We start from the raw sequence: 91,955 nt of genomic DNA, 5'->3' as shown, positions 1-91,955 counted from the left end.
GACAGATCAAGTCGATCAATGCCTCACGCGCAGCACGCGGGAACGGCTTGGTCATCAACACTCCTTCAGGAAGCGTTGCTTAGACCATATGAATCCGCGCGAGCTCAGGGTGAGATCTCGTGCGGACTATCCCCCGTGACGCCTCAGACCGACAGTCGCTCGACGGCAGCGGCGATCCGCTCGTCGGTGGCGGTGAAGGCCACCCGGACGTGCCGGGCGCCGGCGGCGCCGTAGAACGAGCCGGGGGCCACGAGGATGCCGCGGTCGGCGAGCCAGGAGACGGTGTCCCAGCAGTCCTCGTCGCGGCTGCTCCAGAGGTAGAGCGAGGCCTCGGAGTGGTCGACGCGGAAGCCGGCCGTCTCCAGCGCCGTGCGCAGCAGCGCGCGACGGGCGGCGTAGCGGGCGTGCTGCTCGTCGGCGTGCGCGTCGTCGTCGAGGGCGGCGGCCATGGCGTGCTGCATGGGGCCGGGCATGATCAGCCCGAGGTTCTTGCGGACCGCGAGCAGCTCGCCGACCAGGTCGGCGTCACCGGCGACGAAGGCGCAGCGGTAGCCCGCGAGGTTGGAGCGCTTGGACAGCGAGTGCAGCGCGAGGATGCCCTCGGTCGACCCACCGTTGATCGAGGGGTGCAGCACCGAGACCGGCTCGGTCTCCCAGGCGCACTCGAGGTAGCACTCGTCGGAGACCAGGATGGTCCCGCGCTCCCGACACCACTCGACGACCTTGCGCAGGTGGTCGGGCGGCAGCACCCGGCCGGTGGGGTTGGAGGGGCTGTTGAGCCACAGCAGCGCCGGGGCCTCGGGCCCCAGCGACACCAGCGAGTCGGTGGCGACGGGAGTGGCTCCTGCGAGCACGGCACCGACCTCGTACGTCGGGTAGGCCAGCTCGGGGAACACCACCGTGTCCCCGGGGCCGACCCCGAGGTGCTGGGCGAGGGTGGCGACGAGCTCCTTGGAGCCGATCGAGGGGATGACCTGGTCGAGCCCGAGGCCGGTCACGTCGTGGCGGCGCTCCAGCCAGTCCAGGCAGGCCTGTCGGACCCGCTCGATCCCGATGGTGACCGGGTAGCCCGGGGAGTCGGCGTGCTCACGCAGCGCCGCCCGGGCGACCTCGGGGGTCGGGTCGACGGGGGTGCCGACCGAGAGGTCGACGAGCCCGTCGGGGTGGGCGGAGGCCGTCGCCTTGTGCGCGGCGAGGCTGTCCCAGGGGAAGGCGGGCAGGCGCGCGGAGACGCGCCGGCCCGGCGTACGGAGGACCAACGGGTCGCTCAGTGGTCCTGGTTCTGCGGGGGCAGCGCGGCGACCATCGGGTGGTCGTGGTCGATCTCGCCCATCTTCGCGGCGCCACCGGGCGAGCCGAGGTCGTCGAAGAAGTGCACGTTGGCGTCGTAGTACTCCTTGTTCTCCTCCGGGACGTCGTCCTCGTAGAAGATCGCCTCGACCGGGCAGACCGGCTCGCAGGCGCCGCAGTCCACGCACTCGTCGGGGTGGATGTAGAGCATCCGCTTGCCCTCGTAGATGCAGTCGACGGGGCACTCGTCCACGCACGCGCGGTCCTTGACGTCCACGCACGGCTGGGAGATGACGTAGGTCACCGGAATCCTCCTGGAGGGCTGGGCTTGGCCTGGTCGATCACGCGGCCGTCCGCCGGCCGGTCAACACCGTTGGCAGCCTAGTATCCCGGCGTGCCCGACAGCGAGGAAGCCCACCCTTTGGAGCCCCGCATGTCGTCCCGTCCCCCCGGCGGCATGTCCCCCCAGGCCGCCAGCCTGGGCCCGCACGTCGTGGGTGAGCGGGTCGTGGTGCGGCGGCTGCTGCGAGGCGAGACCGGTCCCACCGGCGGACCGGCGTTCACCGACTTGCTCGGCACCTGCCTGTCGTGGGGCGACGGCGAGTGCGTCGTGGCCCCGGAGTCCGGCGAGCCGGTGCGCATCGCGCTGGCCGACATCGTCTCCGGCAAGCCGGTGCCGCCCCGGCCGTCGGTGCGTCACCGGGTGCCGACGCGTGAGGCGGAGGTGCGCGGGCTGCGGATGTTCCCCGGGACCCACACCGAGCCGCTCGGCGAGTGGCTGCTGCGCACGGACCCCGCCTCGGTGGGCCGGCTCTACAAGCGTGCCAACTCCTGCCTGGCGATCGGCGACCCCGGCGTCCCGATCGAGGCCGCGGCCACCTACGTCGTCGAGTGGTACGCCGCCCGCGACCGTGACCCGCTCGCGCAGGTCGAGGCGGGGTCGGTCAGCGAGGAGGGCCTGCTGGCCGCCGGATGGGTGCCGCTCGAGCACGGCGAGGCCGAGCTGCGCCTGGGGTCGGTGTCGCGGACCCGGCGCGGGCTCGGCCCGACCGCGGGCCTGGCGGTCGTCGCGCCCGAGTCGGGCGAGGACCGGGTGGTCGTCGTCGTACCCGGGGAGGGCGAGCCGCTGGCCGAGGGTCGCGCCGTCCTCGACGGCGACTGGCTGGGCGTCCACGAGCTGAAGGTGCGCCTCGAGCACCGCCGCCGCGGGCTGGCCCGTGACGTGGTCGCCACGCTGCTGGAGTGGGGCGCCGAGCGCGGCGCGCTCACCGCGTGGCTGCACGTGGAGAGCGACAACCACCCCGCGCGGGCGCTCTACGACTCGCTGGGGCTGGGGGTGCACCACACGGTGCGCTACCTCTCCCCGACCGGCCGCTTCGACGGCTGACGTCCGACGGGGCGGAGCTCAGCCGTCGTCGCCCTCCTTGGGCGGCTTGCCGCAGCGCACGGTGTCGCTCGGGGTGTAGACGGTGTGGAACTTCTCGGTGCGCACGACCTTGTCCTTGCCGGGGCGTCGGAAGTCGCGGAAGACGTCGATCTGGAAGCCCTGGGACCCGGTGTAGGCGTAGCAGTCGTCGGTCTGCAGGTAGCGGACCTCGGGCTGTGTGTAGGCGTAGCGGTTGCTGGCGCGGGCCTCGATGTCCCAGACCTTCGTGGAGTACATCGAGACCGTGACCGAGCCTTGGGTGCCCGGCGTGCTGGGACGGATGTAGGAATGCACGTAGACGCCGTGCTTGGTGTCGTTGCGGAACCGCATGTCCAGCACGCCCCACGCGACCGTGGCCTCGCGGCCGACCGGGTAGCGGTCGATGTAGAAGGAGTGCGGCTTGTGCTCGACGTCCTCGAGCCCGGCGAAGAACATCGCGTTGAACAGCGTCGTGGCGAGCTGGGAGACGCCGCCGCCGAGGTCCTCGCGCAGGATGCCGTTGGAGATGATGAAGCCCTCGGTGAAGCCGTTCTCGCGGGTGCGCTCGCCGACGATGTCGTTCATCGAGAAGATCTCGCCGGGCAGCAGCAGGGTGCCGTTCGTGAGCTCGGCGGCGCGGCCGATGTTGGTGTTGCGGTAGTCCGCGTGCGGGTAGTAGGTCGTGAAGGTGGAGACCTGCTCCTTGATGCCGAGCTTGCGGATGTCCTTGGTGGTGACCTCCGGCTCGACGACGGTCGCGTCGACCTCGGCGCGCCGCTCCCCCGCCGGCTCGTCGAGCAGGTCGATGAACGCGTCGTAGACGTCCTCGTCGGCGAAGTCGACGCCGGGCTTGGCGGGCACGACCTTGGGCTCGCCGTCGACGATGCGGATGGTCGCGTCGACCGGCTCGCCGGAGGCGGTGGCGTCGCCGACCAGCTCCGTGAGCACGTCGGGGTCGACTGCCAGCGCCAGCTCGCCCCCCTCGGGCTCGAGGCTCAGCGCCTTCGCGTAGTCGGCGGGGCGCAGCTTGACCGGGGTCTCGCCGAACAGCAGCGTCACCGGTGAGGCGAGCGCGGGGTTGGCCAGCTCCTCCACGGCGGCCTCAGCATCGGCGTCGGTGATCTCCGGCTGCACGTCGACCAGGTCGAGCTCGGCGGTCGGCTCCTCGGAGAGGTACGCCGCCACGAGGGCCTCGCGAGCGGCCTGGTCGTCGAGCAGCTGCCCGGTGGTCGCCTTCGTGGTGCGGACGCTGGACCCGGTGAAGGTGACGGTCGCGTCGACCGGCTCGGTGCCGAGCTCGCCCTCGAGTCGGTCCAGCGTGTCAGCCATCGCGGACTCGTCGACGTCGACGACCGGGTCGACCTCGTCGCCACCGGTCCAGTAGTCCCAGAGCCGGTCGGGAGCCCAGGAGCTCCCGCCGCCGGCCGCCTCGACGCTGGCGTCGAGGTCGAAGGACAGCCCGGCCTCGGCCGGGTCGACCTCGACCGACCGGCCGTCCACGCCCACCGAGATCGGGGCGTCGACGCGGTCGGCCAGCTCGGTCTCGAGCGTGGACCGCGCCTGCGCCGGCGTCTGGCCGCCCACGGCGACCCCGGCGACGGTCGTCCCCCGCGGCACCCGGTCGCTCGCGAACGCCCCGGCAGCGGCGTACCCGCCCCCGAGGAGGAGGACGACCGCGGCGAGGGCCACGACGACGGCCCTGCCACCGAGAGCTTCGCGTCCGGAGTCCTTTGCCATGCGGGCGAGTCTAGGAAGAGGGCGGGGGCGCGTCGTGCTGGGGCTGCGGAGCGGGACGCCCCGCGGGCAGCAGGCCGGCCAGCCCGATGCCCAGCACGAGGGCCGCGAGGCAGGCCAGCAGCAGGCTGCCGGTGCCGGCGAGCACCACGTCCCCCTCGCCCCTGGGCAGCGACATCGCCAGCGGCGGGAGGGAGAAGCCGGCCGCCCACCAGAGCCGGTGTGCCGGCGGGGTCGCCGCGGTGACCGCGGCGGCGGCCAGCGCCGTGACCGCCAGCCAGAGGACGGACTGGTGCAGGGCGGTGCCGGCCAGCCCGACCGCGAGGCCGAGCAGCAGCAGGCCCGTCCGCGTCACCGGTCCGCCCGGCTCACAGGCCGGCGAAGAGGTCGGTCTCGAGGCCGTCCTCGCCGAGCGGCCCGAGGGTGCCCTTGGCGAGGCGGTAGTACTCCACGCCCCAGGCGGTGTCGCCGACGTTGTTGGAGAGCGCGAAGAACGGGCCGTCGAGCTGGATCTGCGTCGGGTAGGCCTTCATCGCGGCCATCTTGCGGTCGACGAAGTCGGTCGCGTCCACGGCGCAGGAGAGGTGCTCGTCGGCGGTGACGAAGTGCGGCATCGGGCCGTCGGGGTCCATGCCCTCGAAGAAGGTGTCCTCGCCGGCGTCGCGGAGCCGGCGCAGGCCCTCGCGCATCTTCGACTCCGACATCGCGTTCCAGTAGATCTTCGCGATGTCCCAGGCCTCGCCGAGCTCGGGACGGTAGGACGGCACGGCGGCCAGGTGGGCGGCGTACGTCGCGACGCGGTGGGCCTGGATGTGGTCGGGGTGGCCGTAGCCGCCGAACTGGTCGTAGGTCGCCATCACCTGGGGGCGGACCTCGCGGATGATCTGCACCAGCTGGTCGGCGGCGACGGCGAGGTCGGCGTTGGCGAACGCCCGCTCGTCGGTCTCGTCGGCGGCGATCGCGTGCCCGGCCTCGTGCCACTTCATGCCGGAGTCGCGGAAGCGACCGAAGCCGCCGAGCCAGCGGTGGTCGGTGACGCCGAGGGCGGCCATGGCGTCCTCGATCTCGGTACGCCGGTGCTCGCCGAGGCCGTCCTCCTGGTCGGCCGCGAGGTGGGCCAGCTCGGGGACGAGGATCTCGCCCATCTCCCCCGCGGTGCAGGTGACGCAGGTGACCTGGCGGCCCTCGGCGACGTACTTGGCCATGGTGGCGCCGTTGCCGATGGTCTCGTCGTCGGGGTGGGCGTGCACGAGCAGGAGGCGCTGGGTCGCGTCAGGCATCGGTCCTCTTGATCCTTCGGGGCGCGGTCGGGAGGTCGAGCGGAGAACCCACTCGGGGTGCGGGTTGTTCCGGCTCCTCGTCGAGCCAGCCGTCGAACTCGTCGGCGAGCACGTCCGCGACCAGGCTCGGGGCGTCGGTCAGCACCGCCCAGGGGTGGTCCTCGTCGTCGTCCTCGCCCTGGAGCCGCTCACGCACGACCTCGGCGTCGAAGCCGTCGTCGCGCAGCCGCTGCTCGACCGCGCGGGCGTCGTCCTCGTCGAACACGATGACGCGGCGGGTGCTGCTGCCGCCCCGGGCGAGGGTCGCGGCGTGCTCGAGGGCGAAGCGCAGCTCGGGCAGGAAGGGGCGGTCGGGCTCGAGCCAGTCGATGGTGTCCAGCTCGTCGGGTGCGAGCCAGCGGACCTCGTCGTGCTCGGTGGGCTCGGGCTCGCCGCGGGTCAGGCGCGCCAGGGCGGCACGCAGCTCGTGGGTCTCGCCGATTTCAGTGGCGCCCTCGAGCCAGGTGGTCACCTCGATGTCGCAGCCGAGCTCCTCGGCGATCTCGCGCTCCAGCGCGGCCGTGGGCGGCTCGCCCGGCTCGCACTTACCCCCCGGGAGCTCCCAGCGCCCCGCGGCCTCCGGCGGCGTCGTACGCCGGGCTGCCAGGACGCGTCCGCCGCGCACGATGGCGGCTGCCACGACGACCTTCCTCACGGGGGACGACCCTATCCGGGCTCACCCGGCCTCATCTCGGAGACCTGTCGCCGCCTGGTGGCTCCAGGTCTCCGAGATGACGTCGCAGCGCGGGCCGCAGGGTCGTGGGGCGCCGGTCCAGCCTCGCGAGCGCAGCAACCGGCCCAGACGTACGGCGGTGGCGCACGGCTCAGCGAGCACCTGGCGATGGCGCAGCCGGACGGTGACGCGGCCGGCCGCGGCCTGGTCGAGGTCGCGCCGGGCATCGCGGTTCTCGGCGTCCCAGCCGGTGTGGGCGGTCCGGCCGTCGAGCTCGACGAAGACCTGCTGGCTCTCGTAGGCGGCATCTCCGTACTCCGTGCGGCCGCCGACCCGGCGTCGCTGTTGCCAGGTCGCGGCGGGCAGATGGTGGGCGCGCTCGACGTCGCGGAGGTAGCGGTGCTCCAGGACCGACTGGGTCCCGCGCTCGACGTCGTCGAGCACCTCGAGGACCAGTCGGCGGTGACGGAGCCGGCTGCGGGAACCGATGGCGGCGCGTAGGCGTGCGATGGTGGTGGCGCGGGTGCGCACCGCGTCGGTGAGGATGCGAACGACCTCGTCCTCGGTGGTGGCCAGGTCGATGGCCAGCAGGGCGTCGTGCTCGGGCGCGAGGCGGGGTGGGCTGGTGGACCGGACCTGCGCGGCGAGTCCGGTGACCCGGTGCAGCCGCACGCCCGGCGGCGCGACGACCCGACGAGAGGCGTCGATGGCCACGTGCACCAGCGGGCCGGGAGCGCCGAGGAGGCACACGGCGGCACCCGCCCCGCAGGCGAGCACCGCCACCCACTCGCGCTGACGGGGCGTGAGCGGTCCCGTGTGGTCGACGTGGACCCCGCGATGGACCGGGCTGAGCAGCCGCGCACGGACCCAGCGGCGTACGTCGTGCGGCTCGGCGCCGCCCTCGATGAGCTGGCGGTGCGTGACCACTCCGTCCTGGTGCGCGAGGTCGGCCAAGAGGCGGCGCAGGGTCGGGTCGTCCATGCGGGGGTCCTACCCGCGAGCGGGCTCGGCTCCTGCCGACCCACCCCTTGCCTGTGGACAACCATCAACGCGGAGACCTGCATCCACCTGGTGGCGACAGGTCTCCGCGATGATGGCGCCATGACGTCTCGGGCCCCTGCAGCCACTCCCCTGGTGGGCGTGCCGTTCTGGCCGGCGGCGGCCTTCGTGCTGGTGTGGTCCTCGGGATACGTCGCGGGACCGGCGGGGGTGGAGGCGGTCTCGCCGTTCTGGGTGCTGGTGCTGCGGTTCGCGGTGGCGGCGCTGATGCTCTACCCCCTGGCCCGGCTCACCCGCGGCGCGCTGCGCATCTCGCGCGAGGACCTGGTGCGGGTGGCGGCGTCGGGGCTGGTGATGAACGGGCTGCTGTTCGGGACGATGTACGCCGCGTTCGAGCTCGGGCTGCAGGCCACCCTGGGCGCGCTGCTGCACTCGCTGTCGCCCGTGCTGACCGCCGTGCTCGCGGGGGTGCTGCTCGGTGAGCGACTGACGCGGCTGCAGGTGGTCGGGTTCGTCGTGGGTGTCGCAGGCGTGGTCGTGGTGCTGGGGCCCGACATCGACCGGGCCGGCGGGATGGCCGGCCTGCTGCTGGGCGTCGCCTCCCTGGCCTGCCTGTCGCTGGGGACGCTCGGTCAGCGGTGGATCGGCACGCGCACGGACCCGATCTGGTCGGCGACCCTGCAGTGCGCGGTGTGCGTGCCGCCGCTGGTGGTGCTGGCCGTCCTTGTGGAGGGTGCGCCGTCGGTGACGTCCGGCGTCGACGCGACGGTCGCGGTGCTGTGGCTGGCGGGCGTGAACTCGGTGCTCGGGCTGCTGCTCCTCGGGCTGCTGGTGCGCCGTGGGGGCGCCGGGGCGAGCGCCAGCGTGTTCTTCCTGATGCCGCCGGTGACGGCCGTGCTGGCGTGGGTGCTGCTGGACGAGAGGCTGACCGGGCTGGCGGTCCTCGGGCTGGCGTTGTCGACGGTCGGTGTCGCGGTCGCCACGAGGAGGCGGGCGTGAGCTCGCTGCTCGAGGTGCCACTGACCCGGCGGATGCACCGACTCCCCGTCGTACGACTGGTGCACGGGCGTGCCGCGCAGCGTGCCTGGTCGTGGGACCTGCGCGACCAGCTCACCCGCGAGTGGTGGCCCCAGGGCATCACGTGGGCCGGGGAGCGGTTGCTGGTGTCGTGGTACTCCCGCCGCGGCGCCGGCTCGCGCGTCTCCGTCGTCGACCTGGTCGACCGCCGCTACGCCCACGTGCCGCTGCTGACGCCCGCCGGCGAGCCGCTGCGCGTGCACGCCGGCGGCCTGGCCTGGGACGACGGCTGGCTGTACGTCGCCGCCACCGCCCGTGGCTTCTGGGCGCTGCACGTCGACGACCTGGCCCCGGCGGTCGAGGGGGTTGCTCGCTACTCCGGGCCGGCGGTTGAGGAGCTTGCGCCCCCACGGCCGCCGGCGGTTGAGGAGGTTGCGCACCCACGGCCGCCGGCGGTTGAGGAGGTTGCGCAGCAACCGTCTCGAAACCCCGGCCCCACCTGGCGTGCCCGCACCCTCCACCGGCCAGCCCTCCCGGGATCTGACCAACCGTTCCGCTGGTCCTTCCTCGACCTCGCCCCTCCCAGGTGGTCCAGCAGCGTCGAGACCACCGCGGCCCCGGCTGTTGAGGAGGTTGCGCAGCAACCGTCTCGAAACCCCGGAGCGACCCGACTCCTGGCCGGCGAGTACGGCCGGGGCGGGAAGTCCACCCGTCTGGCGTGCCTGACGATCGAGGAAGGTCAGCCGGTCGGCGATCTCGAGCCCCTCGGCGAGGGACCGTCCGGCATGCAGGGCGTCACGACGTACGCCGACGGACTCGTCGTCTCGACCTCCGCCGGCCCCTGGACGAGAGGTGACCTGCACCTGGCCGCAGGTCGTAGTACCCGAGGAATCGACGAGCCCCTCGTCGAGAGTGAGGGACAGCCCCTCCCCCAGCAGGAGCATGGGGTCACGCCAGCCCCCGCCACTGGCCCCGAGTCGCGGCGGTCCCGAGGTGCTGCACCCATCGGTGTCGAGGACCTGACCCGAGACGCGCTGGGGCGCCTCTGGACGGCCAGCGAGCACCCCGGCCGCCGCGCGATTGTGCGTCTGCACGGCTAGTCACGGCAGTCGGTCAACTCGGAACTGACCGAAATAGCCACCGGGACCGCACACATCGTGTGCGGCCCCGGTGGACCTGGAACGTTGGTGTTCAGCCCTTCTTCGAACCCTTGCCGCAGGCGAAGTCAGCGATCAGCTCGACCTCGTCGCCATCCATGCCGGCCGCGGTCGCGTCTACCGTGGCAGCAGTGCCGTCCTCGCTGGCGGTGATGCCGGCGGGGTCCTCCGGCGGCGTCGTGTACGTCGCGCCGTCGACCGTGATGACTGCGGATGTTTGGATGCTGCCGCCGCTGGCGAACACCTGCACCGAGCCGCTTTCGTCTTCGAAGAGGTAGAAGGCTGCCGGACTGCCGTTGGCCGGCTGAACGGACTCGCCCTTGCCCTTCCACGTGACGCTCGCAGCGCCGGAGGTCGTGACCTTGACCTGGCAGTTGCGCTGGCGGTCCCCGCTCCCGTCGTCCTTGACCCCGTCCTCGTCGCGCTGCAGCGATCCAGAGTCCGATGCGGCTGCGTCGCCTGGCTCCTCGGACGTCGAGTCCTCGCTGCACCCAGCGACGATGAGCAGTGTGGTGAGACAGGCGGCGGTGACGGAGATCCTCGAGATGGCACGCATGATGGCAGTGAACCATCCCAGGTAAAGCCGCAGATCAGCGGGGGTAAATGCCCACCGGGGCTGCACACGCGTGGTGTGCAGCCCCGGTGGAGCAGCCGGACCGACCTGATGTCCTAGGGTGGGACAAGCGGTCCGGACCATTCTCGAGCAGCGGCAACAGAGAATGGCCCGGACCGCGTCTGTGTCTCCGGCTCTACGAGCGATGGAGTTGAGAGCCGAGGCCCTCTAGAGAGTCACCCCGGGGCGACGCTGGGCGCCGCCCCGGAGCTCCTCACGTGTCAGATGATCAGCGGATCTTCTGGGTGTTCGACTTGAAGGTCTCGCCGTTGAACTCGACCTTCGCGATGAAGCGGGTCTTCTTGTTCCCGTTGCGGTCAGCGAACTGCAGGGTCAGCTGGCCGTCCTCGGGAACGACCTTCGAGCGGACCTCCACCAGGCGCTTGTTCGGCTTCTTGCCACGGATCTTGTAGATCGTGACCTCCTCGCCAGCGGCCTCCTCCTCGACGAGCACGTCGAGGATGTCCTTCGCCGGGCCGGTGTCGTCGCCAGCGATCTGGATGTCGATGATGCCATCGCCGCCGCCGGGGCCGCTGGGGCCGAAGCTGACGGTGTCGGTGACCTGGGACTCCGGAACGACCTGGTCGTCTCCGGGGCCGGTGTAGCCGATGGCCGTGATGGTCGCCGTGCCCTGGGTCGCGCCCTGGAACACGTAGTTGGCCATGCCGTCCTCGCCGGTGGGGTTGCTGGTGTTCTCGTCACCGTCACCGAACTCGTCGGGGCCGGTGCGGAAGAAGTCGACGACGAACTCGATCGGCTCACCGTTCTGGTCCATGGCCGAGTAGGTCATGATCACGGTGGTGCCCACGGGCACCGTGTCGGGACCCTGCTGGGTGAGCTCGAAGGTGCTGTTGGCGAAGTCGACGGTGTAGAACTCGACCTCGGGGCCATCACCCTCGATGTCCTCGCTGGTGGTCCGCGGCGCCACCGGGCTTCCGGTGTAGTCGTTGACCGGAGCGTCCCAGGTGCCGACCGGCATCGACGTGCCGGCGGCGCCCGAGGCGACGTAGAACTCAGCGTTGTCGTTGAAGTCCGTCACGACCGTGCCGTTGGTCGCCGTGCCGACACCGTCGATGTCGATGTCGACCGACTCACCGCCGACCGGGTTGCCGAACTGGTCGGTCACCATGACGTCGTAGGCAGCGCGGTCCGAGGTCGGGAGCAGCGGCAGCACGCCCGAGTCCTGGAACTGGGCCGACGCGAGCTCGATCATGACCTCGCCGCCGTTGAGCGGGTTGTCGGTCGAGAAGTCGTAGTCCTCGGTGTCCGACGCGCCGTCAGCCGTGACCGTGACGTCGACGGTGGCTTCACCATCGTCGTTGAAGTCGTCGCTGTCCTTGATGCCGATGTAGTAGGTCGCCTGGCCGAGGTTGTTCGTGACGAGGGTGATCTCCTGACCACGCTCGACCAGGTCGCCCTGCAGGTCACCGGCCGCCGGGTTGGCGGGCTCGCCGTTCATGGTGGTGAAGAAGGCGTCCCCATCCACCGTCAGGGTGATGAGGGTGTCGGCCACCGGGGTGACCTCGACCGCCGGGGTGTTCGGGTTGTCCTCGGTCACCAGAACGGTGCCCGACGTCACCTCACCCGGGGTACCCGTGGCGTTGTTCGGCGTAATGGTCACGGACGGCGTGCCCGCGATGTCACCGGTCACGAAGTCCACCTCGATCGCAGTGGCGTTCGCGTTGGCGTTGCCGATCGTGTTGGCGATCGACTGGGCGTCAAGCTCACCGTCGAGCTCCGACCGAGCCGGCGTGTTGGCCGGGTCAGAGAGCGCCACGCTCGCGACACCGTCGGCGTCGGTCGTACCGTCGGCGATGGTGTTGCTGACACGCGTGGTGCCGTCGGGCTGCGCCGCCTCAGCCGCAACAACGACGTCATCGCCGTTGGGGGCGTAGGTGAAGCGCACAGCGCGCCCGGCCAGCGGGGTGCCATCGATGAGCGCCAAGGTGGCGTCGAAGGTGGCAGTGGTACCCGCGGGCGCGACCTCGGGGTCGGCGAACTCGAGCTCGGCGTCGCCGGCCTTGAAGACCAGGTCGGTGCCGGAGAGGTCGCCAGCGCCCTGACCCGGCGTGCCGTCACGGTTGATGTAGGTCGACAGCGTGTACTCACCGTCGCCCTTGTCGGTGAACGGGATGTTGGCGAAGCCATCGGCACCCGTGGTGACCGCACCCGTGGTCGCGGCCGGGTTGGTCGGGTTCGGGACCGCCGTGGTCGGGAACAGGTCGACGGCCAGCGAGTACTGGACGACCTGGCCGCTCAGCGCGTTGCCGTTCTGGTCCACGACCTTGACGCGGAGGTCGCCGTTGGTGTTCTCGTCCACGTCGAAGGCGAGTCCGTCCTTCGAGGACGGGGTGATCGACGCCGCGGCCGGGGTGTAGCTGCCGACGGTCACGGAGCGACGGAAGTCGGTGCCGTTCTCGTAGGCGTCGACGTCGGTGGTGTTGACGTAGAAGTCGTAGGTGCTGCCCTGAGCGGAGCCGGTGGCGCCGGTGAAGGTGGCCTCACCCTTGGAGTTGGTGTACTCGATGCTGTTGACCGGCGCGTCCTCGCCGACGACCTGAGCACCCACGACGGGGTTCCCGTTCTGGTCGAGCACGGTCACGGTGATGTCGGTCGTCGCGGCGCCCTGAACCGTGGGGTTCTTGGCAGCAACAGAGACGTTGCTGATGGTCTGCTTGTAGATGTTGACCGGCTCAGCGTCGTCGCCCTCGGCGGTCGCGACGATGAGGGCCTCGTTGACCACCGGAGCAGTGGTGTCGAAGGTGTACCCGCTGAAGTCGACCGGGGCCGAGTAGCTGCGGCTGGTGGCGCCGTTGGCGACCGTCCCGGCGACGTCCTCCTGGGTCGTAGCACCAGTGCCACTGGGGGAGGAGAAGGTCAGGTCCGGGTTGGCCGTCAGGTCCGAGGTGGTGCCGGAGACAGCGCCGAGCGTGGCGTCCTCACCCTCGGTCGCGTAGGGCTGCTCGAAGACGCCGACCGTGGCGCCGGGGGTGTAGGCGATGTCCACCGAGTCCGCGTTGGCGGAAACCTGGATGAGGTTCGCGTCGGGGGTGCCGATCTCGGTGCCGACGGAGCCGAGGGCGACGGCGCGCACGTTGACGGGCGTGTTGTACGTGGCGACCGGCGGAGCCCACTCGGTCGAGAAGGCACCAGCGGTGCGCGAAACCGTGGCGATGGTGACCCAGGTCGCGCCGCTCAGGTACTGGAAGCGAACCTGCTGCACGTCCGCACCGGCGGTGGCAACCATGTGGATGGTGCTCTCCACGCCGTCGTTCTTGACGGAGCCGATGGCCGCGGGGGTCTGGAGGACGACCGAGTCGGCCGCCGCAGCCTGCTCCGCGAGCGAGTCGGCGTGAGCCGAGGAAGCGATGAACGGGATGCCCGCTACCGCGAGAGCGGAGACGGCCGTGGTGGCCAGACCCCGCTTGATGCCGCTGCTGTTCATGAAGATTGAACCCTTCTGAAGGTTGTTAGGACTGGCCCGACACAGAACGGACCACCCGGCCCCGAGGCCAGGACCCAGGGCAGGCCCACTAAGCACCTGTCTGGACGAGCGGCACAGTAAAGATCCTGAGACTTGCATTGCGGCTTTAATGTTCTTTACTTTTTGTCATGCAATAACTGTGGCCGAGGTCACTCGTTACTGTGCCTCCCCCCATCCCCAAGGCGACTCGGGTCGACCAAGGAGCAGTAGTTGAGCGCTGATACGCCGAAGGACGGTTCCGCTCGGGCCGTCGGCGTCCCGAAGCCTCGCCGCGGACGTCCGCCACGCATGCCCGACGATGAATCGCCGATGGCCGGGGGGTACTACGACCCCTGGGCACGCACCGCGTGGTTGTTGGTCACGTCACGCTCACTCGGGGCCGAGCCGGCGTACGCCGATCGCGCGACCTTCGTCGACGCGCTCAACGACGCAGGAATCAACGCCGACAGCAGCCGGGTGAGCCGCTGGGAGTCAGGCCAGCACGCGGTGTCGTTCCGTGCACTGCGCGGCTACGAGACCGTCCTCGGCCTGCCCGAGGGCGCCCTCGTCGCGGCCAACCGACAACTCGTCCGCGACTGCGAGGCCTCGGCGAAGCCGCCGGAGCACGTCTCCTTCGCAGCCCACGAGCACCGTTCCCCCGACGTGATGCTGTCCGACCTCGTCGACCGGGCCACCGACAGGGACGACCACCTCACCGGCGGAGACTGGCTGCGGCTCGCCACCGAGCTCGAGCGGTTCGAGCTCGTGCTGCTCTCCAACCGCACCTGGTCGATCGTCTGCGAACGGCTCGTGCAGGAGCTCGCGCGAACCAACGGCGTCGACCAGCTGCGCCGCTTCGAGGCGCTCAGCACGCTGGTCACCCACCCGGTGGCGCAGCGCCACGTGCTGATGGCCCTCGGTGCCTGGCTGACCGACCCCGATGTCCAGGTCGTCTTCCCCATGCTCACCGTCCTCCAGCAACTCGAGGACCCCGCCGCCAGCAAGCTGGTGTGCCGCCTGCTCGACGCGCCCAGCGGGCAGCTCTCCCGCGGCGCCATCCAGGTCGCCGCCGCCAAGCTCGCGCGCGGCCACATCGGCCCCGCCCACCTCGCCCTCATCGAGCAACATGCCATCCGAGGCTTGGTGACCCCCAGCGCCAAGCGCAGCGCCGACCTGCTCGACCTGCTCACCCACCTGCCTGACGACTCGTTCACCCGCGTGACCGGCACGCTCAAGGACGGTCCGCTGCGGACGCGCATCCTGCAGACCCGCGAGACCCACGACCTCGCCGTGCGCGAGGCCAGTCGCAGCATCAGCCGTCAGGTCTCCACGCAGGCACAACAGATGACGCCCGCCGTCTACCGCTCCGAGCCCGACCAGCTGCTCGACCGCCTCGTCCGCGAGTCGCTCTTCCACGCCAGCGGCAACCGGCGCCGCCTGGCCGGCCAGGTGCTGGGCCTGTCCCCCTACGCCCCCGCCGTCGCCGACTGCTTCCTCTCCCTGGCCGGCTCCGACCGCGAGCTCCTCGGCGAGCGCGCCTGGGACGCCCTGTGGATGATCGGGCACGGCACCCGCCGCAGCGACGTCGTCGCCCTGGCCGACACCGACCACCCCTGGACCCAACGAAGGGCGCTGATGAGCCTCGCGCGCTCGGCGACCGGGCTCCGCGAGGAGCACCACGGCGTCGTACGCCGGTGCATGGACAGTGCGCACTCGGCCGTCCGCCGGGCGGCTCTCGCCGCGACCGGGCTGCAGGCACCCGAGCACCTGCCCACGCCGCTGGAGACCCAGGGCCATCCCGAGGCCTCGGTCGTGCGCTGGTGGCGCAAGGTCGGCCCCGCGCTGCGCGACCTCGACGGCCGCTTCGACCTCGAGCCGCTGGTGGACTGAGCTGGCTCAGCTGGTCCGTGGAGCCAGGGCCAGCTGACGCGACTGCGCGACGAGGCGTCCGGTCGAGTCCCAGACCTCGCAGTCCTCCTCGAACATCCCGCCCGCAAAGTTGCGCGTGTGGTGCTGCACGCGCAGCCAGCCCGGCGCCGGCTTCGCCCGCACGTGCGCGGTCAGCTCAAGGGTCGGCGCCCACCCGATCAAGCCCAGGTCGAACGTCACCGGAGGCAGCGCGTCCAGGACCATGAGGAGCGACACCGGGTCCGGCTCGCGCCCATCCATCATCCGGAACCACGCCGACAGGTGCCCCACGCCCCGCGGCTCGCCCCGCACCCAACCGGTCTGCTCGACCGGGAAGCGCATCTCGAAGCGGCGCATCATCGGCGCCAGCTCCAGGACGAAGTCCGGCACGTCCTCCGGCCCCGTGCAGTCCTCGGGCGCCGGCAGCTCCGGCGGGGTCGCCGTGGTGCGGACCTCGCCCTCGAAGCGGTCGAGGTCGGCGTACGTCGCCAGCAGGGTCAGCCGGGTCTGCCCGTCCTGGGACAGGTCGGCCGCGACCGTGGCCATCCGGCCGCCCTCCCGTCGCACGTCGACGGCGACCTCGGCCGGGCCCGCGGTCCCGGCCGAGAGGTAGTGCGCCGAGACCGCGACCGGGTCGGGCTTGCCCTCGAGGTGCTGGGAGATGGCCCGGCCTGCCAGCGCGAGCTGGAAGCCGCCGTTGATGCCGCCGCCGACGCTCCAGCCGCCGTCGAGGTCGCCGGCGTAGCGGCCCTCGCCGAGTGCGGTGAGGGACAGGTGTCGGTCGAGCTCGTGGGTCACGTCGGTGAACCTACTGGGCGCGGTGACCCACGTCGGCCAGCTGGTCCAGCAGCTCGCCGGAGTGCCGGACACCGGTGAGGGCCGCGGGGTGCACGGTCTCCCCCACCTTCAGCACGCTGAACCGGCCGTCCGGCTCGACGACCACGAGCGACACCTCGTGCGGGCCACGCACCCCGGCGCACCGCAGGGCGCTCCACAGCACGGACTCGTCGAGACCCAGCCGCTGCAGCTCGTGACGCTGCACGTGCCCGGCGACCATCACGGCCACCGCACGGTGTCGACGCCGGCGCGACATCCGCTCGCTGCGGCGTACCCGCCCCGCCAGCCCCTCCACCACGAACAGCGTGCCCAGCGCCAGCAGGCCGCCACTCAGCGTCGGGACCTGGCCGAGGATCGAGCGACCCACGATCGCGCCGAGCACCGTGACGACCGCCAGGTCCAGGCTCGAGGGCGAGGCGTAGAGCCGCTGGCCGGCGCGGCTCAGCAGGCTGGTGATCGCGGTGTAGAGGACCACCGTCGAGACGACGACCGCGAGGGCGCCGTGGGCGGGCATGCCTAGGTAGTACGCGAGCTCGTCCATGTCGCCATGCTCCACCTTCGCCTCCCCCTGTGTGCGCCGCGGTCAACCAGCAGGTGCTCGACTCCTGGACCTGGGACGCCTGAGCCACGTCACGTCCCCCTAGGGTTCTGGCATGGACCCTCTGGAGATCGGCACCGGCCCGATCCGCGGGGCCTATCTGCCCTCCACGGTCGAGAACGTCCTGTGGGGACGCCTCCCCTGCGCCACCGACGCGCCGGTGCTGCGGGTCGAGCCGGGTGACGAGGTCACCCTCGACCGGCGCACGGCCCGGCGACCTGCTCGCGATCACGCTGCTCGAGACCGCGCCGCGGGTGCCGTACGGCGTGGTGTCCAACCGGCACGGACGCGGGGCCCTGCCCGGGGAGTACCCGCTCGAGGGCGACGTCTTCTCCGCCTTCGCCCGCGTCGCCGACGACGGCACGCACGCGGAGATGGGCCTGGTCCCCGGCCCGATCGGGGACGGGCCGGTCGTCCGCTTCCCGATGGCGCCGTTCCTCGGCATCCTCGGGGTCGCGGTGGCCGGCGACCAGCGGCCGCACTCGGTGCCGCCTGGGCCCCACGGCGGCAACCTCGACATCTCGCTGCTGACCGCGAGCGCCACGCTCTACCTGCCGGTGCAGGTCGAGGACGCCCTCTTCTACGCCGGCGACCCGCACTTCGCGCAGGGCGACGGCGAGGTCGCGCTGACCGCGCTCGAGGCCTCGCTGCGCGCGACCGTCCGGCTCGACGTCGTGCCCGCGGCCGACGCGGTGGCGCAGTTCGGCCAGGTCGTCTCCCCGCTCGCCGAGACCGTCGACCACCTCGTCCCCACCGGGCTCGACGAGGACCTCGACCTCGCGGTGCAGCAGTGCGTCCGGCACGCGATCACCCTGCTGGTCGCGCGCTACGGCATGGACCCGCGGATGGCCTACGCCTACCTCTCCGCGGCGACCGACTTCGAGATCTCCCAGGTGGTGGACGTGGTCAAGGGCGTGCACGCGCGCATCCGGAAGAGCGACTTCGCGGCCCTCGATGGTCGAGCAGCGAGCGCAAGCGAGCGGGCGTCGAGACCATGAGCGGACCGTCCCTGCCGGTGCCGCCGGGCCTGGTCGAAGCCTTCCGCACCTACGAGCAGGCGCTCATGAGCGACGACGTCGAGGTCCTCGACCGGCTCTTCGCGCCCGCCACGACGACCCTGCGCGGCGACGCCGACGGCCTGCTCGTCGGTCACGACCAGATCGCCGCCTTCCGCTCCGGCCGTGGCGGTGCGCCGGCCCGCCGGCTGGTGCAGACCCACGTCCAGGTCACCGACCCCGACCACGCTCTCGTGGTCGCGGTGACCGAGCTCGCCCGCGGCGGGCGCGGCCAGCAGACCCAGCTCTGGGCCCGCACCGACGACGACTTCTGCGGCGGCTGGAAGGTCACCGCCGCCCACGTCTCGGTGCCCGCCCCCGCCCTCGACACCCGGATCTGGCGGGTCGTCGGCGACCCGCTCGTGCCCGGCGCCCCGGCCGGTCCGCTGGTCGGCGAGAGCGTCGCGGTCAAGGACCTCTTCGCCGTCGCCGGGCAGAAGGTCGGCGCCGGCAACCCCACCTGGGAGGCCGCCGCCCCCGTCGAGCGCTCCGACGCGACGGTCGCCGACACCCTCGTCGAGGCCGGCGCCTCGCTGCGCGGCATCGCCCGCACCGACGAGTTCGCCTACTCCCTGGCCGGCACCAACGCGCACTTCGGCGCACCGCCCAACCCCCGCGCCCCGCGACGGGTCCCCGGCGGCTCGTCGTCGGGCTCCGCGTCCGCCGTCTCCCTCGGGCACGCCACGATCGGCCTCGGGACCGACACGGGTGGCTCGATCAGGGTGCCGGCGGCGTACCAGGGCCTGACCGGCATCCGCACCACCCACGGCTCGCTGCCGATGAACGGCGTCCTGGCCCTCTCCCCCACCTTCGACACCGTCGGCTGGCTGACCCGCTCAGCCGCGCTTCTGCGCGAGGTCGGCGACGTGCTGCTGCCGCCCGACAGCGTCAGCGGTGGCACCGACCTCGTCGTCGTCCCCGAGCTCCTCGCGCTTGCCGAGCCCGACGTCCGCTCGGCCGTCGAGGCGTGGGTCGCCGACCAGGGCCTCATCGTGCGCGAGGGCTGGCCGCTGGGGGAGCTGACCTCGTGGCTGCAGGCCTTCCAGACCTGGCAGGCGTGGGAGGCCTGGGCCGTGCGCGGCGGCTGGCTCGCCGACCGCCTCGACACCCTCGGTGCCGACGTCCGCACCCGCTTCCGCCACGCCGCCTCGATCGACAAGGCCGACGCGGACGCGGCGTACGACGCCGTCGTCTCCGCCCGCGCCCGGCTGCACGACCTCATCGGCGACCGGGTCCTCGTGCTGCCGTCGTCCTCCTCGGTCGCCCCGCTGCTCGGCCAGGGCCTCCAGGCGGTGCGCGACGCCACCATGCGGCTGACCTGCGTGGCCGGTCTCGCCGGCGCCCCCGCCGTCTCGCTCCCGCTGGCCACCCGGGCCGGCCTGCCCTGCGGCGTCAGCCTGGTCGCCGCCCCCGGCCGCGACCGTGCCCTGCTCGACCTCGCCGTCTCCCTGGGCTGACCTCCTCCTCGCCGAGCGAGGGGACGAAATGGGGCTGAAACACGAGTTCCAGACGCGCTTAACATCGGAGCACTAGTTTCACCCTAGGAGGGCCGGCCCCACGAGGGGCCGGGGTCCGGCGAGGGAGGGTGCGGTGCGGCTCGGGGAGCTCAACGCCATGGAGGCGCCAGAGGCCGCGCGTGCGCTGCGCGGCTGCGCCGACGTGGAGCGGTGGGTCGCCGCCCTCCTGGTCCGCCGGCCGTACGCCGACCGCCGGACCCTGCTCGACACCGCCCACCTCCTGGCCACCTGGTCCGACGCCGAGCTCGACCACGCGCTGGCCGACCACCCCCGCATCGGCGAGCGCGGCACCGGCTCGACCGCGGCGACCTCCGCCCGCGAGCAGGCCGGTGTGACCGACGCCGATCGGGAGGCGTTCGTGGAGGCGAACCGTCGCTACGAGGAGCGGTTCGACCGGATCTACCTCGTCCGCGCCGCCGGCCGCTCCGCGGCCGAGATGCTCGAGCTGCTCGAGCAGCGCCTGACCCACGACGACGCCACGGAGCTGGCCGTCACCAAGCAGCAGCTCACCGAGATCGCGATGCTGCGGCTCGAGGACCTGGTCGAGGAGGACCGATGAGCAGCCTGTCCACCCACGTGCTCGACACCGCCCGGGGCGAGCCCGCGGCCGGTGTCACCGTCACCCTGCACACGCTGAGCGGCGCCACCGAGGAGCAGGTCACCGACGCCGACGGCCGCGCCCGCTTCGAGACCGGGGTCGAGGGCCCGACGACGCTGCGCTTCGACACCGCCGGGGTCAGCGAATTCTTCCCCGAGGTCGTGCTGACCTTCGTCGCCAACGCCGCCCGAGCGCACCACCACGTGCCGCTGCTGCTGAGCCCGTTCGCCTACTCGACCTACCGCGGGAGCTGAGAGATGAGCCGGATCGTGCTCGGACCCAACCAGTACGGCAAGGCGGAGTGCCACCTGGTCCGGGTCAACCGCGACCAGGACGCGCACACCGTCGAGGACCTCACCGTCACCACCCAGCTGCGCGGTGACTTCGAGGCCTGCCACCTCGACGGCGACAACAGCCTGGTCGTCGCCACCGACACCCAGAAGAACACCGTCTACGCCTTCGCCCGCGACGGCATCGACTCCCCCGAGGCCTTCCTGCTGCGGCTGGCCGACCACTTCGTCGACGGCTTCGACCAGGTCACGGGCGCGGAGATGACCGCGTTGTCCCACACCTGGGGGCGCCTCGGTGACCACGCGTTCCTCCGCGACGGCACCAGCACCCGCACGGCCCGCGTCGAGCGGGGCGCGGACGGCACCAGCGTCACCGCCGGGGTCAGCGACTGCACGATCCTGAAGTCCACCGACTCCGAGTTCCACGGCTTCCCGCGCGACCGCTACACCACCCTGGTCGAGACCGACGACCGCATCCTCGCCACCAGCCTCACCGCGACCTGGACCTACGCCGGCACCGACCACGACTGGGACGCGCTGCACGCGAGCATCACCCGCACGCTGCTCGACACCTTCACCGGCCACCACAGCCTCGCGCTGCAGCAGACGATCTACGCGATGGGCAGCGCGGTCCTCGAGGCCCACGACGCGGTCACCTCGATCGACCTCAGCTGCCCGAACAAGCACCACTTCCTCGTCGACCTCGAGCCCTTCGGCCTCGACAACCCCAGTGAGGTCTTCTTCGCCGCGGACCGGCCCTACGGCCTCATCCAGGCCACGGTCATGAGGGAGGACTGAGCACGTGGTCGAGGCCCTCACGGCCGTGCGCGCCCGCCACGTCCTGGTCGACGGTGCCCTCCGTCCCGCCACGGTGCGCGTCGCCGACGGCCGGATCACCGAGGTGGCGGCGTACGACGACGGGCGCGACGCCCCCGACGCGGTGGACCTGCCCGACACCGCCCGGCTGCTGCCCGGCGTCGTCGACACCCACGTGCACGTCAACGAGCCCGGCCGCACCGAGTGGGAGGGGTTCGCGACGGCGACGACGGCCGCCGCCCGCGGCGGCGTCACCACGATCATCGACATGCCGCTGAACTCCGTCCCGCCCACCACCTCCGTCGACCACCTCCGCCTCAAGCAGCAGGTGGCGGCCGAGAAGGCGCGCGTGGACGTGGGCTTCTGGGGCGGCGCCGTGCCCGGCAACCTCGCCGACCTGCGGCCGCTGTGGGAGGCCGGTGTCTTCGGGTTCAAGTGCTTCCTCGCCCCGTCGGGCGTCGACGAGTTCCCGCCCCTGGGCCCCGACGAGCTCGACGCCGCGTTGGCCGAGATCGCGGGCTTCGGCGGGCTGATGATCGTGCACGCCGAGGACGCCCGGGTGCTCGACGAGGCGCCCCACCCGCCGAGCCGCGCGTACGCCGACTTCCTGCTCTCCCGCCCCGACCGCGCCGAGACCGACGCGATCCGCCGGCTGCTCGACGGTGCCCGCGCGACCGGCTGCCGCGTGCACGTGCTGCACCTCTCGAGCGCCCGCGCCCTCGACCTGCTCGCCGACGCCCGCGCCGAGGGGCTGCCCGTGACGGTCGAGACCTGCCCGCACTACCTCTGCTTCAGCGCGGAGGAACTGCCCGACGCCGCCCCGCAGTTCAAGTGCTGCCCGCCGATCCGCGACCGCGGCAACCGCGACGCCCTGTGGGACGCGCTGGTCGAGGGTGTCATCGACTGCGTCGTCTCCGACCACTCCCCCTCCACCCCGGAGGAGAAGGGCCGTGGCGACGGCGACCTGCAGCAGGCCTGGGGCGGCATCTCCGGGCTGCAGGTCGGCTTCACCGCCGTCGCCGACGAGGCCGCCGCCCGCGGCATCGGGCTCGAACAGGTCAGCCGCTGGATGGCCACCGCCTCCGCCGACCTCGTCGGGCTGGCGCACAAGGGTCGGATCGCGGTCGGTGCCGACGCCGACCTCACCGTCCTCGACACCGCCGCACCCCTCGACGTGCGCGCCGCCGACCTCGCCCACCGGCACCCGATCAGCGCCTACGACGGCCGCCGGCTCGCCGGCTCGGTCACCCACACCTGGCTGCGCGGCGAGGAGCCGACCGCCGGCCGTCTGCTCACTCGGGAGGCAGCAGCATGACCACACCACCCAGCCCGAGCCCGAGCCCGCCGATGCCGCCGCGGCTGCTGATGGGCCCCGGCCCGATCAACGCCCACCCCCGGGTGCTGCAGGCGATGTCGATGCAGCTCGTCGGCCAGTTCGACCCGTCGATGACCGCGGCGATGAACGAGACGATGGCGCTCTACCGCGAGGTCTTCCGCACCGACAACGAGCACACGCTGCTCGTCGACGGCACCTCCCGCGCCGGCATCGAGGCCGCGCTGGTCAGCCTGCTCGAGCCGGGCGACCGGGTGCTCGTGCCGGTCCTCGGACGCTTCGGCCACCTGCTGGTCGAGATCGCCGAGCGCTGCGGCGCGGAGGTGCACACCGTCGAGGTGCCGTGGGGCGAGGTCGTGCCCGACGAGGCGGTCGAGGACGCCGTACGCCGGGTGCGTCCGCGCCTGGTCGCGGCCGTCCAGGGCGACACCTCGACCACCATGTGCCAGCCGCTATCGGGCATCGGGGAGATCTGCCGACGCGAGGGGGTGCTGCTCTACGTCGATGCCACGGCCAGCCTCGGGGGCAACCCGTTCGAGACCGACGCCTGGGGCATCGACGTGGCCAGCGCCGGGTTGCAGAAGTGCCTCGGCGGGCCGTCCGGATCCGCCCCGATCACCATCGGGCCGCGCGCGGTGGAGGTGATCGAGGGCCGCAAGCACGTCGAGGCCGGGCTGCGCACCGACGACGACCGGCCGCGCGGCACCCGGATCGCGTCGAACTACCTCGACCTCGCGCAGATCATGGACTACTGGGGCCCGCGCCGGCTCAACCACCACACCGAGGCCACGACGATGCTCTACGGCGCCCGCGCCTGCGCGCAGGTGCTGCTCGAGGAGGGCCTGGACCAGGCGATCGAGCGGCACCGGCTGCACGGCACCGCGATGCTCGAGGGCGTGCGCGGCCTGGGCCTGGAGGTCTTCGGCGACGTCGAGCACAAGATGACCAACGTCGTGGCCGTGCACATCCCCGACGGCGTCGACGGGGACGCAGCCCGCGCGACGATGCTGGAGGACTTCGGCATCGAGATCGGCACCTCCTTCGGCCCTTTGCACGGCAGGGTCTGGCGGATCGGCACGATGGGCTGGAACGCCCGCCGCGACGCCGTGCTCACCACCCTCGCCGCGCTCGAGGCGGTGCTGCGCGCCGCGGGCGTGCCGGTCACCGCCGGCGGCGGCACCGGCGCTGCGTCGGAGGTCTACGCGTGAGCGGCGGGACCTCCAGCGACGCGGCCCTGGTGCTGGACCGCTGCCACGAGCTCGCCCGCTACTCCGCCCACCCGGTCCACCTCGAGCGCACCCACCTGACCCGCCAGCACGCCCAGGCCAACCAGGTGGTCGCCGGCTGGATGGCCGACGCCGGTCTGCGCACCTGGGTCGACGCCGCCGGCAACGTGTGCGGCCGACGCGAGGGCCGCGAACCCGGACTGCCCGCGCTGCTCCTCGGCTCCCACCTCGACACCGTCCCCGACGCCGGCTCCTACGACGGGATGCTGGGGGTCGTCATGGCGATCGCCGTGGCCCAGCGGCTGCACGACGTCGAGCTCCCCTTCGCCCTGGAGCTGATCGGCTTCAGCGACGAGGAGGGCTCGCGCTTCGGCACCGCCCTGCTCGGCTCCCAGGCCGTCGCCGGGCACTGGCTCGAGGACTGGTGGGACCTGCGCGACCGCGACGGGGTGACGCTGCACCAGGCGTTCCTCGACTTCGGTCTGGACCCACGCCGGGTCCACGAGGCGGCGCGGCAGCCGCACGAGCTCGTCGGCTACCTCGAGGCACACATCGAGCAGGGCCCCTACCTCGAGGCCCGCGACGAGCCGCTGGGCTACGTCACGACGATCGCGGGGGCACGGCGGTTCCGCCTCTCGGTGGTGGGCGAGGCCCGGCACGCCGGCGGCACGCCGTACGCCCGCCGTCGCGACGCCCTCGTCGGCGCCGCCGAGGTGATCACCGAGATCGAGCGGATGGCGCGCGCGTCCGGGGACGCCGACGAGCACGACGGCTGCATCGCGACCGTCGGCCGCATCGAGGTGCAGCCGGGCGCGGTCAACGTGATCCCCGGTCGCGCCGACCTCAGCCTCGACCTGCGCGCGGCCACCGACGAGGCGCGCGACGCGATGTGGGCGCGGATGGAGCGGCGGCTCGAGGAGATGTGCGAGGCCCGCGGGCTGCGCTTCGAGGCCCAGGAGCGGCACCGCGCCCCCGCCGCCCCGTGCGCGCCGTGGCTCACCGACGCCGTCGTCGCCGGCATCGGGTCCACGGGACAGCAGGACCCGCTGGGCCTGTGGAGCCGCGCCGGGCACGACGCCATGGCGATGGCGCGGATCACCGACATCGGCATGCTCTTCCTGCGCTGCCACGACGGCATCAGCCACCACCCCGACGAGGCGGTGCTGCTCGAGGACGTCGAGGTCGGCCTGGACGCGTTCGAGGCCGCCGTGCGCGCCACCGCCGCGACGTACGCCGCCCGCGACCTGCGATCGAGCCCGGCATGAGCGTCCCGACCTCGCCCGACATGACCGAACTGCGCATCGAGGAGCGGATCGCCGCCACCCGGATGGACCTCTCCCCCCAGGAGCGCAAGGCCGCCGCGACCCTGCTCGAGCACCTCGACGACCTCGCGACCTACCGCGCGGCCGAGCTCGCCCAGCTGGCCGGGGTCTCCAAGGCGACGATGAGCAGGCTCTTCCGGTCGTTGGGCTTCGCCGACTTCGACGAGGTCCGCGAGCACCTGCGCACCCTGCGCACCTCCACCGGTGAGCCCCGTAGCCGCGACGGCGGTAGCTGGGGCGACCTGCCCACGCACCTGGCCCGCGAGGCCGAGGTCGTACGCCGCGCGGTCGAGCACCCCGTCGTCCCGCAGGTCGTCGCGCTGCTGGCCGCCGCCCGACGGGTGACCGTCGTGGGCTGGCGCAACAGCCACCCCGTGGCGCTGCACCTGCGCCAGCAGCTGGCCCACGCCCGCGGCGACGTGCGGCTCGCGCCGCTGCCCGGTCAGGTCGTCGGCGAGGAGCTCGCCGACGTGGGGCCCGGGGACGCCGTGGTCGTGGTCGGCTTCCGGCGCCGCCCGGCCGGCTTCGGCGACGTGCTGCGCGAGGCCGCGGCCAGCGGGGCCGACGTGGTGCTGGTCGCGGACCCCACCGCGATCGAGCACGCCCGCACGGCCACGCTGTGGCTGGAGTGCCCGGTCTCCAGCGCGCTGGCCTTCGACTCCTACGCCGCGGCGATGAGCCTGGTCAGCGTGCTGGCCGACGGGGTGCTGGCCACCCTCGGCGACCCCGCGCAGCAGCGGGTCCGCGCGATCAGCCGCGCCTACGAGCGGATGGCCGAGGTGGAGGGCGGCTGATGGACCTCACGACCGTCTCCTCCCACCGGCTCGCGCGCCGGCGCGAGGACCTGCTCCTCGGTGTCGGCGAGACCCTGCTCGCCGGCGGCACCTGGCTCTTCTCCGAGCCGCAGCCGGCCACCACCGGCCTCGTCGACCTCACCACGCTGGGCTGGCCGGACCTCGAGCAGCTGCCCGACGGCTCGCTGCGGATCGCCGCGACCTGTCCGGTCGCGGTGCTGCGTGAGCGCGGCGGCCTCTTCGCGTGGTGCGCCGACGCGCTGCTGATGTCTCCCAAGGTGCAGGCGGTCGCCACCGTCGGCGGCAACGTCTGCCTCGGGCTGCCGGCCGGCGCGATGACCTCGCTGCTGGCCGGGCTCGACGCGACGGCCGTCGTGTGGACCCCCGACGGTGACGAGCGGCTCGTCGCCGTCGCGGACCTCGTGGTCGGCAACGCGGCCACGTCGCTCACCTCCGGCGAGGTCGTGCGCTGCTTCGACGTCCCCGCCGCGTCCCTGGCCGCGCCCGTCGCCCACCGCTGCTTCTCGCTGGCCGACCTCGGCCGCTCCGCCGGAGTCGTGATCGGGCTGCGCACGGCCGACGGCGTCCGGGTCACCGTCACCGGCTCCACCACCCGACCGGTCGTGCTCGCCGACGGTCAGGGCGTCGAGGCGATCGACTGCTGGCACGAGGACGCCCACGGTGCGCGCGACTGGCGGGTGGCACAGACCGCCCGCTGCCTCGCCGAGGTCCGCGAGGAGCTCGGATGATCGTCAACGGCTCCCCCACCGACACTCCGCCGGCCCCCGGTCAGTGCCTGCGTACCTACCTGCGCGCCGCCGGCCACCTGGACGTGAAGAAGGGCTGCGACGCCGGCGACTGCGGCGCCTGCACCGTGCTCGTCGACGGGCAGCCGCGGCAGTCCTGCCTGGTGCCCGCGGTCCGCGCTGCCGACGCCGAGGTCACCACGCTCGCCGGGCTCGGCTCCCCGGACGACCTGCACCCCACCCAACGGGCCTTCCTCGAGGCGCAGGGCTTCCAGTGCGGCTTCTGCACCGCCGGTTTCGTGGTCACGGCCTCCACAGGTGCCTGCACCGACCGCGACCTCAAGGGCAACCTGTGCCGCTGCACCGGCTACCGCAGCATCCGCGACGCGATCGCCCAGCAGTCGGCCGAGGTCCCCCCAGGTGGTCTCGACGCCCGCTCGTCGCTGGCGTCGAGACCACCGGAGACGGCCGTCGGGGAGTCGACCCGCCCGCCCGCCGCGGTCGACGTGGTGACCGGCCGAGCGGCGTACACGCTCGACCTGCCCGTCACGGACGCCACCACTGACCCCGCCACCGACACGCTCCACCTCGCGGTGCTGCAGAGCCCGCACAGCCACGCGGCGATCACCCGCATCGACACCGCAGCGGCGGAGGCGCTGCCCGGGGTGCACCTGGTGCTGACCCATCGCGACGACCCCGGTGTGCTGTTCTCGACCGCGCGCCACGACAGCCGGCTCGACGACCCCGACGACACCCGCGTCCTCGACGACGTGGTCCGCTTCGCCGGGCAGCGCGTGGCCGCCGTCGTCGCCGACTCCCCGGCCATCGCCGAGGCCGCGCTCCGCCTCCTCCACGTGGAGTACGACGTCAGGCCGGCCGTCCACGACCCCGAGTCCGCCCGCGCGGCCGGTGCACCGCTCGTGCACGGGGAGAAGGATCCCGCCACCTCCCGCATCAGCGAGCCGGGTCGCAACGTGGTCGCCCAGACGCACGGCGAGGTCGGCGACGTAGCCGCTGGGCTCGCCGCCGCCACCCACCGCGTCCACGGCACCTGGCGCACGGCCCGGGTCAACCAGGCCGCGATGGAGACCCATGCGGCGCGGGCCTGGCTGGACGCGCCGCTGGCCGAGGGTGGGCGGCTGGTGGTGCGCTCGTCGAGCCAGGTGCCGTTCCTGGTGCGCGACGAGCTCGCGCACGTGCTGGGGCTGGAGCCGTCGCAGGTGCGGGTGTCGACCGGTCGGGTCGGCGGCGGCTTCGGTGGCAAGCAGGAGATGCTCGTCGAGGACCTCGTGGCGCTGGCGGTGCTCCGGTTGGCCGAGCGCGGCGTGCACCGGCCGGTGCAGTGGGAGCTGACCCGGGAGCAGCAGTTCACGCTGGTGCCGGGTCGGCACCCGTTCCGGGTCGAGGTGGAGCTCGGGGCCGACGCCGGCGGGGTGCTGACCGCGATGCGGCTCGACGTGCTCAGCGACACCGGCGCCTACGGCAACCACGCCGTCGGCGTCCTCTTCCACGGCTGCCACGAGTCGGTCGCGCTCTACCGCTGCGCCAACAAGCGCGTCGACGCCGAGGCGGTGTACACCCACACCGTCCCGGCCGGGGCGTTCCGCGGCTACGGCCTGGGGCAGGTGATCTTCGCGATCGAGTCCGCGCTGGACGACCTGGCCCGCGAGGTCGGCCTCAGCGCTGCGGAGATCAGGCGCCGCAACGCGGTCGTGCCCGGCGACGAGCTGGTCGTCAACGGACCGGCCGTCGACGACATCGTGCACGCCACCGACGGGCTGCCCCAGTGCCTGGACCTCGTCGAGCGGGCGCTGGCCGCCACAGAGGACGGGCCGCCGGGTTCGGGGTGGCTGGTCGGCGAGGGGCTGGCCGCCGCCATGATCGCGACCATCCCGCCGCGCGGGCACCACAGCACCGCCACCGTGACGCTGACCGAGGACGGGTCGGTCGAGGTCGGGGTCGGGAGCGCGGAGTTCGGCAACGGGTCCGCCACGGTCCACGCGCAGCTGGTCGCCACGGCCCTCGGGGACCGCGTCGACCCGGCCCGGATCCGGGTCCGCGGCGGTGACACCGACGCAGCGGCGTACGACACCGGGGCCTACGGCTCCACCGGCTCCGGCGTCGCCGGCGGGGCGGTCCACGCCGCGGCGCAGGACCTCGCCCGGCGCCTCGACGCCGGGGAGACCCGGCGCCCGCTGGTCGGCACCGGCGAGCACCACGGAACCCCGCGCTCGGTGGCCTTCAACGTGCACGGCGTCCGGGTGGCGGTGCACCCGCCGACCGGCGAGGTGCGGGTGCTGCGCAGCGTGCACGCCGCCGACGCCGGGGTCGTGCTCAACCCCGAGCAGCTGCGCGGCCAGGTCGAGGGCGGTGTGGCCCAGGGCTTCGGGTCCGCACTGCAGGAGGAGGTGCGGCTCGAGGACGGTGTGGTCACCACCCGCACGTTCCGCGACTACCGCGTGCCCCAGATCGGGCAGGTGCCGCACACCGAGGTGCTCTTCGCCGACACCGTCGACCCGGTCGGGCCGCTCGGCGCGAAGTCGATGAGCGAGGCCCCCTACAACCCCGTCGCCCCCGCCGTGGCCAACGCCGTCCGCGACGCCACCGGCCGCCGCCCCCGCGAGCTCCCGATGAGCCGCGACCGGGTCTGGCGGCTCCTGACGTCCGAGGAGGACCCGTGCCCGATCCCCTGACCCGCACCCCGCAGACCCACGAGGACTTCCTGCAACAGGCCGTCGACCTGGCGGTCGCCAACGTCGCGGCCGGCGGCGGACCGTTCGGGGCGCTCGTGGTGCGCGACGGCGAGGTGCTCGCCACCGGGCAGAACCGGGTCACCCGTGACCTCGACCCCACCGCGCACGCCGAGGTCGTCGCGATCCGTGCCGCGTGCCGGGAGATCGGCGACTTCTCGCTGGCCGGCTGCGTCCTCTACACCTCGTGCGAGCCGTGCCCACTGTGCCTGGCCTCCGCGCTGTGGGCACGCCTGGACCGGGTCACCTTCGCCGCCGACCGGGACGACGCCGCCCGCGGCGGCTTCGACGACCGCGCGTTCTACGACCTCTTCGACACCCCGCGCGAGCAGTGGGAGACCCCCGTCGCGCCGCTCGTGCTCGAGGGCTCCTTCGCCCCCTTCGACGCGTGGCTGGCGAAGGCGGACCGGACGCAGTACTAGCCCCACCGCTGGTCGAGGTGCGAGGCCGGCCCACGGCCGAGCCTCGAGACCCCTTCGACCAGCGACATCCCGACCGGGGTCTCGAGGCTCCTCGCTGGCGCTCGTCGCACCTCGACCAGCGACGCTCCACGGCCGAGCCTCGAGACCTCTCGACCGGCGAGGCGCTCAGGCGTCGCGCCAGAGCAGCCAGCACATCCACAGCGAGGCGCCCCACAGCGCGAGGACCGGCAGGTCGCCGGTGTTGAGCCCGTGGCTGAGCGAGATCTCCCAGAGCGTCTGACCCGCCCACGGGCCGTGGCCGGCGATGAGCAGCACGCACAGGATCGAGCTGACGAGGTAGAAGCCGATCGCGATGAGGCGGCGGCGCTCCCTCACGCTCCCACCCCCATGACGTGCTCCCGAGACGTGCTGACCGACTGGCCGACCGACAGCACAGCGTGCCCCATCACAGCTGGGACTGGCTCATCCCCATCCGGGCGAGCACGACGGTCTCGGCCAGCTGCACGAGGTTGTAGAGCAGCAGCGTGACCAGGGTGATGATCGCGACCGAGGCCCACAGGTTGTCGAACTGGGCGGCCGCGTTGAACTTCACGATCTGACCACCCACCCCCTTGCCGGTCGAGAGCCACTCGGCCAGCAGCGCCCCGGTGACCGCGCCCGGCACCGAGACGCGCGCCGCGGCGAAGAGCGAGGGCAGGGCGCCGGGGACGGCGACCTTCAGCAGCGCCGCGAGGTTGCCGCCGCCGTAGACGCGCACCAGGTCCAGGCTCTCCTTGTTGGCTCGCGAGAGCCCGAAGAGCACCGACGCCAGCGCGGGGAACAGCACCACGATCGAGCCGATCACCGCGACCGAGGCGGTGGTGCCGCGACCGGTGAGCAGGATGATCACCGGTGCGATCGAGACCAGTGGGATCGAGCGTAACAGCAGCGCCAGCGGCATCACGCCCGCCTCGACGGTCTTCGACAGCGTGAACAGCACCGCCAGCACGATCGCGATCGCCATGCCGACGACGAAGCCGATCGCTGCGTCCTTCAGCGACACGGCCGCCAGGTCGAAGAGCAGCTCGCGGCGCTCCTCCGCGGTCGCCCGGGCGTCGGGGTCGGTGACGAAGAGGAAGCGCCACACGTCGAGCGGGCCCTTGGCGACGTACGGCGAGATCTTCCCGCTCATGATCAGTGCCTGCCACGCGGCCAGCACGATGCCGACGGTGATCGCGGCGTTGAGCAGGCCCTTGCCCACAGCGGTCAGCACGGCACGCGACGTGCCGGCGACGCTCCCCGTCGCGACCGCGGGGCCGGTCCCGCCGCTCATGGCGTGCTCCGTCCGGAGACCCAGGGCGTGACCAGGCGCGAGACCAGCCCGAGCGCGCCGTACCCGACCATCGCGACCAGCGCGCACAGCAGGAACACCGCCCACACCCGCTCGGAGTCGAGGTTGCCCTGCAACCGGATCAGCAGGATGCCGACACTGCGGTCGGTGGCGCCCATGTACTCCCCCAGCACCGCTCCTAGGAACGCCGTGGGCACCGCGATCTGCAGCGCGTTGAGGATGCCCGGGAGCGCGGCGACCAGGCGCACCTTGCGCAGCTGGGTGAACCTCCCGCCGCCGAAGACGCGGATCACGTCGAGGCTGGCCCGGTCGGCGGCCTTGAAGCCCAGCAGCGCGCCGACCACGGTGGTGAAGAAGACCGCGAGCGCGGCCAGGAAGATCGCCGTCGTCGACGGGTCGCCGGGCCGGGTCGCCCCGCCCAGCACCACGATCGAGATGCCGCCGACCGCCACCAGCGGCAGGCAGTACGACACGACCGCGACCTGCACGATGATCGGCTCCAGTCGCGGCGCGAGCAGGACGGTCGCCGCGAGCAGCAGCGCCGCCAGGTTGCCCCACAGGAAGCCCCAGGCGGCCTCGGTGATGGTGACTCGGAAGGAGTCCCAGTACGCCGAGAAGCCGTCCTCGACCAGCTGGCCCAGCACGGCGCCCGGTGACGGCACCGGCGTGTAGGTCCCGGTGTCGGGGCGGAAGGCCAGCGCGAAGAGCCACCACGCCGCCATCAGCACCCCGACGCCGATGACGCCGGAGAGCCAGCCGGGGATCCGACGCTCGCCCATCCCTCCCCCGCCCTCAGGCCTCGGCCGCCGCGCGGCCGTCGGCGCCGAAGAGCAGCTCGGAGGCCCGGTCCACGAAGTGGTGGAACTCCGGGGTCCGCATCATCTCCGGCGTGCGCGGACGCGGGAGGTCGACGTCGATGACCTCCTTGATCCGGCCCGGGCGCGGGCTCATCACCGCGACCTGGTCGGAGAGGAAGATCGCCTCGGAGATGCCGTGGGTGACCAGCAGCGTGGTCGCCGGCTTCTCGGTCCAGATCCGCAGCAGCTCCAGGTTGAGGTTCTGCCGGGTCATGTCGTCGAGGGCACCGAAGGGCTCGTCGAGCAGCAGCACCGACGGCTTGAGCGCCAGCGCGCGGGCGATCGAGACCCGCTGCCGCATGCCGCCGGAGAGCTGGGCGGGCTTGGCGTTCTCGAAGCCGGTGAGCCCCACCAGGGCGATCAGCTCGGCGACGTACTCCTTGTCGACCGGGCGGCCGGCGACCTCGAAGGGCAACGCGATGTTCTTCACGACGCTGCGCCACGGCAGCAGCGCGTGGTCCTGGAAGGCGATGCCGAGCTCGCTGTCCTTGCGCAGCTCCGCGGGGGTGCGCCCGTCGACCAGGGCCTGGCCGCTGGTGGGCTCCTCGAGCCCGGCCAGCACCCGCAGGATCGTCGACTTGCCGCAGCCCGAGGGCCCCAGCAGCGCCAGGAACGACCCCTGCTCGGTGTGCAGGTGCGCGTCCTCCAGCGCGGTCACGCTCCTGCCCGCGCCGACCTTGAAGGTCTTGCCCAGTCCGTCGACCTGAATGCCGGTGCCGCCCCGACGGGCGGCACCGGCACCGGGTGTGTGCTCAGCGGTCATCGGTGGTCGATCAGCCGAGGTAGTCCAGGAGCTCGGGGTACTCCTCGTAGATGCCGTCGATGATCGTGGTGTCGAAGAGCTCGTCGACGCTGACCTCCCAGCCGGCCGCGGCCAGCGAGTCGACGGTCTGCTGCTTGAGCTCGTCGGTGATCGTGAACAGGCCGTTGGCCTCGGTGTCGGGAGTGGAGATCAGGTCCGCCTGCGCCGCCAGGCCCTGGGCCGTCTTGGCCGGGTCGAGGGCGCCGAAGACCGCCTCGAGGCCCTCCTCGTTCTCCGAGGCCGCCTGGTCGTAGTACTTCATGATGAGCGCGACGGTGTCGTCGGTCGGCTCGGTGAACGTGTCGCTCCAGCCCTTGATCTCCGCGACGAGCAGCGCCTCGAGGAGGTCGGGGTTCTCGGCGAGGTATTGGTCGGTGACGGTGTAGGTCTCCGCGACGTAGGGCACGCCGTTGTCGGCGTACGGCAGGTTCGTGATGTCGAAGCCGGCGTTCTCGACCGTGATGGCCTCGTTGGTGAGGTAGGCCATGAAGCCGTCGACCTCGCCCTCCATCAGCGGGGTGGGGTCGAAGTCCACGGGCACGACCTCGACGTCGTCGGGGTCGATGCCGTTGGCGTTGAGGATCGCGGCGAAGACGCTGGCGTTGGAGTCCTGCACGCCGATCTTCTTGCCGACCAGGTCCTCGGGCGTCGCGATGTCGGCGCCGTCGGCCAGCGAAAGGATCGTGAAGGGGTTCTTCTGGAAGGTCGCGGCGATGATCTTCAGCGGGGCGTCCTGCTCGGCGATCGCGGCGCCCACGGACGCTGCGTCGGAGAGCGCGACCTGGACCGTGCCGCTGAGCAGCTTGGCCACACCGGTGTCGGGGCCGGAGATGCCGAACACCTCGTCGAAGCCGGCCTCGTCGTAGTAGCCGTTCTCGTAGGCGTAGAACTCCCCGGCGAACTCCTCGTTCTTGATCCAGGAGTACTGCATGGAGATCTCGCCGTACGACGCCTCCCCGTCGGATCCGGTCCCGGCGATCTCGCCGTCGTCGGACCCGCAGGCCGAGAGGCTCAGGACGAGGGCCGCGGACACCGCGGCGAGCCCGCGCATCGAGCGCGAGCGGGGGGTGATGGACATGGCGTTCCCTCCGGGTGTGGTCTCGGGTTCGCCGCAACGTATCCAGGGCGCGTTTCACGCACTGGCACGTTCGTTTCAGGGTTGTGAAATGTGCAGCCGCCCGTGCGTGGAGCCCACCAGCGTGGCCGCCAGGATGAGCACGGCGGCGAGCATGAGCCCCGCGCCGACGTGGATCTTCAGCAGCGCGGCACCGACGGCCGCGCCGGCCAGGATCAGCACCACGGCCAGGAAGCGACGTCCCGAGCCACCCCCGTCGGTGCGCGACTTCCCCGAGCCCAGGCGGGAGTCGGCGGCCAGGCCGGTGATCGTGGAGGTGACGACCACGGTGGTGACGTCCTTGACCGCGACGAAGCGCGCGGTGGCGGCCTGGAGCCCCATCGCCGCACCGAGCAGCGTCGTGACCGGCAGCCCCACCGCGGGGTCGGGGTGGTCCCCGACCACCAGCAGCACCACGGCGAGCCCCAGGCAGACCAGTCCGACGGTGAGGAAGAGCGCGGTGGTCAGGCCGGTCCACTTGCCGGCGGCGCGCTTGAGCACCCGGCCACCCAGCGCGGCCCCCGCCATGAAGCCGACCAGCGCCAGCACCGGGCCGACCACCGGCAGGTCCTCGGCGCCGACGACCGCCATGCCGAGGATCACGACGTTGCCGGTCATGTTGCCGGTGAAGACCCGGTCCAGGCCCAGGAAGCCCACCGCGTCCACGATGCCGGTCGTGAAGGTGAGCACCAGCATCAGCACCAGGTGCAGCCGATCGGCGGGGACGGCGGCGAGTCGGTTCGTCACGCTCCCATTGTGGGGGCACGGCCGCTCCGAGGCGGTGGCCGGTCAGTCGAAGATGTCGGGGTCCCGCTGGCGGAGGTGGTCGAGGATCGCGGCGGCCTGACCGCGGGCGCCGGCCGCGTTGGGGTGGGCCGGGACGCCCATCGCCGGGTCGTTGGCCGAGGGACCGTAGACCTCGGCCCAGCGGACGTTGGGCTCACCGCACAGGTCGACGCCCTCCGGCGTACGGCGGTAGGTGTTGACGTACTCCGCGCCGCCGCGGCGGGCCGCGCGCTTGACCATCTTGTTGAGCTGACGGAACTTCTGGGAGATCCAGGCCATGTCCTCGTCGGAGGCCGGGACCGTGGGGTAGCACCCGTGGTCGGGCACGACGTCGATGTAGTCGATGGCCAGAATGCGTGCACCGGGCGAGATGTCGTGGATGGTGCGGAAGGCGCGTACGAGCTTCTTGGTCGACTGCCGGATGTTGCGGCCGATCTGGTCGTAGCCGTCGGCGGTGTACTTCGCCTTGCACCCGCCGAACGGCAACCCGGCACCGGAGTCGGTGATCGGGTTGTCCACGGGGATCAGACCCAGGCAGTCCAGGCCCGCACTGGCGACCCCGGCGTCGTTGCCGCCGATGCCGACGGTGACCAGGTCGGTGGTGGGGCTGAGCCGGTCGAACTGCGGCGGGTTGGTGCCGCCCAGCGGGAGACCCGTCTGCGGCTCGTAGAAGTCGTCGGTCGTGGCCGAGCCGCACGAGGCGTCGCGGAACTCCCCGACGCTGAGGGCCTCGGCGAGGATCTTGGGGTAGTTGCGGTGCGACTGGGCGCAGTCGATGGGTGCGTGGGTGGTGTCGGGCACCCCGTCGCGGTTGAGGATGACGACGTCGGCGGTCCAGGAGTCGCCGAGTGCGACGTACTCCATCCCGGCCGGCGGCAGGCGGCGCTCGGGGGTGGGCGCAGCGGCTCCGGGGGCCGGGAGCAGGGTGGTGGCGAGGGACAGCGGCAGCGCGACCGCGGCGGTCAGCGCTGCGACTCGGCGCGAGCGGTGGCGGGGGCGGAGGTCGGACACGTAGTGACCAACGCCACACCCCGCCTCGAGGTCACGCGAGGGAGAGGAAAAGCTTCTCCATCTTCTTCAGGTCCTCCTCGGCCGGGGTGCCGTCGGCCATGCACTCCTGCAGGCCGGTGGCGACGATGGCGAAGCCGCTGCGCGCCAGCGCCTTGTTGACCGCGGCGAGCTGGGTCAGGACCGACTCGCAGTCCGACCCCTCCTCCATCATCCGGATCACGCTGGCGAGGTGCCCGTGGGCACGCTTCATGCGCAGGATGATCGCGCGGATGTCCTGGGGGTCGAGGTCCATCTGGTGCTCCCGTGTCAGCAGGGGCCACTCCCACGGCCCTGGTGTGGATACCAAGGTACGCCTAAGTTCCTGATCCCGCAGGGGGGAGTTGCTGCGCATCCGGACCGCGATGAGTCAGGCTGTCCCCCGCAGCCCTCCAAGGACGGATCCACATGCGCACACTGGACGGCCCTCGAGCCGCGCTGACCCTGCTGGGGGCCCTGACGATCGGACTCGCAGGCCTCGCGGCAGTGGCCCCGGGGCCGGTCTACGACGCCGGCTACCTCACGGTCGTCTCGGGGGCGGCGGTCATCGCGTGGTGGGGTTGCCGGCGGCGTACGGGTCTCACGCGGACGCTCGGGATGCTGGTCGCGGCCGCCCTCACCGCGACCGCCGCCGCGGATCTGATCTGGTACGCCTACTACTGGACCTCCGGCGAGCCCGACATCTCCCTCGCCGACGTGCCGTACCTCTCCTCCTACGTCTTCCTGGGGATCGCGCTGCTCCTCGTCCTGCTCCGCTCGCAGCGGCAGCACCTGCGTCTCGAGGGCGCCCTGGACGCGGCCACCATCGTGGTGGTCTGCGTGCTGCTGCTGTGGGAGCTGGCCGTCGAGGGCATCCTCGACGACCGCAGCGTCGACTGGGCGACCCGGTCGGTGTGGGCCGCCTACCCGATCCTCGACGCCGTGCTGCTCGGGCTGACGCTGCGGGTGGTGCTGGTCCGATCGGCACGAGCCGTGGTCGGCTGGGTCTTCTTCGTGGGCCTGAGCCTGTGGCTGCTGCCGGACCTGGGCTACCTGCTCCTGCCCGAGCCGGGTGTCGTCGGAGATGCCCTGCTCGACCTCGGCTGGATGCTCGCCTCCGTGGTCCTGGCGTGGTCCGCGGTGCAGCCTTCCCGACCGGCAGCGCAGCAGGAGACGACCGGCTCACCCGCCCTGGGCCCCAGGCTCGCGATCGCGGTCCTGCCCCTGCTCGTGCCCACCGCACTCCAGCTGCGGGTGCTCGCCACCGACAGCATGGACGCCGCGGTCGCGACCGCCGGCGGCATGGCGGTCCTGGTGGCGCTGGCGCTCGTGCGGACCTGGTCCCTGCTGGACGAGCAGCGGCGCACGGCGGTCGAGCTCGCCGAGGCTCGCGACGAGGCGCTGGCGGCCTCCCGCGCCAAGTCGTCGTTCCTGGCGACGATGAGCCACGAGATCCGCACCCCCATGAACGGTGTCATCGGGTTGACCGGTCTCCTGCTGTCGACCGACCTCGACGCGCGACAGCGGGAGTACGCGCAAGGCGTCCGCACGGCCGGCGACGCGCTGCTGGGGATCATCAACGACATCCTGGACTTCTCCAAGGTCGAGGCCGGCGCGATGGACATCGAGGACATCGACTTCCTGCTCAACGAGGTCGTCGACGACGTCGCGGCGATCGTGGCCGAGCCGGCCCGCGGCCGCGACCTTGAGCTGCTGGCCTACTGCTCGCCGGAGGTGCCCGTCGCGCTGCGCGGCGACCCCGGTCGGCTGCGGCAGGTGCTGCTCAACCTCGCGACCAATGCCGTGAAGTTCACCCACGAGGGCGAGGTCGTGATCAGCGCGCACCTCGACGGCGGCACACCCGAGGGGCCGGTGATCCGCTTCGAGGTGCGCGACACCGGCATCGGGCTGCCCGCCGGTCGCCGCGACCGGCTCTTCGACCCCTTCACCCAGGCCGACTCCTCCACCACCCGCCGCTACGGCGGCACCGGGCTGGGCCTGGCCATCTGCGCCCGCCTCACCACCGCCATGGGCGGCACGATCGGCGTCGAGAGCGAGCCCGGCCAGGGCAGCACGTTCTGGTTTCGGCTGCCGATGCGGCTGGCCGCCGACCAGCCGGTGACCCGCCCGGCGGGGCCTCGCAGCCTCGAGGGTCGCCGCGCACTGGTCGTCGACGACAACGCGACGAACCTGATGGTGCTCGACGGCCAGCTCGAGGCCTGGGGCATGAGCGTCGACACCGCCGGGTCGGCCGCGGCGGGGCTCGAGCTGATGAGGGAGGACTCGGCGTCGTACGACGTCGTGCTGCTGGACCTGTGCATGCCGGACATGGACGGCCTGGAGCTGGCACGGGCGATCTCCACCGACCCGGCCCTGCGGGGACCGAGACTGGTGCTCCTCACCTCCGACACCGAGGTCGATCATGACGAGGCGTGGGAGGTGGGGGTCCGCGAGATCCTGGCCAAGCCGCTGCCGATGTCGCGGTTGCGCGACCTGCTCTCGGCGTTGCTGACGAGGACCTCGCCGGAGCTGGCGACACCGGTCGACGAGCCGGTCGAGGTCGCGCCGCGGGCGCGCTCCCGGGTGCTGGTCGCCGAGGACAACGACGTCAACCAGATCGTCGCGGAGGGCATCCTGAAGGCGCTGGGCTACGACTGCGACATCGCCGCCGACGGGCAGGAGACCCTCGCGGCGCTGGAGCGCAGGCCGTACGCCGCGGTGCTGATGGACTGCCAGATGCCGGTGATGGACGGCTACGACGCCACCCGCGAGCTGCGCCGCCGCGAGGCCGAGCAGGGTCTGCCGCGGTTGCCGGTGATCGCCATGACCGCCTCGGTGACCGAGGGCGAGCGCGAGCGCTGCGAGGCCGCCGGCATGGACGACTTCGTCCCCAAGCCGATCACCCCCTCCGACCTCGGCTCGGCCCTCGAACGCTGGACGGGCACGCGGGCGTGATCACTTGTGTCCCAGGGGTCTCGTGGGTCACGGAATCGGGATACTCCGCATGCCATTTCCTGCTTACTGCGCAGTAGGCAGGAAACCGGATGCGTCGTATCCCGGCCGTCCCACCACCGCGCGCCGCGAGAATTCAGGCCGACCGCACGTGCGGCGTGATGAGCGCCGTGCGGACGCTCATGCCGAGCTCACGGGTGCGCAGCGTGGTGATCCGGCGACCGGGCTGGACGGCGTCCTTGGGGGTGCCGGCGAGCTCGCCGAGCAGCTCGACGGCCACCTCGAGCTCGGGGGCCACGTGGGTGAGGCCCCACAGCCGGGCGGGCCGGTCGGCGGCGGGGCCCTCCCCAGGCTCGGGCGGCCCGACCACCTCCACGATCACGTCCTCGAGCCGGTAGAACACCTGCCGCATCGCGACTCCACCGAGCTCGCCGTCGCGCTCGCGACGCGGCTCCAGGGCGATCTCGCCGAGCGCGGCGACGGTGCGCGGCAGGTCGGGCGTCATGAGCACGACGTGGTCGAGGTGCGTGACGCCGTTGGGGTGCGCCGACTTCGCGGGCGGGTCGCTCTCGCGGGCCGCGACAGCCGTCGGGATCCCGTCCACCTCCCGGATCCGTACGCCGCTGGGCAGCCCCGCCAGGGTCCACCCGACGATCCCGCGGCCGGCCTCGGGCCCCAGCAACCGGATCCGCAACCGACGGATGCGGCACACGCCGTCGGCGACCGCGAACCCGGCCCGCTCCCACGCCTCGGCGGTGTCGGCGACCTGCAGCTCCTCGACGGTGATGCTCACGGTCGGTGATCGTACGGACACCGGGCCTGGCCCGTGGAAGGGTCAGGAGTACGCGTCGCGTCGGTGCCTCGTCGTGATGACACGCACGACCACGACGTCGTCGTGCACCTCGTAGATGATGCGGAACTCCCCACGGCGGGCGGAGTAGCGCCCCGCGAGCTCGCCTCGCAACGGCTTGCCGACGCGATGGGGCTCCTCGGCCAGGACGTCATGGAGGAAGTTGGCGCACGCCGCGGCCACTGCCTCGGGGAGGCTGTGGGTCAGTGCTCGCCGGGCGGCAGGCGACAGCTCGATGCGGTGGGTCACTCCCGCAGTCGTCCCGACGCCCGCATCTCCGCGCGTACCTCGTCCAGCGACGTCGTCCGTCCGGCGGCCATGTCGGCCTCCGCCTGACGGATCTCGGCCATGGTCTCGTCGTCACTGAAGATGTCGAGCGTCTCGACCAGGGCGTCATAGTCATCGGCGCTCATGAGCACCGCTGCTCGCCGACCGTTCTTGGTGACCTCCACCCGCTGGTGCGTGCGACCCGCCTCCTCGACGAGCTTGGACAACGTGGCCCGCACCTCGGCCAGCGGGAGTGTCTTCATGTACAGGATCGTAGCGCGATCAGCCGTCACGGCCCCTGCATCACTCCTCCTCGACGCACCGGTCCTCAGTCACCCAGGGGCGAGCCCACGACCTCGAACCGGAAGCCCCCGAACTCCCCGGACAGCAGCGGTCGCGCCTCGGCGATCGAGGCCTGCACCTCCGGCTGCTCGAGCGAGGCGCGGTGGGCCTGCGCGGACGTCCATCGCTCCACCACGAACACCGTGTCGGGCTGCTGGTCGTCGACGCCCACGTCGTACTGCAGGCACCCGAGGTCGGCGAGCACCGGGCTGTGTCGGGTCAGGTGCGCCACGAGCTCGTCTCGGCGACCGGGCAGGGCGCCGAGCGTGCCGGCGTTCACGAAGGTCATGCCCAGCACGGTAGGCCGCCCCACCGACAGCAGCGCGCTCCCTGGCGGCAGACCAGCGGTCGGGCAGGCGACAGCAGAGGCTCGCCGGTCAAGTTCCGCCCGGAACCGGTGACGTCCCCCGCGGCGGATGGTTGGCTGTGCCGGTGCTCCACGATCTCTGGCAGGCCATCCCCGAGCCGCTGCACGACCCGGTCGCGCTGGCGGTGCCGTTCTTCGTGCTCTTCGTCGCGATCGAGGCGCTGGCCGCACGGATGCTCGAGGACGAGCGACCGGTCGCCGAGCGCACCGGCCCCGACGGCCGCGCGCTCCCGCTGCCCGGCGGCTACCTGACCCGTGACGCGGCGGCGTCGATCTCGATGGGCGCGGTCTCGGTGCTCACCATGACGCTGTGGAAGCTCGGCGCGCTGGGCCTGTACGCCGTGGTGTCCGCCTACCTCGCGCCCTGGCAGCTGCCGGCGGACGCGTGGTGGACCTGGGCGCTGGCGATCCTCGGCGTGGACTTCTTCTTCTACTGGGCCCATCGCGTCGCGCACCGGGTGCGACTGGTGTGGGCCACCCACCAGGCCCACCACTCCAGCGAGTACTTCAACTTCTCCACCGCCCTGCGGCAGAAGTGGAACAACTCCGCCGAGATCGTCTTCTGGCTGCCGCTGCCCCTGCTGGGCGTCCCGCCGGCGCTGGTGTTCCTGGGCTTCTCCGTCAGCCTCGTCTACCAGTTCTTCGTGCACACCGAGCGGGTCGGGACGCTGTGGCGCCCGGTCGAGCTGGTCCTCAACACGCCCTCGCACCATCGGGTGCACCACGGCTCGGACCCGGAGTACCTCGACCGCAACTACGGCGGCATCCTCATCGTCTGGGACCGCCTGTTCGGCACCTTCCAGCCCGAGCTGCACCGCCCGACGTACGGCCTGACCGTCCCGGTGGGGACGTTCAACCCGCTGCGCCTGCAGACCCACGAGTACGCCGCGATCGCGCGCGACGTCCGGGCGGCCCCGACGTGGCGCGACAAGATCGGCTACGTCTTCGGCCCGCCGGGCTGGCGCCCCGACCCGGTCGTCACCGAGCACGAGCGGCCGGGAGCCCCGGAGACCGCCGGCGCTTGAAGCACCGCGGCCTACTCCCCCGCGCGCTCAGCAACCAACGCCTCCATTGTGGCGGGGTCCTGTCGGGTGCTCACGATGGCCAACACCTCAACTCGCGGGCGCGCGACGCGATAGATCGCCATGTAGGGGAATCGCTTGACCAGGGCGCGGCGGTAGACATCGAAGGTCACCGCCCCGGACTCGGGGAACATCGACAGCCGCTCCACCTGGTCGTCCAACCTGGCCTCGAACCGGTCGGGCAGGACTGGATCTATCTGCTCGTAGTGCGCCTGGATAGCCGCGATGTCGTCCTCCACCGCAGGATGGAAGACGACCACGGCTCGGCTCATGCGCGACGCGCGGCGAGACGAGCCCTGAGCTCGTCCCAGGTCAACCCGATGGAGGGGTCGGCGTCCAGCTCGGCAGCACGCGACCGGATGACCGTCTTCTGCCCCTCGGTGACGTCGATCGGGGCCGACTCCACGGTCTTCTCGATGAACTCCACGAGCTCCAACCGCTCATCGAGGCTCATGGCCTCGATGGCCGACTGCAGCGCTGGATTCACCATGGATCGAGAGTACCCGGCACCGCAGACACCCTCGCGTGGATCAGCGGTATGCGGCGCTCGTCCCCTGCCGACAGCAAGCGGTCGTTTAATGTACGAACTCCTTCACTCTTACGACCCTGAAGTCACGAGGGCTCGACTTGGCGAGCAGTTCTGCCAACTCACGCCGCACGAGAATCTGCCGATAGGCCTTCCACCCGTCGCCGAACCATTCCGGGCTCGCAAGCACGTCGTAGTCGTCCCAGTGAGCCCTGGCCCGCAACTCGGGAAGCATCCCGAACGCAAGGGGCATCCACCGCCAGACTCCGCACTCGGCACACTCCGCCCCAGCAGTCCCATGCCGCGCTGTGGCGCGCTCCGCCAACTCCTGAGGGTCGAACCACGCAGGACCTACAGACGGAATTACGATTTGGTGCGCCTCACCCGGCGCGACGCGAGGCCATCCGACCGGCAGTGTGGTGACTGAGAACTCGCGGGCAACGCGCTCGGTGACCTCGTCGTCCATGCAGATGACGTCGAACTGCCAGTTCGGCACCCACGCCCCGGATGGGTCCGACAACCCCTTGCGCTGGAGCACAAGGGAGGCGGCTTGCTCTCGCTTCGGGACGCCGCATGCGTGGCACCATCCATCGTCACCGAACATTGGCGTCAGCCCCCAGTTCTCCTCGGGCCACGGCCAACCACGGTTCCGCTTGAAGTAGAGCTCGACGAAGTCCTTCACGGAGCTGATGCTGTCACGCCACGCCGTGCGCACTATCTAGATTGGCTTCGCCGCCCGCCAAGCGCGCTTCAAGCATCCGGCCGCAGTTTTCACATTCTGCGGGCCGGAAAAGTCCACCCAGAGTTGGAGATAAGAGAGCACGAGTGAGGCACAGTCACGCGGGCGCGTGATGGGCATGCACTGTCGGAGCCCCGAAGTAGGCTGAACCCACAACATCCATCCGGAGTTCCCCGTCAACAGCGGACAGGGCACGCCTTGCTCAGACGTTGAAGCGGAACTCCACCACGTCGCCGTCGGCCATGACGTAGTCCTTGCCCTCCATGCGGACCTTGCCGGCCTCCTTGGCCTTGGCCATGGAGCCCGCGGCGACGAGGTCGTCAAAGGAGACGATCTCGGCCTTGATGAAGCCCTTCTCGAAGTCGGTGTGGATCACGCCGGCGGCCTGCGGGGCGGTGTCGCCCTTGCGGATCGTCCAGGCGCGCGACTCCTTGGGGCCGGCGGTGAGGTAGGTCTGCAGGCCGAGGGTGTCGAAGCCGACGCGGGCCAGGACCTCCAGGCCGGGCTCGGTGATGCCGGCCTCGGCGAGGAACTCCGCGGCCTCCTCCTCGTCCAGCTCGACCAGCTCGGACTCGAACTTCGCGTCGAGGAAGATCGCCTCGGCCGGCGCGACCAGGTCGCGCATCTTGGCCTTGAGCTCCTCGTCGGCGAGCTCGTCGGAGTCGCAGTTGAAGACGTAGATGAACGGCTTCGCGGTCAGCAGCGACAGCTCACGCAGCAGCGCGCCGTCGAGCTTGCCGGCGGAGATCAGGTCGATCACCGGCGTACCGGCCTCGAGCGCCTCCTTGGCCACCTTGGTCGCCTCGAGGTTCGCGACGAGGTCCTTGACCTTGCGCGACTCCTTCTCCAGCCGCACGATCGCGCGCTCGACGGTCTCCAGGTCGGCGAGGATCAGCTCGGTCTGGATGGTGGAGATGTCGTTGCCGGGGTTGACCTCGCCGTCGACGTGGGTCACGTCCTCGTCGCGGAAGACGCGGGTCACCTGGCAGATCGCGGCGGACTCGCGGATGTGGGAGAGGAACTTGTTGCCCAGGCCCTCGCCCTGGGAGGCGCCGCGGACGATGCCGGCGATGTCGACGAACTCGACCGTGGCCGGGAGGATCTGCTCGGAGCCGAAGATCTCGGCGAGCCGCGGCAGCCGCGAGTCGGGGACCCCGACCACGCCGACGTTGGGCTCGATGGTGGCGAACGGGTAGTTCGCCGCGAGCACGTCGTTCTTGGTCAGGGCGTTGAAGAGGGTGGACTTGCCGGCGTTGGGCAGTCCGACGATGCCGATGGTGAGAGCCACGGGCCGCGAGTCTAGGCCCGCGCCCGTGGCCCTCCCCAATCAGCAGGCGAGGCTCAGGAGCCGTAGAGCGCCGCCGCGCCCTGCCGGTCGGCGTTGGTCATGCTCAGGTCCGAGGAGGACCCGTTGCACTGCGGGTAGTGCATGATCGAGGCCGAGTCGTAGGGCGTCAGTGCCCGCCAGTTGTTGTCCTCGAAGCAGGTGCCCGACTCCGGGCGGGTGTGCTCGTGACGGAAGCCCAGGGTGTGACCCAGCTCGTGGGCCACGATGTTGGACGGGCTCCAGGATCCCGAGGTCCAGATCGAGTCGTCGACCAGCACGTTGCGCGAGCGCTTGGGGGTGCTGGGGAAGAACGCGCGGGCGATGTACTGGGTGGTCCTCACCGGCTCCACCGAGAACAGCACGCTGTTGTTGCGGGTGGTGCAGCTGGAGTCCTGGCTGGGGACGTGCACGAAGTCGATCGCCGACGAGGCGGCCTCCCACTGCCCGGCGCCGCTGGCCATCGCGCTGACCATCGCGGAGTAGTCGGATCCGAACTTGGTCGAGACGCAGTAGGTGAGGTTCCCGACCTGGGAGGCGCTCCACTTGTCGTCCTTGCCGGAGACCGTGTTGACGATGAGGCCGTCCTCCATGGGCCGGCCGGTGTGCTTGTCCCCCACCATGTCGTCGTAGAACTGCCGCAGCTTGCCGCTGTCGGACACCGGCTCGTCGCCGTTGACGACGTACTGCCCGTCGGTGTCGACGAAGGTGGAGTCGCGGAACTGCTGGTAGGTCGGCACGGACGAGGAGTCCTCGGTGGCGGCGCTGGCGGTGGTGGCGCCGAGCATCGAGCAGCCGAGCGAGACGGCGAGGGCGGCTGTGGCCGCCAGGGCGCCGGTGGTGCGGTGCGACATGGGGTGCTTCCTCCCGAGTGGTGGATGGGTGCGAGCGAGTGAACCCGCGATCCCCCCGGGCCGACCAGGGTCGAGGTGGGTCAGGTTCTTGCACTGCGAGAAGATGAGCCAGGATGGCGCGGTGCGCATCGCCACCTGGAACGTCAACTCCCTCCGCACCCGCATCGACCGCGTCGAGGCCTTCCTCGACCGCCACGACGTCGACGTGCTCGCCGTGCAGGAGACCAAGGCCCGCGAGGAGCAGCTGCCGTTGATGGGGCTGCAGTCACGGGGGTACGACGTCGCCGCCGTCGGCTACAACCAGTGGAACGGCGTCGCGCTGATCAGCCGCGTCGGCCTCGAGGACGTCACCGTCGGCTTCCCGGACATGCCCGGCTTCGGCGACCCGGTCGCTGCGGAGGCACGCGCCCTCGGGGCGACCTGTGGCGGCGTACGCATCTGGAGCCTCTACGTCCCCAACGGCCGCAAGCCCGACGACCCGCACTACGTCTACAAGCTCGACTGGCTCGCCCGGTTGCGTACGGCGGCGGCCGGCTGGCTCGACGCCCCCGCCGCACTCGTGGGCGACTGGAACATCTGCCCCACCGACGACGACGTCTTCGACGTCAAGCAGTTCCGCACCAGCACCCACGTCACCCCGCCCGAGCGTGCTGCCTTCCAGGGCTTCCTCGACGACGGCTGGGCCGAGGTCACCCGCGAGCACGCCCCCGGCTACACCTACTGGGACTACTACCGCCAGCGCTTCGAGCGCGACCGCGGCCTGAAGATCGACTTCGTCCTCGGCTCCCCCGCCCTGGCGCAGCGCGTCAAGCCTCTCCACCACCCTCGCGCTGCTGCTGGTGCTGCTCGTCGGCCTCGGCCTCGGTCTCGCGCTCGGCCTGGCCCTGGGCGTGCTGCGACGCTCCCCTCTCGGCGGCGCCCTGGGCGCCGGTCCCGGCGGAGAGGCGCGGGACACCGAGGTGCTCGAGGGGCTCGACCGGCTCCACGACACCCTGCGCGACCTCGAGCATGCCCGAGTCTCCTGGCAGGGCCAGCTGCACCAGCAGGTCGACGACGTACGCCGCTCGGCCGACGGCCTGCGCCGCGAGACCCACCAGCTGACGACCGCGCTGCGCCGCCCCCAGGTGCGGGGACGCTGGGGCGAGCTCCACCTGCGCCGCACCGTCGAGCTGGCCGGACTGGTGGACCGCTGCGACTTCTCCGAGCAGGTGCGCCTCGACGACGGTGCCCAGCGCCCCGACCTGGTCGTGCACCTGGCCGGGGGCCGCGATGTCGTGGTCGACGCGAAGGTGCCGCTCGACGCGTTCCTCGACGCGGCTGCGGCTGCCGACGACGCCGAGCGCGACCACCACCTCACCCGGCACGCCCGCCAGGTGCGCACCCACGTCGACCAGCTCGGGTCGAAGGCCTACTGGAAGGCGCTGGAGGGAGCACCGGAGTTCGTGGTGCTGTTCGTGCCGGCCGAGTCGTTCCTCTCCGCCGCACTGGAGGCCGACCCGACCCTGCTCGAGCACGCCGCCGGCCGCCAGGTCGTGCTCGCCTCCCCCACCACCCTCATCGCGCTGCTGCGCACCGTGGCGCAGGGCTGGCAGCACGAGGCGCTGGCCGAGCAGGCCCGCGCGATCCACCGGCTCGGCGTCGACCTGCACCAGCGGCTGCAGGTCCTCGACCGGCACCTCGACAACGTCGGCCGCTCCCTCAACGCCGCGGTCGGCCACTACAACCAGGCGATGGGCTCCCTGGAGTCACGCGTGCTGGTCTCGGCACGCCGCTTCACCGAGCTGTCGGTCACCGACGAGGACCTGCCTGCTCCGCGGACCGTCGAGCTCCGAGCCGTCGAGCGGTCCTTCGAGCGCGAGGATCAGTCGGTCGAGCGGGACCGGTCGACGGGCTGAGTCAGGTCGGCGTCCACCTCGCCGGGTCTCGAGGTTCGTCGCTGGCGCTCCTCACACCTCGACCAGCGGAGAGCGCGTCCCTCGCGGGCGGCTGCTCACTCACTCGAAGCGGGAGGTGTCCCCGGCTCCGTGCCGCAGCACCTCGGGAGCACCGTCGGAGAAGTCGACGACCGTCGTCGGCTCGGCGGGGGTCTCGCCGGCCTCGATGACGATGTCGACCTGGTGCTCGAGGTCCTCCTTGATCTCCCACCCCATCGTACGGGGCTCGGTCTCCCCGGGCAGGATCAGCGAGCTCGACAGCAGCGGCTCACCGAGCTCGGCGAGGATCGCGGACACGACGCGGTGGTCGGGGATGCGCACGCCGACGGTCTTCTTCTTCGGGTGCAGCAGCCGCCGCGGCACCTCGGGCGTGCCGGGCAGGATGAACGTGTAGGGACCCGGCGTGCACGAGCGGATCGTGCGGAAGGCCGCGTTGTCGACGTGCACCAGCTGGCCGAGCTGACCGAAGTCGGCGCAGACCAGGGTGAAGTGGTGCCGGTCGTCGAGGCCGCGGATCCTCAGGATCCGGTCGCGGCCGTCACGGTTGCCGACCCGGCACCCCAGCGCGTAGCCGGAGTCGGTCGGGTAGGCGATCAGGGCGTCGTCGTCGCGCAGCGCCGCCACGACCTGACCGACAAGGCGGGGCTGCGGGTCGACGGGGTGGAGGTCGAGGTAGCGGGCCATGGGGCGTCCTGGGCTTCGGTGGGGTTCAGCCCTGGGCGGCCGCGGCGGCGGCCTTCAGGTCGCGGCGCAGCTCCTTGGGCAGGGCGAAGATGAGCGACTCCTCGGCGCTCTGCACGGCCTTGGCGTCGGGGTAGCCGCGCTCGGCGAGGAACTCCAGCACGCCCTGGACCAGCGCCTCCGGCACGCTCGCGCCCGAGGTCACCGACACGGTCCGCACGCCGTCGAGCCAGGCCTCGTCGATCTCGGAGGCGTCGTCGACGCGGTACGACGACTTCGCCCCCGCCTCGAGGGCGACCTCGACCAGGCGCACGGAGTTGGAGGAGTTGCCGGAACCGACGACGATCACCAGGTCGGCGTCCTTGGCGATCTCCTTGACCGCGAGCTGACGGTTCTGGGTGGCGTAGCAGATGTCGTCGCTGGGCGGGTCGAGCAGCAGCGGGAACCGCTCGCGGATCGCCGCGACCGTCTCCAGCGTCTCGTCGACCGACAGCGTGGTCTGGGAGAGCCAGGCGACCTTCGCGGGGTCGCGGACCTCGATCTTGTCGACGTCCCACGGGCCCTCGACGAGCTGGATGTGCTCGGGGGCCTCGCCCGCGGTGCCCTCGACCTCCTCGTGCCCGGCGTGGCCGATCAGCAGGATGTCGTAGTCGTCGTTGGCGAACCGCTTCGCCTCGTGGTGGACCTTGGTCACCAGCGGGCAGGTGGCGTCGATGGTCTTCAGCTCGCGCTCGGCGGCCTGGGCGTGCACGGCCGGGCTGACACCGTGGGCGGAGAACACGACGGTCTCACCGGCGGGCACCTCGTCGAGCTCCTCGACGAAGATCGCGCCACGCGCCTCGAGGTCAGCCACGACGTGCTTGTTGTGGACGATCTGCTTGCGGACGTAGACCGGGGCGCCGTAGAGGTCCAGCGCCTGCTCGACGGTCACCACGGCGCGGTCGACGCCAGCGCAGTAGCCGCGCGGGGCGGCCAGCAGCACGGCCTTGTCGGCCTCGTCGGGGGTCAGCACCGGGGGCATGCCCATGTCGGTCGTCATGCCTGCCATCGTACGGGCGTCGGCGCACTCCTCTAACCTCGCCGCATGGCACTGGAGACCTCCCCCACCGCGCCGGTCGCGGTGCGCACGGTCGCCAACGCCATCGGCGGATGGATCGACCGCCTGGGAGCGGTCTGGGTCGAGGGCCAGGTGGCCCAGCTCAACCGCCGCCCCGGCATGGCCACGGTGTTCCTCACCCTGCGCGACACCGTCGCCGACATCTCGGTCACCGTCACCGTCGCCCGCACCTACGTCGACTCCCTGCCCACCCCGCTGGTCGAGGGCGCGAGCATCGTGGTGCACGCCAAGCCCTCCTACTACGCCAACCGCGGCACCCTCTCGCTGCAGGCCCGCGAGATCCGGATGGTCGGCCTCGGTGAGCTGCTGGCCCGTCTCGAGCAGCGCCGCCAGCTGCTCGCCGCGGAGGGCCTCTTCGCCGCCGACCGCAAGCGCGACCTGCCGTTCCTCCCCCAGCGGGTCGGGCTGGTCACCTCGCCGGGCAGCGCCGCCGAGCGCGACGTCCTGGAGAACGCACGCCGCCGCTGGCCCGCGGTCGAGTTCGAGGTCGTCGGTGCCTCCATGCAGGGCCCCCGCTGCGCCGGGGAGGTCATCGAGGCCCTCGAGCGGCTCGACCGCCATCCCGAGGTCGACGTCGTCGTCGTGGCCCGCGGCGGCGGCTCGGTGGAGGACCTGCTCTCCTTCTCCGACGAGGGCCTGGTGCGCGTCGTGTTCGCGATGACCACCCCCGTCGTCTCCGCGATCGGCCACGAGCAGGACGCCCCGCTGCTCGACCTGGTCGCCGACGTGCGCGCCTCCACCCCCACCGACGCCGCCAAGCTGGTCGTGCCCGACGTCGCCGAGGAGCTGCGCGGCGTCGAGTGGGCCCAGGAGCGGCTGCGCACCCTGGTCCGCTCCCACCTCGACCGCGAGCAGAACCTCCTCGACGGACTCCGCTCGCGCCCCGCCCTCGCCGACCCGCGCAGCCTGGTGGCCCAGCGCGTCGACGAGCTGCGGCTGCTGCGCGAGCGCGCGCGGCGTACCTTCGGCCACCGCCTCGACCGCGCCGCCGACGACGTCGCCCACCAGCGCGCCCGGGCGCGCGCCCTGTCGCCGCTGGAGACCCTGCGCCGTGGGTACGCCGTCCTCCAGGACGACCAGGGGCACGTGCTCACCTCGGTGGCCGGCGTCGAGGCCGGCGCCGCGCTGAGCGTCCGGGTCGCCGACGGCCGCGTCCGCGCCACCGCCGAGGGCATCGAGCCCGACCAACCCGATGAGCAGAGCACCGAGGAGACCGATGGCTGAGCAGACCGCGAGCGACGCACAGGCGGGGCGCGAGTCCACCTCGTATGAAGAGGCACGCGAGGAGCTGGTCGACGTGGTGCGCCGCCTCGAGGCCGGCGGCACCACGTTGGAGGAGTCGCTGGCGCTCTGGGAGCGCGGCGAGCAGCTGGCGCAGGTCTGCCAGCGCTGGCTCGACGGCGCCCGGGAGCGACTCGACAAGGTCCTCGAGGCCGACGCCGACTGACGGGAACGACCCGGGGCAGTTCCCCGACCGCGTCAGCCGACGGTGAGCAGCGAGCCGACGACCTCGCGCAGCTGGTCGTCGGAGGCGGAGCCGTAGACGAGCGTGATGACCGGGTCGCGCCGCTGGTCGCCGACGCGGACGTACGCCGTGTCACCGCCCTCGTCTCCGAACACCTGCCACGTCGCCGACCCACCGTCGCCGTCGGTCAGCTCGACGGAACCCTCCTCGGTCGCGGCGTCGTCGACGAGCCGCGCGAGCACCTCCTCGAGGTCCTCACGACCGTGGTAGACGCCCACGAACCGCTCGTCCTCGGTGAGCATCGCCAGCGAGAAGGACGGGTCGGCGGGGTCGTAGGCGAGGTTGTTGACGCGCCAGCCCTCCGGGAGGGTCTCGGGGTAGGCCAGCGCGGCACCGCTGTCGGCGAGGGCTGCCATGGAGGCGTCGTAGTCGATCGGGGGGGGCTCGAACTCCGCGTCGTCGCGGAAGAGCCCCAAGGCCAGCCAGACCAGCACGACGGCCACGACCATGACGATCATGGCGCCCACCAGGCCACCGAAGGAGCGGTTGTAGCCACCGGGACGGTTGGCGGCAGGACTCGTCTGGCTCACGCCGCCATGATCACAGGTGGCCGGTAGGCGCGGTCAGCCAGCCATCACGAAGCCGCAGATGCGGGTGACTTCTGGCCGATCCATCCGCGGATGCGGCATGCTGGACGCGTGACGACGTACCGGATCGCGGAGGCCGCCGAGCTCCTCGGGGTCAGCGACGACACCCTGCGCCGCTGGGTGGACGCCGGGCGGCTCCGGGCCGAGCAGGAGGAGGGGCGCACCGTCGTGCCCGGCGCGGCGCTGGCCGCCTTCGCCGCGGACCTCGCCGGCACGCCCGACCCCGGCCGGTCCGCGGCCGTCAGCGCCCGCAACCGGCTCGTCGGCGCGGGGTGGTGGCGGTGGCGCTCGTCGGAGCGCTGGCCCTCAGCGGGTGCGCGGCCGGGGCCGGGGGCGACGAGGAGACGCTCACCGTGCTGGCGGCGGCGTCGCTGACCGAGACGTTCACCGAGCTCGCGGAGGAGTTCGAGGCGGAGCCCCCCGGCGTGCGGGTGCGGCTGGCCTTCGACTCCTCGGCGACCCTGGCTCAGCAGGCGCTCGAGGGTGCGCCCGCCGACGTGCTGGCCACGGCCGACGCCCGCACCATGGAGCTCGCCTCCGACGCGGTGTCGGGCGCCCCCCGGACGTTCGCGAGCAACAGCCTGGTCCTCGTCGCGCCCGCCGACGGTCGGGCCGGGGTCGACGGGTTCGACGACGTGGCCAGCGGCCGGGCGGCGTACGTCGCCTGCGTCGAGACCGCCCCCTGCGGCGCCCTCTGGTCGGCGCTGGCCGACGTGCAGCAGGTCGAGGCCGAGCCGGTCAGCCTCGAGGTCGACGTCAAGGCGGTGCTCGCCAGGGTCGTGGCCGACGAGGCCGACGCCGGCATCGTCTACGCCACCGACGCGGTGAGCGCCGGCGAGGACGTCGTCACCTTCCCGATCCCCGGGGCGGAGGCCCTCACCACGTCCTACCCGATCGCGGTCCTGGAGCAGGCCCGCGAGCCCGACCTGGCGCAGCAGTTCGTCGACCTCGTGCTGTCCGCGGCAGGGCGCGACGTCCTCGACGCGGCAGGGTTCTCGCTGCCGTGAGCACCACCCCCACGCGTACGCCGGCGCGCGCACCCTCCCTCGGCAGGCCACCGCTCCTCCTCCTGGTCCCGGGGTCGGTCGGCGCGGCGCTGCTCGTGGTGCCGCTGGTCGCCCTGGTGCTGGACACCCCGTGGTCCGACCTCGGTGCCCAGCTGGCCGACCCCGCGGTGCGCGACGCGCTGTGGCTCTCGGGGCTGACGTCCGCGCTGACCGTCGTGCTGTGCGTGCTGCTGGGGACACCGCTGGCGTGGCTGCTGGCACGGGTGGAGTTCCCGGGGCGCCGCCTGCTGCGCGGGCTGGTCGCCGTGCCGCTCGTGCTGCCTCCCGTGGTCGCGGGCGTCGCGCTGGTCGCCGCGCTCGGGCGCAACGGCCTGCTGGGTGGCCCGCTGCACGACGTGACCGGGTGGACCATCCCCTACACGACCACCGCGGTGGTGCTGGCGCACACGTTCGTCTCGCTGCCGTTCTTCGTGCTCAGCGTCGAGGGGGCGCTGCGGACCGCCGGGGAGCGGTTCGACGTCGTCGCCGCCACCCTGGGCGCGGACCGCTGGACGACGTTCCGCCGGGTGACGCTGCCGCTCGCCCTGCCCGGTGTGCTGGCCGGCTGCGTGCTGGCCTGGGCGCGCAGCCTGGGCGAGTTCGGCGCGACCATCACCTTCGCCGGCAACTTCCCCGGCACCACGCAGACGATGCCGTCGCTGATCTACACCACGCTGCAGGCCGACCCGGCGGCCGCCCGCACCCTGTCGATGCTGCTGTTGGTCGTCTCGATCGGGGTGCTCGTCGGGCTGCGCCGTCGCTGGCTGGTGCCGTCGTGACCGGGCTCTCCCTCGACGTCGAGGTCCCGGGCCGGCTGAGCGCCGCCCTCGACGCCGCATCAGGTGACGTCGTGGCCGTCATCGGGCCCAACGGCGCCGGGAAGAGCACGCTGCTCTCCGCGGTCGCCGGCCTGCTGCCCGTCGCCGGTCGCGTCGAGGTCGCCGGCCGCGACTGGAACGCTCCCCCGCTGCCCGTCCGCGACCGCGGTGTCGGGCTGGTCCCCCAGGACCGCTCGCTCTTCCCGCACCTCACCGCGCTCGAGAACGTCGCCTTCGGCCTCCGCGCCCGCGGGGCGCAGCGGGTCGCCCTCGCCCGCGCGCTCGTCGCCGACCCCGCCGTGCTGCTGCTGGACGAGCCGTTCGGGGGGCTCGACGTGGGCGTGGCGACCTCGTTGCGGATCGCGCTGGCCGAGCACCTGGCGTCGTACTCCGGGGTGACGCTGCTGGTCACCCACGACGCCCTCGACGCCCTCACCCTCGCCGACCGGGTCGTGGTGATCGACGAGGGGCGGATCGCCCAGACCGGCACCCCTCACGAGGTCGCGGCCCGCCCGCGCACCGAGCACGTGGCCCGGCTGGTCGGCCTCAACGTCGTGCCCGACGGCGACGTACGCCGCAGCTTCCCGCCCAGCGCCGTCACCGTCTCCCTGGCCCGCCCGGAGGGCTCCGCGCGGCTCACCTGGCGCGGCCGCGTGGCCGGCACGACCCCGCACGGCGACGCGCTGCGCCTGCTGGTCGCCACCGAGGACGGGCCCGAGCTGCTGGCCGACGTCACGCCCGCCGCGGCCGTGGACCTCGGACTGACCGCGGGTCGAGAGGTCTGGCTGACCGTGAAGGCGACCGCGACGACGACCGATAGCATGCGCCCATGAGCGAGCCCGACGGCCTCCAGGTCGCCCCGCAGTCCCCTGACCGCAACCTCGCGCTGGAGCTGGTGCGCGTCACCGAAGCAGCCGCCATGGCCGCCGGGCGGTGGGTCGGCCGCGGCGACAAGAACGGCGCCGACGGCGTGGCCGTCAACGCGATGCGGGTGCTCATCTCGACCATCGGCATGCGCGGCACCGTCGTCATCGGCGAAGGCGAGAAGGACAACGCCCCGATGCTCTACAACGGCGAGGAGGTCGGTGACGGCACCGGTCCCGAGTGCGACGTCGCCGTCGACCCCATCGACGGGACCACCCTGACCGCCAAGGGCATGACCAACGCCGTGTCGGTGCTGGCGGTCTCGCCGCGGGGCTCGATGTACGACCCCTCGGCCGTGTTCTACATGGAGAAGCTCGTCACCGGCCCCGAGGCCGCCGACGTGGTCGACATCCGCGCCTCGGTCGCCGAGAACATCTCCGCCGTGGCCAAGGCCAAGGGCAAGCGCCCCGAGGACGTCAAGGTCGTCCTGCTCGACCGTCCCCGCCACGAGCAGTTGGCCGAGGAGATCCGCGAGACCGGCGCGATGATCAAGTTCATCACCGACGGCGACGTCGCCGGCGCCATCATGGCCGCCCGCCCCGACACCGGCGTCGACCTGCTGCTCGGCATCGGCGGCACCCCCGAGGGCATCATCACCGCCTGCGCGATGAAGTCCATGGGCGGTGTCATCCAGGGTCGCCTGTGGCCCACCGACGACGAGGAGCGCCAGCGCGCCATCGACGCCGGCCACGACCTCGACGCCGTGCTCGACACCGACACCCTGGTCACCGGCGACGACTGCTTCTTCGTCGCCACCGGCATCACCGACGGCGAGCTGCTCGAGGGCGTGCGCTACAGCGCCAACTCCGTCAGCACCCACAGCCTGGTGATGCGCTCGCGCAGCGGCACGATCCGCACCATCCGCTCCGAGCACAAGCTCTCCAAGCTCCGCGCGTACTCCGCGGTCGACTTCGACCACTGATCCGCTCCCCCCGGGGGCTTCACGTCGGTCACGCCCGGGCTTGTCGGCTGGCCGACAGACCCGGGAGCTGGACGACAAAGGTTCGTCGTCCCATGGCCGGGTACGTCGGCTGGCCGACAAACCCGGCCGGCTGGACGACAGCCCGGCTCGGCCGGCTCGGCGTCAGGCGGTGGCGACCCGGAGCGAGGAGGCGGCAGCGGCGGCGCCCTCGCGGTGGGTGCGCAGCGCGGAGAGGACCTCGTCGCTGACGCGGGGGTCGACGGCCATCCCGATGTGGGAGGCCCTCACCTCGACGTGGGCGGCGGCGGGGTCCAGGCAGGCGCGCCAGTCGACGATGCCGTCGTTGCGGGAGTAGATCGCGGTGAACGAGACGTCGGAGGGCAGCGGGACCTGGCTCTCCTGGAAGGACTCCAGCGCGCACTCGCCGCCGACGCAGGTCTCGTTCATGACGCCGCTGACGCCGACCTTGGACATCGCGACCAGGCCGAGCACGAACATCGTGAGCGAGCGGTGGTGGGCGCCGGGGGCCAGCACCGGGCTGCCCATGGTGACGATGCCGCTGACCAGGTCGGGGCGGCGGGCGGCGATGCCGCGGGCGAGCATGCCGCCGAGGCTGTGCCCGACGATCTGCACGCGCTGCTCGCGGCGGGCCACGATCGCCTCGAGCCGCGACTCGATGGGCGCTGCCGGCGTACGGCGTGCGCGTGCGGGCCGCGGAGAGCCCACGGACCGCGTGACGCGAGGCCTCCCCCACCAGGCGTCCCTCGTGCAGCATCCGCACCAGCGGCGGACGACGGAACTCGTCGGGCAGCAGGAAGGACGCGACCGGGTTCTTGTTCACCCTTCAACATTACGACGACGTAACACCTCCTGTGAGGTGAGACACGAAGAAACGGACGCCGGTGGTCCACAGATGGTCCGTACGGTCTACTGGCCGCATGACCCATCTGGTCACCGACCTGCTCCGCGCGCCCGTCAGCACCGGCGTCGAGCTGTGCTACCAGACCTTCGGCGACCCCGACGGTGAGCCACTCCTGCTCGTCATGGGCCTCGGCGGGCCACTGACCTGGTGGGACGACGCACTGTGCCTGCGGCTGGCCGACGAGGGCTTCCACGTCATCCGCTTCGACAACCGCGACGCCGGCCGGTCGAGCCGGATGCGCGGGAAGGTCACCCGCGCCACGCTGGTGCGTGCCTTCGCCGGGCTGCCGGTGCGCGCGCCGTACTCCCTCGACGACATGGCCGCCGACGGCTTCGGCCTGCTCGACCACCTCGGCATCGAGTCGGCGCACGTCGCCGGCATCTCGATGGGCGGCATGATCGTGCAGACGATGGCGCTGGCGGACCCGCGCCGGGTCCGCTCGATGACCTCGATCATGTCGACGACGGGGCGACGGACCGTCGGCTGGCAGCACCCCTCACTGCTGCCGCCGCTGCTCACCGGGGGCCGCACCGGCAAGGAGGCGTACGTCGCCCAGAGCACGCGGATGTGGTCGCTGCTCGGCTCCCCGGCCTACCCGGTCACCGAGGAGGACAACCGGGTCCGCGCCGCGGAGACCTGGGACCACGGGGTCAGCGCCGCCGGGACGCTGCGGCAGATGGTCGCGATCCTCACCCAGCCCGACCGCGAGCCGCGGCTGCGCGGGGTGCGGGTGCCGAGCCTGGTCGTGCACGGCCTGGCGGACAAGATGGTGCACGTCTCCGGCGGCCGGGCGACCGCTGCCGCGATCCCCGGCGCCGAGCTGGTGCTGGTCGACGGCATGGGCCACGACCTGCCCGAGGAGCTCTTCGACACCTTCACTGCCGCCATCCGGCGTACGGCCGACCGGGCCTGAGCGCACCCGACCAAGCCCCGCCGCGACGACGGACGAGCCGGCACGGAGCCCCCAGGAGGGCCCCGCACCGGCTCGGCGCGCTGGGTGCGACCGGATCAGTCGGAGAGCCGCTCCCCGGTGTCGGTGTCGAAGACGTGCACGTGCTGGGGGTCGGTGGAGACGTGGAAGACCTCGCCCTTGCGGACGTGGTCGCGACCGCTGGTGCGCACGATGAGCGCCGACGGGGTGCCCTCGACGTCGCTGGTGCCGTAGAGGTAGGCGTCGGCGCCGAGCTCCTCGACGACCGTGGTCTTCACCGGCAGGCCCTGGCCGGAGTCGACCATCCGCCAGTTCTCCGGGCGCACCCCGATGGTGATGTTGCCCTTCATCTTCGCAGCGGCGGCGGGGTCGACCGGCACCTCGTACTCGCCGATGAATGCCTTGCCGTCCTTGGCGACGGCCTCGATGAGGTTCATCTGCGGCGAGCCGATGAAGCCGGCGACGAAGAGGTTGGCCGGCTTGTCGTAGAGCTTCAGCGGGGTGTCGACCTGCTGCAGGACGCCCAGCTTCATGACCGCGACACGGTCGCCCATCGTCATGGCCTCGACCTGGTCGTGGGTGACGTAGACGGTCGTGATGCCGAGGTCCTGCTGGAGCTTGGCGATGTCGGTGCGGGTCTGCACGCGCATCTTGGCGTCGAGGTTCGACAGGGGCTCGTCCATGCAGAAGACCTGCGGCTGCCGGACGATCGCGCGGCCCATCGCGACACGTTGGCGCTGACCGCCCGAGAGCGCCTTCGGCTTGCGGTCGAGGTACTCGGTGAGCCCGAGCATCTGCGCGGCCTCCTGCACACGCTTGTTGCGCTCCTCCACGGGCATCTTCGCCATCTTCAGCGCGAAGCCCATGTTCTCCGCGACGCTCATGTGCGGGTAGAGGGCGTAGTTCTGGAAGACCATCGCGATGTCGCGGTCCTTGGGCGGGAGGTGGGTGATGTCGCGGTCACCGATCCTGATGGTGCCCGAGTTCACCTCCTCCAGGCCCGCGAGCATGCGCAGGGTCGTGGACTTGCCGCAGCCGGAGGGGCCGACGAGCACCATGAACTCGCCGTCGTTGATCTCCAGGTCGATGCCCGGCACGGCCGGGGTGTCCGACCCCGGGTACCAGCGCTGGGCCTTCTCGAAACTCACAGACGCCATTGATTCCCATCTCCTTCACCGGCAGGCACGTGCCGGACGATCCGTCGTGAAGTGACGCCGGTCACCCTAGCCTACGCGTAAGCGCTTGCACAGGGCGTACGCGCGTACGTCGGTGCCGACCGCAGTCGTGCGGCACGGCCAGGACGCAGGGTCAGTCCAGCTCGCGCCGTGCGCCGTCCTCCGCGGCACCCCCGGGACCGATCGCGTGCTTGCGCTCCACCGCGACGGCTCCCCAGAAGGCGACGCCGCGCACGCGCACGCGTCGCGTCGGGATGCCGGGCGCCTGGTCGACCAGACCGGACGGCCCCGCGAAGCCGCCCATGATGCCGATGCCCTCCATCACGACCTCGGTGTCGGGGTCGACGACGATCTGCACCCCGCCCATCACCGCGTAGGCGCTGATCACCGGCACCCCCTCGGGCCACCGTGCCTGCCGCAGGTCCAGCTGTGCGCCGGCCATGCAGACCCCGACGGTCAGCTGGTCGGTCAGGTCCCAGGTGCCCTTGCGCTCGACGGCGCCCCACATCGCGAACGCCCGCCTGGTCCCGCTCACGCCGGACACCTCACGCGCAGGGGGCTGCGGGGCCGACACCGGGACGGGGGTCGACCCGGAGGGCAGGTCGGCGGTCAGCGGCAGCAGCTCGGCGTACGTGCGCGCGGCGTACGCCGCCTCGAGGCGTTGCTCGAGCTCCTCCCAGTCCAGGCGCCCCTCCCCCGCCGCCTCGCGCAGCACCTCCGAGACCTGGTGCCGGTCGGCGTCGGAGATCCTCATCCGGGCCTGCTCCTCCTCCATGGACCTCACCCTAGGGCCGGGGCCCCGCGGTGGGACCAGGACGCCGGCCTCAGCCGGCCGGCTCCTCGACGTAGACGCTCGCACCCAGCTCCAGGAACTCCTCGCTCTTGGCGCGGAACGCCGCACGGACGTCCTGGCTGATCCGCATCGAGCAGAACTTCGGGCCGCACATGGAGCAGAAGTGCGCCGTCTTCGCCGCTTCCGCGGGCAGCGTCTCGTCGTGGTAGGCCTGCGCCAGCGGCGGGTCGAGGGAGAGCGCGAACTGGTCGTGCCAGCGGAACTCGAACCGCGCCCGCGACAGGGCGTCGTCCCACTCGCGGGCACCCGGGTGCCCCTTGGCGACGTCGGCGGCGTGCGCGGCGAGCTTGTAGGTGACCACCCCGGTGCGCACGTCGTCGCGGTCCGGCAGGCCCAGGTGCTCCTTGGGCGTCACGTAGCAGAGCATCGCGGTGCCGTGCTGGGCGATCGTGGCGGCACCGATCGCGGAGGTGATGTGGTCGTAGCCGGGCGCGACGTCGGTCGCCAGCGGGCCCAGGGTGTAGAAGGGCGCGCCGTGGCACCACTCCTGCTCGAGGCGGACGTTCTCGGGCACCAGGTCGAGCGGGACGTGGCCGGGGCCCTCGACCATCACCTGCACGCCTCGCTCCCACGCGCGCAGGGTGAGGTCGCCGAGGGTCCGCAGCTCGGCCAGCTGGGCCTCGTCGTTGGCGTCGGCCAGGCAGCCGGGACGCAGGCCGTCGCCGAGGGAGTAGGCGACGTCGTAGGCCGCCAGGATCTCGCTGAGCTCGTCGAAGTGGGTGTAGAGGAAGTTCTCCTCGTGGTGGGCCAGGCACCAGCCGGCCATGATCGACCCGCCGCGCGAGACGATCCCGGTGACCCGCTCGACGGTGAGCGGGACGTGGCGCAGCAGCACCCCGGCGTGCACGGTCATGTAGTCGACCCCCTGCTCGCACTGCTCGAGCACGGTCTCGCGGTAGACCTCCCACGACAGCCGCGAGGCGTCGCCGCCGACCTTCTCCAGCGCCTGGTAGATCGGCACGGTGCCGATCGGCACGGGCGAGGAGCGCAGCACGGCCTCGCGGGTCTCGTGGATGCCGGGACCGGTCGAGAGGTCCATGACGGTGTCAGCCCCCCAGCGCACCGCCCACCGCAGCTTCTCGACCTCGCCGGCGGTGTCGGAGGTGACCGCGCTGGTGCCGATGTTGGCGTTGATCTTCACCAGGAACCGCCGACCGATGACCATCGGCTCGAGCTCGGTGTGCCGGGTGTTGGCGGGGATGATGGCGCGTCCGGCGGCGATCTCGCTGCGCACCAGCTCGGGGTCGCAGCCCTCACGCGCCGCGGCGTAGCGCATCTCCTCCGTGACCACACCGGCGCGGGCGAGCGCGAGCTGGGTGACCGGGCCACCCTCTCGACGGGCGATCCACTGCTCACGCAGTGGCGGCAGGGACCCGTCCGGGCGGGGGTCCGGGCCGGAGGTGCAGTAGCGGTCGAAGGTCTCCCCGTTGGTCAGGTCGACGCGGGTCACGGGGACGGCCAGGCCGTCGTGGTCGACGAGCACGCGGCGGTGGGCCGGGTGCAGGGGCTCGATCGGGCTGGTGGTCATCTGGTCTCCTCCAGGGCGGGGTGGGTGTGGGCGACCGGGCCGCGGCCGCGGCCGAGGTCCCAGTGCCGACCGGCACGGAGCCGGTCGGCGGTGAAGCGGGCGGCGAGGGTCGCCGCCTCGAGGGGGGCCTCGCCACGGGCGAGGAGGGCGGTGAGCGCCGCGCTGTGGGTGCAGCCGGTGCCGTGGTCGTTCTCGGTGTCGACCGCCTCGTGGGGCAGCGGCACCGGGTCGTGGCCGGGGAGCGCCCACCAGTCGGTGCACTCCGGGCCGCCGGGGTCTCCCCCGGTCAGCAGCACCGTGCAGCCCAGGTCGGCCAGCCCGGCCGCGGCGTCGCGGGCGGGCAGCGACCGGCCGAGCAGGGCCTCGGCCTCGTCGGCGTTGGGGGTGACGAGGGTGGCGACGGGGAGGAGCAGGGAGCGGTACGCCGCAATGACGGCCCGGTCCCCGAGCTCCGCGCCGCTCGTCGCGACCAGCACCGGGTCGACGACGAGGGGCACCGGCTGGTCGCCCCCGCGTCCCAGACGCCCGGCTACGAGGTCGACGACAGCCGCGCCGCCGAGCATGCCGGTCTTCGCCGCCGCGACCGGCAGGTCGCCGCGGACGGCATCGAGCTGGGCGCCCACCTCCGGGACCGGCACGCGGTGCACCGAGCGCACGCCGAGGGTGTCCTGCGCGGTCACGGCCGTGACGACGCAGGCGCCGTGGACGCCGAGGGAGGCGAAGGTCGTCAGGTCCGCCGCCAGGCCGGCGGCGCCTCCGGAGTCGGTGCCCGCGATCGACACGGCCACGCGGGGCGTCACAGCGCCACCTCCGAGCCCAGTGCCTTCAGCAGCCGTGCGGTCTCGGCCGCCGGGTCAGCGGCCCGCATGACCGCGCCCATGGCCAGCAGCGCGCGGTCGACCGGCGGACCGTGGCCGGGCTTGCTGGCGGAGGCGGCGTACGGCGACAGCGTCGCCCACCGTGCGCCCTCGCGTGCTGCGCGGTCCAGCGCCCCGGCGCCGTGGCAGGACCGCCCGTGCCGCTGCGAGGTGGGCCGCTGGTGCGCCGCGAGGTGCAGCCCGTGCGCCCGCGGGTGGGCACGACGCGAGGTGAGCACCTCCAGGTCCGGCAGCGCGAGCAGCCGGTCGACCAACGCGGTCCACGCGGCCCGCTCCAGGTCGTGCTCACGCACGACCACCCGGCGAAGCCCGGCGGCCACGCACTCCTCGACCGTGCCCGCCAGTCCCCGCCCCAGGCGCAGCTGGGACCGATCGGTCAGCAGCATCAGCCGCGGCAGCCCCTCGATCACGGGACCACCCGACCCGTCACCGGGCTCGAGGCCCGGGCCGTGGTGGCCCGTGGGATCCGTCCCGCGCCGCGCGCGAGCCGGCCCGCTTCGACGGCGGCCGCCAGGGCGGCCCCCATCGCGACCGGGTCGGCGGCGCGGGTCACGGCGCTGGCGGCAAGCACCGCCGTGCACCCGAGCTCGAGAGCCAGGGCGGCGTCGCTGGCGGTGCCGACCCCGGCGTCGAGCACCACGGGCACCCCGACCGAGGCGACGAGCGTCTCGATGGCGTACGGGTTGAGGACGCCCTGTCCCGAGCCGATCGGTGACCCCAATGGCATCACCGCGACGCAGCCGGCGTCCTCGAGCCGGCGGGCCAGGACCGCGTCATCGGTGGTGTAGGGCAGCACGTCGAACCCGTCCGCGACCAGCTCGCGCGCGGCCGACAGCAGCTCGACGGCGTCCGGCAGCAGCGTGGTCTCGTCCCCGACGACCTCGAGCTTGACCCAGGTCGTGTCCAGCGCCTCCCGGGCCAGCCGCGCGGTCAGCACCGCCTCGCGGGCGGTCGTGCAGCCGGCGGTGTTGGGCAGCACCGGCACCCCGGCCCGACCCAGGGTGTCCAGCAGCCCACCCTCGCGGACGGAGGAGGTGCGCCGCAGCGAGACCGTCACCGCAGCCGGCCGCGCGGCGGCGAGCAGGTCGGGCAGCAGGCCCAGGTGCGGGAGGCCCCCGGTGCCGAGCAGCAGTCGGGAACCGAGGTGCTGGCGGCCGACGTCCCAGCCGTCGACGGGGCTCACGTGCCCGGTCATCCGCCCTGCACCGCCGTCACGACCTCGATCGCCTCTCCGCCCCGCAGCGGACGGCGGTCCCAGTCGCCGCGCGGGACCACGGCACCGTCCACGGCCACGGCGACACCAGCGGTCGGCAGGCCCCCGGGCAACCCGGCCAGCAGCGTGACCAGGGTCGGGTGGGCGGGGAGCGGGACGCGCTCCCCGTTGAGGGTCACGGTCGGGTCGTGCACGGTTCCTCCAGCAGGCGTCGAGGATCGGTCAGGGGGTCGGGGTCGGCGCCCTCGAGCAGGTCGGCGACGAGGAGCGCGGTCAGCGGGGCCAGCAGCACCCCGTGCCGGAAGTGGCCGGCCGCCAACACGACGCCGGGGTCGTGGGTCGGGCCGACCAGCGGCAGGTCGTCCGGGCTGCCGGGCCGGTCGCGGGCGGCCACCTCGACCACCGCGGCACGGTCGAGCCCGGGCAGCAGCTCGGTGGCGGCCGCCAGCAGGCGACGTACCCCGCCCGCGGTGGGGGCCGCCGGCTCGTCGTGCTCCTCCACGGTCGCGCCGACCACCACCTCGCCGCTCGCCCGCGGCACCAGGTAGACCGGCTCGCCGAACACCCAGCCGCGCACCACGTAGCTCGGCGGGTCGTCGCTCCGGAGACGGACGACCTCACCGCGGACGGGCCGGACCAGGTGGGAGTGCGGCGCGGGCAGGCTGCACCCGGTGGCGAGCACCTCGACGTCGTGCTCGACCCCGGCGTCGACCCCGGCATCGACCGCGTCATCCCCCGCGTCGACCTCGACCCGCTCGAGCAGCGCCGCGAGCACGGCCCGCGGATCGACCGACCGGTCCCCGGGCAGCAGCACCCCTCCGGCGGCCCGGGAGGTCAGCCTCGGCTCCACCTGTGCTAGTGCCGCCGGGTCCAGGGGAACGGCCTCGATCCCGTGCTCGGCCAGCAGCGCGGCCTGGCGGCGCGCCTCGACGAGGTCGCGGCCGTCGCGGGCCACCAGGACGGTGCCGGCGGGGGCCAGCGGCACCCCGAGCCGCTCCGCGTAGCCCGGCCACAGGGCGAGGCCGCGCAGCCCCAGGTCCAGGACGCCGGGGGCTGCCCAGGTGGCCTCCGCGGCGGGTGCGAGCATCCCCGCCGCCACTCCCGAGGCCCCCGAGCAGGGCGCGGGGTCGACGACCCGGACGCGGTGGCCACGGAGGAGCAGCTCCTCGGCGACAGCGAGACCGATGATCCCGGCGCCGCGCACGAGCACGCGCATCAGGCGACCGCCGCGACCAGCTCCTCGGCTGCTCTCAACGGATCTCGCGCCCGCCACAACGCCCCGATCACCGCCACGCCGTGGGCCCCCGCCGCGCGCACCTCCCGGGCCGTCGGCACGTCGATCCCGCCGAGCGCCACCAGAGGCAGGTGCCCGGTGGCCCCCCTCAGCGCCGCCACCCCGAGCGGGTCGGGCAGGTCGGCCTTGGACCCCGAGACGCCGATCGGCCCGAAGCCGGCGTAGTCGGCCCCGTCGTGGTGGCCGCCGTCGGCACCGGTCGCCAGGGCGACGTCGAGCCGGTCGTCGACGACCACCATGACGTCGTACGACGTGAGCGAGGCCATGACCGTGACCACGAGCGCGAGGCAGTCGCGGTCCTCGTTGGTCTTGTCCCGGACCTGGAAGCCCGTCACCCCGCGAGCTGCGAGCGCCGGCAGCAGGGACAGGTCGTCGTCGGGACCGACGAGGCAGAACACGCGCGGCAGCACCGCGGCGCTGCGGGAATGGGAGGACACAGGTTGCTCCTGACGCTTCCTTCGCCGGTCTTAACCGGATCAGGTTCGACGGTCGGAGCGGCCCCAGCTCCCTCTCAGCCCGCTGCCGCGAGCTCCCGTGGTGGACGGCGTCGACCCTAGACCGACCGGTCCGCGGCCCGTCAAGAGGGCCCCTCGGAGGACGGACTAGTCTGGCTGCTCGTGGCAGAAGCAGAGTTCCGGTACAGCGACCTCCTCCCGACCGGTCAGGACGACACCCCCTACCGGCTGATCACGACCGAGGGCGTCTCGACCGTCGAGGTCGACGGGCGCACGTTCCTCAAGGTCGACCCGGAGGCGATCCAGCGGCTCACCGCCGAGGCGATGCACGACATCAGCCACTACCTGCGGCCCGCGCACCTCGCGCAGCTTCGCAAGATCATCGACGACCCCGAGGCGTCGGGCAACGACCGCTTCGTCGCGACCGACCTGCTCAAGAACGTCAACATCTCCGCTGGCGGCGTGCTGCCGATGTGCCAGGACACCGGCACCGCGATCGTGATGGGCAAGAAGTCCGAGGCTGTCCTGACCGGCGCCGAGGACGGCGAGGCGATCAGCCGCGGCGTGTACGACGCCTACACCAAGCTCAACCTGCGCTACTCCCAGCTCGCTCCCCTGACGACGTACGAGGAGAAGAACACCGGCACCAACCTGCCGGCGCAGATCGAGATCTACTCCACCGCGGAGGGGCCGAAGGGGCCGGAGTACAAGTTCCTCTTCATGGCCAAGGGCGGTGGGTCGGCCAACAAGTCCTTCCTGTTCCAGGAGACCAAGGCGATCCTCAACCCCAAGCGGATGCTGAGCTTCCTGGACGAGAAGATCCGCTCGCTCGGCACGGCCGCGTGCCCGCCGTACCACCTCGCCGTCGTCATCGGCGGCACCAGCGCGGAGTTCGCGCTGAAGACCGCGAAGTACGCCTCCGCGCACTACCTCGACAACCTGCCGACCGAGGGCTCGATGAGCGCCCACGGCTTCCGCGACCTCGAGCTGGAGGAGGAGGTCTTCAAGCTGACGCAGTCCTTCGGGATCGGCGCGCAGTTCGGCGGGAAGTACTTCTGCCACGACGTGCGTGTCGTGCGGCTCCCGCGCCACGGCGCCTCCTGCCCCGTCGCGATCGCCGTCTCCTGCTCGGCCGACCGCCAGGCACTCGGCAAGATCACCGCCGACGGGGTCTTCCTCGAGCAGCTCGAGACCGACCCGGCGAAGTACCTCCCCGACACCACCGACGAAGCCCTGTCGGCTTCGGAGGACGACGTGGTGCGGATCGACCTGAACCGGCCGATGTCCGAAATCCTGCAGACGCTCTCGCAGCACCCGGTGAAGACCCGGCTCTCGCTCACCGGGCCGCTGGTCGTGGCCCGCGACATCGCGCACGCCAAGATCCAGGAGCGCCTGGACGCCGGCGAGGACATGCCGCAGTACATGAAGGACCACGCGGTCTACTACGCCGGCCCGGCCAAGACGCCCGAGGGCTACGCGTCCGGGTCCTTCGGCCCGACCACGGCCGGGCGCATGGACTCCTACGTGTCGTCGTTCCAGGCCGCGGGCGGCTCGATGGTGATGCTGGCCAAGGGCAACCGCTCCAAGGTCGTCACCGAGTCCTGCGCGGAGCACGGCGGCTTCTACCTCGGCTCCATCGGCGGCCCGGCCGCGCGGCTGGCTCAGGACTGCATCAAGTCCGTCGAGGTGCTGGAGTACCCCGAGCTCGGGATGGAGGCGGTCTGGAAGATCCAGGTCGAGGACTTCCCGGCCTTCATCGTCGTCGACGACAAGGGCAACGACTTCTTCACCGACCCCTCCGGCGCGGTCACCGTGCCGATCTCAGGGATCCGGGTGCGCTCGGCCGAGTGAGCGAGCAGTCGCCCGAGGGACGAGGGCGTGACCGGCGGGTCGAGACCCGGTGAGGTGTGCGCCTGCGTCGCCGGTCAGTTGCGGTCGGAGCCGGCCCGGCTGTTGGGGCCGGTGGGTCCCTCGTCGACCTCGCCGGACTCGGCGTCGGGCTGACCGGCGACGGCCTGGTCGTCGCTGATGGGCTCGTCGGCGTCCTCGAGGCTCTGCACCTCGGAGACCTGACCCTGCTCCGAGGTGTCGCGGCCCTGCTCGTCTGCACTCATGGCCTCGACAGTAGGTCGCGGATCCGTGCCATCCCTCACCCGGCCGTCGCGCATGGCGACGCCGGGACCGGGCAGCATGGGGCCATGCCGGACGTGCCGACACCACCCGCCCTGCCCGCCCTCGAGGCGGAGGTGGAGTACGCCGAGGTGGCCCGCACCGAGACCGAGCGAGGCGAGCTGGTGCTGCGCCAGCGCCGCGAGGGCGACGGCCCGACCGTGCTGGAGCTGCGCGCCAACGGCGTCTTCGTCATGGACACCCGCGAGGTCGGCAGCGAGCGCGCGCTGGCCACCGCGGCCCTCGCGGTCGTGGAGGACCCGCGCGCGGTCGTGGTCGGCGGGCTCGGTCTCGGCTTCACGCTCCGCGAGGTGCTGACCGACCCCCGGGTCGAGCGCGCCGCGGTCGTGGAGATCGAGCAGTCGCTGGTCGACTGGATGCGCGACGGGACCGTCCCGCACGGTCCCACGCTGCTGGCCGACGAGCGGGTCACGGTGGTGGTCGCCGATGTCGCCGCCGCCCTCGAGGAGGCGCGCCCGGCGTCGTACGACCTGGTGCTGCTGGACGTCGACAACGGTCCCGGCTACCTCGTCCACGACGAGAACGCCGCGATCTACCGCACCCCGTTCCTGCGTACGGCGGCGCGTGCCCTCCGCCCGGGCGGTGCCGTGGTCGTGTGGTCGGCGCAGGAGTCACCGGCGCTGGAGCGCGCCATGACCGAGGCGCTCGGCGGCTGCGAAACTCGCCCGCACCCGGTGCTGCTGCAGGACCGCGAGGAGACCTACTGGCTCTACCTGGCGCGCGCGACAGCCTGAGCGCGGTCGACGGTCTCGGCGACCGGGTCGGGCTCGGCGGGCCGACGGGCGGAGACCAGCAGGGTCGTCGTCACGGCCACCAACGCCCAGCCGGCCAGGACGGCGACTCGCGGACCCACGTCGGAGGCTGCGAAGTAGACGACCTCCCGCACGGCCGCGGTGCCGGCCCCGTTGGGCAGCCACGGCCCGATGGCCCGCCAGAAGGCCGGCAGCAGGTCCGTCTGGTAGGCGCCTCCCGCACTGGGGTTGCCCAGCACCACGAAGAGCAGGACGGTCACCCCGATGCCGGCAGTCCCGAGCAGCCCCTGGAGGGCTGCGGTGACGGAGGCGCCGATGAAGACCAGGACGGTCCCGAGGCCCCACAGCGCCAGCAAGTGCCCGCTGATCGCTCCGAGGACCCGGTCCACGAGCAGCGCACCGCCCAGCCCCGACGCGACGGCGTACCCGGCCATCAGGCCCAGGCGGCGTGCCGCTGCCACTCGGCCGGTGGGTCGGGCTCCTCGACTCACACCGAGCAGCGCGGCGAGCAGGTAGCCGCCCACCAACCAGCCGAGCACCAGGTAGAAGCCGGTCAGGCCGCGGGCGTCGCCCTCGACGGGCGGCACCAGATCGACCGTGCGCAGCTCGCGGCCCCGCGCCTGCTCCACGGCGTCGAGCAGCTGGGTGACCGCGGTCGCCTCGGTCGCCCCGGCACCCGAGGCCAGGAACAGGGTGTCGCGAGCGCCCTCGGGCCGGGCCACGAGCGCTGCAGCGCTGCGCCCCTCACGCACCGACTCGCGCGCGGCGGCCACAGAGGCGGCCGCCGCCACGTCGACGGGGTGGCCGTCGAGCCCGTCGAGGACCTCGGCCGCCGCGCCGGAGTCACCGCCGGCGACGACCACGCGCACGTCGTGCGGCGAGGGGTCGTGGAAGGCCCCGACGTAGCTGCCGATGAAGGCCAGCTGGAGCAGCAGCACGGCCACCACCAGGCCGACCACCGAGGAGGCCTTGGCCGAGGGCGACGTCGCCGGCGCACCGGCTCGACGCGGGCCGAGGTGGCGGGCACGACGACAAGTTTCGCTACTCATAGTTGCGATACTAACGGTAGCGATAAACTGGGTCCATGCGAGACCAGGAGGGCCCCCGTCCCGGACGCCCCCGACAGGCCGACGTCAGCGGGCGGATCCTGACGGCGGCACGCGAGCTGATCGCGGCGCGCTCCTGGGAGCGCATCAGTCTCGACGAGGTCGCCACGCGAGCGGGCGTGGCGAAGACCACTCTCTACCGCCGCTGGCGGAGCAAGGACGAGCTGGCCGTCGCCACCCTCGAGCACGCGCTGGGCCCTCTGCCGGCCGCCACGTCGGTCCGGGCGGCGGTGGGCTGGCTCGCCGAGCGCGTCCGCGACCCCGGCACCCGCCACGTGCTGGTCACCCTCACCTCCCTCAGCGCACGGGACCCCGACCTGCGGACCATGCTGCGCAGCCGGCTCCGCGACCCCTACGTGGCCTCGTTGCGCGACGAGCAAGCGACGCGGGAGGCGAGCGCCACACTCGCCTTCGACCTCGTGGTCGGGACCCTGCTCCACCGCGCCGCCATGACCGGCGGGATCACCGACGGCGACGTCGCCGACGTCTCCGACGTGGCCGAGCAGCTCATGTCTCCGGCCGCAGACCTGCCCTCACGCGACGCCGCCGGCGCACCGTAGTGGTCCTCACGCCCGTCGGGCCCCCGGTCTCGGGGCGTCCTCCGGGATCGGGTCGGCGGGATCCATCTCCCCGTGGGCCTCGTGCTCCCGCTGCCGAACGGCGACCCGGATCTGCTCGAGGTTGTTGCGCAGCAGGTCGGAGACGAGCTCGTCCATCCGCGGGTCGCTGAGCATGTCGACGATGACGCGAAGCACGGTCTCGGAGACCTCCGAGACGATCGTGTCGTAGCCGGGCAGCTTGCTGACCAGGCGCACGTTGGGGTCGGCGCTGACCTTCTCGGCGACCATCTGCTTGAGCTCGTCGTGGTTCTCCAGCAGCGCGTCGGAGATGTTCTTCGTGTAGTGGCCGGTGCGGATCACCGCCACGACCTCATCGAGCACGACGATGGTCAGCGGCCGCTTGACCAGCTCGATCAGTCGGTAGGCAAGCCGGCTCGCGCGCCGCACCACCCAGGGGCGTCGCATGCCCAGCCTCACCAGCACCGCACCGGCGAGCGCGGAGGCGATCGAGCCGCCGACCACGATGCCGAGCACGAGCAGCAGCACCTCGAGGGTGCTCAGGTCCTCCCACCACTGCGCCATGGCGGCACCCTATGAGCCCGCGGTGTCACCCCAGTGGCGCGTTGAGCGACAGCCCGCCGCCCCAGGCCCACCACGCCCCGGTGGCGAGCAGGGCCACGGCGAGCACGCTCGGCCACCACGCCGTGCGTGGCGGGGCTGTCGTCGCCGGTCCAAGCGCCAGGAGCGCGGCACCGGCGCCCACGCGCACCGCCTGCCCACGTCGTACGACGACGGGCAACCCGCGGCACACGGCGACCGCCAGCACGAGGGTGACCAGCAGCAGCGGCAGACCCAGCAGCAGGCCGCCGTCGGTGAGCCCCTGGAGGAACCCGTTGTGCACGTAGGCGGTCCGACCGGCCCGGTGGCCGACCCCGACGGCCTCGGTCGCCGCGCGGAACCCGTCGAAGCCGGCGCCGGTCAGCGGCCAGCGCTCGATGACCTGCCAGGCGGCCGCCCAGGTCAGCAGCACCAGCCCGGTGGCGGCCGCCAGCACCCAAGCCCCCGCGTCGTCGCGCCCCGCCCAGCCGGTCGGGGAGAACGCCACGACCAGGCAGGCGCCCGCGGCCAGCGCGGCGGAGGGCAGCAGCGCCCACAGGGACAGCGTGCGCTCGGGTCACACCGCGACCCAGGCCAGCGCGGCGAGCACGCAGGCGACCGAGAGCAGGTGTGGCTCACGCCCCCCGGTGCCCCACGTGAGGTAGGTGGCCCACCAAGCCAGCAGGGCGACGACCGCTGCGTCGGGCAGCCAGGAGTGCGACGACCCGAGCCAACCGGGGCGCTGGTCGGTGGTCGGGTCGGGCTCGTGGGGGGTGGGGTGTGCCGGGGGGGCGAGGGTCGTCACGGGAGAGGTCTCGGCGCGGCGTACCCCCTCCTTGAGGTGCCACCCACGCCGAGCCGGCGTTTCGATACGCCGACTCGGCGGGGCCCACCCGTCCGAGGCTGGGGCGTGTCGGCGCGGCGGCGTAGGTTCGAGGACGTGAGCGAGCAGGAGTACCGCACCGAGCACGACTCCATGGGCGAGGTCCGTGTGCCCGTCGACGCGCTGTGGCGCGCCCAGACGCAGCGGGCCGTGGAGAACTTCCCGATCAGCGGCACGCCGATCGAGCCGGCGCTGGTCCACGCGATGGGCCACGTCAAGGCCGCCGCCGCGGTCGCCAACGCCGACCTCGGCGTGCTGGACGCCGACCAGGCCTCCGCGATCGAGCGGGCGGCCTCGGCGGTCGCCGCCGGCGAGCACGACCACGCGTTCCCCATCGACGTCTTCCAGACCGGCTCGGGCACCAGCTCCAACATGAATGCCAACGAGGTCGTCGCCACGCTCGCCGCCCGTGCCGGTGTCGAGGTCCACCCCAACGACCACGTCAATGCCAGCCAGTCCAGCAACGACACCTTCCCCACCGCGATCCACGTCGCCGCGGCGACCGCCGTGGTCGACGACCTGCTCCCGGCGCTGGACGTGCTCGCCGGGTCGCTGGAGGCGAAGGCGGAGGAATTCGGCGGCCTGGTGAAGGCCGGCCGCACCCACCTGATGGACGCGACCCCGGTGATGCTCGGGCAGGAGTTCTCCGGCTACGCCGCGACGGTGCGGTACGCCGTGGAGCGGCTCGAGTCCGTGCTCCCCCGCGTGCGTGAGCTGCCCCTCGGCGGCACCGCGGTGGGGACGGGCATCAACACCCCCGACGGCTTCGCGGCCCGCGCGATCGAGGTGCTCGGCGAGCGGACCGGCCAGCCGTTCACCGAGGCCCGCAACCACTTCGAGGCCCAGGGCACCCGCGACTCCCTCGTCGAGCTCTCGGGCGCGCTGAAGACCTACGCGGTCGGCCTCACCAAGATCTGCAACGACCTGCGATGGATGTCCTCGGGCCCGACCACCGGCCTCGCCGAGATCCACCTCCCCGACCTGCAACCCGGCTCGAGCATCATGCCCGGCAAGGTCAACCCGGTGCTGCCCGAGGCGACGCTGATGGTGTGCTTCCAGGTGGTCGGCAACGACGCCGCCGTGACCGCCGCCGGCGCCAGCGGCGCCTTCGAGCTCAACGTCGCGATGCCGGTCATCGCGCGCAACGTGCTGGAGTCCGTGCGGCTGCTCGCCGCCTCCTCACGCGAGCTCGCGACCCGGTGCGTCGACGGGATCACCGCCGACGCCGACCGGATGCGCACCTACGCGGAGTCCTCCCCCTCGGTGGTCACGCCGCTCAACAAGCACCTCGGCTACGAGGAGGCCGCCAAGGTCGCGAAGGCGGCGCTGGCCGAGGGACGCACGATCCGTGAGCAGGTGCTCGCGATGGGGTACGTCGAGCGCGGCGACCTCACCGAGGCCGAGCTCGACGCCGCCCTGGACGTGGAGTCGATGACCGGTCGGTGACCCCGCCGGCCCCCGGGCGCGTGCTCAGCGCAGGCCGACCGGCTCACCGGCGTACCGCTCGAGGGTGGTGCGCACCGCGTCGTCCATCGCCCACGATCCCTGGCCGTGGTGGTCCCACAGCACGCAGGTGGTCTCGGCGACGATCGCCGGGGCCCCGCCGTCCTCGACCCGCAGCTGCGAGGCGACGGTGAACGACGAGCGGCCCACGCGCGGCACCCACAGGCGCAGCCGGAAGGACTGGAAGGCCGCGAACCGCATCTCGGCGTGGTAGTCGACCCGCTGGGAGCCGACGAGCTCGGCCACGCCGTCGGGTACGCCGCCCAGCAGACCCGGACGCGCGGCGCCGGTCCCGAGGTCGGCGAAGCGCAGGAAGAGGATCCGCGCCTCGTCGAGGATGCGGATCGCCTCGACGTTGTCGACGTGACCGCCGAGGTTGACGTCACGCAGCCGCGCCTGGATCTCGCACTCGAATGCCTCGCTCACGGAGGGCATCATCTCGCGCGGGCCCCCTGGTCACGCCCGCGGGTACGTCACCGGGTCTCGACACGCGGTCGCGGCTTCGCGGGCTCAGCCGCGCACTCGCTCGACCTTCGCGGGACCGACCGAGACCTCCTTCGTCGGTCTCGGTCGCCCGCTCTCAATACCAGCCGTTGTCCTGCTTGAACGACCAGGCGCTGCACGGGCTGCCGTAGGAGTCGGCGATGTAGCCCAGGCCCCAGCGGATCTGGGTCTCGGCATTGGTCATGTAGTCGGCCGGCAGGTCGTGGGTCTCGGTGAGCGCCTGCGGGATGCCGTAGGCCGAGGACGTCGGGTTGTCGGCGTCGACCTCCCAGTCGCTCTCGCTGACCCACAGCGCGTCGAGGCAGCCGAACTGGTCGCTGGAGAAGCCGTACTCCCCCAGCAGCGTCCGCGCCACCGAGCGGGGGTCCTTCGCAGCCTGCCGCGCGGCGCGACGCTCCTCGCGGGCCTCGCGGCGGGCCTGGCGCTCCTTGCGCTCCTGCCGCGCCTCGCGCTTCTCCTGACGCGCCTCGCGGCGCTCGGCCGAGCGCGACACGTCGTCGTCACGGGTCTCTCGATCGGCGGCCGGGGCGATGCTCACCGACAGCGGGGAGGCCTCGTCGGCGCTGACCGTGGCCATCGTCTCGACCGGGGACACCAGCAGACCGGCGCCGACGGCGGCACCGGTCGCGCCGACAGCCACGGTCGAGGCGATCAGCGTCGTACGTCGGGCCGAGGCGCGCAGGACGGCGCGACCCTGCGCACGACCCTGGGACGAGGGGCGTGGGGCGGCGTGCTTGGGCGTGTAGGAGCGGTGGAACACAGGCTGACAACCAGGTGGTGCGACGACGGGGGAACGTGCGACCGGAAGGTCACGAATCGGTCACGATGCCCCAGCGTCCGTGCTCACCCAAATCGGCCCGACCCCGGACCCGCCGCGCTCAGGCGTGGCCCGGGCGGTGACCGTGAGCGAGCACACGCCGGCCCCGCGTGCGCGCGGGACCGGCGTGTGACGGGTGGGTCGGGAGAGGTCAGCCCAGGGGATCAGACCGTCATGTTCTCCAGCATCTCGGTGACCAGCGCGGCGATCGGCGAGCGCTCGGAGCGGGTCAGCGTGACGTGGGCGAAGAGCGGGTGGCCCTTGAGCTTCTCGATCACCGCGACCACGCCGTCGTGGCGCCCCACGCGCAGGTTGTCGCGCTGGGCGACGTCGTGGGTGAGCACCACCTTGGAGTTGGCGCCGATGCGCGAGAGCACCGTGAGCAGCACGTTGCGCTCCAGGCTCTGCGCCTCGTCGACGATCACGAAGGAGTCGTGCAGCGAGCGTCCCCGGATGTGGGTCAGCGGCAGCACCTCGAGCATCCCGCGGTCGAGAACCTCGTCGATGACGTCGCGCGAGGTCATCGCCCCGAGCGTGTCGAAGACCGCCTGGGCCCAGGGCGACATCTTCTCCGACTCCGAGCCGGGGAGGTAGCCGAGCTCCTGGCCGCCCACGGCGAACAGCGGACGGAACACCACGACCTTCTTGTGCTGCCGGCGCTCCATCACCGCCTCCAGGCCGGCGCACAGCGCCATCGCCGACTTGCCGGTGCCGGCCCGGCCGCCCAGGGAGACGATCCCGACCTCGGGGTCGAGCAGGTGCTCGAGCGCGATGCGCTGCTCGGCGGAGCGACCGTGCAGCCCGAACGCCTCCCGGTCGCCGCGGACCAGGTGCACGCGCTTGTCGGCGCCGACCCGCGCCAGGGCCGTCCCGCGGTCCGAGAGCAGCACGAGGCCCTGGTGGCAGGGCATGTCACGGGCCTCGCCGAGGTCGATCACCCCGTCGTCGTACAGCTCGTCGAGGTCGGAGGCGAGGACGTCCATCTCGGCCATGCCGGAGTAGCCGGGGTCGGACTCGGAGATGGTCTCGCCGCGGTACTCCTCGGCGTCCAGGCCGACGGCCGAGGCCTTGATGCGGAGCGGGAGGTCCTTGGAGACCAGCGTGACCGCGGCGCCCTCGTCGGCAAGGTTCTTGGCGACCGCGAGGATGCGGGTGTCGTTGTCGCCGAGGCGGAAGCCCGAGGGCAGCGAGCCGGGGTCGGTGTGGTTGAGCTCCACCCGGATGCTGCCGCCCTCCTCGCCCACGGGGACGGCGTTGTCGAGCCGGCCGTGGGTGACGCGCAGCTCGTCGAGCAGGCGCAGGGCGGTGCGGGCGAAGTAGCCCAGCTCCGGGTGGTGACGCTTGCCCTCCAGCTCGGTGATCACCACGACGGGGAGGACGACCTCGTGCTCGGCGAAGCGACGCAGTGCGCCGGGATCGGCGAGCAGGACGCTGGTGTCGAGCACGTACGTGCGCACCAGTGGAGCCTGGGCCTTCTTCTTCCGGGTGGAGCCAGCGGTGGGGGACAGCTGCGACGTGGTGGCCTGGGACGGCACGATTCACCCCTCACGGGCCGACGCGCGCACTCCTCGTGGCGGCCCTAGTTCACACGGTGGGACCGGGACGCCCGACGACGGGAGTGCCCGCCTCCGCTCACGCCGCAGGGGATCTCCTGCGGTGCTGTGCAGTCGTGAGTGCTCACGATCGGGCCTCCAGGTGCGGCGAGCTTCCCCACTCGCCGGTGCTTGCGAAAGTACGCCGCCCCCGACCCGGATCCGGTCGACACGCCGTGTGCGGGGCGTGAACAACGTGTGACACGGCGGCGCCCCCGATTCGCCAACTTCGGGGCTGCTGGGGGCGGTGTGGCGGGTGTGGCTGGTGGGGGCGGCGGGCGGGGTACTCCGCATTCTTTTCCTGCTTACTGCGCAGTACGCAGGAAGGGGGATGCGTCGTAACCCGGCCGGTCGCCCGCCCCGTCCCCCCACGGGTCAGGTGCCGAAGCGACGCTCCCGCTGGGCGTACGCGCGGACCGCGCGGAGGAAGTCGACGCGGCGGAAGTCGGGCCAGTAGGCGTCGCAGAAGTAGAACTCCGACTTCTCGCTCTGCCACAGCAGGAAGCCACCGAGCCGCTGCTCTCCGCTGGTGCGGATGACCAGGTCGGGGTCGGGCTGGCCGCGGGTGTAGAGGTGCTCGGAGATGGCGTCGACGTCGACCTCGGCTGCCACCTGCTCCAGGGACAACCCCTGCTCAGCGGCGCTGGTGAGCAGCGAGCGGACCGCGTCGGCGATCTCCCGGCGCCCGCCGTAGGAGACCGCGACGTTGACGAGCATCCCGTCGACGTCACGGGTGGCCTCGGCGGCGGCCTTGAGCCGCTCGGCCGTCGCCGAGGGCAGCAGGTCGAGGGCGCCCACGGGGTTCAACCGCCACCGCCGCTGGTCGGCCAGGGAGTCGACGGCATCGGCGATGATCGCCAGCAGCGGCTCGAGCTCGCTGGCGGGACGGTTGAGGTTGTCGGTCGAGAGCAGCCACAGCGTGACGACCTCGATGCCGATCTCGTCGCACCACCCCAGCAGCGGCTCGATGTTGGCGGCGCCGGCACGGTGCCCGTGGGCGGTGTCCCGTCCGACGGCCTTCGCCCACCGACGGTTGCCGTCGAGCATCACGCCAACGTGCCGGGGGAGGCTCTCGGGCAGGCGCCGCACCAGCCGTGCCTCGTACGCCGGGTAGAGCACCCTCCGGAGCCCGCGCTTCCAGTCCGCCACCTGCCAAGGTTATGCCCCGCTCCCCCGAGGTCACGAGAGGTTCACCTCATCGCGCGTCACCGGAAGTGACCCGCCGGTACCCTCGACCCATGAACCAGCACGTTCCTGACGCCGTCCGCGCGAGGGTCGACTCCCTCCACGACTCCGTCTCCGAGCACTGGGACGAGCTGCGCGCGGAGCTGCGCGAGATCAAGCCCAAGCTCCGAGGCTGGCTGCACCTGGCCACCGCACCGCTCACCCTGGCCGCCGGCATCGTGCTCGTCGTGCTGTCGCCCACCGCGACCACGCGGATCGGCTCGGCACTGTTCGCCGGCAGCGCCCTGGTGCTCTTCAGCGTCTCGGCGATCTACCACACCGGCACGTGGTCACCGCGGACGTGGGCCTTCCTGCGACGCTTCGACCACTCCAACATCTTCCTGCTCATCGCCGGGTCCTACACGCCGTTCGCGCTGATCCTGCTCGAGGGAACCCAACAGGTCGTGCTGCTCTCGGTGGTGTGGTCCGGCGCCATCGCGGGCGTGGCGTTCCGCGTCTTCTGGACCGACGCGCCACGCTGGCTCTACACCCCGATCTACATCGCCCTGGGCTGGGCCGCGGTCTTCTTCATCCCCGGGTTCTTCCGGGGCGCCACCGACCTCGGTCTCGGCGTGGGCATCGCGGTCTTCACCCTGATCGTCGCCGGCGGCGCGCTCTACACCCTCGGCGGCGTGGTCTACGGCTTCAAGCGCCCCAACCCGTGGCCCCGCTGGTTCGGCTTCCACGAGGTCTTCCACACCTTCACGATCCTGGCGTTCGTCAGCCACTACGTCGGCGTCTCGCTGGCCACGTACTCCCTGCGCTGAGCCCCCTGGGTCCCGGACCTCCCGGGACACCGCGACCGCTCAGACCAGCGCGTCGAGCACCAGCACGACCGACGCCGCGACACCGCCGACGACCACCGCCCCGGCCAGCAGCGGCACGCGCGTCGCGACCGCCTCCACCCCGCGGTAGAGCAGCGTCAGGGCCGCCACCAGCACGGTGACGTGCAGGAGCAGCGCCAGCCCGACGCCGAGGACCGCCCCGGCCACCCGGAACCTGCCCCACAGCAGGCCCAGGAGCAGGGGCACGACGACCGCACCGGCCGCGCCGTGGGCCAGCTCCTCGGGCCACTCCCCCTCCGGCATCCACGGCACCGGCACGGCCAGCAGCGCCGCACGGTCCACGAGGTCCCAGCTGGCGCACCAGCCGAGCCAGGCGATCAGGAGCAGGCTGAGGACCGCCACGCCGCGCCGCCACCAGCCCTCGACGGCACCCCAGGGCAGCTGGGTCCGCGGCGTCACCACCAGCGTTGCGAGGGTGACCGCGCTCCAGGCCAGCCACCGCCGCACCACCCCGGTGCCGGTGTCGGCCATCGCGTCCCGGAAGACCCGATCGGCCTCCACGCGGTCGACCTGCCGCCCCTGCGCGGTGAGGTACGCCGGCTCGTCGGCGTCCGCGACGAGCGCGTCGTGCACGAGGGCGGCCGGCAGGTGGCGGCCGGTGCGGGGCACCAGCCAGGCGAAGACCGAGGGCACGGAGGTGAGGTCGGTGGTGAAGGTCCCGACGTCGGCAGGGACGACCAGGTCGCCCAGGTGCCGGTCGGCGTAGCCGATCCGACGAAACAGCGCGAAGACCTCCTGGTCCCCCCGTGCGCGGCGCTCCAGCACGATCCGTGGCGGGCGATCGCGCCGCGGCGGCTCCTCGCCCGCTCCTCCGTCGAAGAAGCGGGCCGGTTCGGCCCGCACGGTCGTCCCCATGCCGTCCACCCTGCCACCGGACGCCGACAGCGGTCCTGGTTCAGGCGGGCGGCGCGGTCGAGGAGCGCAGCACCAGCTCGGTGGGCAGCTCGACGTGCTCGTTGACGTGGCCGTACTCCCGGTCGTCGCCCTCGAGCCGCTGGAGGATCTGCCGCGCGGCGACCCGCCCCTGCTGCAGCACCGGCTGCCGCACGGTGGTCAGCCCGACGTAGTGCGCCATCTCGTGGTCGTCGACGCCGACCACCGAGAGCTCCTCGGGCACCCGCACCCCGGCCTCCCGGGCGGCGTACAGGACGCCGAAGGCCATCTCGTCGCTGGCGCAGAAGACCGCCTTGGGCCGGTCGGCACGCCGCATCAGCTGCTCGCCGGCGTCGTGCCCGCCCTCGAGGGTGAACAGCCCCTCCAGCTCCATGCTGGGGTCGGGCTCGATGCCTGCCTCCCGCAGCGACGCCCGGTAGCCCTCCAGGCGAGCACGGGGTGTGGCGAGGTCGAGCCCCTCGTCGCTGAGCTGGCCGACGTAGGCGATGCGGCGGTGACCGAGCTCGAGCAGGTGGGACACCGCGGTGCGGGCGACCGCGTCGTCGTCGACGCGGACCGAGGGCCACTCCCGCACCCGGGACCCGAGGGTCACCACGGGCATGCCGTGCCGGGAGAGCCACAGCACCTCCTCGGGCGTGGGCCCGAGGCCGACCACGATCAGCGCGTCGGCGCGCTTGGTGACTAGCTGGGTCAGGAGCACGCGGCGTCGCGCGTCGGGGTCGCCGCCGATGTTGTAGAGCAGCACGTCGTAGCCGCGCTCGCGCAGCACCTGCTCGGCGCCGTGGACGACGGTCGCGAAGAACCACCGCGTCACGAAGAGGACCACGATCGCGACCGTGCGGGTCTGCCCGCCGCTGGCCAGACCGACGGCGTGCGGGGAGGGGACGTAGCCCAGCCGCAGGGCGGCGTCCATGACCTTGGCGCGGGTCTCGTCCGAGACCCGCGGCAGCCCGCGCAGCGCCCGGGAGACGGTCGCGGTGGACACCCCGGTCTCCCGCGCGAGGTCGTTGATGCTGGTCATCGCCGCTCCTCCCGCACGCCGCGCCCCACACCGCGACTTGACCGGTAAACCAGACGCTCTAGGCTGCCCTCATGAGCACCCCTGCGCGCACCGTCCCGCCGACCGCACTGCCGACCCGGTTGCCCGGGCCCGAGCGCCTCGAGCTGGGCACCGCCACGGCGTCGTACCAGGTGGAGGGCGCGAGCACCGAGGACGGCCGCGGCCCCTCGATCTGGGACACCTTCACCGCGCGCCCCGGCACGATCAGGGACGGCTCGGACGGCTCGGTCGCGTGCGACTCCTACCACCGCTACACCGAGGACGCCGACCTCGTCGCCGGCGCCGGTCTTGACTGGTACCGCTTCTCGGTCGCCTGGCCGCGCATCGTCCCCGAGGGCCGCGGGCGCGTGGAGCAGCGGGGCCTGGACTACTACGACCGGCTCGTCGACGCCCTGCTCGAGCGCGGCGTGAAGCCCACCGGCACGCTCTACCACTGGGACCTCCCCCAGCCCCTCGAGGACGAGGGCGGCTGGCTCGAGCGCGGCACCGCCGAGGCCTTCGCCGACTACGCCGAGGTCGTCCACGGGCGCCTCGGCGACCGCGTCGGCCTCTGGGCCACCCACAACGAGCCGTGGTGCGCGGCCTACCTCGGGTACGCCGCCGGCGTGCACGCCCCCGGGCGCCGGGAGGGCGGACGCGCGCACCGCGCCGCCCACCACCTGATGCTCGGCCACGCGCTGGCCGCCGAGCGGCTGCGCGCCGGCGCTCACCCGGTCGACGTGGGCATCGTGCTCAACCTCGCGCCCATCTGGCCCGAGCAGCCGGAGCGTCCAGAGGTGCGGGACGTCGCCGACGGCGTCGACGCCATCCGCAACCGGGTCTGGCTCGACCCCCTGGTCGACGGCGCGTACGACGCCGGGCTGCTGCGCGTGGCGCCGGAGCTCGCCGACGACGAGCTCGTCCGACCCGGCGACCTCGAGCGTGTCCAGGGCTCGGCCGACTGGGTCGGTCTCAACTACTACACGCCCGTCCGTCCGGACCTGCCCGGCGCCGGCAGGGCCGACCACCCCGAGGGCGGCGCCTACCCGGGCACGGCGCCCTTCGAGCTGGTCGTGCGCGAGCCGATCACCGACATCGGCTGGGAGATCGACGCCAGCGGTCTCGACGAGCTGATCCGCACCACCGCCGAGCGCACCGGCCTGCCGGTGCTGGTGATGGAGAACGGTGCGGCCTGTGCGGACACCGACGTCGTCGAGGGCACCGTGCGCGACGAGGACCGCATCGCCTACCTGCGCGACCACCTCGCGGCGGCCGAGCGGGCCCGCGAGGCCGGAGCCGACCTGCGGGCCTACGTCGTGTGGACGCTGCTGGACAACTTCGAGTGGGCCGAGGGCTACACCAAGACCTTCGGCATCGTGCACATCGACCCGCAGACCCAGGACCGGACCCCCAAGGCGTCCTACCACTGGCTGGCCGAGACCATCCGGGCGCGCGGGTAGGCGCCGGCGTCCGGCGCCCGGGTCGCGACGTGGGTCGCGGCCCGGGCCCGGAACGACTGCGCTGGCGGCAGGGCCCGGGGTCAGCTCATCCCTTGACACTGCCCGCGAGCAGGCCGCGCACGAAGTAGCGCTGCAGGGCCAGGAAGACGATCAACGGGATGATCAGCGAGACGAAGGCGCCCGAGGCCAGCAGCTGCCAGTCCTGACCGCGCTCACCGACCAGGCTCACCAGCTTCACCGTCATCGGCGCTGCCTGCGGGGAGCTGAAGACCAGCGCCACGAGCAGGTCGTTCCAGACCCAGAGGAACTGGAAGATCCCGAAGGCGGCGATCGCCGGCATCATCAGCGGCAGCATCACCCGGGTGAAGATCTGCACGTGCCCGGCACCGTCCACGCGCGCGGACTCGATGAGCTCACCGGGGATCTCGCGCATGAAGTTGTGCAGCAGGAAGATGGCCAGCGGCAGCGCGAAGATGCTGTGCGAGAGCCAGATCGTGTAGAAGCCGCCGCCGGGGGCATCGGTCCCGGCCAGCGGGATCAGGTTGAACGGCGGGTCGACGTACAGCGTGAGCAGCGGGACCAGGGTCACCTGGATCGGCACGATCTGCAGCGCGAAGACCGCCACGAAGAGCGTGTCGCGGCCCTTGAAGTCCATCCACGCGAAGGCGTAGGCGGCCATCGTCGCCAGGCTGATCGGGATCAGCACGGCCGGCACCGAGATGACGATCGAGTTGACCAGGTTGGTCATCAGGCCGCTGGACCCGCCCGAGAGCACGTCGCGGTAGTTGTCGAGGGTGAAGGAGGGGTCGGTGAAGACGTTCCACCAGCCGTTGGACTTCACCTCCCCCTCGGGACGGAAGGAGCTGATCAGCAGACCAGCGGTCGGCACGGTCCACAGCAGGGCGATGACCAGCGCGACGGCCGAGGCCCAGCGGTTGCTGAGCGCTCCGGCGGCAGCAGAGCTCGCGCTCTTGGGGTTGCCGGCCGGGGTCGGCTGCGGCGGCGCGGTGGGGGTCGTGGTGGTCATCGGGCCTCCAGCTTGCGCATCTGTCGGACGTTGTAGATGACGATCGGCATGACCAGCACGAAGATCACCACGGCGATCGCGGCGGCGAGGCCGTTGTTGTTGGCCACGAAGCTCTGCCGGTAGAACTCGTAGGCCAGGACGCTGGTGCCGAAGTTGCCGCCGGTGGCGGTCTGCACGATGTCGAAGACCTTCAGCGTGGCGATGGTGATCGTGGTCAGCACGACGATCAGCGTGGGCCGGATGCTCGGGACCGTGATGTGGCGAAACATCTTCCAGCCGCTCACGCCGTCGAGGCGGGCCGCCTCGACGATGTCCTCGGGGATGGCCTTGATCGAGGCCGAGAGCAGCGTCATCGCGAAACCGGCCTGGATCCACACCAGGATCACGATGAGGAAGAAGGTGTTCCACGGCTCGTTGAGCAGGAAGTTGTAGGTGTCGAGCCCGAGCCAGGTGAGGAACTGGTTGAGCAGGCCGATCTGGGTGCTGTCGCCCGACTTGTAGTCGTAGACGAACTTCCAGATGATCGAGGCGCCCACCATCGAGATGGCCATCGGCAGGAACAGCAGCGCCTTGGCGAACTTCTCGAACGAGGCGCGGTCGACCAGGACGGCGTAGAGCAGCCCGATGCCGGTCGAGAGCAGCGGCGTCAGCACGACCCAGAAGAGCGTGTTGCGCAGCACCTCGAGCTGGTTGCTGTCGGTGAACAGGCGCTGGTAGTTGTCCAGCCCCACGAACTCCTGGGCGAAGATGTTGGTCCCGCCGAAGAGCGAGTCGTAGACGGTGACGCCGGCCGGGTAGAGCAGCCCGACGCCGATCAGCAGGAGCGAGGGCGCGAGGAACGCGGCGGTCTGGACGCGCTCACCGGAGCGGGAGCGCAGTCGTTGGGTGGCGAGCAGGATCAGGGCCACCACGCCGTAGAACAGCGCGACGGCGATGACCATCTGGAGGAGCTTCTCGGGGGTACTCAACGCGTCACTCCCATGGCGGGTCGGCGGGGCGTGCGGGCACAGGAGGTACGACGGTGGGTGGCCGACCTGGGTCGGCCACCCACCGTCATCGGGTCACTGCCAGGCGCTCTCGATGTTGCCGAGCGCCTGCTCGGAGCTGTCGCCGGTCACCCAGGCGGTCATCTCCTTCCAGAAGGCGCCGGCGCCGATGGCGCTGGGCATCTGGTCGGAGCCGTCGAAGCGGAAGACGGCCTCGGGGTCCTGGAAGGTCTCGGCCGACAGCTGGTCGATCGGGCTGGTGAGATTGGCGATGTCCAGCCCCGTGTTGGCGCTGACCCAGCCGCCGCCCGGGGTGGCCTGGGCCTTCTCGTTGGCCCACACGTCGGTCGACAGGTAGGTCTGGAAGGCTTGGACCTGCGGCTCGTTCGAGAACGCCGCGACGAACTCGCCACCGCCGAGGACGGGCTTGCCGTTCTCCTCGTTGGTCGGCGGGAGGTAGAACGCGAAGACGTCGCCGTCCTCGTTGACGTTCGTGCCCTCGGGCCACTGGGCGGCGTAGAACGACGCCTGGCGGTGCAGCGCGCACTTGCCGTCGAGGATCGGCAGGCCGCCGTCCTGGAAGGCGGTGGTGGCGATGGAGTTGACGTCGCCGAAGCCGCCGTTGACGTAGTCGGGGTTCTTCATGATCTCGCCGACGCGGTCCAGCGACTCGACGATGGCCGGGTCGTCGAAGGCGATCTCGTGGTTGACCCACTGGTCGTAGGTGTCGGCGCCGGCGTCACGCAGGACGGCGTCCTCGAGCCAGTCGGTGGCGACCCAGCCGGTGGCCTCGCCGGACTCGATGCCCACGCACCACGGCTTCATGCCGGAGTCGGCGATCTCGTCGGACAGGGCGATCATGTCGTCCCAGGTCTCGGGGACCTCCCAGCCGTTGTCGGAGAACATCGACGGGGAGTACCACACGAAGGACTTCACCGAGGCGCCGAGCGGGGCGGCGTAGAAGGTGCCGTCGACGGTGCCGTAGCCCTTCCAGTCCTCACCGAAGAACTCGTCGACGTTGTCGGCGGTGGGCGTCGGGGCGGCCTCGACCTCGCCGGAGGCGACGACGGTCTGCAGCAGGCCGGGCTGCGGGATGTAGGCGATGTCAGGGGCGTTGCCGGCCTTGACGCGCACGACGAGCTGGGTCTCGAACTGGTCGGAGCCGTCGTAGTCGACCTCGGCGCCGGTGCAGGTGGTGAACAGCTCGTAGGACGCCTCGTGCGCCTCCTGCTCGGGCGGCAGGATCGAGGTGTAGACCCCGACCGTGGTGCCGGTGAGGTCACCGAACTCGGCGAGCTGCTCGAGGCCCTCGCACTCGGACATGCCCTCGCCCGGCCAGGTGCCGCCGGCGGACTGAGGCTCGTTGGTGTCGTCGTCGCTGGCACAACCGGCCAGCACGAGACCGGTCACGGCCATGGCGGCCACGGCACCGACTCGGATCTTGCGTGAGCGCATCGGGTCCCTCTCTTCCCTGGAGGCCGACACGGCGTCGACCCCACCCAGTGCTTGCGTAAACCCGATGCAACCGCTTACGCAGATGTTGCGTCAAGGTTTCCCGGTCACGATTGTGTAACGCAGGTCACACGCACCTGTCCAGCGCTCAGGTCAGGGCTCGGACGGCCGATCGGGACCTCGACGTGCGTCCGCAGCCGGTCCCGGGACGTCCAGACCGGCGGCGACCGCCGCGCGGTCGGCCAGCTCGGCCCCGGCGCCGTCGTAGAGCTGGAAGCCCACCGCCGCGCCGGCCCGCTCGGCCTGGCGGAGGTCGTCGTCGTACTGCGCGACCACGGCCACCGTGCCCGCGAAGCCACCCGCCCGCAGCTGGCGCAGGGTGTCGATGTTGTTGCCGTGGAAGGGCATCGCGAGCAGCACGATCGGGACGTGGCACAGCGGCCGGGCCTGCCAGAGCTCGGGATCGGTCGCGTCGCCCTCCACCACGTCCAGGCCCTCGGCCCGCAGCCGCTCACAGCGTTCCCGGGAGGTCTCGAGACCCACCACGCGCAGGCCGTACTCGTCGCGCAGCCGCAGGTACGCAGCACTCCCGACCCGGCCCATCCCGAGGATCACCGCCTGGGCGTCGCCGACGTCCAGCGGCCGGTCCTCGGGGTGCAGGTCCTCCCGCTCGCGCTCGGGCAGCACCCGCCGCACGGCCCGCACGAGGTACTCCGGGTGCCGTCCCGGCAGCGACCCGACCACGAAGCTCGCGGCGACCGCGGTCGCCACCACGGTCAGCCACCCCTCCCCCAGCCAACCCGCCGGCGCCCCGACCACGACGATCAGGCCGAACTCGGAGTAGTTGGCCAGCGTCACCCCGGTGAGGACCGACGTACGCCGCCGCAGCCTGGCCAGCCACAGCAGCCCGGCGAAGGCCAGCGCCTTCAGCGGCAGCAGCGCGACCAGCAGCAGCGCGAGCACCAGCTCGGACGGGGTCGGCATCCCGCCCAGCCCGATGCTGACGAAGAACGCGACCAGCAGCAGGTCCTTGAGCGTGAACAGGCTCTTGCTCAGCTCGGGAGCCCGGCGGTGCCCGGAGAGCAGGACGCCCATCACGAGTGCCCCGAGGTCGCCCTTGAGCCCCACGGCGTCGAAGAGCGCGTAGCCGGGGACGAGCGCCAGGACCACCCCCAGCAGCGGCAGCAGCTCGTCGTGCCCCACCGCGCCCAGGACCCGGTGCAGCAGCCAGGCCCCCGGGACCAGCAGCACGAGGAGCAGCGCCCACCAGCTCGGACCGGAGCCGCCGGTGACGGCGAGGAACACCACGGCCGCGAGGTCCTGCACGACGAGCACACCGATCGCCGTGCGGCCACCGAGGGCCCGGCTCGCGCTGCGCTCCTCGAGCACCTTGACCACGAAGACGGTGCTGGAGAACGACATCGCCAGCCCCACCAGCAGCAGGGCCCGCAGGTCCGCCTCCGCGGCCAGGCCGACACCGACCAGTCCGACGAGCCCGAGGACCGCGGCGGTCACGACGCTCCACGCGCCCAGGTGGATCGTCGAGGTGGCCCACACCTCGCGCTGCAGCAGCGTGCGCACGTCGAGCTTGAGGCCGACACCGAAGAGCAGCACCGTGACACCGAGGTCCGCGGCCGTCCCGAGCGCGGGCACCGCCTCGACGCCGAGCAGGTGCAGCCCGAAGCCCGCGACGAGGAAGCCGAGCAGCGGGGGCAGCCGCACCGCGCCGGCGACCAGGCCCCCGACGAGGGCGCCCAGCAGGATGGCGGTGGCGTCGTCCATGCCCACATCCTCCCGGTACGCCGCCGCTCCCGCACGGGTCCTGCTCAAGTGGCGGGCCGGGGCGCCGATGGGAGGAGGGTGACCCGCATCCTGATCGCCGAGGACGACGCCGACCTCCGGCTGCTCCTGCGCCTGGTGCTGCACCGCGCCGGCCACCAGGTCAGCGAGGCACGCGACGGCGTCGAGGCCCTGGAGGCGATCTCGCGGGAGACCTTCGACGTCGTGCTGCTGGACAACCTGATGCCCCGGATGAGCGGGATCGAGGTCCTGGAGGCGGTGCAGCTGCTGCGCCGCGTCGAGCGACCGCTGATCCTGGTGATCTCCGCCCTGGCGAGCCGCGCGGACATCCGCTCGTACTACGTGCGCGGCGCCGACGACTTCCTGGCCAAGCCCTTCTCGACCGACGAGCTGGTCGATAGGGTGGCGATGCTGCTCGACGAGCGGTCGCTCACCCACCACGGCCCCCAGCGCGAGGCGGGATGACCGTTCGTCGTCCCACACGACCGTTCGGCGCCGCCGAGGGGCGGTCTGCACAGTATTTTCACGGCCGCCTTGACCGTTTTGACCTCAGGGCCGGACTTGGACGGGCGATGATGTACCCATGGCACGCATCCTGATCGCTGAGGACGACGAAGACCTCCGCCTCCTGCTCCGGCTCGTCGTCCAGCGTGCTGGGCACGAGGTCGAAGGCGTCGGCGACGGAGTGGCGGCCCTGCGCGCGATCACCCGCGGCGGCTACGACCTGGTGGTCCTCGACAACATGATGCCGGGCATGACCGGCCTCGAGGTGCTGCGCGCCTGCAAGGACATCACCGGCGCCGACCGCCCGGTGATGCTCATGCTCTCTGCGCTGGCCACCCGCCAGGACATCCGCAACGGCTACGTCGCCGGCGCCGACGACTTCCTGGCCAAGCCGTTCTCCCGCGAGGAGCTCGTCGAGCGCGTCCACCTGCTCCTCGACGAGCGCGCGATGCAGTTCGCGATGACCCCGCCGGGCAGCGCCGGCGGCGTCGCCTGAGCCCAGCACCGCACCTCTCCCCGAGCAGCCACCCGCACTCCCCCCGCCCCCCACCCCGGACCGTCTCCCTCGGTGACCCACCTGCCCGCCTAGGCTGGACCCATGGGCCAGGGCCACTCGCACGCGCCGCCGGACTCCCGGCGGAGACTGGCCGTCGTCCTCGCCCTCACCGTGACGGTGCTGGTCGTCGAGGTCGTGGGCGCCGTCGTCTCGGGCAGCCTCGCGCTGCTGGCCGACGCCGCCCACATGCTCACCGACGTCGCCGGGCTGTCCATGGCCCTGGTCGTCGCCGCGATCGTCCGACGACCGCCGAGCGACACCCACACCTGGGGCCTGCGCCGCGCCGAGGTGCTCGGCGCGGCCGCACAGGCGACCCTGCTGCTGGCCGTCGGCGGCTTCGTGCTGGTCGAGGCCGTGCGCCGTCTCGACGAGCCGGCGGAGGTGACCGGCAGTGCGATGCTGGCGTTCGGCGCCGTGGGCCTGCTCGGCAACGTCGTCGGCATGACGATCCTGGCCGCGGGCGGGCGCGAGCACCACGACCTCAACATGCGCGCGGCCTACCTCGAGGTCGTGGCCGACGCCCTCGGGTCGATCGCCGTCATCGCGGCGGCGGTCCTGGTCGCCACGACGGGCTGGGACCGCGCCGACCCGGTGGCCTCGCTGGTCATCGTGGCCCTGATCGTCCCGCGCACCCTCCACCTGCTCCGCGAGACCACCCACGTCCTGCTCGAGGCCACGCCGCGGGGCCTGGCGCTCGCCGACGTGCGCGCCCGACTGCTGGCCCACGACCACGTGCGGGAGGTCCACGACCTGCACGTCTCTTCCGTGGCGACCGGGCTGCCGACCCTGACCGCCCACCTGGTGGTCGACGACTCCTGCTTCCACGACGGCCACCTCGCCACACTGCTCGACCAGCTCCAGGCCGCCCTGGCCGACGACTTCGACGTCGCGCACTCCACGCTCCAGTTCGAGCGCGCCGGTCACGCCGCGCACGAGCACGACCTCCACCCCTGAGCCGCAGTGGTGCGCACGGCGTGCACCACCGCGGGGACCACCGGCACCACCGGCTGTTGCGGGGCGTGCGTCACGTCTGGGCGACAGGATCGTTGTTCCTCCGTAAAGTGAGAACACGTTCTAGTTCTGGGCGGGCTCCGGCCCGTCCCAGCCAGCGCCGCACCGGAGGACGCACCCGATGTACGACTTCGCCCACGACGCCGACCCGCAGGCCGCGGGCTACGGCGCGCCTCCCCTGCTGCTCACCGCGGCGGAGGCGTTCCGCTTCCCGGTCGAGCTGACGTCCTCCCTGGTCAGCGACCTGGTCCTGCCCCCGCGACGCAGCGTCGACGGCGAGCCGCGGCCGGTGCTGGTGCTCCCCGGGTTCATGGCCGACGACCCGCTGACCGCCCGGCTGCGCGGCCACCTCCAGCGCCAGGGGTACGCCGCGCACGGCTGGGGCCTCGGGCGCAACGTCGGGCTGACCGACACGATCGTCGACGGGCTGCTCGAGCGTTTCGACGACGTCGCGGCGACCGCGCCGGGCGCACCCGTCTCCCTGGTCGGGTGGAGCTTCGGCGGGCTGCTGGCCCGCTGGACGGCCCATCGCCGCCCGGGCCAGGTGCGCCAGGTGGTGTGCCTGGGCTCGCCGTGGCGGGCCGAGGGCGAGCGCACCCGCGCCACCCGGATGTTCGAGAGGGCCGCGGTCAAGCACGGCCTGTCCGAGCGTGCGCGCGACATCGTCGACGAGCTGCGCCGGCCCTTGGACGTGCCGCTCACGGCGATCTGGTCGCGCACCGACGGGATCGCCCACTGGCAGGGATGCCGGGTCGGCGACTCCGCCGACTCATCCGTCGACAACCCGGCACCCGTCGAGGACATCGACGTCCCCAGCAGCCACGTCGGGCTCGTCTCCAACCCGCTGGCGCTGGCCGCGCTCGACGACCGGCTGGCCCAGGACCCCGCCGACTGGCGGCCCTTCACCTGGCGCGCCGCGCTGGCCCGCCGGACGCGGGTGGCCGCATGAGCGCCGCGGGCAGCGAGCGGGACGTGGAGCTGCGCGACCCGGCGTACGTCGCGAAGCTGCTGCCGTTCCTCAAGCTGGCGATGAAGGGCTGGTTCCGCTCCTCGGTGACCGGCATGGACAAGGTGCCCGACGGTGGGGCGCTCATGGTCTCCAACCACTCCGGGGGCCTGCTGGCGATGGACGTCCCGATCCTCGCGGTGGCCTTCGCCGACGAGTTCGGCGTCGAGCGCCCTCTGCACGTGCTGGCGCACGACATGCTCTTCACCGGGGCCGCCGACCCGTTCTTCAAGCGGTGCGGGTTCCTCCCCGCCGACCGCGAGCACGCCCACGCCGTGCTGAGCGCCGGCTCGGTGACCATGGTCTTCCCCGGCGGGGACTACGACACCTTCCGCCCCACCCGGGTCGCCAACCGCATCGACTTCGCCGGGCGCACCGGCTACGTCCGCACCGCCCTGCGCGCCGGCGTCCCGATCGTGCCGGTGGTCAGCATCGGCGGCCAGGAGGCGCAGTACTTCCTCACCCGCGGCGAGATCATCGGCCGCGCGCTGCACCTGGAGAAGCTGCTGCGCAGCAAGTACTTCCCGATCTCCTTCGGCTTCCCCTTCGGCCTGGTCGGCGCGTTCCCGCCCAACCTGCCGCTGCCCACCAAGATCACCACCCGGGTCCTCGACCCCATCGACCCCGTCGAGGCGCTCGGTCCCGACCCCGACCCCGCGGAGGTCGACGAGCTGGTGCGCGGCCGGATGCAGGACGCGCTGGACGAGATGGCCCGCGAGCGACGCTTCCCGGTGCTCGGCTGATGGGCGCGCGAGTGAGGGGGCTGCTGGCCTCGGTGCGGCGGACGGTCTGGATGGTCGGCGTGCTGCTGCGCGCCGGGATGATCCCGCTGGTGCGGCCGGACCGCTACGTCCGCATGGTCGCGGTCGTACGCCGGGGGGTGACCGCCACGACGGGCATCGCCCTGGCCGCGGCGCGGGCCCCGCGACGCACGGCGTTCGTCGACGAGCGCGGCGCGCTCACGTGGGCCGAGCTGGACGCCGGCTGCGACGCCTTCGCGGTCGGGCTGCTGTCGCTGACCGGAGGCGAGCCCCGCACCGTGGCGGTGCTGGCCCGCAACCACCGCGGCTTCGTGCACGGGCTGGCCGGGGCGACCCGCGCGGGCTCGGACGTGCTGCTGCTCAACACCGCCTTCTCCGGCCCGCAGCTGCGTGACGTGCTGGTGCGCGAGCAGGCCGCGATGGTCGTCTACGACCAGGAGTTCCAGGGCGTGGTGGACCTCGCCACCGACGGTCTCGAGGTCGCCGAGGTCGTGGCCTGGGTCGACGACGCGACGGCACTGGCCGGGCGCACCACCGTCGACACCCTCGTCGACCAGCACACCGGCGAGCGGCCGGGCCGGCCCTCGCGGAAGGGCTCGGTCATCCTGCTGACCTCCGGCACCACGGGCACCCCCAAGGGCGCCAAGCGGGGCGCCGACGGCGGGGCCGGGGCACTGGCCGCGATGTTCGACCGGATCCCGTGGCGGGCCGAGGAGACCGTGGTCGTGGCCGCGCCGATGTTCCACGCGTGGGGCTTCGGCCAGCTGGCCGTCGCGGCCGCCACGACCTGCACGGTCGTGACCCGGCGACGCTTCGACCCCGAGGCGACCCTCGCGCTGGTCGAGGAGCACTCGGCGACGGGGCTCGCCGTCGTACCCGTGATGCTCGAGCGGATCATCGACCTGCCCGACGAGGTGCTCGACCGCTACCCCTGCCGCTCCCTGCGCTTCGCGACCGCGAGCGGCTCGCGGATGCGCCCGGACGCCGTGCTGGCCTTCATGGACCGCTTCGGCGACGTCATCTGCAACAGCTACAACGCCACCGAGGCCGGGCTCATCTCCACCGCGACCCCGGCCGACCTGCGGGTCGCGCCCGACACCGCCGGCCGCCCCGTGCGGGGCACCACCGTGCGGCTGCTCGACGACGACCTCCGCGAGGTGCCCACCGGCGAGGTCGGGCGCATCTGCGTGCTGTCGGGCTCGCAGTTCTCCGGCTACACCTCGGGGGCGACCAAGGACTTCCACGGCGACTACATGGTCTCCGGCGACGTGGGCCGCTTCGACGCCGACGGCCGGCTCTTCGTGGTCGGCCGCGACGACGACATGATCGTCTCCGGCGGGGAGAACGTGTACCCGCTGGAGGTCGAGAAGACCCTCGACGCCCACCCCGAGGTACACGAGAGCGCCGTGATCGGGGTCGAGGACGAGGCGTTCGGGCAGCGGTTGGCGGCGTACGTCGTCCTGCGGCCGGGGGCGGGCATCGACGCCGAGGGGCTCAGGGCGCACGTGAAGGCCCAGCTGGCCGGCTACAAGGTGCCCCGGGACGTGGTGCTGCTCGACGAGCTGCCGCGCAACGCGACCGGCAAGGTGATGAAACGGCTGCTTCCCGCCGCGCCCGGCCCGGATCTGGCAGGCTCCTGACCGTGGTCGAGCGGATGACCGGCATCGACGCGGGGTTCCTCTACATGGAGACCCCGTCGACGCACATGCACACGCTCAAGATCGCGGTGCTCGACCCGCCCGCCGGCGCCATCGACCTGGACGCGCTCAGCCGCTGGCTGGTGCTGCGGCTCGACGCGATGCCCGCGCTGCGCCGACGGGTGCAGCCCATCCCCTGGGCGCTGCACCACCCCGTGTGGGTGTCCGACCGGCCGGTCGACCCGCGGCAGCACTGCTTCTACCACCGGCTGCGCGACCCCGGCACGATGCACGAGCTGCACGAGGTGATCGGCCGCATCGCCAGCACCCCGCTCCACCGCGACGTGCCGCTGTGGGAGCTGCACCTGGTGGAGGGCCTCCAGGGCGGCCGCGTGGCGGTCGTCGTGAAGATCCACCACGCGCTGGCCGACGGCGTCGCCGCCAACGCGATGCTCGGCAACGTCGCCGACCAGAACCCCCTGGGCGCGCCCCGGCCCTCGCCGCAGGTCGTCGACGACCACACCCCCGCCCCGCGCGAGCTCGCCTGGTTGGGAGTGCGCGACGGTGTGGCCCGGGCGGTGCAGCTGCCGGGGCTGCTCGCGCGCACAGTGGCCGCGCTGGTCCGGTTGGTACGCCGGGAGCGGCCCGACGACACCGACGTGCCCCGTCCGGTGCTGGACACCCCGCCCACGCCCTTCAACTCCGCCCTCACCTCGCGGCGGTCCTTCTCGACCCTGTCCCTGCCGCTGGACGACCTGCGCGCGGTGAAGAGCGCGCACAACGTGACCCTCAACGACGTGGTGCTGTGCGTGGTCGGCGGGGCGCTGCGGCGCTACCTGCTCCAGCGCGACGCGCTGCCCGCCCGTACCCTCACCTGCGCCGTGCCGGTCTCCACCGAGCCCGCCGACCGGGCCCCCCGGCTGCGCGGCAACCTGGTCTCCAACTTCTTCACCGTGCTCGGCACCGACCAGGCCGACCCGGTCGAGCGGTTGCACCGCGTGCACCGCACCACCGCCGAGGCCAAGCGGGTGCAGCAGACCCTCGGGGCGGAGATGCTGCGCGCCTGGCTGGAGTTCTCCCCGCCGGGCCCGGCGACCGTGGTCATGCGCCTCTACTCCTGGCTGCGGGCGGCCCGGTGGCACCCCTCGCCGGTCAACGTCGTGGTCTCCAACGTGCCCGGGCCCCGGGTGCCGGTGACCATCGACGGCACCCCGATGACCGACATCTACAGCGTCGGGCCGATCCTCGAGGGCATCGGGCTCAACGTCACCGTCTGGTCCTACGTCGACCGGATGAACTTCACCCTGCTGGCCTGCCCCGACCTGCTCCCCGACCTCGACGAGCTG

Annotated in this window: 96 protein-coding genes, 1 pseudogene and 1 riboswitch; of the genes and pseudogenes, 41 read left to right on the top strand and 56 right to left on the bottom strand. The window is 72.5% G+C overall.

Annotated elements, in window-relative coordinates; translation table 11 throughout:
- Positions 1-143: 143 nt before the first annotated feature.
- Together dapC and fdxA are read right to left on the bottom strand one after the other, a co-directional pair.
- Entirely contained in the window at positions 144-1,259 is a 1,116-nt protein-coding gene (gene dapC, locus A6R01_RS14665) for a succinyldiaminopimelate transaminase (RefSeq protein ID WP_292607290.1), read from the bottom strand.
- Between the two features lie 8 nt (positions 1,260-1,267).
- A complete protein-coding gene (fdxA, locus tag A6R01_RS14660) occupies positions 1,268-1,594 on the bottom strand; it encodes a ferredoxin (RefSeq protein WP_179531826.1) in 327 nt (108 codons plus the stop codon).
- A gap of 129 nt (positions 1,595-1,723) precedes the next feature.
- Between fdxA and A6R01_RS14655 the strand changes: the two genes are divergently transcribed.
- Complete coding sequence (locus A6R01_RS14655; protein WP_292607287.1) at positions 1,724-2,677, top strand: N-acetyltransferase; 954 nt, start codon at positions 1,724-1,726, stop codon at positions 2,675-2,677.
- Positions 2,678-2,695: 18 nt separating this feature from the next.
- Here the strand turns inward: A6R01_RS14655 and A6R01_RS14650 are convergent, their stop codons facing one another.
- Genes A6R01_RS14650 through A6R01_RS14630 form a run of 5 tightly spaced genes read right to left on the bottom strand, consistent with a single transcriptional unit; the run spans position 2,696 to position 7,402 of the window.
- Positions 2,696-4,432 carry a VanW family protein gene (locus A6R01_RS14650; RefSeq protein WP_292607284.1) on the bottom strand — a complete coding sequence of 579 codons (1,737 nt, stop codon included), beginning with the start codon at positions 4,430-4,432 and terminating at the stop codon, positions 2,696-2,698.
- A gap of 10 nt (positions 4,433-4,442) precedes the next feature.
- Positions 4,443-4,784: a hypothetical protein gene (locus tag A6R01_RS14645; RefSeq protein WP_292607281.1), complete on the bottom strand. Its 342-nt coding sequence runs from the start codon at positions 4,782-4,784 to the stop codon at positions 4,443-4,445.
- Positions 4,785-4,797: 13 nt separating this feature from the next.
- Positions 4,798-5,709, bottom strand: coding sequence for an N-acetyl-1-D-myo-inositol-2-amino-2-deoxy-alpha-D-glucopyranoside deacetylase (gene mshB / locus A6R01_RS14640; protein ID WP_292607278.1), 912 nt, complete (start codon positions 5,707-5,709; stop codon positions 4,798-4,800).
- On the bottom strand, positions 5,702-6,403 hold the full coding sequence (locus A6R01_RS14635; protein WP_292607275.1) for a (deoxy)nucleoside triphosphate pyrophosphohydrolase: 702 nt from the start codon (positions 6,401-6,403) through the stop codon (positions 5,702-5,704). The genes mshB and A6R01_RS14635 overlap by 8 nt, the downstream gene beginning before the upstream one ends.
- A 21-nt stretch (positions 6,404-6,424) precedes the next feature.
- Positions 6,425-7,402, bottom strand: coding sequence for a hypothetical protein (locus A6R01_RS14630; protein WP_292607273.1), 978 nt, complete (start codon positions 7,400-7,402; stop codon positions 6,425-6,427).
- Between the two features lie 120 nt (positions 7,403-7,522).
- On the opposite strand from A6R01_RS14630, the gene A6R01_RS14625 reads away from it, so the two are divergent.
- Together A6R01_RS14625 and A6R01_RS14620 are read left to right on the top strand one after the other, a co-directional pair.
- Entirely contained in the window at positions 7,523-8,419 is an 897-nt protein-coding gene (locus A6R01_RS14625; protein WP_292607270.1) for a DMT family transporter, read from the top strand.
- Positions 8,416-9,537, top strand: a complete 1,122-nt coding sequence (locus A6R01_RS14620) for a hypothetical protein (protein ID WP_292607267.1) — start codon at positions 8,416-8,418, stop codon at positions 9,535-9,537. The genes A6R01_RS14625 and A6R01_RS14620 overlap by 4 nt, the downstream gene beginning before the upstream one ends.
- A 91-nt stretch (positions 9,538-9,628) precedes the next feature.
- Here A6R01_RS14620 and A6R01_RS14615 read toward each other — a convergent pair whose 3' ends face one another.
- Both A6R01_RS14615 and A6R01_RS14610 read right to left on the bottom strand, forming a co-directional pair.
- Complete coding sequence (locus A6R01_RS14615) at positions 9,629-10,150, bottom strand: hypothetical protein (RefSeq protein WP_292607265.1); 522 nt, start codon at positions 10,148-10,150, stop codon at positions 9,629-9,631.
- Positions 10,151-10,436: 286 nt separating this feature from the next.
- Positions 10,437-13,652, bottom strand: a complete 3,216-nt coding sequence (locus A6R01_RS14610; RefSeq protein WP_292607262.1) for a hypothetical protein — start codon at positions 13,650-13,652, stop codon at positions 10,437-10,439.
- 348 nt (positions 13,653-14,000) lie between these two features.
- On the opposite strand from A6R01_RS14610, the gene A6R01_RS14605 reads away from it, so the two are divergent.
- A complete protein-coding gene (locus tag A6R01_RS14605; RefSeq protein WP_292607259.1) occupies positions 14,001-15,560 on the top strand; it encodes a hypothetical protein in 1,560 nt (519 codons plus the stop codon).
- A 6-nt stretch (positions 15,561-15,566) separates the two neighbouring features.
- On the opposite strand, the gene A6R01_RS14600 is transcribed toward A6R01_RS14605, so the two are convergent.
- Together A6R01_RS14600 and A6R01_RS14595 are read right to left on the bottom strand one after the other, a co-directional pair.
- Entirely contained in the window at positions 15,567-16,376 is an 810-nt protein-coding gene (locus A6R01_RS14600; RefSeq protein WP_292607257.1) for a thioesterase family protein, read from the bottom strand.
- Positions 16,377-16,386: 10 nt separating this feature from the next.
- Positions 16,387-16,956 carry a YetF domain-containing protein gene (locus A6R01_RS14595; RefSeq protein WP_292607254.1) on the bottom strand — a complete coding sequence of 190 codons (570 nt, stop codon included), beginning with the start codon at positions 16,954-16,956 and terminating at the stop codon, positions 16,387-16,389.
- A 236-nt stretch (positions 16,957-17,192) separates the two neighbouring features.
- Here A6R01_RS14595 and A6R01_RS14590 point away from each other — a divergent pair, with 236 nt between their 5' ends.
- The 12 genes from A6R01_RS14590 to A6R01_RS14535 all read left to right on the top strand — a co-directional run bounded on the left by A6R01_RS14590 (position 17,193) and on the right by A6R01_RS14535 (position 29,882).
- Positions 17,193-18,011 (top strand): acetamidase/formamidase family protein, encoded by an 819-nt coding sequence (locus tag A6R01_RS14590; protein WP_292607251.1) that lies wholly within the window; start codon positions 17,193-17,195, stop codon positions 18,009-18,011.
- Positions 18,008-19,525: an AtzH-like domain-containing protein gene (locus A6R01_RS14585; protein WP_292607248.1), complete on the top strand. Its 1,518-nt coding sequence runs from the start codon at positions 18,008-18,010 to the stop codon at positions 19,523-19,525. The genes A6R01_RS14590 and A6R01_RS14585 overlap by 4 nt, the downstream gene beginning before the upstream one ends.
- 133 nt (positions 19,526-19,658) lie before the next feature.
- On the top strand, positions 19,659-20,144 hold the full coding sequence (uraD, locus tag A6R01_RS14580; RefSeq protein ID WP_292607246.1) for a 2-oxo-4-hydroxy-4-carboxy-5-ureidoimidazoline decarboxylase: 486 nt from the start codon (positions 19,659-19,661) through the stop codon (positions 20,142-20,144).
- Positions 20,141-20,437: a hydroxyisourate hydrolase gene (locus A6R01_RS14575; RefSeq protein WP_292607243.1), complete on the top strand. Its 297-nt coding sequence runs from the start codon at positions 20,141-20,143 to the stop codon at positions 20,435-20,437. Before uraD ends, A6R01_RS14575 begins: the two co-directional genes overlap by 4 nt.
- A 15-nt stretch (positions 20,438-20,452) precedes the next feature.
- Positions 20,453-21,271, top strand: a complete 819-nt coding sequence (gene pucL, locus A6R01_RS14570) for a factor-independent urate hydroxylase (protein WP_292607240.1) — start codon at positions 20,453-20,455, stop codon at positions 21,269-21,271.
- Between the two features lie 4 nt (positions 21,272-21,275).
- Positions 21,276-22,604 (top strand): allantoinase AllB, encoded by a 1,329-nt coding sequence (allB, locus tag A6R01_RS14565; RefSeq protein WP_292607237.1) that lies wholly within the window; start codon positions 21,276-21,278, stop codon positions 22,602-22,604.
- Complete coding sequence (locus A6R01_RS14560) at positions 22,601-23,830, top strand: alanine--glyoxylate aminotransferase family protein (protein ID WP_292607233.1); 1,230 nt, start codon at positions 22,601-22,603, stop codon at positions 23,828-23,830. Before allB ends, A6R01_RS14560 begins: the two co-directional genes overlap by 4 nt.
- Positions 23,827-25,113, top strand: a complete 1,287-nt coding sequence (locus A6R01_RS14555; protein WP_292607231.1) for an allantoate amidohydrolase — start codon at positions 23,827-23,829, stop codon at positions 25,111-25,113. The genes A6R01_RS14560 and A6R01_RS14555 overlap by 4 nt, the downstream gene beginning before the upstream one ends.
- Complete coding sequence (locus A6R01_RS14550; protein ID WP_292607229.1) at positions 25,110-25,964, top strand: MurR/RpiR family transcriptional regulator; 855 nt, start codon at positions 25,110-25,112, stop codon at positions 25,962-25,964. Before A6R01_RS14555 ends, A6R01_RS14550 begins: the two co-directional genes overlap by 4 nt.
- Positions 25,964-26,713, top strand: a complete 750-nt coding sequence (locus A6R01_RS14545) for an FAD binding domain-containing protein (protein WP_292607227.1) — start codon at positions 25,964-25,966, stop codon at positions 26,711-26,713. Before A6R01_RS14550 ends, A6R01_RS14545 begins: the two co-directional genes overlap by 1 nt.
- Positions 26,710-29,403 (top strand): molybdopterin cofactor-binding domain-containing protein, encoded by a 2,694-nt coding sequence (locus A6R01_RS14540; RefSeq protein ID WP_292607224.1) that lies wholly within the window; start codon positions 26,710-26,712, stop codon positions 29,401-29,403. Before A6R01_RS14545 ends, A6R01_RS14540 begins: the two co-directional genes overlap by 4 nt.
- Positions 29,388-29,882 carry a nucleoside deaminase gene (locus A6R01_RS14535; RefSeq protein WP_292607221.1) on the top strand — a complete coding sequence of 165 codons (495 nt, stop codon included), beginning with the start codon at positions 29,388-29,390 and terminating at the stop codon, positions 29,880-29,882. The genes A6R01_RS14540 and A6R01_RS14535 overlap by 16 nt, the downstream gene beginning before the upstream one ends.
- Before the next feature lie 165 nt (positions 29,883-30,047).
- Here A6R01_RS14535 and A6R01_RS14530 read toward each other — a convergent pair whose 3' ends face one another.
- The 8 genes from A6R01_RS14530 to A6R01_RS14495 form a co-directional block, all read right to left on the bottom strand.
- Entirely contained in the window at positions 30,048-30,257 is a 210-nt protein-coding gene (locus tag A6R01_RS14530; RefSeq protein ID WP_292607219.1) for a hypothetical protein, read from the bottom strand.
- Positions 30,258-30,327: 70 nt separating this feature from the next.
- Entirely contained in the window at positions 30,328-31,194 is an 867-nt protein-coding gene (locus A6R01_RS14525; RefSeq protein ID WP_292607216.1) for an ABC transporter permease, read from the bottom strand.
- Complete coding sequence (locus A6R01_RS14520; RefSeq protein WP_292607214.1) at positions 31,191-31,991, bottom strand: ABC transporter permease; 801 nt, start codon at positions 31,989-31,991, stop codon at positions 31,191-31,193. The genes A6R01_RS14525 and A6R01_RS14520 overlap by 4 nt, the downstream gene beginning before the upstream one ends.
- Before the next feature lie 13 nt (positions 31,992-32,004).
- Positions 32,005-32,832: an ABC transporter ATP-binding protein gene (locus A6R01_RS14515; protein WP_292607212.1), complete on the bottom strand. Its 828-nt coding sequence runs from the start codon at positions 32,830-32,832 to the stop codon at positions 32,005-32,007.
- Between the two features lie 10 nt (positions 32,833-32,842).
- On the bottom strand, positions 32,843-33,949 hold the full coding sequence (locus tag A6R01_RS14510; RefSeq protein WP_292607209.1) for an ABC transporter substrate-binding protein: 1,107 nt from the start codon (positions 33,947-33,949) through the stop codon (positions 32,843-32,845).
- 75 nt (positions 33,950-34,024) lie between these two features.
- The gene (locus tag A6R01_RS14505) at positions 34,025-34,732 is read right to left on the bottom strand and encodes a YoaK family protein (protein WP_292607207.1); all 708 of its coding nucleotides are present in this window, start codon (positions 34,730-34,732) and stop codon (positions 34,025-34,027) included.
- Between the two features lie 42 nt (positions 34,733-34,774).
- Positions 34,775-35,782, bottom strand: a complete 1,008-nt coding sequence (locus tag A6R01_RS14500) for an SGNH/GDSL hydrolase family protein (RefSeq protein WP_292607204.1) — start codon at positions 35,780-35,782, stop codon at positions 34,775-34,777.
- A gap of 31 nt (positions 35,783-35,813) precedes the next feature.
- Positions 35,814-36,074: a metal-sensitive transcriptional regulator gene (locus tag A6R01_RS14495; protein ID WP_292607202.1), complete on the bottom strand. Its 261-nt coding sequence runs from the start codon at positions 36,072-36,074 to the stop codon at positions 35,814-35,816.
- A 152-nt stretch (positions 36,075-36,226) separates the two neighbouring features.
- Here A6R01_RS14495 and A6R01_RS14490 point away from each other — a divergent pair, with 152 nt between their 5' ends.
- Positions 36,227-38,752: a response regulator gene (locus tag A6R01_RS14490; RefSeq protein WP_292607199.1), complete on the top strand. Its 2,526-nt coding sequence runs from the start codon at positions 36,227-36,229 to the stop codon at positions 38,750-38,752.
- Positions 38,753-38,885: 133 nt separating this feature from the next.
- On the opposite strand, the gene A6R01_RS14485 is transcribed toward A6R01_RS14490, so the two are convergent.
- The 4 genes from A6R01_RS14485 to A6R01_RS14470 all read right to left on the bottom strand — a co-directional run bounded on the left by A6R01_RS14485 (position 38,886) and on the right by A6R01_RS14470 (position 40,497).
- Complete coding sequence (locus A6R01_RS14485) at positions 38,886-39,542, bottom strand: hypothetical protein (protein WP_292607197.1); 657 nt, start codon at positions 39,540-39,542, stop codon at positions 38,886-38,888.
- 42 nt (positions 39,543-39,584) lie between these two features.
- Complete coding sequence (locus A6R01_RS14480) at positions 39,585-39,848, bottom strand: type II toxin-antitoxin system RelE/ParE family toxin (RefSeq protein WP_292607194.1); 264 nt, start codon at positions 39,846-39,848, stop codon at positions 39,585-39,587.
- Entirely contained in the window at positions 39,845-40,129 is a 285-nt protein-coding gene (locus A6R01_RS14475; protein WP_292607191.1) for a type II toxin-antitoxin system Phd/YefM family antitoxin, read from the bottom strand. Before A6R01_RS14475 ends, A6R01_RS14480 begins: the two co-directional genes overlap by 4 nt.
- Positions 40,130-40,194: 65 nt before the next feature.
- Positions 40,195-40,497, bottom strand: a complete 303-nt coding sequence (locus A6R01_RS14470) for a putative quinol monooxygenase (RefSeq protein WP_292607188.1) — start codon at positions 40,495-40,497, stop codon at positions 40,195-40,197.
- Between the two features lie 143 nt (positions 40,498-40,640).
- On the opposite strand from A6R01_RS14470, the gene A6R01_RS14465 reads away from it, so the two are divergent.
- Positions 40,641-41,600 (top strand): sterol desaturase family protein, encoded by a 960-nt coding sequence (locus A6R01_RS14465; protein WP_292607186.1) that lies wholly within the window; start codon positions 40,641-40,643, stop codon positions 41,598-41,600.
- Positions 41,601-41,611: 11 nt separating this feature from the next.
- Here A6R01_RS14465 and A6R01_RS14460 read toward each other — a convergent pair whose 3' ends face one another.
- The 5 genes from A6R01_RS14460 to A6R01_RS14440 form a co-directional block, all read right to left on the bottom strand.
- Positions 41,612-41,929, bottom strand: a complete 318-nt coding sequence (locus tag A6R01_RS14460) for a type II toxin-antitoxin system RelE/ParE family toxin (RefSeq protein WP_292607184.1) — start codon at positions 41,927-41,929, stop codon at positions 41,612-41,614.
- Positions 41,926-42,147: an addiction module protein gene (locus A6R01_RS14455; protein ID WP_292607182.1), complete on the bottom strand. Its 222-nt coding sequence runs from the start codon at positions 42,145-42,147 to the stop codon at positions 41,926-41,928. Before A6R01_RS14455 ends, A6R01_RS14460 begins: the two co-directional genes overlap by 4 nt.
- Before the next feature lie 85 nt (positions 42,148-42,232).
- Positions 42,233-42,865, bottom strand: a complete 633-nt coding sequence (locus A6R01_RS14450) for a hypothetical protein (protein WP_292607180.1) — start codon at positions 42,863-42,865, stop codon at positions 42,233-42,235.
- Between the two features lie 259 nt (positions 42,866-43,124).
- The gene (gene ychF, locus A6R01_RS14445; protein WP_292607177.1) at positions 43,125-44,210 is read right to left on the bottom strand and encodes a redox-regulated ATPase YchF; all 1,086 of its coding nucleotides are present in this window, start codon (positions 44,208-44,210) and stop codon (positions 43,125-43,127) included.
- Between the two features lie 53 nt (positions 44,211-44,263).
- A complete protein-coding gene (locus A6R01_RS14440; protein ID WP_292607175.1) occupies positions 44,264-45,100 on the bottom strand; it encodes a M57 family metalloprotease in 837 nt (278 codons plus the stop codon).
- On the opposite strand from A6R01_RS14440, the pseudogene A6R01_RS14435 reads away from it, so the two are divergent.
- Both A6R01_RS14435 and A6R01_RS14430 read left to right on the top strand, forming a co-directional pair.
- A pseudogene (locus A6R01_RS14435) lies at positions 45,099-45,857 on the top strand (exodeoxyribonuclease III); the annotation flags it as partial. The gene A6R01_RS14440 and the pseudogene A6R01_RS14435 overlap by 2 nt on opposite strands.
- An 82-nt stretch (positions 45,858-45,939) precedes the next feature.
- Positions 45,940-46,995 (top strand): DNA recombination protein RmuC, encoded by a 1,056-nt coding sequence (locus A6R01_RS14430; RefSeq protein WP_292607173.1) that lies wholly within the window; start codon positions 45,940-45,942, stop codon positions 46,993-46,995.
- Positions 46,996-47,094: 99 nt separating this feature from the next.
- On the opposite strand, the gene A6R01_RS14425 is transcribed toward A6R01_RS14430, so the two are convergent.
- Both A6R01_RS14425 and A6R01_RS14420 read right to left on the bottom strand, forming a co-directional pair.
- Positions 47,095-47,718 carry an L-threonylcarbamoyladenylate synthase gene (locus A6R01_RS14425; RefSeq protein ID WP_292607170.1) on the bottom strand — a complete coding sequence of 208 codons (624 nt, stop codon included), beginning with the start codon at positions 47,716-47,718 and terminating at the stop codon, positions 47,095-47,097.
- A gap of 25 nt (positions 47,719-47,743) precedes the next feature.
- Complete coding sequence (locus A6R01_RS14420; RefSeq protein WP_292607167.1) at positions 47,744-48,754, bottom strand: 4-hydroxy-3-methylbut-2-enyl diphosphate reductase; 1,011 nt, start codon at positions 48,752-48,754, stop codon at positions 47,744-47,746.
- Between the two features lie 45 nt (positions 48,755-48,799).
- Here A6R01_RS14420 and xseA point away from each other — a divergent pair, with 45 nt between their 5' ends.
- Both xseA and A6R01_RS14410 read left to right on the top strand, forming a co-directional pair.
- A complete protein-coding gene (gene xseA, locus A6R01_RS14415) occupies positions 48,800-50,056 on the top strand; it encodes an exodeoxyribonuclease VII large subunit (RefSeq protein ID WP_292607164.1) in 1,257 nt (418 codons plus the stop codon).
- A complete protein-coding gene (locus A6R01_RS14410) occupies positions 50,049-50,279 on the top strand; it encodes an exodeoxyribonuclease VII small subunit (RefSeq protein ID WP_292607161.1) in 231 nt (76 codons plus the stop codon). Before xseA ends, A6R01_RS14410 begins: the two co-directional genes overlap by 8 nt.
- Before the next feature lie 32 nt (positions 50,280-50,311).
- On the opposite strand, the gene A6R01_RS14405 is transcribed toward A6R01_RS14410, so the two are convergent.
- Positions 50,312-50,887, bottom strand: a complete 576-nt coding sequence (locus A6R01_RS14405; protein WP_292607158.1) for a DUF4245 family protein — start codon at positions 50,885-50,887, stop codon at positions 50,312-50,314.
- A gap of 108 nt (positions 50,888-50,995) precedes the next feature.
- Here A6R01_RS14405 and A6R01_RS14400 point away from each other — a divergent pair, with 108 nt between their 5' ends.
- Genes A6R01_RS14400 through glpX form a run of 5 tightly spaced genes read left to right on the top strand, consistent with a single transcriptional unit; the run spans position 50,996 to position 54,654 of the window.
- Positions 50,996-51,319 (top strand): helix-turn-helix domain-containing protein, encoded by a 324-nt coding sequence (locus tag A6R01_RS14400; RefSeq protein ID WP_292607155.1) that lies wholly within the window; start codon positions 50,996-50,998, stop codon positions 51,317-51,319.
- Entirely contained in the window at positions 51,226-51,951 is a 726-nt protein-coding gene (gene modA / locus A6R01_RS14395; protein ID WP_292607153.1) for a molybdate ABC transporter substrate-binding protein, read from the top strand. The genes A6R01_RS14400 and modA overlap by 94 nt, the downstream gene beginning before the upstream one ends.
- A complete protein-coding gene (locus tag A6R01_RS14390) occupies positions 51,948-52,769 on the top strand; it encodes an ABC transporter permease (RefSeq protein WP_292607150.1) in 822 nt (273 codons plus the stop codon). The genes modA and A6R01_RS14390 overlap by 4 nt, the downstream gene beginning before the upstream one ends.
- Positions 52,766-53,641, top strand: coding sequence for a sulfate/molybdate ABC transporter ATP-binding protein (locus A6R01_RS14385; RefSeq protein WP_292607147.1), 876 nt, complete (start codon positions 52,766-52,768; stop codon positions 53,639-53,641). Before A6R01_RS14390 ends, A6R01_RS14385 begins: the two co-directional genes overlap by 4 nt.
- Positions 53,638-54,654, top strand: a complete 1,017-nt coding sequence (gene glpX / locus A6R01_RS14380) for a class II fructose-bisphosphatase (RefSeq protein ID WP_292607145.1) — start codon at positions 53,638-53,640, stop codon at positions 54,652-54,654. The genes A6R01_RS14385 and glpX overlap by 4 nt, the downstream gene beginning before the upstream one ends.
- 162 nt (positions 54,655-54,816) lie before the next feature.
- On the opposite strand, the gene A6R01_RS14375 is transcribed toward glpX, so the two are convergent.
- A complete protein-coding gene (locus A6R01_RS14375) occupies positions 54,817-55,380 on the bottom strand; it encodes an alpha/beta fold hydrolase (protein ID WP_292607142.1) in 564 nt (187 codons plus the stop codon).
- Between the two features lie 212 nt (positions 55,381-55,592).
- Between A6R01_RS14375 and A6R01_RS14370 the strand changes: the two genes are divergently transcribed.
- The gene (locus tag A6R01_RS14370) at positions 55,593-56,489 is read left to right on the top strand and encodes an alpha/beta hydrolase (protein ID WP_292607138.1); all 897 of its coding nucleotides are present in this window, start codon (positions 55,593-55,595) and stop codon (positions 56,487-56,489) included.
- A 95-nt stretch (positions 56,490-56,584) separates the two neighbouring features.
- Here the strand turns inward: A6R01_RS14370 and ugpC are convergent, their stop codons facing one another.
- From ugpC to A6R01_RS14325, 9 genes are all read right to left on the bottom strand, one after another.
- The gene (gene ugpC / locus A6R01_RS14365) at positions 56,585-57,664 is read right to left on the bottom strand and encodes a sn-glycerol-3-phosphate ABC transporter ATP-binding protein UgpC (protein WP_292607134.1); all 1,080 of its coding nucleotides are present in this window, start codon (positions 57,662-57,664) and stop codon (positions 56,585-56,587) included.
- A 151-nt stretch (positions 57,665-57,815) separates the two neighbouring features.
- Entirely contained in the window at positions 57,816-58,457 is a 642-nt protein-coding gene (locus tag A6R01_RS14360; protein ID WP_292607131.1) for a DUF1707 domain-containing protein, read from the bottom strand.
- Positions 58,458-58,506: 49 nt separating this feature from the next.
- Positions 58,507-59,895 carry a phosphomethylpyrimidine synthase ThiC gene (gene thiC, locus A6R01_RS14355; RefSeq protein WP_366925113.1) on the bottom strand — a complete coding sequence of 463 codons (1,389 nt, stop codon included), beginning with the start codon at positions 59,893-59,895 and terminating at the stop codon, positions 58,507-58,509.
- Positions 59,896-60,059: 164 nt separating this feature from the next.
- Positions 60,060-60,863 (bottom strand): bifunctional hydroxymethylpyrimidine kinase/phosphomethylpyrimidine kinase, encoded by an 804-nt coding sequence (gene thiD, locus A6R01_RS14350; RefSeq protein ID WP_292607127.1) that lies wholly within the window; start codon positions 60,861-60,863, stop codon positions 60,060-60,062.
- Positions 60,860-61,351: a hypothetical protein gene (locus A6R01_RS14345; protein ID WP_292607125.1), complete on the bottom strand. Its 492-nt coding sequence runs from the start codon at positions 61,349-61,351 to the stop codon at positions 60,860-60,862. The genes thiD and A6R01_RS14345 overlap by 4 nt, the downstream gene beginning before the upstream one ends.
- Positions 61,348-62,124 (bottom strand): thiazole synthase, encoded by a 777-nt coding sequence (locus A6R01_RS14340; RefSeq protein WP_292607122.1) that lies wholly within the window; start codon positions 62,122-62,124, stop codon positions 61,348-61,350. The genes A6R01_RS14345 and A6R01_RS14340 overlap by 4 nt, the downstream gene beginning before the upstream one ends.
- An 8-nt stretch (positions 62,125-62,132) precedes the next feature.
- Entirely contained in the window at positions 62,133-62,348 is a 216-nt protein-coding gene (gene thiS, locus A6R01_RS14335) for a sulfur carrier protein ThiS (RefSeq protein ID WP_292607120.1), read from the bottom strand.
- Positions 62,330-63,370, bottom strand: a complete 1,041-nt coding sequence (gene thiO / locus A6R01_RS14330; protein ID WP_292607117.1) for a glycine oxidase ThiO — start codon at positions 63,368-63,370, stop codon at positions 62,330-62,332. The genes thiS and thiO overlap by 19 nt, the downstream gene beginning before the upstream one ends.
- Positions 63,370-63,885, bottom strand: a complete 516-nt coding sequence (locus A6R01_RS14325) for a thiamine phosphate synthase (protein ID WP_292607113.1) — start codon at positions 63,883-63,885, stop codon at positions 63,370-63,372. The genes thiO and A6R01_RS14325 overlap by 1 nt, the downstream gene beginning before the upstream one ends.
- A riboswitch (TPP riboswitch) is annotated at positions 63,884-63,994 on the bottom strand. (Overlaps the previous gene by 2 nt.)
- Before the next feature lie 71 nt (positions 63,995-64,065).
- Between A6R01_RS14325 and A6R01_RS14320 the strand changes: the two genes are divergently transcribed.
- The gene (locus A6R01_RS14320) at positions 64,066-65,754 is read left to right on the top strand and encodes a fumarate hydratase (protein ID WP_292607110.1); all 1,689 of its coding nucleotides are present in this window, start codon (positions 64,066-64,068) and stop codon (positions 65,752-65,754) included.
- Positions 65,755-65,828: 74 nt separating this feature from the next.
- On the opposite strand, the gene A6R01_RS14315 is transcribed toward A6R01_RS14320, so the two are convergent.
- Positions 65,829-66,017 (bottom strand): hypothetical protein, encoded by a 189-nt coding sequence (locus A6R01_RS14315; RefSeq protein WP_292607106.1) that lies wholly within the window; start codon positions 66,015-66,017, stop codon positions 65,829-65,831.
- Positions 66,018-66,101: 84 nt separating this feature from the next.
- Here A6R01_RS14315 and A6R01_RS14310 point away from each other — a divergent pair, with 84 nt between their 5' ends.
- Complete coding sequence (locus A6R01_RS14310) at positions 66,102-66,827, top strand: hypothetical protein (RefSeq protein ID WP_292607103.1); 726 nt, start codon at positions 66,102-66,104, stop codon at positions 66,825-66,827.
- Here A6R01_RS14310 and A6R01_RS14305 read toward each other — a convergent pair.
- Positions 66,803-67,894, bottom strand: coding sequence for a DUF3533 domain-containing protein (locus A6R01_RS14305; protein ID WP_292607101.1), 1,092 nt, complete (start codon positions 67,892-67,894; stop codon positions 66,803-66,805). The two genes, A6R01_RS14310 and A6R01_RS14305, sit on opposite strands and share 25 nt — an antisense overlap.
- Before the next feature lie 35 nt (positions 67,895-67,929).
- Between A6R01_RS14305 and A6R01_RS14300 the strand changes: the two genes are divergently transcribed.
- On the top strand, positions 67,930-68,511 hold the full coding sequence (locus A6R01_RS14300) for a TetR/AcrR family transcriptional regulator (RefSeq protein ID WP_292607097.1): 582 nt from the start codon (positions 67,930-67,932) through the stop codon (positions 68,509-68,511).
- A gap of 6 nt (positions 68,512-68,517) precedes the next feature.
- Here the strand turns inward: A6R01_RS14300 and A6R01_RS14295 are convergent, their stop codons facing one another.
- The 3 genes from A6R01_RS14295 to A6R01_RS14285 all read right to left on the bottom strand — a co-directional run bounded on the left by A6R01_RS14295 (position 68,518) and on the right by A6R01_RS14285 (position 69,913).
- Positions 68,518-69,093, bottom strand: coding sequence for a hypothetical protein (locus tag A6R01_RS14295; protein ID WP_292607095.1), 576 nt, complete (start codon positions 69,091-69,093; stop codon positions 68,518-68,520).
- 25 nt (positions 69,094-69,118) lie between these two features.
- Positions 69,119-69,616, bottom strand: a complete 498-nt coding sequence (locus A6R01_RS14290) for a hypothetical protein (protein ID WP_292607092.1) — start codon at positions 69,614-69,616, stop codon at positions 69,119-69,121.
- A gap of 69 nt (positions 69,617-69,685) precedes the next feature.
- Positions 69,686-69,913 (bottom strand): hypothetical protein, encoded by a 228-nt coding sequence (locus A6R01_RS14285; protein ID WP_292607090.1) that lies wholly within the window; start codon positions 69,911-69,913, stop codon positions 69,686-69,688.
- A gap of 135 nt (positions 69,914-70,048) precedes the next feature.
- Between A6R01_RS14285 and A6R01_RS14280 the strand changes: the two genes are divergently transcribed.
- Positions 70,049-71,437 (top strand): aspartate ammonia-lyase, encoded by a 1,389-nt coding sequence (locus A6R01_RS14280; protein WP_292607088.1) that lies wholly within the window; start codon positions 70,049-70,051, stop codon positions 71,435-71,437.
- 24 nt (positions 71,438-71,461) lie between these two features.
- Here A6R01_RS14280 and A6R01_RS14275 read toward each other — a convergent pair whose 3' ends face one another.
- The 4 genes from A6R01_RS14275 to A6R01_RS14260 all read right to left on the bottom strand — a co-directional run bounded on the left by A6R01_RS14275 (position 71,462) and on the right by A6R01_RS14260 (position 75,556).
- Positions 71,462-71,920 (bottom strand): thioesterase family protein, encoded by a 459-nt coding sequence (locus tag A6R01_RS14275; protein WP_292607085.1) that lies wholly within the window; start codon positions 71,918-71,920, stop codon positions 71,462-71,464.
- Positions 71,921-72,074: 154 nt separating this feature from the next.
- The gene (locus tag A6R01_RS14270) at positions 72,075-72,758 is read right to left on the bottom strand and encodes a lytic transglycosylase domain-containing protein (RefSeq protein ID WP_292607082.1); all 684 of its coding nucleotides are present in this window, start codon (positions 72,756-72,758) and stop codon (positions 72,075-72,077) included.
- Between the two features lie 221 nt (positions 72,759-72,979).
- Positions 72,980-74,323 carry a PhoH family protein gene (locus A6R01_RS14265; RefSeq protein WP_292607293.1) on the bottom strand — a complete coding sequence of 448 codons (1,344 nt, stop codon included), beginning with the start codon at positions 74,321-74,323 and terminating at the stop codon, positions 72,980-72,982.
- 459 nt (positions 74,324-74,782) lie between these two features.
- Positions 74,783-75,556: an isoprenyl transferase gene (locus A6R01_RS14260; RefSeq protein WP_292607079.1), complete on the bottom strand. Its 774-nt coding sequence runs from the start codon at positions 75,554-75,556 to the stop codon at positions 74,783-74,785.
- Positions 75,557-75,645: 89 nt separating this feature from the next.
- Here A6R01_RS14260 and A6R01_RS14255 point away from each other — a divergent pair, with 89 nt between their 5' ends.
- The gene (locus A6R01_RS14255) at positions 75,646-76,398 is read left to right on the top strand and encodes a hemolysin III family protein (protein ID WP_292607076.1); all 753 of its coding nucleotides are present in this window, start codon (positions 75,646-75,648) and stop codon (positions 76,396-76,398) included.
- A gap of 39 nt (positions 76,399-76,437) precedes the next feature.
- On the opposite strand, the gene A6R01_RS14250 is transcribed toward A6R01_RS14255, so the two are convergent.
- Positions 76,438-77,331: a DUF1353 domain-containing protein gene (locus A6R01_RS14250; protein ID WP_292607072.1), complete on the bottom strand. Its 894-nt coding sequence runs from the start codon at positions 77,329-77,331 to the stop codon at positions 76,438-76,440.
- Between the two features lie 40 nt (positions 77,332-77,371).
- Positions 77,372-78,391 carry a LacI family DNA-binding transcriptional regulator gene (locus A6R01_RS14245; RefSeq protein WP_292607070.1) on the bottom strand — a complete coding sequence of 340 codons (1,020 nt, stop codon included), beginning with the start codon at positions 78,389-78,391 and terminating at the stop codon, positions 77,372-77,374.
- A gap of 71 nt (positions 78,392-78,462) precedes the next feature.
- Between A6R01_RS14245 and A6R01_RS14240 the strand changes: the two genes are divergently transcribed.
- Complete coding sequence (locus tag A6R01_RS14240) at positions 78,463-79,869, top strand: GH1 family beta-glucosidase (RefSeq protein ID WP_292607068.1); 1,407 nt, start codon at positions 78,463-78,465, stop codon at positions 79,867-79,869.
- A gap of 85 nt (positions 79,870-79,954) precedes the next feature.
- Here the strand turns inward: A6R01_RS14240 and A6R01_RS14235 are convergent, their stop codons facing one another.
- The 4 genes from A6R01_RS14235 to A6R01_RS14220 all read right to left on the bottom strand — a co-directional run bounded on the left by A6R01_RS14235 (position 79,955) and on the right by A6R01_RS14220 (position 85,116).
- Entirely contained in the window at positions 79,955-80,896 is a 942-nt protein-coding gene (locus A6R01_RS14235; protein WP_292607066.1) for a carbohydrate ABC transporter permease, read from the bottom strand.
- Positions 80,893-81,864: a carbohydrate ABC transporter permease gene (locus A6R01_RS14230; RefSeq protein ID WP_292607063.1), complete on the bottom strand. Its 972-nt coding sequence runs from the start codon at positions 81,862-81,864 to the stop codon at positions 80,893-80,895. Before A6R01_RS14230 ends, A6R01_RS14235 begins: the two co-directional genes overlap by 4 nt.
- A 93-nt stretch (positions 81,865-81,957) precedes the next feature.
- Complete coding sequence (locus A6R01_RS14225) at positions 81,958-83,337, bottom strand: ABC transporter substrate-binding protein (protein WP_292607060.1); 1,380 nt, start codon at positions 83,335-83,337, stop codon at positions 81,958-81,960.
- 150 nt (positions 83,338-83,487) lie between these two features.
- Positions 83,488-85,116 carry a cation:proton antiporter family protein gene (locus A6R01_RS14220; RefSeq protein ID WP_292607057.1) on the bottom strand — a complete coding sequence of 543 codons (1,629 nt, stop codon included), beginning with the start codon at positions 85,114-85,116 and terminating at the stop codon, positions 83,488-83,490.
- A 78-nt stretch (positions 85,117-85,194) separates the two neighbouring features.
- On the opposite strand from A6R01_RS14220, the gene A6R01_RS14215 reads away from it, so the two are divergent.
- The 7 genes from A6R01_RS14215 to A6R01_RS14185 all read left to right on the top strand — a co-directional run.
- Positions 85,195-85,599, top strand: a complete 405-nt coding sequence (locus A6R01_RS14215) for a response regulator transcription factor (protein WP_292607054.1) — start codon at positions 85,195-85,197, stop codon at positions 85,597-85,599.
- Positions 85,600-85,717: 118 nt separating this feature from the next.
- Positions 85,718-86,134, top strand: a complete 417-nt coding sequence (locus tag A6R01_RS14210) for a response regulator (RefSeq protein ID WP_292607052.1) — start codon at positions 85,718-85,720, stop codon at positions 86,132-86,134.
- A 102-nt stretch (positions 86,135-86,236) separates the two neighbouring features.
- The gene (locus A6R01_RS14205; RefSeq protein ID WP_292607049.1) at positions 86,237-87,148 is read left to right on the top strand and encodes a cation diffusion facilitator family transporter; all 912 of its coding nucleotides are present in this window, start codon (positions 86,237-86,239) and stop codon (positions 87,146-87,148) included.
- 178 nt (positions 87,149-87,326) lie between these two features.
- Positions 87,327-88,154: an alpha/beta hydrolase gene (locus tag A6R01_RS14200; protein WP_292607047.1), complete on the top strand. Its 828-nt coding sequence runs from the start codon at positions 87,327-87,329 to the stop codon at positions 88,152-88,154.
- Positions 88,151-88,954, top strand: coding sequence for a 1-acyl-sn-glycerol-3-phosphate acyltransferase (locus A6R01_RS14195; RefSeq protein ID WP_292607044.1), 804 nt, complete (start codon positions 88,151-88,153; stop codon positions 88,952-88,954). The genes A6R01_RS14200 and A6R01_RS14195 overlap by 4 nt, the downstream gene beginning before the upstream one ends.
- Before the next feature lie 11 nt (positions 88,955-88,965).
- The gene (locus A6R01_RS14190) at positions 88,966-90,612 is read left to right on the top strand and encodes an AMP-binding protein (RefSeq protein ID WP_292607041.1); all 1,647 of its coding nucleotides are present in this window, start codon (positions 88,966-88,968) and stop codon (positions 90,610-90,612) included.
- A 2-nt stretch (positions 90,613-90,614) separates the two neighbouring features.
- Positions 90,615-91,955 (top strand): wax ester/triacylglycerol synthase family O-acyltransferase (locus A6R01_RS14185; RefSeq protein ID WP_292607039.1); only part of this gene is annotated, 1,341 nt, incomplete at its 3' end.

Source organism: Nocardioides sp. REDSEA-S30_B4 (assembly GCF_001627265.1).
In the GTDB taxonomy this organism is placed as follows: Bacteria; Actinomycetota; Actinomycetes; order Propionibacteriales; family Nocardioidaceae; genus Nocardioides.
This window is presented reverse-complemented; position numbering and strand designations above follow the sequence as displayed.

Coding starts and splice junctions, on each gene's coding strand:
- A6R01_RS14615 (WP_292607265.1), bottom strand. CDS start 10,150: ATGCGTGCCATCTCGAGGATCTCCGTCACCGCCGCCTGTCTCACCACA.
- A6R01_RS14495 (WP_292607202.1), bottom strand. CDS start 36,074: ATGGACCTCGACCCCCAGGACATCCGCGCGATCATCCTGCGCATGAAG.
- A6R01_RS14295 (WP_292607095.1), bottom strand. CDS start 69,093: ATGGCGCAGTGGTGGGAGGACCTGAGCACCCTCGAGGTGCTGCTGCTC.
- A6R01_RS14490 (WP_292607199.1), top strand. CDS start 36,227: ATGCGCACACTGGACGGCCCTCGAGCCGCGCTGACCCTGCTGGGGGCC.
- A6R01_RS14310 (WP_292607103.1), top strand. CDS start 66,102: ATGCCGGACGTGCCGACACCACCCGCCCTGCCCGCCCTCGAGGCGGAG.
- A6R01_RS14540 (WP_292607224.1), top strand. CDS start 26,710: ATGATCGTCAACGGCTCCCCCACCGACACTCCGCCGGCCCCCGGTCAG.
- A6R01_RS14205 (WP_292607049.1), top strand. CDS start 86,237: ATGGGCCAGGGCCACTCGCACGCGCCGCCGGACTCCCGGCGGAGACTG.
- A6R01_RS14425 (WP_292607170.1), bottom strand. CDS start 47,718: ATGGCCCGCTACCTCGACCTCCACCCCGTCGACCCGCAGCCCCGCCTT.
- A6R01_RS14610 (WP_292607262.1), bottom strand. CDS start 13,652: ATGAACAGCAGCGGCATCAAGCGGGGTCTGGCCACCACGGCCGTCTCC.
- A6R01_RS14245 (WP_292607070.1), bottom strand. CDS start 78,391: ATGACCAGCATCAACGACCTCGCGCGGGAGACCGGGGTGTCCACCGCG.
- A6R01_RS14475 (WP_292607191.1), bottom strand. CDS start 40,129: ATGAAGACACTCCCGCTGGCCGAGGTGCGGGCCACGTTGTCCAAGCTC.
- A6R01_RS14370 (WP_292607138.1), top strand. CDS start 55,593: ATGACCCATCTGGTCACCGACCTGCTCCGCGCGCCCGTCAGCACCGGC.
- ugpC (WP_292607134.1), bottom strand. CDS start 57,664: ATGGCGTCTGTGAGTTTCGAGAAGGCCCAGCGCTGGTACCCGGGGTCG.
- A6R01_RS14650 (WP_292607284.1), bottom strand. CDS start 4,432: ATGGCAAAGGACTCCGGACGCGAAGCTCTCGGTGGCAGGGCCGTCGTC.
- A6R01_RS14560 (WP_292607233.1), top strand. CDS start 22,601: ATGACCACACCACCCAGCCCGAGCCCGAGCCCGCCGATGCCGCCGCGG.
- A6R01_RS14605 (WP_292607259.1), top strand. CDS start 14,001: ATGGCCGGGGGGTACTACGACCCCTGGGCACGCACCGCGTGGTTGTTG.
- glpX (WP_292607145.1), top strand. CDS start 53,638: ATGAGCGAGCCCGACGGCCTCCAGGTCGCCCCGCAGTCCCCTGACCGC.
- A6R01_RS14440 (WP_292607175.1), bottom strand. CDS start 45,100: ATGTCGCACCGCACCACCGGCGCCCTGGCGGCCACAGCCGCCCTCGCC.
- A6R01_RS14315 (WP_292607106.1), bottom strand. CDS start 66,017: ATGAGTGCAGACGAGCAGGGCCGCGACACCTCGGAGCAGGGTCAGGTC.
- A6R01_RS14545 (WP_292607227.1), top strand. CDS start 25,964: ATGGACCTCACGACCGTCTCCTCCCACCGGCTCGCGCGCCGGCGCGAG.
- A6R01_RS14625 (WP_292607270.1), top strand. CDS start 7,523: ATGACGTCTCGGGCCCCTGCAGCCACTCCCCTGGTGGGCGTGCCGTTC.
- A6R01_RS14250 (WP_292607072.1), bottom strand. CDS start 77,331: ATGGGGACGACCGTGCGGGCCGAACCGGCCCGCTTCTTCGACGGAGGA.
- A6R01_RS14255 (WP_292607076.1), top strand. CDS start 75,646: ATGAACCAGCACGTTCCTGACGCCGTCCGCGCGAGGGTCGACTCCCTC.
- A6R01_RS14225 (WP_292607060.1), bottom strand. CDS start 83,337: ATGCGCTCACGCAAGATCCGAGTCGGTGCCGTGGCCGCCATGGCCGTG.
- A6R01_RS14410 (WP_292607161.1), top strand. CDS start 50,049: ATGGCTGAGCAGACCGCGAGCGACGCACAGGCGGGGCGCGAGTCCACC.
- A6R01_RS14195 (WP_292607044.1), top strand. CDS start 88,151: ATGAGCGCCGCGGGCAGCGAGCGGGACGTGGAGCTGCGCGACCCGGCG.
- A6R01_RS14550 (WP_292607229.1), top strand. CDS start 25,110: ATGAGCGTCCCGACCTCGCCCGACATGACCGAACTGCGCATCGAGGAG.
- thiO (WP_292607117.1), bottom strand. CDS start 63,370: ATGCGCGTGCTCGTGCGCGGCGCCGGGATCATCGGTCTCGCTGTCGCC.
- A6R01_RS14455 (WP_292607182.1), bottom strand. CDS start 42,147: ATGGTGAATCCAGCGCTGCAGTCGGCCATCGAGGCCATGAGCCTCGAT.
- A6R01_RS14420 (WP_292607167.1), bottom strand. CDS start 48,754: ATGACGACCGACATGGGCATGCCCCCGGTGCTGACCCCCGACGAGGCC.
- A6R01_RS14470 (WP_292607188.1), bottom strand. CDS start 40,497: ATGACCTTCGTGAACGCCGGCACGCTCGGCGCCCTGCCCGGTCGCCGA.
- A6R01_RS14510 (WP_292607209.1), bottom strand. CDS start 33,949: ATGTCCATCACCCCCCGCTCGCGCTCGATGCGCGGGCTCGCCGCGGTG.
- A6R01_RS14235 (WP_292607066.1), bottom strand. CDS start 80,896: ATGACCACCACGACCCCCACCGCGCCGCCGCAGCCGACCCCGGCCGGC.
- A6R01_RS14305 (WP_292607101.1), bottom strand. CDS start 67,894: ATGAGTAGCGAAACTTGTCGTCGTGCCCGCCACCTCGGCCCGCGTCGA.
- A6R01_RS14300 (WP_292607097.1), top strand. CDS start 67,930: ATGCGAGACCAGGAGGGCCCCCGTCCCGGACGCCCCCGACAGGCCGAC.
- A6R01_RS14520 (WP_292607214.1), bottom strand. CDS start 31,991: ATGGGCGAGCGTCGGATCCCCGGCTGGCTCTCCGGCGTCATCGGCGTC.
- A6R01_RS14525 (WP_292607216.1), bottom strand. CDS start 31,194: ATGAGCGGCGGGACCGGCCCCGCGGTCGCGACGGGGAGCGTCGCCGGC.
- A6R01_RS14200 (WP_292607047.1), top strand. CDS start 87,327: ATGTACGACTTCGCCCACGACGCCGACCCGCAGGCCGCGGGCTACGGC.
- A6R01_RS14210 (WP_292607052.1), top strand. CDS start 85,718: ATGGCACGCATCCTGATCGCTGAGGACGACGAAGACCTCCGCCTCCTG.
- A6R01_RS14630 (WP_292607273.1), bottom strand. CDS start 7,402: ATGGACGACCCGACCCTGCGCCGCCTCTTGGCCGACCTCGCGCACCAG.
- A6R01_RS14360 (WP_292607131.1), bottom strand. CDS start 58,457: ATGGAGGAGGAGCAGGCCCGGATGAGGATCTCCGACGCCGACCGGCAC.
- A6R01_RS14585 (WP_292607248.1), top strand. CDS start 18,008: ATGAGCGGACCGTCCCTGCCGGTGCCGCCGGGCCTGGTCGAAGCCTTC.
- A6R01_RS14220 (WP_292607057.1), bottom strand. CDS start 85,116: ATGGACGACGCCACCGCCATCCTGCTGGGCGCCCTCGTCGGGGGCCTG.
- A6R01_RS14655 (WP_292607287.1), top strand. CDS start 1,724: ATGTCGTCCCGTCCCCCCGGCGGCATGTCCCCCCAGGCCGCCAGCCTG.
- A6R01_RS14460 (WP_292607184.1), bottom strand. CDS start 41,929: ATGAGCCGAGCCGTGGTCGTCTTCCATCCTGCGGTGGAGGACGACATC.
- A6R01_RS14515 (WP_292607212.1), bottom strand. CDS start 32,832: ATGACCGCTGAGCACACACCCGGTGCCGGTGCCGCCCGTCGGGGCGGC.
- A6R01_RS14240 (WP_292607068.1), top strand. CDS start 78,463: ATGAGCACCCCTGCGCGCACCGTCCCGCCGACCGCACTGCCGACCCGG.
- xseA (WP_292607164.1), top strand. CDS start 48,800: ATGGCACTGGAGACCTCCCCCACCGCGCCGGTCGCGGTGCGCACGGTC.
- A6R01_RS14595 (WP_292607254.1), bottom strand. CDS start 16,956: ATGGACGAGCTCGCGTACTACCTAGGCATGCCCGCCCACGGCGCCCTC.
- mshB (WP_292607278.1), bottom strand. CDS start 5,709: ATGCCTGACGCGACCCAGCGCCTCCTGCTCGTGCACGCCCACCCCGAC.
- A6R01_RS14575 (WP_292607243.1), top strand. CDS start 20,141: ATGAGCAGCCTGTCCACCCACGTGCTCGACACCGCCCGGGGCGAGCCC.